This is a genomic window from Pseudomonas sp. BIC9C (genome assembly GCF_034541995.1).
Lineage (GTDB): Bacteria > Pseudomonadota > Gammaproteobacteria > Pseudomonadales > Pseudomonadaceae > Aquipseudomonas > Aquipseudomonas fluorescens_CC.
In genome coordinates this window covers 346,029-461,371 of the sequence record NZ_JAWDGM010000002.1, presented here as the reverse complement: position 1 = coordinate 461,371, position 115,343 = coordinate 346,029, and the positions used below count along the sequence as shown (strand labels likewise).

Annotated in this window: 88 protein-coding genes and 6 pseudogenes (2 of these 94 cut by a window edge); 50 read left to right on the top strand and 44 right to left on the bottom strand. The window is 60.8% G+C overall.

Translation table 11 applies throughout. The features are described from left to right. The 7 genes from RS887_RS12070 to glnE all read right to left on the bottom strand — a co-directional run. Positions 1-138, bottom strand: partial view of a lipopolysaccharide kinase InaA family protein gene (locus RS887_RS12070; protein ID WP_322615567.1) — the 5' portion only. The gene continues 615 nt to the left of window position 1, outside the view; the window shows 138 of its 753 coding nt (coding positions 1-138); it begins with the start codon at positions 136-138; its stop codon lies beyond the left edge, outside the window. Further along, a complete protein-coding gene (locus RS887_RS12065) occupies positions 135-869 on the bottom strand; it encodes a lipopolysaccharide kinase InaA family protein (protein WP_322615566.1) in 735 nt (244 codons plus the stop codon). The genes RS887_RS12070 and RS887_RS12065 overlap by 4 nt, the downstream gene beginning before the upstream one ends. After that, positions 869-1,675, bottom strand: a complete 807-nt coding sequence (gene rfaP / locus RS887_RS12060; protein WP_322615565.1) for a lipopolysaccharide core heptose(I) kinase RfaP — start codon at positions 1,673-1,675, stop codon at positions 869-871. The genes RS887_RS12065 and rfaP overlap by 1 nt, the downstream gene beginning before the upstream one ends. Continuing rightward, positions 1,676-2,797, bottom strand: a complete 1,122-nt coding sequence (locus tag RS887_RS12055) for a glycosyltransferase family 4 protein (RefSeq protein WP_322615564.1) — start codon at positions 2,795-2,797, stop codon at positions 1,676-1,678. After that, positions 2,797-3,858 carry a lipopolysaccharide heptosyltransferase I gene (gene waaC, locus RS887_RS12050; protein WP_322615563.1) on the bottom strand — a complete coding sequence of 354 codons (1,062 nt, stop codon included), beginning with the start codon at positions 3,856-3,858 and terminating at the stop codon, positions 2,797-2,799. Before waaC ends, RS887_RS12055 begins: the two co-directional genes overlap by 1 nt. A gap of 1 nt (position 3,859) precedes the next feature. After that, positions 3,860-4,894 carry a lipopolysaccharide heptosyltransferase II gene (gene waaF / locus RS887_RS12045; protein WP_322615562.1) on the bottom strand — a complete coding sequence of 345 codons (1,035 nt, stop codon included), beginning with the start codon at positions 4,892-4,894 and terminating at the stop codon, positions 3,860-3,862. 310 nt (positions 4,895-5,204) lie between these two features. Continuing rightward, positions 5,205-8,144: a bifunctional [glutamate--ammonia ligase]-adenylyl-L-tyrosine phosphorylase/[glutamate--ammonia-ligase] adenylyltransferase gene (glnE, locus tag RS887_RS12040; protein WP_322615561.1), complete on the bottom strand. Its 2,940-nt coding sequence runs from the start codon at positions 8,142-8,144 to the stop codon at positions 5,205-5,207. Between the two features lie 383 nt (positions 8,145-8,527). On the opposite strand from glnE, the gene aceE reads away from it, so the two are divergent. The 5 genes from aceE (at position 8,528) to msrA (ending at position 18,451) form a co-directional block, all read left to right on the top strand. Next, positions 8,528-11,173: a pyruvate dehydrogenase (acetyl-transferring), homodimeric type gene (gene aceE / locus RS887_RS12035; RefSeq protein ID WP_111284180.1), complete on the top strand. Its 2,646-nt coding sequence runs from the start codon at positions 8,528-8,530 to the stop codon at positions 11,171-11,173. Positions 11,174-11,184: 11 nt separating this feature from the next. After that, on the top strand, positions 11,185-13,137 hold the full coding sequence (gene aceF / locus RS887_RS12030; RefSeq protein ID WP_322615560.1) for a dihydrolipoyllysine-residue acetyltransferase: 1,953 nt from the start codon (positions 11,185-11,187) through the stop codon (positions 13,135-13,137). Positions 13,138-13,435: 298 nt separating this feature from the next. Beyond that, positions 13,436-14,812 carry an alkaline phosphatase D family protein gene (locus RS887_RS12025; RefSeq protein WP_322615559.1) on the top strand — a complete coding sequence of 459 codons (1,377 nt, stop codon included), beginning with the start codon at positions 13,436-13,438 and terminating at the stop codon, positions 14,810-14,812. Positions 14,813-15,043: 231 nt separating this feature from the next. Further along, positions 15,044-17,737: a putative bifunctional diguanylate cyclase/phosphodiesterase gene (locus tag RS887_RS12020; RefSeq protein WP_322615558.1), complete on the top strand. Its 2,694-nt coding sequence runs from the start codon at positions 15,044-15,046 to the stop codon at positions 17,735-17,737. Positions 17,738-17,800: 63 nt separating this feature from the next. After that, positions 17,801-18,451, top strand: coding sequence for a peptide-methionine (S)-S-oxide reductase MsrA (gene msrA, locus RS887_RS12015; protein ID WP_322615557.1), 651 nt, complete (start codon positions 17,801-17,803; stop codon positions 18,449-18,451). A 115-nt stretch (positions 18,452-18,566) separates the two neighbouring features. Here the strand turns inward: msrA and RS887_RS12010 are convergent, their stop codons facing one another. Next, positions 18,567-19,406: a 23S rRNA (adenine(2030)-N(6))-methyltransferase RlmJ gene (locus RS887_RS12010; protein WP_322615556.1), complete on the bottom strand. Its 840-nt coding sequence runs from the start codon at positions 19,404-19,406 to the stop codon at positions 18,567-18,569. Between the two features lie 178 nt (positions 19,407-19,584). Then, positions 19,585-21,069, bottom strand: coding sequence for a sodium/proline symporter PutP (gene putP / locus RS887_RS12005; protein WP_322615555.1), 1,485 nt, complete (start codon positions 21,067-21,069; stop codon positions 19,585-19,587). A gap of 461 nt (positions 21,070-21,530) precedes the next feature. Between putP and putA the strand changes: the two are divergent. Then, a pseudogene (gene putA, locus RS887_RS12000) lies at positions 21,531-25,480 on the top strand (trifunctional transcriptional regulator/proline dehydrogenase/L-glutamate gamma-semialdehyde dehydrogenase). 255 nt (positions 25,481-25,735) lie between these two features. Beyond that, positions 25,736-27,538, top strand: a complete 1,803-nt coding sequence (locus tag RS887_RS11995) for an acyl-CoA dehydrogenase (RefSeq protein WP_322615554.1) — start codon at positions 25,736-25,738, stop codon at positions 27,536-27,538. 143 nt (positions 27,539-27,681) lie between these two features. Here RS887_RS11995 and RS887_RS30585 read toward each other — a convergent pair whose 3' ends face one another. Next, a complete protein-coding gene (locus tag RS887_RS30585; RefSeq protein ID WP_416339970.1) occupies positions 27,682-28,413 on the bottom strand; it encodes a methyl-accepting chemotaxis protein in 732 nt (243 codons plus the stop codon). Between the two features lie 132 nt (positions 28,414-28,545). After that, a pseudogene (locus RS887_RS30580) lies at positions 28,546-29,574 on the bottom strand (cache domain-containing protein); the annotation flags it as partial. A gap of 387 nt (positions 29,575-29,961) precedes the next feature. Between RS887_RS30580 and RS887_RS11985 the strand changes: the two are divergent. After that, the gene (locus RS887_RS11985; protein WP_322615552.1) at positions 29,962-30,162 is read left to right on the top strand and encodes a hypothetical protein; all 201 of its coding nucleotides are present in this window, start codon (positions 29,962-29,964) and stop codon (positions 30,160-30,162) included. Positions 30,163-30,212: 50 nt separating this feature from the next. Here RS887_RS11985 and RS887_RS11980 read toward each other — a convergent pair whose 3' ends face one another. Next, complete coding sequence (locus RS887_RS11980) at positions 30,213-30,515, bottom strand: cell division protein ZapA (protein ID WP_322615551.1); 303 nt, start codon at positions 30,513-30,515, stop codon at positions 30,213-30,215. After that, positions 30,512-30,742 (bottom strand): hypothetical protein, encoded by a 231-nt coding sequence (locus tag RS887_RS11975; RefSeq protein WP_056852308.1) that lies wholly within the window; start codon positions 30,740-30,742, stop codon positions 30,512-30,514. Before RS887_RS11975 ends, RS887_RS11980 begins: the two co-directional genes overlap by 4 nt. Positions 30,743-30,993: 251 nt before the next feature. On the opposite strand from RS887_RS11975, the pseudogene RS887_RS30575 reads away from it, so the two are divergent. From RS887_RS30575 to trxC, 6 genes and pseudogenes are all read left to right on the top strand, one after another. Then, positions 30,994-31,740: pseudogene (locus RS887_RS30575) on the top strand (MCP four helix bundle domain-containing protein); the annotation flags it as partial. Between the two features lie 30 nt (positions 31,741-31,770). Beyond that, the gene (locus RS887_RS30570; protein ID WP_416339969.1) at positions 31,771-32,643 is read left to right on the top strand and encodes a methyl-accepting chemotaxis protein; all 873 of its coding nucleotides are present in this window, start codon (positions 31,771-31,773) and stop codon (positions 32,641-32,643) included. 218 nt (positions 32,644-32,861) lie between these two features. After that, positions 32,862-34,604: a potassium/proton antiporter gene (locus tag RS887_RS11965; RefSeq protein ID WP_322615549.1), complete on the top strand. Its 1,743-nt coding sequence runs from the start codon at positions 32,862-32,864 to the stop codon at positions 34,602-34,604. Between the two features lie 34 nt (positions 34,605-34,638). Next, positions 34,639-38,007 (top strand): mechanosensitive channel MscK, encoded by a 3,369-nt coding sequence (gene mscK, locus RS887_RS11960; protein WP_322615548.1) that lies wholly within the window; start codon positions 34,639-34,641, stop codon positions 38,005-38,007. A 48-nt stretch (positions 38,008-38,055) separates the two neighbouring features. Next, positions 38,056-39,519 (top strand): protein adenylyltransferase SelO, encoded by a 1,464-nt coding sequence (gene selO, locus RS887_RS11955; RefSeq protein ID WP_322615547.1) that lies wholly within the window; start codon positions 38,056-38,058, stop codon positions 39,517-39,519. 73 nt (positions 39,520-39,592) lie between these two features. Beyond that, on the top strand, positions 39,593-40,027 hold the full coding sequence (gene trxC / locus RS887_RS11950; protein ID WP_111284148.1) for a thioredoxin TrxC: 435 nt from the start codon (positions 39,593-39,595) through the stop codon (positions 40,025-40,027). A 129-nt stretch (positions 40,028-40,156) separates the two neighbouring features. Here the strand turns inward: trxC and RS887_RS11945 are convergent, their stop codons facing one another. Then, entirely contained in the window at positions 40,157-40,927 is a 771-nt protein-coding gene (locus tag RS887_RS11945; RefSeq protein ID WP_322615546.1) for a ParA family protein, read from the bottom strand. A 355-nt stretch (positions 40,928-41,282) separates the two neighbouring features. Between RS887_RS11945 and RS887_RS11940 the strand changes: the two genes are divergently transcribed. The 20 genes and pseudogenes from RS887_RS11940 to RS887_RS11845 all read left to right on the top strand — a co-directional run bounded on the left by RS887_RS11940 (position 41,283) and on the right by RS887_RS11845 (position 59,633). Continuing rightward, complete coding sequence (locus tag RS887_RS11940) at positions 41,283-42,008, top strand: beta-ketoacyl synthase chain length factor (RefSeq protein ID WP_322615545.1); 726 nt, start codon at positions 41,283-41,285, stop codon at positions 42,006-42,008. Continuing rightward, positions 41,984-42,796, top strand: a complete 813-nt coding sequence (locus RS887_RS11935; protein WP_322615544.1) for a lysophospholipid acyltransferase family protein — start codon at positions 41,984-41,986, stop codon at positions 42,794-42,796. The genes RS887_RS11940 and RS887_RS11935 overlap by 25 nt, the downstream gene beginning before the upstream one ends. Next, positions 42,774-43,049 (top strand): phosphopantetheine-binding protein, encoded by a 276-nt coding sequence (locus RS887_RS11930; protein ID WP_322615543.1) that lies wholly within the window; start codon positions 42,774-42,776, stop codon positions 43,047-43,049. Before RS887_RS11935 ends, RS887_RS11930 begins: the two co-directional genes overlap by 23 nt. Before the next feature lie 9 nt (positions 43,050-43,058). Then, the gene (locus RS887_RS11925; protein ID WP_008016985.1) at positions 43,059-43,313 is read left to right on the top strand and encodes an acyl carrier protein; all 255 of its coding nucleotides are present in this window, start codon (positions 43,059-43,061) and stop codon (positions 43,311-43,313) included. Continuing rightward, positions 43,310-43,855, top strand: a complete 546-nt coding sequence (locus RS887_RS11920) for a hypothetical protein (RefSeq protein WP_322615542.1) — start codon at positions 43,310-43,312, stop codon at positions 43,853-43,855. Before RS887_RS11925 ends, RS887_RS11920 begins: the two co-directional genes overlap by 4 nt. Beyond that, the gene (locus RS887_RS11915; RefSeq protein WP_322615541.1) at positions 43,852-45,531 is read left to right on the top strand and encodes an AMP-binding protein; all 1,680 of its coding nucleotides are present in this window, start codon (positions 43,852-43,854) and stop codon (positions 45,529-45,531) included. Before RS887_RS11920 ends, RS887_RS11915 begins: the two co-directional genes overlap by 4 nt. Before the next feature lie 131 nt (positions 45,532-45,662). Continuing rightward, entirely contained in the window at positions 45,663-46,397 is a 735-nt protein-coding gene (locus RS887_RS11910; protein ID WP_322615540.1) for a glycosyltransferase family 2 protein, read from the top strand. Beyond that, positions 46,394-47,335, top strand: coding sequence for a glycosyl transferase (locus RS887_RS11905; protein WP_322615539.1), 942 nt, complete (start codon positions 46,394-46,396; stop codon positions 47,333-47,335). Before RS887_RS11910 ends, RS887_RS11905 begins: the two co-directional genes overlap by 4 nt. Then, positions 47,316-48,860, top strand: a complete 1,545-nt coding sequence (locus RS887_RS11900; protein WP_322615538.1) for an aromatic amino acid ammonia-lyase — start codon at positions 47,316-47,318, stop codon at positions 48,858-48,860. The genes RS887_RS11905 and RS887_RS11900 overlap by 20 nt, the downstream gene beginning before the upstream one ends. Continuing rightward, positions 48,853-49,278 (top strand): acyl-CoA thioesterase, encoded by a 426-nt coding sequence (locus RS887_RS11895; RefSeq protein ID WP_322615537.1) that lies wholly within the window; start codon positions 48,853-48,855, stop codon positions 49,276-49,278. Before RS887_RS11900 ends, RS887_RS11895 begins: the two co-directional genes overlap by 8 nt. After that, the gene (locus RS887_RS11890) at positions 49,275-49,979 is read left to right on the top strand and encodes an outer membrane lipoprotein carrier protein LolA (protein WP_322615536.1); all 705 of its coding nucleotides are present in this window, start codon (positions 49,275-49,277) and stop codon (positions 49,977-49,979) included. The genes RS887_RS11895 and RS887_RS11890 overlap by 4 nt, the downstream gene beginning before the upstream one ends. Continuing rightward, positions 49,963-52,302 (top strand): MMPL family transporter, encoded by a 2,340-nt coding sequence (locus tag RS887_RS11885; protein ID WP_322615535.1) that lies wholly within the window; start codon positions 49,963-49,965, stop codon positions 52,300-52,302. Before RS887_RS11890 ends, RS887_RS11885 begins: the two co-directional genes overlap by 17 nt. Then, positions 52,299-53,459, top strand: a complete 1,161-nt coding sequence (locus RS887_RS11880) for a sodium:proton antiporter (RefSeq protein ID WP_322615534.1) — start codon at positions 52,299-52,301, stop codon at positions 53,457-53,459. Before RS887_RS11885 ends, RS887_RS11880 begins: the two co-directional genes overlap by 4 nt. Beyond that, positions 53,446-54,693: an NAD(P)/FAD-dependent oxidoreductase gene (locus tag RS887_RS11875; protein ID WP_322615533.1), complete on the top strand. Its 1,248-nt coding sequence runs from the start codon at positions 53,446-53,448 to the stop codon at positions 54,691-54,693. Before RS887_RS11880 ends, RS887_RS11875 begins: the two co-directional genes overlap by 14 nt. Then, positions 54,690-55,415, top strand: a complete 726-nt coding sequence (locus tag RS887_RS11870; RefSeq protein WP_322615532.1) for a class I SAM-dependent methyltransferase — start codon at positions 54,690-54,692, stop codon at positions 55,413-55,415. Before RS887_RS11875 ends, RS887_RS11870 begins: the two co-directional genes overlap by 4 nt. Next, on the top strand, positions 55,415-56,032 hold the full coding sequence (locus tag RS887_RS11865) for a hypothetical protein (RefSeq protein ID WP_322615531.1): 618 nt from the start codon (positions 55,415-55,417) through the stop codon (positions 56,030-56,032). The genes RS887_RS11870 and RS887_RS11865 overlap by 1 nt, the downstream gene beginning before the upstream one ends. Beyond that, positions 56,029-57,225 carry a beta-ketoacyl-[acyl-carrier-protein] synthase family protein gene (locus tag RS887_RS11860; RefSeq protein ID WP_322615530.1) on the top strand — a complete coding sequence of 399 codons (1,197 nt, stop codon included), beginning with the start codon at positions 56,029-56,031 and terminating at the stop codon, positions 57,223-57,225. Before RS887_RS11865 ends, RS887_RS11860 begins: the two co-directional genes overlap by 4 nt. Continuing rightward, on the top strand, positions 57,222-57,683 hold the full coding sequence (locus tag RS887_RS11855; RefSeq protein ID WP_322615529.1) for a hotdog family protein: 462 nt from the start codon (positions 57,222-57,224) through the stop codon (positions 57,681-57,683). The genes RS887_RS11860 and RS887_RS11855 overlap by 4 nt, the downstream gene beginning before the upstream one ends. Continuing rightward, a pseudogene (fabG, locus tag RS887_RS11850) lies at positions 57,680-58,407 on the top strand (3-oxoacyl-ACP reductase FabG). Before RS887_RS11855 ends, fabG begins: the two are co-directional and overlap by 4 nt. Next, a complete protein-coding gene (locus tag RS887_RS11845) occupies positions 58,407-59,633 on the top strand; it encodes a beta-ketoacyl-ACP synthase (RefSeq protein ID WP_322615528.1) in 1,227 nt (408 codons plus the stop codon). The pseudogene fabG and the gene RS887_RS11845 overlap by 1 nt, the downstream one beginning before the upstream one ends. Positions 59,634-59,810: 177 nt before the next feature. Here RS887_RS11845 and RS887_RS11840 read toward each other — a convergent pair whose 3' ends face one another. Then, a complete protein-coding gene (locus RS887_RS11840; RefSeq protein ID WP_322615527.1) occupies positions 59,811-60,713 on the bottom strand; it encodes a LysR family transcriptional regulator in 903 nt (300 codons plus the stop codon). Between the two features lie 167 nt (positions 60,714-60,880). On the opposite strand from RS887_RS11840, the gene RS887_RS11835 reads away from it, so the two are divergent. Then, the gene (locus RS887_RS11835; RefSeq protein ID WP_416339968.1) at positions 60,881-62,113 is read left to right on the top strand and encodes an MFS transporter; all 1,233 of its coding nucleotides are present in this window, start codon (positions 60,881-60,883) and stop codon (positions 62,111-62,113) included. On the opposite strand, the gene gspM is transcribed toward RS887_RS11835, so the two are convergent. The 13 genes from gspM to hemE all read right to left on the bottom strand — a co-directional run bounded on the left by gspM (position 62,106) and on the right by hemE (position 74,330). Beyond that, entirely contained in the window at positions 62,106-62,537 is a 432-nt protein-coding gene (gene gspM / locus RS887_RS11830; RefSeq protein ID WP_322615525.1) for a type II secretion system protein GspM, read from the bottom strand. The two genes, RS887_RS11835 and gspM, sit on opposite strands and share 8 nt — an antisense overlap. Then, the gene (gspL, locus tag RS887_RS11825; RefSeq protein ID WP_322615524.1) at positions 62,534-63,640 is read right to left on the bottom strand and encodes a type II secretion system protein GspL; all 1,107 of its coding nucleotides are present in this window, start codon (positions 63,638-63,640) and stop codon (positions 62,534-62,536) included. The genes gspM and gspL overlap by 4 nt, the downstream gene beginning before the upstream one ends. Further along, positions 63,637-64,488 carry a type II secretion system protein GspK gene (locus tag RS887_RS11820; protein ID WP_322615523.1) on the bottom strand — a complete coding sequence of 284 codons (852 nt, stop codon included), beginning with the start codon at positions 64,486-64,488 and terminating at the stop codon, positions 63,637-63,639. Before RS887_RS11820 ends, gspL begins: the two co-directional genes overlap by 4 nt. After that, complete coding sequence (locus RS887_RS11815; RefSeq protein WP_322615522.1) at positions 64,485-65,027, bottom strand: type II secretion system protein GspJ; 543 nt, start codon at positions 65,025-65,027, stop codon at positions 64,485-64,487. Before RS887_RS11815 ends, RS887_RS11820 begins: the two co-directional genes overlap by 4 nt. Beyond that, positions 65,020-65,403 (bottom strand): type II secretion system minor pseudopilin GspI, encoded by a 384-nt coding sequence (gene gspI / locus RS887_RS11810; protein ID WP_322615521.1) that lies wholly within the window; start codon positions 65,401-65,403, stop codon positions 65,020-65,022. Before gspI ends, RS887_RS11815 begins: the two co-directional genes overlap by 8 nt. Next, on the bottom strand, positions 65,396-65,863 hold the full coding sequence (gene gspH / locus RS887_RS11805; RefSeq protein WP_322615520.1) for a type II secretion system minor pseudopilin GspH: 468 nt from the start codon (positions 65,861-65,863) through the stop codon (positions 65,396-65,398). Before gspH ends, gspI begins: the two co-directional genes overlap by 8 nt. A 3-nt stretch (positions 65,864-65,866) precedes the next feature. Then, positions 65,867-66,322 (bottom strand): type II secretion system major pseudopilin GspG, encoded by a 456-nt coding sequence (gspG, locus tag RS887_RS11800; protein WP_322615519.1) that lies wholly within the window; start codon positions 66,320-66,322, stop codon positions 65,867-65,869. A gap of 3 nt (positions 66,323-66,325) precedes the next feature. Then, complete coding sequence (gene gspF / locus RS887_RS11795) at positions 66,326-67,534, bottom strand: type II secretion system inner membrane protein GspF (RefSeq protein WP_322615518.1); 1,209 nt, start codon at positions 67,532-67,534, stop codon at positions 66,326-66,328. Positions 67,535-67,537: 3 nt separating this feature from the next. Next, positions 67,538-69,010 (bottom strand): type II secretion system ATPase GspE, encoded by a 1,473-nt coding sequence (gene gspE, locus RS887_RS11790; protein ID WP_322615517.1) that lies wholly within the window; start codon positions 69,008-69,010, stop codon positions 67,538-67,540. Positions 69,011-69,014: 4 nt separating this feature from the next. Then, on the bottom strand, positions 69,015-70,934 hold the full coding sequence (gene gspD / locus RS887_RS11785; protein ID WP_322615916.1) for a type II secretion system secretin GspD: 1,920 nt from the start codon (positions 70,932-70,934) through the stop codon (positions 69,015-69,017). Positions 70,935-70,942: 8 nt separating this feature from the next. Beyond that, positions 70,943-71,497 (bottom strand): type II secretion system protein N, encoded by a 555-nt coding sequence (locus tag RS887_RS11780; RefSeq protein ID WP_322615516.1) that lies wholly within the window; start codon positions 71,495-71,497, stop codon positions 70,943-70,945. 59 nt (positions 71,498-71,556) lie between these two features. Then, complete coding sequence (gene gbpA, locus RS887_RS11775; protein WP_322615515.1) at positions 71,557-73,023, bottom strand: N-acetylglucosamine-binding protein GbpA; 1,467 nt, start codon at positions 73,021-73,023, stop codon at positions 71,557-71,559. A 239-nt stretch (positions 73,024-73,262) separates the two neighbouring features. Then, positions 73,263-74,330 carry a uroporphyrinogen decarboxylase gene (gene hemE, locus RS887_RS11770; RefSeq protein WP_322615514.1) on the bottom strand — a complete coding sequence of 356 codons (1,068 nt, stop codon included), beginning with the start codon at positions 74,328-74,330 and terminating at the stop codon, positions 73,263-73,265. A 218-nt stretch (positions 74,331-74,548) separates the two neighbouring features. Here hemE and RS887_RS11765 point away from each other — a divergent pair, with 218 nt between their 5' ends. Together RS887_RS11765 and RS887_RS11760 are read left to right on the top strand one after the other, a co-directional pair. Then, positions 74,549-75,715: an efflux RND transporter periplasmic adaptor subunit gene (locus RS887_RS11765; protein WP_416339957.1), complete on the top strand. Its 1,167-nt coding sequence runs from the start codon at positions 74,549-74,551 to the stop codon at positions 75,713-75,715. Positions 75,716-75,718: 3 nt separating this feature from the next. After that, positions 75,719-78,807 (top strand): annotated as a pseudogene (locus RS887_RS11760) (multidrug efflux RND transporter permease subunit). Positions 78,808-78,868: 61 nt separating this feature from the next. Here RS887_RS11760 and RS887_RS11755 read toward each other — a convergent pair. The 10 genes from RS887_RS11755 to RS887_RS11710 all read right to left on the bottom strand — a co-directional run bounded on the left by RS887_RS11755 (position 78,869) and on the right by RS887_RS11710 (position 93,346). Continuing rightward, positions 78,869-80,287, bottom strand: a complete 1,419-nt coding sequence (locus RS887_RS11755; protein ID WP_322615513.1) for an FAD-dependent oxidoreductase — start codon at positions 80,285-80,287, stop codon at positions 78,869-78,871. Positions 80,288-80,319: 32 nt separating this feature from the next. Next, positions 80,320-84,765 (bottom strand): glutamate synthase large subunit, encoded by a 4,446-nt coding sequence (gltB, locus tag RS887_RS11750; protein WP_322615512.1) that lies wholly within the window; start codon positions 84,763-84,765, stop codon positions 80,320-80,322. A 349-nt stretch (positions 84,766-85,114) separates the two neighbouring features. Next, positions 85,115-86,704 (bottom strand): AAA family ATPase, encoded by a 1,590-nt coding sequence (locus RS887_RS11745; RefSeq protein ID WP_322615511.1) that lies wholly within the window; start codon positions 86,702-86,704, stop codon positions 85,115-85,117. A gap of 10 nt (positions 86,705-86,714) precedes the next feature. Next, positions 86,715-87,815: a 3-dehydroquinate synthase gene (aroB, locus tag RS887_RS11740; protein ID WP_322615510.1), complete on the bottom strand. Its 1,101-nt coding sequence runs from the start codon at positions 87,813-87,815 to the stop codon at positions 86,715-86,717. Between the two features lie 150 nt (positions 87,816-87,965). Then, entirely contained in the window at positions 87,966-88,484 is a 519-nt protein-coding gene (aroK, locus tag RS887_RS11735) for a shikimate kinase AroK (RefSeq protein WP_015093141.1), read from the bottom strand. A gap of 4 nt (positions 88,485-88,488) precedes the next feature. Beyond that, on the bottom strand, positions 88,489-90,558 hold the full coding sequence (gene pilQ, locus RS887_RS11730) for a type IV pilus secretin PilQ (protein WP_322615509.1): 2,070 nt from the start codon (positions 90,556-90,558) through the stop codon (positions 88,489-88,491). Between the two features lie 13 nt (positions 90,559-90,571). After that, entirely contained in the window at positions 90,572-91,099 is a 528-nt protein-coding gene (locus tag RS887_RS11725) for a pilus assembly protein PilP (protein ID WP_322615508.1), read from the bottom strand. Continuing rightward, on the bottom strand, positions 91,096-91,719 hold the full coding sequence (gene pilO / locus RS887_RS11720; RefSeq protein WP_322615507.1) for a type 4a pilus biogenesis protein PilO: 624 nt from the start codon (positions 91,717-91,719) through the stop codon (positions 91,096-91,098). Before pilO ends, RS887_RS11725 begins: the two co-directional genes overlap by 4 nt. Next, complete coding sequence (locus tag RS887_RS11715) at positions 91,716-92,282, bottom strand: PilN domain-containing protein (RefSeq protein WP_322615506.1); 567 nt, start codon at positions 92,280-92,282, stop codon at positions 91,716-91,718. Before RS887_RS11715 ends, pilO begins: the two co-directional genes overlap by 4 nt. Next, on the bottom strand, positions 92,282-93,346 hold the full coding sequence (locus RS887_RS11710) for a pilus assembly protein PilM (protein ID WP_322615505.1): 1,065 nt from the start codon (positions 93,344-93,346) through the stop codon (positions 92,282-92,284). The genes RS887_RS11715 and RS887_RS11710 overlap by 1 nt, the downstream gene beginning before the upstream one ends. 217 nt (positions 93,347-93,563) lie before the next feature. On the opposite strand from RS887_RS11710, the gene RS887_RS11705 reads away from it, so the two are divergent. Further along, positions 93,564-96,002, top strand: coding sequence for a penicillin-binding protein 1A (locus RS887_RS11705; protein ID WP_416339967.1), 2,439 nt, complete (start codon positions 93,564-93,566; stop codon positions 96,000-96,002). Between the two features lie 266 nt (positions 96,003-96,268). Here RS887_RS11705 and RS887_RS11700 read toward each other — a convergent pair whose 3' ends face one another. From RS887_RS11700 to rpmE, 3 genes are all read right to left on the bottom strand, one after another. Then, the gene (locus RS887_RS11700; protein WP_008017023.1) at positions 96,269-97,537 is read right to left on the bottom strand and encodes a malic enzyme-like NAD(P)-binding protein; all 1,269 of its coding nucleotides are present in this window, start codon (positions 97,535-97,537) and stop codon (positions 96,269-96,271) included. Positions 97,538-97,719: 182 nt separating this feature from the next. After that, a complete protein-coding gene (locus RS887_RS11695) occupies positions 97,720-98,508 on the bottom strand; it encodes a thermonuclease family protein (protein ID WP_322615503.1) in 789 nt (262 codons plus the stop codon). 35 nt (positions 98,509-98,543) lie between these two features. After that, positions 98,544-98,762, bottom strand: a complete 219-nt coding sequence (gene rpmE, locus RS887_RS11690) for a 50S ribosomal protein L31 (protein ID WP_007975586.1) — start codon at positions 98,760-98,762, stop codon at positions 98,544-98,546. 284 nt (positions 98,763-99,046) lie between these two features. Here rpmE and RS887_RS11685 point away from each other — a divergent pair, with 284 nt between their 5' ends. The 10 genes and pseudogenes from RS887_RS11685 (at position 99,047) to RS887_RS11640 (ending at position 111,960) form a co-directional block, all read left to right on the top strand. Then, a complete protein-coding gene (locus RS887_RS11685; RefSeq protein ID WP_322615502.1) occupies positions 99,047-101,266 on the top strand; it encodes a primosomal protein N' in 2,220 nt (739 codons plus the stop codon). Between the two features lie 270 nt (positions 101,267-101,536). Next, positions 101,537-103,210: pseudogene (gene argS / locus RS887_RS11680) on the top strand (arginine--tRNA ligase). A gap of 1 nt (position 103,211) precedes the next feature. Beyond that, positions 103,212-103,925, top strand: a complete 714-nt coding sequence (locus RS887_RS11675; RefSeq protein ID WP_322615501.1) for an SPOR domain-containing protein — start codon at positions 103,212-103,214, stop codon at positions 103,923-103,925. A gap of 231 nt (positions 103,926-104,156) precedes the next feature. Further along, positions 104,157-104,687 carry an ATP-dependent protease subunit HslV gene (gene hslV / locus RS887_RS11670; RefSeq protein ID WP_057397142.1) on the top strand — a complete coding sequence of 177 codons (531 nt, stop codon included), beginning with the start codon at positions 104,157-104,159 and terminating at the stop codon, positions 104,685-104,687. Positions 104,688-104,742: 55 nt separating this feature from the next. Continuing rightward, a complete protein-coding gene (gene hslU / locus RS887_RS11665; protein ID WP_322615500.1) occupies positions 104,743-106,080 on the top strand; it encodes an HslU--HslV peptidase ATPase subunit in 1,338 nt (445 codons plus the stop codon). 64 nt (positions 106,081-106,144) lie between these two features. Continuing rightward, entirely contained in the window at positions 106,145-106,522 is a 378-nt protein-coding gene (locus tag RS887_RS11660; protein WP_008017032.1) for a gamma-butyrobetaine hydroxylase-like domain-containing protein, read from the top strand. Positions 106,523-106,782: 260 nt separating this feature from the next. Beyond that, positions 106,783-108,462 carry a class II poly(R)-hydroxyalkanoic acid synthase gene (phaC, locus tag RS887_RS11655; RefSeq protein WP_322615499.1) on the top strand — a complete coding sequence of 560 codons (1,680 nt, stop codon included), beginning with the start codon at positions 106,783-106,785 and terminating at the stop codon, positions 108,460-108,462. A 164-nt stretch (positions 108,463-108,626) separates the two neighbouring features. Next, a complete protein-coding gene (gene phaZ, locus RS887_RS11650) occupies positions 108,627-109,481 on the top strand; it encodes a poly(3-hydroxyalkanoate) depolymerase (protein WP_007975576.1) in 855 nt (284 codons plus the stop codon). A 116-nt stretch (positions 109,482-109,597) separates the two neighbouring features. Then, a complete protein-coding gene (gene phaC, locus RS887_RS11645) occupies positions 109,598-111,280 on the top strand; it encodes a class II poly(R)-hydroxyalkanoic acid synthase (protein WP_322615498.1) in 1,683 nt (560 codons plus the stop codon). A gap of 59 nt (positions 111,281-111,339) precedes the next feature. After that, positions 111,340-111,960 carry a TetR/AcrR family transcriptional regulator gene (locus tag RS887_RS11640; protein ID WP_057397148.1) on the top strand — a complete coding sequence of 207 codons (621 nt, stop codon included), beginning with the start codon at positions 111,340-111,342 and terminating at the stop codon, positions 111,958-111,960. Between the two features lie 103 nt (positions 111,961-112,063). Here the strand turns inward: RS887_RS11640 and RS887_RS11635 are convergent, their stop codons facing one another. The 3 genes from RS887_RS11635 to RS887_RS11625 form a co-directional block, all read right to left on the bottom strand. After that, positions 112,064-112,909 carry a phasin family protein gene (locus RS887_RS11635; protein ID WP_322615497.1) on the bottom strand — a complete coding sequence of 282 codons (846 nt, stop codon included), beginning with the start codon at positions 112,907-112,909 and terminating at the stop codon, positions 112,064-112,066. A gap of 10 nt (positions 112,910-112,919) precedes the next feature. Next, complete coding sequence (locus RS887_RS11630) at positions 112,920-113,342, bottom strand: phasin family protein (protein WP_085717304.1); 423 nt, start codon at positions 113,340-113,342, stop codon at positions 112,920-112,922. A 243-nt stretch (positions 113,343-113,585) separates the two neighbouring features. Continuing rightward, the gene (locus tag RS887_RS11625; RefSeq protein WP_085717303.1) at positions 113,586-113,861 is read right to left on the bottom strand and encodes a polyhydroxyalkanoic acid system family protein; all 276 of its coding nucleotides are present in this window, start codon (positions 113,859-113,861) and stop codon (positions 113,586-113,588) included. 155 nt (positions 113,862-114,016) lie between these two features. On the opposite strand from RS887_RS11625, the gene ubiE reads away from it, so the two are divergent. Then, entirely contained in the window at positions 114,017-114,787 is a 771-nt protein-coding gene (ubiE, locus tag RS887_RS11620; protein ID WP_007975568.1) for a bifunctional demethylmenaquinone methyltransferase/2-methoxy-6-polyprenyl-1,4-benzoquinol methylase UbiE, read from the top strand. Beyond that, positions 114,787-115,343 carry the 5' portion of an SCP2 domain-containing protein gene (locus RS887_RS11615; RefSeq protein WP_322615496.1) on the top strand. The gene runs 67 nt beyond the window's last position, so only the first 557 of its 624 coding nucleotides appear in the window; it begins with the start codon at positions 114,787-114,789; the stop codon falls past the right edge of the window. Before ubiE ends, RS887_RS11615 begins: the two co-directional genes overlap by 1 nt.

Sequence of the window (115,343 nt, the reverse complement as noted above, 5' to 3'; positions counted from 1 at the left end):
AAACACACTGCTCCAGCCGCCGCGACCGGTGTTGGGTTCGTCCACCGCATCGAGCTGCCTGGTCCAGAGTGCATCGAACGTGCCGAGGCCATGGCGCTCAAGCAGCGCACGGTCTTCAGCGGCCAGAAAATCAGTCATTCGCGCCCCTCGAAAAATCTCAACACGTGCCGGATGCGCTTTTTGTCCGCCGCGTTGAGCCGGGGCCGGTTGCGGTATTGCAGGTAAAAGCGCAGCCGCTGGGTCGCCGACAGTTGATACTTGGCGACCTTGTCCAGGCACGCCAGATCCTTGGTGATGCGGTACTTGAGCCAGAAACCGCGCCAGAAATCGCCGTTGGGGCAATCGATCAAAAACAGCCGAGCCTCATCGTCGATCAGCAGGTTGCGCCACTTCAAGTCGTTATGGGTGAAACGGTGGTCGTGCATGGTCCGGGTGTGCTGGGCCAACTGACGACTGACAGTATCGACCCACGCGCGATCCGATAGTTTCGGATCGCGTCGCTCGGCCAGTGCCGACAAGTCTTCGGTACGCGGCAGTTCCCGGGTAATCATCGCGCCGCGGGCGTAGGCCACACCGCGCCGCTCCAGCCCCCAGGCCACCACGTCGGCAGTGGGGATACCCCACTTGGCGAATCGCTTGAGGTTCTGCCATTCCATCTTCACCCGAGGTTTGCCCAGGTAACGCCGCAAGCCTCTGCCAGCACCCACGTAGCGCTTGACGTAATAGTTGACGCCATTGCGCTCGACACGGATGACCTCCGAGAGCAGGTCACTGGTGATTTGCTCGCCTTGCAGCGCAAACACAGCCTCGAGGCTGCCAAAGTCATCGGCCAGGTCACTGTAGGCCGGCTCCAGTCTCCAACCCGACATCAGAGCGCATCCCCGTATCGCTGTTTACGCTCGTACAGCTTGTTGGCCTTGCCATCGAGCCATGCCAGCAAAGCGGCCTCTTCACTCAGGATCTGACGCAGCGGCTGCTGGAAATAGCCCTTGAGGAAACGCAGCTTGTCGCGGCGGGTCAGGCCGATGTCCAGCGCGGAAAAGTACAGGGCCGCCAGATCCTTGTTGCGCCAGCGCGAGGTGATCGTCGGACGGGTCTGGGCGCGGTGCAGGTCGATCACCGAGAGCTTGAAGTCGTCTGCGGTCACCGGTTTGTCGGTGTGCAGCAGGAAATGGCAGATGTAGCAGTCGCGGTGGTTCACCCCGGCGCGGTGCATCATGCCGGTCATGCGTGCAACTTCAGCGATCAGCGCGCGCTTGAGTTTTGGCTCGGGCGGCTGCCTGATCCAGTTAATGCTGAAATCTTCGAGGCTGATCGTGGGCGCCAGCTCTTCAGTGACGATGAACGAGTGCTGGTCGGCCGGGTTGCGGCCCTTCTCGCCATATGCGACAGCGGTCATGGTCGGCACGCCGGCTTCCTGCAGGCGCTGAATGGCCTGCCACTCCTGACCGGCACCCAGTACGGGAAGCTTGGCCGTAAGCAGGTTCTTGAAGATTTCGCCCCAGCCGATGCCACGATGGATTTTCACGAAAAACCCGTTGCCGTCGACTTCCGTGCGTAACGTCCGGCGTGCTTCCAGCTCGCGGTACACCTCGCCCTTGAGCCCCTCGACTTCGGCGAACGGGTCGCGTCCGGCCCAGAGGCTCTTGAACGGTTCAGCCAGCATCAACTTCATTTAAGCGTGCTCCGCCAGAATCACATCGGCCGCGCGCTGCGGCATGCTGTAGAGGTCGGCCGTCTCGGCGTAGGCCAGACCATTGCGGCTCCAAGCCGCCCTTGCTTGAGCGTCGTTCAACATGCCGGCCAGGTACTGCGTCAGCTGTGCCTGATCGAACGGTTCGTCCAGCACCAGGCCGGCATCGGCCTCGGCGATGTAATGGGCGTAACCGCACACCGCGCTCACCAGCACCGGCAAGCCGGCCACCAGCGCTTCGAGCAGCACGGTGCCGGTATTTTCGTTGTACGCCGGGTGGATCAACAGATCGGCCCCCAACAGGAAACGCGGGATATCGCTGCGCCCCTTGAGGAACGTGACGTTGTCCCCCAGCCCCAATGTCGCACTCTGCATCTGGAATAACTTGGGGTCATCCTGGCCAATTACAAACAGCCGGGTACGCTTCCTCAACTCGGCAGGCAATGCCGCCAGCGCCTTGAGGCTGCGATCCACACCTTTGGTCTTGAACCCGGAGCCGATCTGCACCAGCAGCAGTTCGTCGTCCTTGAGACTGAATTCCGCGCGGAACCCTGCACGAATTTCATCGGCATCGGCCGGCCGGCGGCGGTCCTGGGCGATACCCGGTGGCAGCAGGTGGAAACGTTCCAGCGGCGTGTCGTAATGCTTGATGAACAGCGGCTGCTGGACCTCGGAAATCATCAACACTTCGGTCCTGGCGTCCCTGGCGAACACCGCCCGCTCGTATTCGGCGAAGTGGCGATAGCGGCCCCAACGGCGATACAGCGAATTGCGCAGGTTCTGTGCCTTGTCTTCGAAGCAACCGTCGGCGGCGTAGTAGACGTCCAGGCCCGGCATCTTGTTGAAGCCGATCAGGCGGTCGACCGGGCGCCGGGCCAGGTCCGCCTCCATCCATTCGCTGAGTTTTTCGTTGCGTCGATGGTTGAAGAACGCCTTGACCGGCGCCACCAGCACTTCGAAACCCGGCGGCACGTCGCCTTCCCAGATCAGCGTGTAGACGCGAATCTGGTGACCGCGCTTCTGGCACTCCAGGGCGATGCGCATGAAATCGCGCTGCAAGCCGCCAAACGGAAAATACTTGTACAAGACAAATGCCAATTGCATCAGCGCAGCTCCTCAGCCATTAACAACGTGCTCAGTCGGCTGGCGACACGCTCGGGGTTCAGACGCGTGAAGCACAACGGCCACTCGCGTTTCAGGTCAAATTGACGGACATCGTCGGCCGTCGGTTGATAGGTGCATTTCTTTTGCAGGCACGGCGCACAAGGGAAGTCGCTGGCCATGTGAATCTGCACCTTGCCATAGGCGCCGGTCAGCCCTGGATTGGTCGGGCCGAACAGCGACAGCGTCGGCACATCCAGCGCGGCGGCCAGATGGCCGAGACCGGTGTCCACCGCCACGCAGGCTTGCGCGCCGGCCAGCACCTTGCCGACCCCTGCCAGATTCAGTTTTGGCAGCACCTCGGCGTGCTTGAAACCCGCAGCGATACGCTCGGCCCGGGCTTTCTCCTGCGCATTGCCCCAGGGCAACTTCACCCCGACGCCAAGGTAGCCGACCCGTTCGGTCAGCTCGCGCCAATAGGCTTCGGGCCAGTGTTTAGTGTCCCAGGTGGTGCCATGCAGAAACACCACGTAAGGATTCTTGCGCGGCAATTCCACCAGGCGCTCGATATTCAGTCCGTAGTCGCCCAGGCCTTTGGGCAAGTCATAGCCCAACGCGATGGCGAACAACTGGCGCACTCGCTCCACCGCGTGCTGCCCGCGGGCAACGGCCAGGCGTCGATCATAAAAGCGCGCAGCAATGGGCTCGCGCGCCGAGCTTTTATCGAGGCCGGCCACCGGCGCCTTGACGTAACGGGTCAGCCAGGCGCTTTTCAGCAAACCCTGGGCGTCGATCACCAGGTCATATCGGGTGGCGCGAACGCTTTGCTTGAAGCGCTTCCACTCACCGCTCTTGATGGTCTGCCAGATGTTTTTGCGCCAGCGACGGATCGCCACCGGAATCACCTTGTCCACCGCCGGATGCCAGGTCGGGATCTCGGCAAAGCCTTCTTCCACCACCCAGTCGAATTTGATGCCGGGAATCGCCCGCGCCGCGTCAGTCAACGCCGGTAACGCGTGAATGACGTCGCCCAGCGAAGAAGTCTTGATCAACAGAACCCGCAAGCTATTTGACCTCGACCACAGTGCCCTGCAAACGCTGCAAGGCTTCGTTCACCGCTTGCGGCATGAGCTGGCGCAAGCAGTTGTAATGGCCGAACCGGCAGGTGCGGTCGAAGCATGGGCTGCATTCAATGCCCAGGCGCACGATCTCGACATGCTCGGCCAGCGGCGGCGTGAAGCCCGGCGACGTCGAACCGTAGACCGCCACCAGCGGGCGGTTCAGCGCAGCGGCGACGTGCATCAGGCCGGAGTCGTTGGACACCACCGCATCGGCACAGGACAGCAGGTCGATGGCTTCAGCCAGCGAGGTGCCACCACTGAGGTTGACCGATTCTTCTCGTAGACCGGGAATCAGCCGCGCGCGGATGTCTTCGCCCACGGCGTGATCGTTTTTCGAACCGAACAGCCAGACTTGCCAGCCTTCGCGGATCTTCGCTTCGGCAACCTTGGCGTAATGCTCGGACGGCCAGCGCTTGGACTCGCCAAACTCGGCACCAGGGCACAGGGCCAACACCGGACGGTCGAGGACCAGGCCGAACTTGGCCAGAGCCGCTTCGCGGGTGACCGGGTCGATCTGCAACGTCGGACGCGGATAAGGTTTTGGCAACTCGACGCCCGACTCATAAGCCAGGGCCATGAAGCGCTCGATCATCAGCGGATAACGATCTTTATCCAGCGTGCGCACGTCATTGAGCAGGCCATAGCGGAACTCACCACGCCAGCCCGTGCGTTTCGGGATGCCGGCAAAGAACGGCACCAGCGCCGACTTCAGGGAATTGGGCAACAGGATCGCCTGGTTGTACTGGCCGGCCATGGATTTGCCGATGCGCCGGCGCGTCGCCAGCTCCAGCACACCGTGACCGAGCGGAAAGCTCAAGGCCTGGCGAACTTCGGGCATGCGCTCAAGAATCGGCCGGCTCCACTCGGGGGCCAGCACGTCGATTTCGCATTGCGGGTGGCGTTGTTTCAGACACTGGAAAAGTGTCTGCGCCATCACCATGTCACCGACCCAACTGGGCCCAACGATCAGAATTTTCATGTGGTTTCCATAAACGAACCGGGGAGGCCTACGCCTCCCCGCCTCGAAAATCACTGTGGGAGCACACTGCACGCGATGGGGTCATCACCTTCAACATTGCTGTCGACTGTCACTCCTCTATCGCGAGCAAGCCCGCTCCCACATTGGGTATTGGTGTACCTCGATCTGCCTGACACTGCAGATCCACTGTGGGAGCGGGCTTGCTCGCGAAGGGGCCGTCACGTCCAGCATCCCTATCGACTGACACTCCGCCTTCGCGAGCAAGCCCGCTCCCACATTATTTGAATCTTGTCGCTGCGACTGGCGCGTTTCAGCGTAGACCCAGCTCGCGCCAGATCCGCATGACCTGCCGCCGTTCGTCCGAGAACTGGTCAGCCGGTATCACCCCCGGGTTCTTCTGCAGAGCCTGCCGGTGGGCAGCGGAACGGTATGCTTTATACACTTCACGCAACAGGCCGGCATCTTCGGCGGGCATCAGCCCTTCATGCTCCAGCTCTTCCAGAATGCGGATATTATCCGTCCAGCGCAGCAATGGCGGGTGTGTTTCGGACCACGCCAGGGCCGCGTATTGCACCATAAATTCAATATCGACGATACCTCCGGCGTCCTGCTTGATATCGAACGGCGCCGTGGCTTCGAAGGCATTTGCCCCGGTGCCGGCCGCCGTGCTCTTGCTGCCGAGGTTGTCACGCATCTTGGCGCGCATCTCGCTGACCTCCTGGCGCAGGGTCGGCAAATCACGTGGCTTGCCCAAAATCGCGGCACGGACTTTCTCGAATGCCTGACCGACATCCTGACTGCCCACCAGCACTCGCGCCCGCACCAGCGCCTGGTGTTCCCAGGTCCAGGCTTCGTTTTCCTGATAACGGGCAAACGCTCCCAGGGAACTCACCAGCAACCCAGACGCACCGGACGGCCGCAGACGCATGTCCACTTCATACAACTGCCCGGAGTTGGTCTGCGCCGTCAGCAAGTGAATGATCCGTTGCCCCAGACGGGTGAAAAATTGCGCGCCATCAATGGGTTTCGGCCCATCGGTTTCAGCCTGCGGATCACCGTCGTGGATGAACACCAGATCCAGGTCCGAACCATGCCCGAGTTCCAGGCCGCCAACTTTCCCATAACCGACAATGATGAAGCCGGGATCGCACAAGGTGCCATCGGTGCGCAGCGGCGTGCCGTACTTGGCCACGGTCTGGCGCCAGGCCAGTGCCAGCACTTGCTCCAGGATCGCTTCGGCGAGCCAGGTCAGGTAATCGCTGACCTTCATCAGCGGCAGGCTGCCGGCGATTTCCGAAGCGGCCACCCGCAAGCGGTGTGCCAGCTTGAAGTGGCGCAGGGCTTCCATCTGCTGTTCGAGGTCGTCCTCGGGAATCCGTGTCAGTCGCTCGCGCAACTCGGCCGCCAGCTCTGGCGCCAGCGGCGGCTTGAACAGCCGGCCTTCGTTGAGCAATTCGTCGAGCAGCAACGGGAAACGGGTGATTTGCTCGGCGATCCACGGGCTCGCCGCGCACAGCGTCAGCAACCGCCGCAACGCGCCTGGGTTTTCGGTCAGCAGCACCAGGTACGCGGAACGACGGGCCACGGCTTCAACCAACGGCAGCACTCGCTCCAGCACCAGGTCCGGATTGTCATGTTCCACGGCCTGAGCCAGCAAACGCGGAATAAAAGCATCGAGACGTTCGCGCCCCAGACGCTGCATCGCCCTCAATTGCGGGCTGCTGCGCAAGCCGGCCAGGGCTTTCAAGGCCTTAGGGGCATCCTTGAAACCACCTTGTTCCAGTTGGCGGCAAGCAGCCTCATCGTCCTGAGCCTCCTCCCACAGCGGCAACCACTCACCGCCGACCACCACTTCGCTTTCGGCGCCCTGCTCTTCGTCGGGATCGGCGATCACCTGTCCGAAGTGCCAGGCCACGCGGCCGCGCCAATACATCAGTTGTTCGTGGTAAGCCGTCCAGTTGGCGAAACCCAGCATAAAGGCAATACGCGCCTGATCCTGCTCGCCATCGGGCAACATTTGCGTCTGGCGATCGGCAATCGCCTGAATCGCGTGTTCGGTGTAACGCAGGAATTCGTAACCTTCACGCAGCTCGCTGATCACGGCCGGCGGCAGGTAACCCTGACCTTCCAGTGTGCTGAGCACCTTTAACAGCGGGCGCTGCTGCAGGCTCAAATCGCGGCCGCCGTGAATCAGCTGGAACGCCTGGGCAATGAACTCGACTTCACGAATACCGCCGGAACCCAGCTTGATGTTGTCGGCCATGCCCTTGCGCCGCACTTCCTGCTGGATCAGTTGCTTCATGGTGCGCAGCGCTTCGATGGCCGAAAAGTCCAGGTAACGCCGGTAGACGAATGGCCGCAGCATCTCTTGCAGTTGCGCGCCGGCCACCTGGTCGCCGGCCACCACCCGCGATTTGATCATGGCGTAGCGTTCCCAGTCGCGCCCCTGGTCCTGGTAATACTGCTCCAGCGCATTGAAGCTCAGCACCAGCGCACCCGCCGAACCGTAGGGGCGCAAGCGCATGTCGACGCGAAACACAAAACCGTCGACGGTCATCGGGTCCAGGGCCTTGATCAGCCGCTGGCCCAGACGAATGAAGAACTCCTGGTTATCCAGCGGGCGTTTCACACCGACGGTTTCGCCGCCCTCGGGGTAGGCGAAAATCAGATCGATGTCCGACGACAGGTTCAGCTCCACCGCGCCGAGCTTGCCCATGCCGAGAATGACCATCTGCTGCGGCTCGCCGCTGCGCCGCCCGGTCGGCACGCCGAACTGCTGGCAATGCCGTATGTACAACCACTGATAGGCCTGATCGATGCTGGCATCGGCCATGTCCGAGAGGTCACGGCAGGTCTGGATCAAATCGGCCTGGCGGGTCAGGTCGCGCCAGATGATCCGCACCTGATGGCGCGCACGCTGACGGCGCAAGGCGCGGCCAAGCTGATCGTCGGTCTCGGCCACGCTCACGGCGGCGGCAATCTGCGCGCACAACTCACCGGGAGCGAAGCTGCGGTCCAGTTCGCCGGACTGCGCCAGCTCCAGCAACATCAAAGGGTCACGAACAGACTGTTCAATCACGAAGTCGCTGGCCGCGGTGACGCGGGCAAATTGCGCCCAGCGTTCTGGCGTCCAGGCAGACAGCCCGTGGTCACCGTCCAAAGCGGCGACGGCAGCCCGGAACGACTGCTCGGCGCGGGTGACAAACGGCTGGAGAATGGCGGGCAGTTCGGCAAACGAAGGGAGGCTCATGGTCTATCCTTGATCGGCGTACAACGGACTGCATGTAGTGGTTTTCGAAAACCCACTACCTGAGGGAGTGTCGAACAAAAGTTAGAAATAGCTGAAATTTCTTTTATTTTGGCAGCCAGCATCAAGCTTTTACCTTTTGTAGTTGGAAAAAGACCAACCTTAACGATTATTCTCACAACGCAGCCGGGGGCCACAAGCCGCTCATCTGTAGTTTTACTACTCGTATATACATTAGCCGGGCTGAAATGCCGGAAGATTTGTAGTAAAACTACACGCCGCCGGAACAACCTGTCGGCAATCCAAGAATTCATAACGTCTGCCCACAAGGCCAGTCGCTAACTCAGGCAACCGATTCTGGTAGCCTTTCCGCCCTGGAGCAAGCCATGCAAGACCTCGATCCCGTCGAAACCCAGGAATGGCTGGACGCCCTGGAATCGGTTCTCGACAAAGAAGGCGAAGACCGTGCTCACTATCTGATGACCCGTATGGGTGAACTCGCGACCCGCAGCGGTTCGCAGTTGCCTTACGCCATCACCACGCCTTATCGCAACACGATCCCCGTTACCCACGAAGCACGCATGCCTGGCGACCTGTTCATGGAACGCCGCATTCGCTCATTGGTACGCTGGAACGCGATGGCCATGGTAATGCGTACGAACCTGAAAGATTCTGACCTCGGCGGTCACATCTCCAGCTTCGCTTCCAGTGCGACCCTGTATGACATCGGCTTCAACTACTTCTTCCAGGCCCCGACCGACGAACACGGCGGCGACCTGATCTACTTCCAGGGCCACACCTCGCCAGGCGTTTACGCCCGCGCATTCATGGAAGGCCGCATCACCGAAGACCAGATGAACAACTTCCGCCAGGAAGTCGACGGTCAGGGCCTGTCGTCCTACCCGCACCCTTGGCTGATGCCTGACTTCTGGCAGTTCCCGACCGTATCCATGGGTCTGGGCCCGATCCAGGCGATCTACCAGGCACGCTTCATGAAGTACCTGGAACACCGTGGCTTCATCCAGCCAGGCAAACAGAAAGTCTGGTGCTTCCTGGGCGATGGCGAGTGCGACGAGCCGGAATCCCTGGGCGCCATCTCCCTGGCCGGCCGCGAGAAGCTCGACAACCTGATCTTCGTCATCAACTGCAACCTGCAGCGCCTCGACGGCCCGGTTCGCGGCAACGGCAAGATCATCCAGGAGCTCGAAGGCGTGTTCCGCGGCGCTCAGTGGAACGTGACCAAAGTCATCTGGGGCCGTTTCTGGGACCCACTGTTGGCCAAGGACGTCGACGGCATCCTGCAACGCCGCATGGACGAAGTCATCGACGGCGAGTACCAGAACTACAAAGCCAAAGACGGCGCGTTCGTGCGTGAACACTTCTTCAACACGCCGGAACTCAAGGCGATGGTTGCCGATCTGTCCGACGACGAGATCTGGAAACTCAACCGTGGCGGCCACGACCCGTACAAGGTCTACGCGGCGTACCACGAAGCGGTCAACCACAAAGAACAACCGACCGTCATCCTGGCCAAGACCATCAAGGGTTATGGCACCGGTGCCGGCGAAGCGAAAAACACTGCGCACAACACCAAGAAAGTCGACGTCGACAGCCTGAAGTTGTTCCGCGATCGTTTCGACATCCCGGTCAAGGACGAAGAGCTGGAGAACCTGCCGTTCTTCAAACCGGAAGAAGGCAGCGCCGAAGCCCGTTACCTGGCCGAGCGTCGCAATGCGCTGGGCGGTTTCGTACCACAGCGTCGCGCTCAAAGCTTCAACATCCCGACCCCTCCACTGGACACCCTAAAGGCGATCCTGGACGGCTCGGGCGACCGTGAAATTTCCACCACCATGGCCTTCGTGCGGATCCTCGCGCAACTGGTCAAGGACAAGGAAATCGGCCCGCGCATCGTACCGATCATCCCGGACGAAGCCCGTACCTTCGGTATGGAAGGCATGTTCCGTCAGTTGGGCATCTACTCGTCCGTCGGCCAGCTCTACGAGCCAGTCGATAAAGACCAGGTGATGTTCTACAAGGAAGACCAGAAGGGCCAGATCCTCGAAGAAGGCATCAACGAAGCGGGCGCCATGAGCTCCTTCATCGCTGCCGGCACTTCGTACTCCAGCCACAACCAGCCGATGCTGCCGTTCTACATCTTCTACTCGATGTTCGGCTTCCAGCGTATCGGCGACCTGGCCTGGGCCGCTGGCGACAGCCGCACACGTGGTTTCCTGATCGGCGGCACCGCCGGCCGTACCACCCTTAACGGTGAAGGCCTGCAACACGAAGACGGTCACAGCCACCTGCTGGCTGCCACCATCCCGAACTGCCGCACCTACGATCCAACCTACGGCTACGAGCTGGCGGTGATCATTCAGGACGGCATGAAGAAGATGACCGAAGAGCAACAGGACGTCTTCTACTACATCACCGTGATGAACGAGTCGTACCAGCAGCCAGCCATGCCGGCCGGTGCCGAAGAAGGCATCAAGAAAGGCATGTACCTGCTCGAAGAAGACACCCGCGAAGCGGCGCACCACGTTCAGCTGATGGGCTCCGGCACCATCCTGCGTGAAGTCCGTGAAGCTGCGAAGATCCTGCGTGAAGAGTTCAACGTCGGCGCCGACGTGTGGAGCGTTACCAGCTTCAACGAACTGCGTCGCGACGGCCTGGCCGTTGAGCGCACCAACCGTCTGCACCCGGGCCAGAAGCCCAAGCTGAGCTACGTCGAGGAGTGCCTGAACGGCCGTAAAGGCCCGGTCATCGCCTCCACCGACTACATGAAACTGTTCGCCGAGCAGATCCGTCAGTGGGTACCATCCAAGGAATTCAAAGTCCTGGGCACCGACGGTTTCGGTCGCAGCGACAGCCGCAAGAAACTGCGTCATTTCTTCGAAGTCGACCGTCATTTCGTGGTGTTGGCAGCCCTGGAAGCACTGGCTGACCGTGGTGACATCGAACCTAAAGTGGTGGCCGAGGCCATCGTCAAGTTCGGTATCAACCCGGAAAAACGCAACCCACTGGACTGCTGAGGAGAGATTCTGTGAGCGAACTCATTCGCGTACCTGACATCGGCAGCGGTGAAGGTGAAGTAATTGAACTGTTTGTGAAGGTCGGCGACCGTATCGAAGCCGACCAGAGCATCCTGACCCTTGAGTCGGACAAGGCAAGCATGGAAGTGCCTGCGCCAAAGGCCGGCATCATCAAGAGTCTGAAAGTGAAGCTGGGCGATCGCCTGAAAGAAGGCGACGAACTGCTCGAGCTGGAAGTTGAAGGTGCCGCTGCTGCGGCCCCTGCAGCTACTCCTGCCGCGAAAGCCGAAGCTGCACCGGCTGCTGCTCCAGCACCGGCCGCTCCAGCCGCTGCACCTGCTGCCGCTTCGGTTCAGCAAGTACACGTGCCGGACATCGGTTCGTCAGGCAAGGCCCAGATCATCGAGATCCAGGTCAAGGTCGGCGACACCGTCGCGGCTGATCAATCGCTGATCACCCTGGAATCCGACAAGGCCAGCATGGAAATCCCGTCGCCAGCCGCTGGCGTGGTCAAGGCCATCAGCGTCAAGCTCAACGACGAAGTCGGCACCGGCGACCTGATCCTGGACCTGGAAGTGGCGGGTGCTGCTACACCGGCTGCTGCCGCTCCTGCCCAGGCTGCTGCACCTGCCGCCGCTGCTCCAGCACCTGCCGCTGCCGCCCCGACTGCACCGGTAGCCGACAGCGTTCAGGACATCCACGTTCCGGACATCGGTTCGGCGGGCAAGGCCAAGATCATCGAAGTCCTGGTCAAGGCCGGCGACACCGTTGTCGCCGACCAGTCGCTGATCACCCTGGAATCCGACAAGGCGAGCATGGAAATCCCGTCGCCAGCCGCTGGCGTGGTGGAAAGCGTTTCCATCAAGCTCGATGACGAAGTCGGTACCGGCGACCTGATCCTCAAGCTGAAAGTCAAAGGCGCCGCTCCGGCCGCTGCACCGGCACCTGCCGCTGCTGCTCCGAGCGCTCCGGCTCCAGCCGCTGCTGCTCCGGTTGCCGCTGCTCCTGCTGCTGCCCCGGTTGCTGCTCCCGCCAAGCCGGGCGCCAAGGTTCACGCCGGCCCTGCCGTGCGTCAACTGGCCCGCGAATTCGGCGTCGAGCTGAGCGCCGTCGGCGCCAGCGGTCCGCACGGTCGCATCCTGAAAGAAGACGTGCAGGTCTACGTCAAGGCCATGATGCAGAAGGCCAAGGAAGCGCCAGCCGCTGCGGCTGGCGCAACCGGTGGCGCGGGCATCCCGCCGATTCCGGTCGTGGACTTCAGCCGCTTCGGTGAAATCGAAGAAGTACCGATGACCCGCCTGATGCAGGTCGGCGCTGCCAACCTGCACCGCAGCTGGCTGAACGTGCCGCACGTGACGCAATTCGACTCGGCGGATATCACCGAACTCGAAGCGTTCCGTGTTGCCCAGAAAGCCGTTGCAGAGAAGGCCGGCGTCAAGCTGACCGTCCTGCCGTTGCTGCTCAAGTCCTGCGCGCACCTGCTCAAGGAACTGCCGGACTTCAACAGCTCGCTGGCACCAAGCGGCAAAGCGATCATCCGCAAGAAATACGTGAACATCGGCTTCGCCGTCGACACCCCGGATGGCCTGCTGGTACCGGTCATCAAGAACGTCGACCAGAAGAGCCTGCTGCAACTGGCGGCCGAAGCGGCTTCCCTGGCTGAAAAAGCCCGGACCAAGAAGCTTTCGTCGGACGAGATGCAAGGCGCCTGCTTCACCATTTCCAGCCTCGGCCACATTGGCGGCACCGGCTTCACGCCGATCGTCAACGCGCCGGAAGTGGCGATCCTCGGTGTCTCCAAGGCAACCATCCAGCCAGTCTGGGACGGCAAAGCCTTCCAGCCGAAACTGATGCTGCCACTGTCGCTGTCCTACGATCACCGTGTGATCAACGGCGCCGCTGCTGCACGTTTCACCAAGCGCCTGAGCGATCTGCTGGGCGACATCCGCACCATGCTCCTGTAACACCGACCGGCCTTCCTTCACCGGAGGGCCGATCGCGTTCCACGTTTCCGAGCGCCACGCTCGTACCTCAACCCCGCCAATTTGGCGGGGCTTTTTTTTGCCCTGTATTTATCAATGCAATAGTTTTTTACAGCAAATAAAAGCACGTCATAACTTTAGCAGCGCAGAAGTACGACAACCAGCGCCCACAAAGACTACATAAGAAAGCACCATCACCTGACAGGCAACTAGCTACGCAGCTACTTAAAGTGAGCTTAGTTGCGCAACACAACTAATAACTTATCGAACGGATTCGAACATGAAACTTAACACGCCGATTGTCGGCCCTATTCTTGGCCATACCACACATAACGAAGCTCGCATTATGCTGGCCGGTGCAACTGGCAACACCACAGCGCTGGCGGTTATTCGTTACCGGCGAACGGGAGAACTTAAATGGTCTACCCCACACTTCTCTGAACTTCCGACAAACGACGATACGACCGGTGTTGTTGTATTGACCAATCTGCAACCGAGCATGAAATATACTTACCAGGCCGGCTGGTGCATCCCCGCCAGCTCAACCAGACCGCAAGACATCGCTTTTGAATGGCCCGAGCAAGAACACACTTTCTGGACCGTCTCGGCGAAATCCGACATCAAGCGCAGCTACATAATCGGCTCATGCCGCTACCTCAACCTGACCGCGAATGGAGCTGTGGATCCGCAACGAGGGGATCGGGTCTTCAAGGTAATGGCTGATCAAAACCTTCGTACCGACGGCCTGGTGATGGTCGGCGATCAGATTTATGCCGACGATCTTAACTTTGCCTTTCCAGACCGCAAACTTTCAGATTTTCTGCGGAAATACCGCGCGGCTTTTTCACAACCTCATATCAAGAACATAATGAGTAACACCCCCACTTACATGATTCTTGATGACCATGAAATCGAAGATAACTGGCCCGCCAAGCGTGCCCCAAACGATGATGAACTGTACAACAACGCCATGAAGGCTTATCAGCTTTATCAATGCAGCCACAGTCCGGCTTATACACTGGCCCCTGACAACACTATCAATCGCAAACTTGAGCACTATTGGTATCAGTTTACTAACGGTAACCTTGAGTGGTTCGTGACTGACACTCGCACCCAACGCAATCTGTCATCTAATGATCGACGACTGATGGACCACACCCAAGAGAAAGCCCTGACCGACTGGTTGTTGACCAGCAACGCTAAAGTCAAATTCATCGTTACGTCAGTCATGTTTTACCCGGACCTGAAAAACGACGGCGGCGATGCCTGGAAGTCCTTCCCCGAGCAGCGGAACAGGCTCCTGGAATTCATTCGCTTGAACAAGATCAAAAACGTTGTTTTCGTTTCCGGTGACGTGCACGGCTCGATGACCAGTCGATTGACCCACTCCGAGGACAAAGACTTTGTTGTGCATACCATCGTGTCTTCGCCACTGTGCAACACCACCCTGCTGCCTTATGCCAAAACGGCCGACTTCATCCTGGACAAGCCGCTGACCACCGTCGGCACTGGCAGCTACAATCTTGCTCTGACCAGCAACAAGGTCATCGGCACAGACAACTTCGCGCGCATCACCGTTGAGGGCAACCGGATCACCGTAGGTTTCTTCGATAACACCGGACAAAATCTTCAGCCGGTCACCATCCCACTGGTCTGATGGCGGCATGACTCGCCATGTGGGGCGTATTCAACACTTTCCAGCCCCCATGGCGACCGGTTTCACCCCCGACACTTCAGAATTTCACTTCGCTGCCGAGATATTCTTATAGCACTTGGCCTTCATCTCTCTTGTCAGTCGGTGTCGCAATGATGCAACCTTGCCGCAGGCAACAGTAAAGAGGGCGAGAGCCCGGCGCGTTCAGCATATTCGAAGCGAGTTTCCCTCCATATGAAAAGCCAACCCGATGCCGCCAGCCGTATGGTGGCCGAGGTAGTGACGCAGTTGCCTGTGCCCTCGCGGCTCGGCATGCTGCGTTTCGAACGGCTTAATGAACCCAGCTGGGCGCTGCTGTTTCTCGATCCCAATTGCGAACGCCAGTTCGGCCTGCCAGCCGTGGAGCTGTGCGCGCTGGTGGGCTCGCCCTACGCCAGCCTGATGGAGCCGGAAGCGCGCTATCAACTGCACGACGCGGTCCAGCAACAGCTGACTGAAAGCACCCATTACCTGATCCGCTACACCCTGCACACCGCCTCAGGCTCCCTGAATCTGCTGGAACTGGGCGAAGCCTACAAACAACACAATCGCCACCTGTTGCGCGGTTATCTGTTGGTCATTGACGGCCTGTTCGAGGATGACCCGCTGCAACCGGCCCTGGATCTGGAAACCCAGAACTCGCGCCTGCAAATCGCCCTGGAACTCAATCAGCGTGCCCAGCAGGAGCAACTGCTGCATCTGGACCGGGTGCGCGCCCAGCAGGACCTGATCCTGCTGCTCACCCGTCAACGCTACAGCAGCAACGACTCCTTGCGCGAAGCCGCCGAGCTGATCACCCGCAGCGCCTGCGACATTTACCAAATCGACTGCGCCAGCCTGTGGCACCTCGAAGGCTCGATGCTGGTACCGATCTCGGCCTATCACCGCACGAAGCAGGAATACCTGCTGCCGCAGCCGATCAACGTCAGCGTTTTCCCCGATTACCTCGACGCCTTGCACACCGGTCGCGCCATCGACGCCCATAACGCCATGCGCGACCCACGCACCCGGGAGATGGCCGAAAGCCTGCGCCCGCGCGACGTCAACGCGATGCTCGACGCCAGTATCCGCGTCGATGGCCAGGTAGTCGGCGTTTTGTGCCTGGAGCAAACCGGTGCAACCCGTGCCTGGCAGTCGGACGAAATAGCCTTCGCCGGCGAACTGGCGGACCAGTTTGCCCAGGTCATCAGCAACCACAACCGACGCACCGCCACCAGCGCCCTGCACCTGTTTCAGCGTGCGGTCGAACAAAGTGCCAACGCCTTTTTGCTGGTCAACTGCGATGGCGTGGTGGAGTACGTCAACCCGAGCTTCACCGCAATCACCCAGTACTCCACCGAAGAAGTGCACGGGCAGCGCCTGTCGGAACTGCCGGCCCTGGAGAACCTCAGCGAACTGCTGTTCGACGCGCCTTCGGCGCTGGCCAAGAGCAACAGTTGGCAAGGCGAATTCAAGAGCCGGCGGAAAAACCTCGAACCCTACTGGGGCCAGTTGTCGATCTCCAAGGTTTATGGCGACAACCGCGAGCTGACCCACTACATCGGTATTTACGAAGACATCACCCAGACCAAGCTTGCTCAGCAACGCATCGAGCGCCTGGCCTACACGGACAACCTGACCAATCTCGGCAACCGCCCGGCGTTCATCCGCAACCTCGACGAACGCTTCGCCCGGGACAGCGACGCACCGATCAGCCTGTTGCTGGTGGACATCGACAACTTCAAGCGGATCAACGACAGCCTCGGCCACCAGACCGGCGACAAGCTGCTGATCAGCCTGGCTCGGCGTCTGCGCAACAGCTTGATCCCGAGCGGTAGCCTGGCACGATTCGCCAGTAACGAATTCGCCGTGTTGCTGGACAACAGCGACCTCACGGTGGGCCAGCAAGTGGCCAACCAGTTGCTCGCAACCCTCGACAAACCGATGTTCGTCGACAACCAGTTGATCAGCGTCACTGGCTCCGTGGGCCTGGCCTGCGCGCCGCTACACGGGCGCGACCCGCAAACCCTGATGCGCAACGCCGGGCTGGCGCTGCACAAGGCCAAGGCCAATGGCAAACACCAGGTGCAAGTGTTCACCGAAGCGCTGAACGCCGAGGCCAGCTACAAACTGTTCGTCGAAAACAACCTGCGCCGCGCCCTGACCCAGAACGAACTCGACGTGTTCTACCAGCCCAAGCTGTGCCTGCGCAGCGGGCGCCTGCTGGGGATGGAAGCACTGCTGCGCTGGGATCATCCGGAAAAGGGCATGATCCGCCCGGATCAGTTCATCAGCGTCGCCGAAGAAACCGGGTTGATCATTCCGATCGGCAAATGGATCGCCCGCCAGGCCTGCCGCATGAGCAAGGCGCTGACCGCCGCTGGCCTGGGCAACCTGCAAGTGGCGATCAACCTGTCGCCCAAGCAGTTCTCCGATCCGGACCTGGTGGCCTCCATCGCCAGCATTCTCAAGGAAGAAGCCCTGCCCGCTCATTTGCTGGAACTGGAGCTGACCGAAGGCCTGCTGCTGGAAGCCACCGAAGACACCCACTTGCAGCTCGACCAGCTCAAACGCCTGGGCCTGACCCTGGCCATGGACGACTTCGGCACCGGTTACTCGTCGCTCAGTTACTTGAAAAAATTCCCCATCGACATCATTAAGATCGATCGAAGCTTCATCCACGAAATCCCGGACAACCAGGACGACATGGAAATCACCTCCGCGGTGATCGCCATGGCCCACAACCTGAAACTCAAGGTCGTGGCTGAAGGCATCGAAACTGCCGAGCAGTTGTCGTTCCTGCGCCGTCACCGCTGCGACGTCGGCCAGGGCTACCTGTTCGACCGTCCGATCCCGGGCAACGAGTTGATCGAAAAGCTCAAGCGCTACCCGCGTGGCCCAATCGCCTGACAGCGATCCAACTCTCGGGCAAACTGCTTGTCTGTCTAATTATCCTGACTGAGAGGACTGATCATGGTTCTGCGCTCGGAAATTCTGGTGAACAAAAACGTGCTCCCTACTAAAGAACAAGCTCTGCCTGGCCGCGAAACTCCGATGAACCTGCCCGAGAAGCACTTTGTCTTCAAAGACACCCCACTGCTGGGCCCGTTCTTCGAAGACGTCGAGTTCGCGATTTTCGGCCTGGGCTGTTTCTGGGGTGCAGAACGCCGCTTCTGGCAACGCGAAGGCGTGGTCAGCACGGTGGTGGGTTACGCTGGCGGCTTCACGCCGAACCCGACCTACGAAGAAGTCTGCTCGGGCCTGACCGGCCATGCCGAAGTGGTGCTGGTGGTGTACGACAAGGCGAAAGTCAGCTACCAGGCGCTGCTGGCGATGTTCTGGGAACTGCACAATCCGACTCAGGGTATGCGCCAGGGCAACGACATCGGCACCCAGTACCGTTCGGTGATCTACGCCACTTCGCCTGAACAACTGGAAGCCGCGCTCAAGAGCAAAGCAGCGTACCAAGCTGAACTGTCCAAGGCCGGCATCGGTGAAATCAGCACCGAAATCGAACAGGCCCCGACCGTCTATTTTGCCGAGGCATATCACCAGCAATACCTGGCCAAGAATCCGGAAGGCTATTGTGGAATTGGCGGCACAGGCGTGACCTGCCCGATCTGATTTGCAGTCCTGAAAAGCACCGCGGGCAAGCCCGCTCCCACAAGGTCATACGCAAACCCTGTGGGAGCGGGCTTGCCCGCGAAGACGTCAGATCAGACGCCACCGAAACAACTGATCAACTTTCAGCAATCAACCAATCCATCCGCCATCCACCCTGGGTCTGTCCAAGCTTCTCGGACAACCACGGCAGCAGCTCACGCAACTCTTCCTCCAGCCCCCACGGCGGATTGGCAATCGCCAGGCCGGAACCGTTGAGGCTGTTCGGCGTATCCAATGGATGCACCAGCAACTCCACCCGCAACAACTTCGGCGCCCCGGTGCCTGCCAGGTCCTGATAGAAACGCCGCAGAGCGCGTTGATCCTTCACCGGGTACCAGATCGCCGCCACGGTCTGGCGCATCCGGCCAATCGCTTCCTTCAACGCCGCGGCACAACGCTGCATCTCGTCCAGCTTCTCGAACGGCGGATCGATCAACATCACCGCACGCTTCTCCGGCACCGGCAGCAAGGCCCGCGACACATGCCAGCCCTCGCCCAGGTGAACCTTCACTCGACGATCACCGGCCATGTTGTCCTTGAGCAACAGCCCGTCTTCCGGGTGCTTCTCATTGAGCAACACTCGGTCTTGCGGACGGGTCAGGCGCCGCGCCAGTTCCGGCGACCCCGGGTAATAGCGCAACTGGCCATCCGGGTTCATCTCGTGCAGCACCTGCATGTAATCGGCGGTCAGGATCGGCAGATCCGGCTGATCCCACAAACGCGCGATGCCTTCCAGGTACTCGCCGGTGCGGCTCGCCTGATCGCCCTGCAGGTCATACAGACCAATACCGGCGTGGGTGTCGAGATAGGCAAACGGCTGCTCCTTGCGCGACATCAGGGCGATGAGGCGGGTCAAGGTCAGGTGTTTGAACACATCGGCGTGATTGCCGGCATGGAAGGCGTGACGATAATTCATGGTTGCTCCTGCGAAGGCCGGGAAGTTTACCTTTACCGGCCGGCAAGTCAGGGGTTGGCGGCTGAGTGGGTGGACCGAGGAAAACACTGCAGTGAAAATGCAAAAAAATGGCCCGCATCCAGAAGGACGCGGGCCATTTTCACTCAAGCCATCGGGTCAGCGCATGCACTGCTCCCGGTTACTTGTTCAGACGATAATCACTCTCGGCGGCAGCAAAACGCTGGAACATACCGGCAGTCGGCGTGCCCATTTTGCTGACGAGGTAGATCGCCAGGCTGGCGAAGATGAAACCAGGGATGATTTCGTACAGGCCCAGCAGTTCGAAGTGTTTCCACACGATCACGGTGATCGCGCCGACCAGGATGCCGGCCAGTGCACCGTTGCGGGTCATGTCTTTCCAGATCACGGAGATCAGCACCACCGGACCAAATGCGGCACCGAAACCGGCCCAGGCGTAGCTCACCAGACCCAGCACGCGGTTTTCCGGGTTGGCGGCCAACGCGATAGCAACCAGGGCAACCAGCAGCACCATGGCGCGACCGACCCAGACCAACTCCAGCTGCGAAGCGGATTTACGCAGGAAGGTCTTGTAAAAGTCTTCGGTCAGCGCGCTCGAGCACACCAGCAACTGGCAGCTCAGGGTACTCATCACCGCCGCCAGGATGGCCGACAGCAGCACACCGGCAATCCAGGGGTTAAACAGGATTTTCGCCAGTTCGATGAACACACGTTCGTGGTTCTCGGAAACCGGCATGGCCACGGCCGGGTTGGCCGAGAAGTAAGCGATACCGAAGAAACCCACAGCGACGGTGCCGCCCAGGCACAGGATCATCCAGGTCATGGAGATGCGACGGGCATTGGCAATCGATTTGACCGAATCCGCCGCCATGAAGCGCGCCAGGATGTGCGGTTGACCGAAGTAGCCCAGGCCCCAGCCCATCAGCGAGATGATGCCGATGAAGGTTGTGCCCTTGAGCATGTCGAAGTTGCCTGGATCTTGCGCTTCGATTGCCAGGAAAGTGGTATCGACGCCACCGGTGGCCAGCAGCACGATGATCGGCGTCAGGATCAGGGCGAAGATCATCAGGGTGGCTTGTACTGTGTCGGTCCAGCTCACGGCCAGGAAACCGCCGACGAAGGTGTAGGCAATCGTCGCCGCAGCACCGGCCCACAGCGCCGTCTCGTAGGGCATGCCGAAGGTGCTTTCGAACAGACGGGCACCGGCCACGATGCCGGAGGCGCAGTAGATGGTGAAGAACACCAGGATCACCACGGCGGAGATGATCCGCAGCAGGCCGCTTTTGTCTTCGAAACGGCTGGCGAAGTAGTCCGGCAGGGTCAGGGCATCACCGTTGTGCTCGGTCTGCACGCGCAGACGGCCGGCGACGAACAGCCAGTTCAGGTAGGCGCCGACGATCAGGCCAATGGCGATCCAGCTTTCGGAAAGACCGGACATGTAGATCGCGCCGGGCAAACCCATCAACAACCAGCCACTCATGTCAGAGGCACCGGCGGAAAGTGCGGTCACGACGCTGCCCAGGCTACGGCCGCCCAGAATGTAGTCGGAAAGGTTGTTGGTGGAGCGATAGGCCATCAAGCCGATCAGCACCATTGCTGCGATGTAGATCACGAACGTGATCAGGGTTGGATTGCTTACGCTCATTAAGTTACGCCCTGGCTTTGTTTTTATGTAGCGGCGGCTGGTGAACCGCTCGCAAACGCATACGTTTGAAAGACGGTCGGGATCCCGCGCATTTATGACTGATGTTTCCCCAGGAAAGCCATCAGCCGGAGCACCCGGATTTTGTCCTGGTTGCACCTTGGGGCGCGAATGCTATTCAACAAAGCAAATAAGGTGCAACCAGTTTCTTGAGAATAAGTTGCACCCAACTGTAAATAAATTTTATACCCGGCTTTTTGCTCCCTTTCGGAGCAAGAACGGAAGCCAACCACCTTAAAAAGCACCAAGCAGATGCAGCACTGTCGTACCAGAATTTATTTCCTGACGAGCTGCGTAATATTCCGACAAAAAAAGGGTTGCACCCGGTTGCACCTCAACAGTTGCACGGCTAATCTTGCCGCCAGCTGATGCCACGCCGTCGTGGCAAACATGAGGATAAAAACATGGCTACCACCACCCTTGGGGTCAAACTTGACGACCCGACCCGCGAACGCCTCAAGGCCGCCGCGACTTCGATTGATCGCACGCCGCACTGGCTGATCAAGCAGGCAATCTTCAATTACCTGGAAAAACTCGAGGGTGGTGCAACCCTGACCGAGCTGAGCGGTTTGACCAAGGATTCCGACGACAGCGTCGACGCGCCTCTGGATCACGCCCACCAGTGCTTCCTCGAATTCGCCGAAAGCATCCTGCCGCAATCGGTGCTGCGCGCCTCGATCACCGCCGCCTACCGTCGCCCGGAACCAGAAGTGGTGCCGATGCTGATCGAGCAGGCACGCCTGCCGGCACCGATGGCTGAAGCCACCAACAAACTAGCCGCTTCGATTGCCGAAAAACTGCGCAACCAGAAGAGCGCTGGCGGCCGCGCCGGTATCGTTCAGGGCCTATTGCAGGAATTCTCCCTGTCGTCCCAGGAAGGCGTGGCACTGATGTGCCTGGCCGAAGCGCTGCTGCGCATCCCGGACAAAGGCACCCGCGACGCGCTGATCCGCGACAAGATCAGCACCGGCAACTGGCAGCCGCACCTGGGCAACAGCCCGTCGCTGTTCGTCAACGCTGCCACGTGGGGCCTGCTGCTGACCGGCAAGCTTGTGTCTACGCACAACGAAGCCGGCCTGACCTCGTCCCTGAGCCGCATCATCGGCAAGAGCGGTGAACCGATGATCCGTAAGGGCGTCGACATGGCCATGCGCCTGATGGGCGAGCAGTTCGTCACCGGCGAAACCATCGCCGAAGCCCTGGCCAACGCCAGCAAGTTCGAAACCAAGGGCTTCCGCTACTCCTACGACATGCTGGGTGAAGCCGCACTCACCGAGCACGATGCGCAGAAGTACCTGGCCTCGTACGAACAAGCCATCCACTCGATCGGCAAAGCCTCCCACGGTCGCGGGATTTATGAAGGCCCGGGCATTTCGATCAAGCTGTCCGCCCTGCACCCACGCTACAGCCGCGCCCAGTACGAGCGCGTGATGGATGAACTGTACCCGCGCCTGCTGTCGCTGACCCTGCTGGCCAAGCAATACGACATCGGTCTGAACATCGACGCCGAAGAAGCCGACCGCCTCGAGCTGTCGCTGGACCTGCTGGAGCGCCTGTGCTTCGAGCCACAACTGACCGGCTGGAACGGTATCGGTTTCGTGATCCAGGCTTACCAGAAGCGTTGCCCGTACGTGATCGACTACGTGATCGACCTGGCTCGCCGCAGCCGTCACCGCCTGATGATCCGCCTGGTGAAAGGCGCGTACTGGGACAGCGAAATCAAGCGCGCCCAGGTCGAGGGCCTGGAAGGCTACCCGGTCTACACCCGCAAGGTGTACACCGACGTGTCCTACATCGCTTGCGCCCGCAAGTTGCTGTCGGTACCGGAAGTCATCTACCCGCAGTTCGCCACGCACAACGCCCACACCCTGTCGGCCATTTACCACATCGCCGGTCAGAACTATTACCCGGGCCAGTACGAGTTCCAATGCCTGCACGGCATGGGTGAACCATTGTACGAGCAAGTTGTAGGCAAGGTTTCCGAAGGCAAGCTGAACCGTCCGTGCCGCGTGTACGCTCCAGTCGGCACCCACGAAACCCTGCTGGCCTACCTGGTGCGTCGCCTGCTGGAAAACGGCGCGAACACCTCGTTCGTCAACCGTATCGCCGACCAGTCGATTTCGATTCAGGAACTGGTGGCCGACCCGGTGGCAAGCATCGAACAGATGGCGACCGTGGAAGGTGGTTTCGGCCTGCCGCACCCGCGCATTCCGCTGCCGCGTGACCTGTATGGCTCCGAGCGCGCCAACTCCAGCGGCATCGACATGGCCAACGAACATCGTTTGGCATCGCTGTCCTGCGCGCTTCTCGCTACCGCACACAACCACTGGAAAGCCGCGCCGATACTCGGCTGCGCGTCCAGCAACGAAGCCCCGGCTCCCGTGCTGAACCCGTCCGACCTGCGTGACGTGGTCGGCCATGTACAGGAAGCGACCGTCGAAGACGTCGACAACGCGATCCAGTGCGCCCTGAACGCTGCACCGATCTGGCAGGCCACGCCACCCGCCGAACGCGCCGCGATCCTGGAACGTGCCGCCGACCTGATGGAAGCCGAGATCCAGCCGCTGATGGGCCTGCTGGCTCGCGAAGCCGGCAAGACCTTCGCCAACGCCATTGCTGAAGTACGCGAGGCCGTGGACTTCCTGCGTTACTACGCGGTGCAGGCACGCAACGATTTCACCAATGACGCCCACCGTCCGCTGGGCCCGGTGGCGTGCATCAGCCCATGGAACTTCCCGCTGGCGATCTTCAGTGGCCAGGTAGCTGCCGCACTGGCTGCCGGTAACCCGGTATTGGCCAAGCCTGCGGAACAAACGCCGCTGGTGGCCGCTCAAGCCGTGCGCCTGCTGCTCGAAGCCGGGATTCCCGAAGGCGTGCTGCAACTGCTGCCGGGCCGTGGCGAAACCGTTGGTGCCGGCCTGGTTGGTGATGAGCGCGTCAAAGGCGTGATGTTCACTGGCTCCACCGAAGTCGCTCGCCTGTTGCAACGCAACATCGCCGGCCGCCTGGACAGCCAGGGTCGTCCGATCCCGCTGATCGCCGAAACCGGTGGCCAGAACGCGATGATCGTCGACTCTTCGGCACTGACCGAACAGGTGGTGATCGATGTCGTATCGTCGGCCTTCGACAGCGCCGGTCAGCGCTGCTCGGCCCTGCGCGTCTTGTGCCTGCAGGAAGATTCCGCCGACCGCGTCATCGAAATGCTCAAGGGCGCCATGGCCGAAAGCCGTCTCGGCAACCCCGAGCGCCTGTCCGTGGACATCGGCCCGGTGATCGACGCTGAAGCGAAAGCCGGCATCGAGAAACACATCCAGGCCATGCGCGACAAAGGTCGCAGCGTGTACCAGGTGGCCATCGCCGATGCCGAAGAAGTCAAACGCGGCACCTTCGTGATGCCGACGCTGATCGAACTGGAAAGCTTCGACGAGTTGCAGCGGGAGATCTTCGGCCCGGTGCTGCACGTGGTTCGCTACAAGCGCAAAGACATCGATCAACTGATCGGACAGATCAACGCTTCCGGCTACGGCCTGACCCTGGGCGTGCACCCCGCATCGACGAAACCATCGCCAAGGTGATCGACACCGTCAATGCCGGTAACGTCTACGTCAACCGCAACATCGTCGGTGCCGTGGTCGGCGTGCAGCCATTCGGCGGCGAAGGCCTGTCGGGGACTGGCCCGAAAGCCGGTGGCCCGCTGTACCTGTACCGCCTGCTGTCGACGCGCCCTGCGGATGCGATCGAACAATCCTTCGCTCGCGGCGATGCTGCCGCAGCACCGGACGTTCGTCTGCGCGACGCCATGAGCAAGCCGTTGACCGCCCTGAAAGCCTGGGCCGACAGCAACAAGTTTGCCGACCTGAGCACCCTGTGCGTGCAGTTCGCCGCACAATCGCAAAGCGGCATCACCCGCGTTCTGGCTGGCCCGACCGGCGAGCGCAACAGCTACGCGATCCTGCCACGGGAACACGTGCTGTGCCTGGCGGAGGTCGAAGGTGATCTGCTGACGCAACTGGCGGCAGTACTGGCTGTCGGTGGTTCGGCGGTCTGGCCGGAAACTGACTTGACCAAGACATTGTTCGCACGCCTGCCGAAGGACATTCAGGCGCGCATCAAGCTGGTTTCCGACTGGAACAAGGACGAAGTGGTATTTGATGCGGTTCTGCATCACGGCCATTCCGACCAGTTGCGTGCGGTTTGCCAGCAAGTTGCCAAACGTGCCGGTGCGATCGTTGGCGTGCAGGGTCTGTCGCAAGGCGAAACCAACATTGCGCTGGAACGCCTGGTGATCGAGCGTGCGCTGAGCGTCAACACGGCGGCGGCGGGTGGTAATGCCAGCTTGATGACGATCGGCTAATAGCTATAAATCAGGCACCTGCCAAAGGTGCCTGAAATGCAATACCTGTGGGAGCGGGCTTGCTCGCGAAGACGTCATCAGAATCAACATTCATGTTGACTGACGGACCGCTTTCGCGAGCAAGCCCGCTCCCACATTTGTTTTCGGGCGCCTGCTAAGTCGGTGCTCTGCCCCACCATCACCCTCATCAATCATCCTGTTCAGCCTCTATTCCCACGCCTAGACTCGGCCCATTCCAATAAAAGGTAGGCCGCCATGTCCGAGACGTTGCTCAGTTCCCGTAATCTGGCTTTCGAGCTGTATGAAGTCCTTGATGCCGAGGGCCTGACCCGGCGTGAGCGTTTCGCCGAGCACAATCGCGAAACCTTCGATGCGGCCATCGGTACCGCCCGCAATATCGCCGAGAAGTTCTTCGCCCCGCACAACCGCAAGGGTGACGAGAACGAGCCGCGCTATGAAAACGGTCAGGCGATTCTGATTCCGGAAGTGAAACCGGCGGTGGATGCCTTCCTCGAAGCCGGTTTCCTCAATGCCGCACGCAGTTTCGACGCCGGCGGCATGCAGCTTCCTACACTGCTCTCCCAGGCCTGCTTTGCCCACTTTCAATCGGCAAACGCCGCATCGACCTCCTACCCGTTCCTGACCATGGGCGCGGCGAACCTGATCGAAAGCTTCGGCACCGATGAGCAGAAGCGCCGCTTCCTGCAACCGATGATCGACGGCCGTTTCTTCGGCACCATGGCCTTGACCGAACCCCACGCGGGCTCGTCGCTGTCGGATATTCGTACCCGTGCCGAGCCGGCGCCTGACGGCACTTATCGCCTCAAGGGCAACAAGATCTTCATTTCCGGCGGCGATCATCCGCTGTCGGAAAACATCGTGCACATGGTGCTGGCCAAGCTGCCGGACGCACCGGCCGGGGTGAAGGGCATTTCGCTATTCATCGTGCCCAAGTTCCTGGTCAACGACGACGGCAGCCAGGGCAAGCGCAACGACGTGCTGCTAGCCGGCCTGTTCCACAAGATGGGTTGGCGTGGTACCACGTCCACCGCGCTGAATTTCGGCGATAACGGCGAGTGCGTCGGCTATCTGGTAGGCAAGCCGCACCACGGCTTGAGCTACATGTTCCAGATGATGAACGAGGCGCGCATCGGCGTCGGCATGGGCGCGGTGATGCTCGGTTACGCCGGCTATCTGTACTCGCTGGAATATGCCCGCGAGCGTCCGCAGGGGCGCGTGCCCGACAGTAAGGACCCGAACACTGCGCCGGTGGCGATCATTCAGCACGCCGACGTCAAACGCATGCTGCTGACGCAAAAAGCCTACGTCGAAGGCTCGTTCGACCTCGGTCTGTACGCGGCGCGGCTGTTCGATGACACCACGACGCTAGAGACCGAAGCCGAACGCAAACAGGCCCATGAACTGCTGGACCTGCTGACGCCGATCGTCAAATCCTGGCCATCGGAGTTCTGCCTGAAAGCCAACGAACTGGCGATCCAGATCCTCGGCGGCCACGGCTACACCCGCGAGTACCCGGTGGAGCAGTACTACCGCGACAACCGCCTGAACCCGATCCACGAAGGCACCCACGGCATACAGTCGCTGGACCTGCTGGGCCGCAAACTGGCGCAGAACGGTGGCGCGGGACTCAAGCATCTGATCCGCCTGATCGCAGATACCGCCGAGCGCGCCCAGGCATTTGAGTCGCTGAAACCACTGCGCGAACCGCTGGAAAAGCTAGTGGCGCGCCTGCAAACCGTGACCATCGGCCTGCTGACCGACCTGGCCCAGGGCAAGGTCAACAGCAGCCTGGCGAACTCGGCGCTGTACCTGAAGGTGTTCGGGCACACCGTCATTGGCTGGCGCTGGCTGGAACAGGCGATTCGTGCAGAGGAAGGCCTGACCAAGGGCAATGCGGCGGATGTGAGCTTCTATAAAGGCAAGCTGCAGGCGGCGCGGTACTTCCTGACGTGGGAAGTACCGGGTTGCCACCATGAACTGGCGATTCTTGAGGCTCGGGATGATGTTTGTTTGAACATGCAGGATGAATGGTTCTGATCAATATTTTTCGGTGCTGCTGAAATCCAATCGCGGGCAAGCCCGCTCCCACAAGTTTTGCGGTGAACACAGGATTGTGATTCTACTCTGATCCTGTGGGAGCGGGCTTGCCCGCGATAGCGTCAGCACAGACAACGCTTTTATCAGCTCAGACGAAACCCACCCATCTGCCGCGCCAGATCATCCGCCAACCGCTGCAACGTCTGGCAATCATCCCGACAGGCCCTGATCTCCCCCGCCGTCGCCCGCGCGAGATCGGAAATGCCTTGAACGTTGCGGTTGATCTCCTCAGTCACCGCCGACTGCTCTTCGGTTGCCGTCGCGACCTGATGGTTCATGTCGCTGATGCGTTCCACCTGACCGGTAATCGCCGTCAACGACGCGCCAGTCCTCTGGCTCGACTCCACACCGGTACCCGTGGCCGCTTGCCCGGAATGCATCGACGACACGGCGTTCTCAGCACCCTGCTTGAGGTTGCCGATCATCTGCTGGATTTCATCGGTGGACGATTGCGTACGCCGCGCCAGGGTGCGCACTTCATCGGCCACCACGGCAAACCCGCGCCCCATGTCCCCAGCCCGCGCCGCTTCGATTGCGGCGTTGAGCGCCAGCAGGTTGGTCTGCTCGGAAATCCCGCGAATTACCGCCAGCACCTGATCGATGGACGCCACTTGATGGGCCAGTTCACCCACCGCCGTGGCCGCAACGCCGATTTCCTGGGACATGTTTTCAATGTGGCGGATCGAACCACCCACCACCTCCCGCGCCTGCAGCGCTTCATCGCGGGCGGTTTGTGAAGCGAATGCCGCGTTGCCGGCGTTCTGCGCGATGTCCTGCACAGTCAGGCCCATTTCATGCACCGCGGTGGCGACCATGTCGGTCATTTCCTGCTGGCGTCCGGAACGTTCGGCGGTGTTGTCCACCACCCGCGCCACCTGCCCGACAGCAGTGCGCAGGTGTTCGCTGGTGGTCAGCACTTCACCGATCATGTCGCGCTGACTGTCGAGGAACCGATTGAAGCCACGCGCCAGATCGCCCAGTTCATCGGCGCGACTGGAATCTAACCGGTGGGTCAAATCTCCACCACCGCTACCGATGGCAACCAGTGCTGCTGTTACCTGACGAATCGGCCGCACCAACCCACGGGCGAGCAGCACCACCAGCAACAGGCACACCATCGCCACCGCCAGGCCGATACCGCTGCTCATCCACATGGCGCGGCGGGCTTCGGCGTAGATCTGCGATTGCGGCACTTCGGCCACCAGGGTCCAACCGAGATCGCGCAATGGCAGGCTCAACGCAAGGAAGTCTTCGCCGTCACGCTGGAAGCCGCTGCTGGTGGCAACTTTTTGACTGATCACCGCTTGTGCCGCCGTAGCACCAATCTGCTCGGCCAGGGTGCGCTTGCCACTGAATTGCGCTTCGGGATGGACCTGGATCAAACCGTCGGAACGCACGAGATAGACCTTGCCGTGCTCACCGAAGCTGAAGTTGTGGATCAGCTCCGACAGCTCTTTCATGCTCAGGCCCAGCCCGGCAACGCCAACGACTTTACCGGCCTGCTCGACTTTGAGGTCGATGAACAGCGCCAATTCTCCGGTGGCCGTGTCGTTATCGATATTGAGGGTGCGCGGCTGGTTGCTGTCGAGAAACGCATAGAACCAGGCATCCTTCGGGTTGGAACGACTGAGCGTACGGTCCAGGCCTTTTTCGGTGAAGTAATGGTTGGACGCCGTGCCGACTATCAGCGCGGTAAAGGCCTTGTGCTCGGCGCGGATGCCTTCAAGGTAGGTGGTAAACGTACCGGCACGGGCACTGTCTTCACCCTCGGCCAGCCAGTCGCGCACCATGCTGTTGCTGGCGATGTCCTTGGCGGCCGTGAGCGGTTGAACAAGGATGCGCTCGATGTCGTTGCGCATCGCTTCGATGCTCGACGGCAAGGCTTGCTCGACCAGATAGTTCTGCGCCAGTCGATTGACCACCAGGGTATAGATGCCGACCACGATCAGAATACTGACCAGCAAGGCGCTGCCCATACTCAGGATCAATTGCCATTGAATACTGCGTCGCCAGAACTGCATGGAGCACCCCCAAAGAATAAGAGGCTGAAACACTGCAACAGGTGTGCCGCTTGTATACAATCGGCAAGACAATTTTTCAATTAGTTGTGTTCAATACCGATCAGCCCAAATTGATCATCTTGGGAGTTACCTATTATTGAGGTCGGGATGATGCACTAGAACCAACGGTAATGTTTGCCCTATCTGCTCATAGAAGAACGATCTATAAATCTGTCACTTTTGACAGTTATGACTGATGGTTTCTGTTGGTACTGTGTGAGCGCGTTTTGAAAATAAACAAGAGGATCAATTTCGGTCATTTTCAGAATGCCCACCTCCCATGGCAAACAGAGAGCCAATACTATGAAACAGCTCACCGAAATTCGCCTGTCCACCAAAGGCGAAAAATTAGCCCTCCCCGAACATGTGACACTTCCTGAGTACTTGGTTTACTCCAATACGGGGGACAAACTCATAGTGTTGGGCGATGAGAAAACGATTACTGGCAAGACGTACGAATATGTTAGAAACAACGATTACAGCATCACCATCCATTACGAATGATATGCCCTCCAGGCACTCCGGATGGCTCGGAGTGCCGTAGCAGGACTGATTCAGGGTTGGCCAATCGCCTTTGAAATCACTTCAACCGTGGCGCTGACTTGCTCTTGGTAACGGTCGAGTTCGAGCTTGTGCTGCTTCTGCATTTCAATCTGCTGGGAGCACAGGTTCATCGCGGCCAGCACCAGCAATCGGTCACCGATCAGCGTCGGGTACTTCCTCTTGGTTTCGGCCAGGGCTGCCTTCAACATCATCGCGGCGTCCAACAGGGTCTGTTCTTCCCCAACCGGTGCCTTGATCGAATAGTCCTCTCCCAGGATCGAGACGACTTTTACCCCTGCGGCGTTGTAACTCATGCGCTGACAGGACCCGCACTGACACGCTCAACCAGGGCCTGAATGCGAGCCGCCGTGGCGCCTTGCTTCTCTTCCTGCTCCATCAGGCTCAGTTGCAGGCTTTCGTTTTCATCCTTGGCCTGGGCCAGTTCGGCGCTCAGGGCTTGGTTGGTGCCGAGCAACGTCTGGTTCTGTTGCACCAGGTCACTGACCAGTTGTTCCAATTGGCTTAGGGATGCTTCCAACATTTTGAATTTCCAGGCTTTTTCAAAGGGCGCGTACGATAAAGAAAAGTCACCGTGGATGCCAGGGTTATACAGGCGCAAAGCCTTGATTCTGCTGACGGGCGACCTTCCTCGCGAGTTTTAAAGACTGTGATTGGCCAATCTGGTTCCTGCACTTCGTCGCCACAAGGTGCAACCGGCTGAAACAGATCGGGCTCAAGACTTCAGTCCGGCGACCGATAAGTCATTCATACAGCAGCCTCAGCCCCGCACGGATGCGCTCTTTCCCGGTAAACGCCATGTCCCTTCGTAATATGAATATCGCCCCTCGGGCGTTCCTCAGCTTTGCCCTGATCGGCGGTTTGATGATGATTCTGGGAGTGTTTGCCTTGAATCAGATGAGCAAGATCCGTGGCGCGGCCGAGAACATCACCAACAACAGTGTGCCGAGTATCAAGAGCCTGGACGAGTTCACCCAGCTCACCTTGCGCCTGCGCGTGTTGTCCTATCGCTTGCTGGTGAACCGCGAGCCTGACGTGCAGCAAAAAACCATGGAACTGCTGGAGATGCGTAACCAGCAGATTCGCACCGCCCAGGCGACCTACGAAAAGCTGATCGCCAACCCGCAGGAGCGTGCGACCTACGATCAATACGTGCAGTTGCTGGGTCAGTACCGCCAGATCGAAGACCGGATGAAAACCTTGTCGCGCAACAATCAGGTCGATGAACTGCGCAGCTTGCTCAACACCGATTTGCTCAACAACTCCGAAGCGGTCAACGCGGTGTTGAACAAACTGCTGGAAATCAACACCCAGCAGAGCCACGACACCAACCAGCAGGCGGCGGATCAATACGATTCGGCGTTCAACCTGGTGATCACCCTGTTGGTGATCGCCACCGCCCTGACGCTGCTGTTCGCCTGGTTGCTGACCAACAGCATCACCCAACCGATCGCCAATGCCCTGAGCGCCGCCGAACACATTGCCGAAGGCAATCTGACGCGCCCGATCACGGTCGATGGCCAGGACGAGGCCGGCCGCTTGCTGCTGGCGATGTCGAAGATGCAGGACAAACTGCGCGACACCCTGCAACGGATTTCCGGCTCCGCTACTCAGCTGGCTTCTGCCGCCGAAGAACTCAACAGCGTCACCGACGAAAGCGCCCGTGGCCTGACCCGGCAGAACAACGAAATCGAACAGGCTGCCACTGCGGTCAACGAAATGACCAGCGCCGTGGAAGAAGTCGCACGCAACGCGGTCAGCACGTCCGAGGCGTCAAGGAACGCTACCCGTTCTGCCGGCGACGGCCGTGATCTGGTGCAGGAAACCGTGAGCGCCATCGAGCGCATGAGCGCCGACGTGCAGAGCACCGCGAACCTGATCGGCGACCTGGCCAACGAGTCCCGCGACATCGGCAAGGTGCTGGATGTGATCCGTGGCCTGGCCGACCAGACAAACCTGCTGGCCTTGAACGCCGCCATCGAGGCCGCACGCGCCGGTGAGGCCGGCCGTGGTTTCGCGGTAGTGGCCGACGAAGTGCGCGCCCTGGCCCATCGTACCCAGCAGTCGACCAGCGAAATCGAGCGCATGATCGGCAGTATCCAGAGCGGTACCGAGCACGCGGTGGATTCGATGCGCAACAGCACCGAACGCGCCGAGTCGACCCTGAACATCGCCCGTGGTGCCGGGATGTCGCTGGACACCATCAACAGCGCCATCGTCGAAATCAACGAACGCAACCTGGTAATCGCCAGCGCCGCTGAAGAACAGGCGCAGGTGGCCCGGGAAGTGGATCGCAACCTGGTGAACATTCGCGACCTGTCGGTGCAGTCGGCCACCGGGGCGAATCAGACAAGTGCGGCGAGCAACGAGCTGTCGCGCCTGGCGGTGGACCTGAACACCCTGGTTGGGCGGTTCAGCTTGTAATCCGCCAACACCGCCCCCTGTGGGAGCTGGCTTGCTCGCGATGGCATCAAGGACAACGCATTGATCCAGACAGCACGCGTTATCGTTGACGTCCATCGCGAGCGAGCTCGCTCCTACAAAGCTTTTTGACAGCATCACATTTCAACAGGTTAGAATCGCTGGCACGCGGACTGCATGGTCAGTTTGTGCCCGCCTTTCAGCTTTCTGGAGTACTGCCTTTGAATGCGACGACCATCAACAGCCTGTTCTTGATCGGCGCGTTGCTGGTAGGTGCGAGCATTCTGGTGAGCTCACTGTCGTCCCGCCTCGGCATCCCGATTCTGGTGATTATCCTGGCCGTCGGCATGGCGGCCGGCGTCGATGGCGGCGGCATTATTTTCGACAACTACCCCACGGCTTATCTGGTCGGCAACCTCGCACTGGCAGTCATCCTGCTCGACGGCGGTTTGCGCACCCGGGTGTCGAGTTTCCGCGTGGCGTTATGGCCGGCATTGTCTCTCGCTACCGTCGGGGTACTGATTACCACCGGGCTGACCGGCATGGCGGCCGCATGGCTGTTCAACCTGAACCTGATCCAGGGCCTGCTGATCGGCGCCATCGTCGGCTCCACCGACGCCGCGGCGGTGTTCTCGCTATTGGGCGGCAAAGGCCTGAACGAACGGGTGACCGCCAGCCTTGAAATCGAATCCGGCAGCAACGACCCGATGGCGGTGTTCCTTACCGTCACCCTGATCGACATGCTCGCCAGCGGCCAGACCGGCCTGCACTGGAGCCTGCTGACCCACCTGATCCGCGAATTCGGCATTGGTAGCGTCATCGGCCTGGGCGGTGGCTGGCTGATGCTGCAACTGGTCAACCGCATCAACCTGGCCACCGGCCTGTACCCGATTCTGGTCATCGCCGGCGGCCTGGTGGTGTTTGCCCTGACCAACGCCCTGCACGGCAGCGGCTTCCTTGCCGTGTACCTCTGCGGCCTGGTGATCGGCAACCGTCCGGTACGCAGCCGCCACGGCATTTTGCACATGCTCGACGGCATGGCCTGGCTAGCGCAGATCGGCATGTTCCTGGTGCTGGGGTTGCTGGTGACGCCTCACGATCTGCTGCCTATTGCCTTGCCGGCACTGGCACTGGCGCTGTGGATGATTCTGTTCGCCCGGCCACTGTCGGTACTGGTTGGTCTGCTGCCGTTCAAAGCGTTCCATGGTCGCGAGAAAGCGTTTATCTCCTGGGTCGGCTTGCGCGGCGCGGTCCCGATCATTCTGGCGGTGTTCCCGCTGATGGCCGGCCTGCCCAACGCCCAGCTGTACTTCAATCTCGCATTCTTTATCGTGCTGGTGTCGCTACTGGTTCAAGGCACGAGCCTGCCGTGGGTCGCCAAGCTGTTGAAAGTGACGGTGCCACCGGAGCCTGCTCCCATCTCCCGCTCGGCCCTGGAAGTGCATGTCACCAGCGAGTGGGAACTGTTCGTTTATCGTCTCGGCGCGGAAAAATGGTGCATCGGTTCGCCCCTGCGCGAGCTGAAAATGCCCGAAGGCACCCGCATCGCCGCCCTGTTTCGTGGTCAACAATTGCTCCATCCGTCGGGTAGTACCGTGCTCGAAGTCGGTGATTTGCTGTGTGTCATCGGCCATGAACACAACCTGCCGGCCCTCGGAAAACTCTTCAGCCAGGCGCCACAACGAGGCCTCGATCTGCGCTTCTTCGGCGACTTCGTACTGGAAGGAGACGCCCAGCTGGCTGCGGTTGCGGCCCTGTATGGGCTGAAGGTCGAAGGCATCGATCCGGACATGTCCCTGGGCCACTTCATTGCCCAGAAAGTCGGCGGCGCACCGGTGGTGGGTGACCAGGTGGAATGGAACAACACCATCTGGACCGTGGCGGTCATGGACGGGAACAAGATCGGCAAAGTGGGCGTCAGATTCCCCGAAGGAAGTCGCCCGAGTCCCGGCCTCTTCCTCTAAACTGCTTCCTCTATCACTTGCTTGACCGGTCTCTATGCCTAACCTGCGCTCCATTTTCGCCATTGCCCTGCTGGGCTTGAGTCTCTCTGTCGGCCCCCTTGGCTTGTCGCAAGCGGTGCAAGCGGCCGAACCGCCCTCCAGCGAAGCCGTGCAGGCGAGCCTGGACAAGATTGCCGACCGCAAATTGCCGGAAGCCGATCAGAAGGCCCTGCAAACCGTCCTGCAAAACACGCTGACCCAGCTCAACAACAAGCGTGACTACGAGCAGAAGCTGGCCGATCTCAAGCAAACGTTGAGTTCTGCACCCAAGCAGACGCTCGAGAACCAGCGCGAACTGACCCGCCTCAAGGCCAGCACCGTGGTACCGGTAGCGCAGCGTTTCGCCAAGGAACCGATCCAGCAGCTGGAGCAAATGCTTACCGAGCGCTCCACCCAGCAAAGTGATCTGCAAAAAGCCCTGGGCGATGCCAACAGCCTGATCATCACCGCCCAGACCCGCCCCGAGCGCGCCCAGGCGGAAATATCCAGCAGCCAGACACGCATTCAGCAGATCAACAACATCCTCAAGAACGGCAAGGACAGCGGCAAGGCCTTGAGCGCCGAGCAGCGCGACCAGCTCAATGCCGAGCTGGCAGCGCTGAACGCCCTGATCCCGCTGCGCCGTCAGGAACTGGCCGGCAATACCCAATTGCAAGACCTCGGCAACAGCCAGCATGACCTGCTGTCGGAGCGATCCGATCGCCTGGATCGGGAAATCCAGGAACTGCAAACCCTGATCAACCAAAAGCGTCTGGCGTTGTCCCAGGAAACGGTCACCCAGCAATCCATCGAAGCGCAGAAAGCCGGCGGCAGCAGCCTGCTGGCCACCGAAAGCGCGGCCAACCTGAAGCTCTCGGACTACCTGCTCAAAAGCACCGACCGCCTCAACGAAGTCACCCAGCAAAACCTGCAGACCAAGCAACAGCTGGACAGCCTGACCCAGAGCGACTCGGCCCTGGACGAGCAAATCAATGTGCTCAAAGGCAGCCTGCTGCTCTCGAAGATTCTCTACAAACAGAAACAAGCGCTGCCGCGCCTGCGGCTCGACCGCAACCTGGCCGACCAGATCGCCGACATTCGCCTGTATCAGTTCGAAGTCAGCCAGCAACGGGAGTTGCTGAGCAGCCCGGCCACCTACGTCGAGAACCTGCTGTCGACCCAGCCGCCCGAGCAAGTCACACCGCAGTTGCGCAAAAGCCTGATGGAACTGGCCACCACCCGCGTCGACCTGCTGGAGCGCCTCAATCGCGAACTGAGCGCGGTGCTCAATGAATCCATCACCCTGCAACTGAACCAGAAGCAACTGCTCAGCACGGCGCAAAGCCTGCGGGCGACCCTCGATGAACAGATGTTCTGGATTCCGAGCAACAAGCCGCTGGACCCGGAGTGGTTTCGCAGTGTGTCGGATCGCCTCCAGCATCAACTCGATTCACTTCCGGTACTTTCAAGCCTGAGCGAACTGGCTGATGGCCTGACCCAGCGCCCGCTGCTGTTCCTGCCACTGGCGCTGCTGATCGGTGCGTTGCTGTGGCGCCGCAAAAGCCTGTACGCGCGCCTGAACAAGGTTCACCAGGACATCGGCCATTTCAAGCGAGATAGCCAGTGGCACACACCGCAGGCGATTCTGATCAATATTCTTTTGGCGATGCCGGTTTCCCTGGGCCTCGCACTGTGCGGGCTGGCTCTGCAAATCGACGCTCGCGGCCAGAACGCCAATATGGGCGCGGCGTTACTGCAGATGGCCGGGGCCTGGCTGGTGTTCTACACCGCCTACCGGATCCTCGCGCCGGGTGGTGTGGCGGAACTGCATTTCCGTTGGGAAAAGCCCCAGGTGGAATTCCTGCGCAGGTGGGTCCGTCGCCTGGGCATGGTGGTCATGGCGCTGGTAACCGTGGTGGCGGTTGCCGAACTGCAACCGGCGGCGCTGGCCGATGACGTGATCGGCATGCCGGTGGTGCTCACCTGCTACGCCTTGATGACCTTGCTGCTCAGTCGTTTGCTCATCAGCAGCCCGACCCACAAAAACGCCTCGCTGTTCCGCAAGGTCGTGGGGATCCTGTTTACCGCCCTGCCCGTCGCACTGTTCGTGGCAGTGTGTTTCGGCTACTACTACACCGCGCTGAAACTCAGCGACCGCTTGATCAACACGCTGTACCTGCTGATGTTCTGGCTGGTGATCGAAGCCACGTTCGTGCGCGGCCTCAGCGTGGCGGCCCGCCGCCTGGCTTACCAGCGCGCCCTGACCAAGCGGCTGGCCGCCAAGGAGGCCGGCGACGGCGAAGCGGTGATCGAAGAGCCGAGCATGGACATCGAGAAGGTCAACGAACAGTCCCTGCGCCTGATCCGCCTGGCGCTGCTCGGCGGCTTCATGGCAGCCCTGTATTGGGTCTGGGCCGACCTGATCTCGGTGTTCTCGTACCTGGACAACATCACCCTCTACGAATACACCAGCGGTACCGGCGCCAACATGAGCATGGTGCCGATCAGCATCGGCGACATGCTCGGCGCGCTGATCATCATCGGCATCACCTTCGCCCTGGCCCGCAACTTGCCGGGCCTGCTGGAAGTGTTCGTGCTGTCGAAACTCAACCTGGCCCAGGGCAGCGCCTACGCGACCACCACGCTGCTCTCGTATGTGATTGCCGGCGTCGGTTTCGTCTCGACGCTATCGACCCTCGGCGTCAGCTGGGACAAGTTGCAATGGCTGGTGGCGGCACTGTCGGTCGGCCTCGGTTTCGGCATGCAGGAGATCTTCGCCAACTTCATTTCCGGCATCATGATCCTGTTCGAACGTCCGGTACGGATCGGTGACACCATCACCATCGGCAACCTGTCGGGTACCGTGAGCAAGATTCGCATTCGCGCCACGACCATCACCGACTTCGACCGCAAGGACATCATCGTCCCGAACAAGACGTTCATTACCGGGCAACTGATCAACTGGTCGCTGACCGACACCATCACCCGGGTGACCCTCAAGCTCGGCGTCGACTACGGCTCGGACCTGGACCTGGTGAAAGAACTGCTGCTCAAGGCGGCCCGCGATAACCCGCGCGTCCTGAAAGACCCGGAGCCGCATGTGTACTTCCTGAATTTCGGCGAAAGCACCCTGGACCACGAGTTGCGCATGCACGTGCGCGACCTCGGTGACCGCAACCCGGTGCTCGACGAGGTCAACCGCTTCATCAACCGCGAGTTCAAGAAGCAGCACATCAATATCTCGTTCCGGCAGATGGAGGTTTACCTCAAGAACCTGCACGGCCAGGAATACAAGATGGTGCCGATCGAGCCGGAAGCGAAAACCATCGTGCCACTGGTCGACGGCAAACCGCCGCAAGAACCGCCCGCCGCCAAACTCGACTAACCGGCCTTTCCCCAGCAGAATGCTCGGACATTCTGCTGGAGCCGGCCCTTGAAAGCCCTCGACGAACTGACCTTCGATAATCGCTACGACCGCCTGGGCGACGCGTTTTCCGCCCATGTGCTGCCCGAGCCCATCGACAATCCGCGCCTGGTGGTGGCCAGCCCCGCCGCCATGGCGCTGCTGGACCTCGACCCGGCCGTGGCCGAAACCCCGGAGTTCGCCGAACTGTTCAGCGGCCACAAGCTCTGGGCCGACGCGATCCCGAGGGCGATGGTCTATTCCGGGCATCAGTTCGGTTCCTACAACCCGCAACTGGGCGACGGTCGTGGCCTGCTGCTGGGCGAGGTGTACAACGAGGCCGGCGAGCACTGGGACCTGCACCTCAAGGGCGCCGGCCAGACGCCGTTTTCACGCATGGGCGATGGCCGGGCGGTACTGCGTTCGTCGATCCGCGAATTCCTCGCTTCCGAAGCCCTGAACGCCCTGAACATCCCGACCACCCGCGCCCTGTGCGTGATCGGCTCGGACACCCCGGTATGGCGCGAAAAACAGGAGCGCGCGGCCATGGTCCTGCGTCTGGCGCCGAGCCATGTGCGCTTCGGCCACTTCGAATATTTCTACTACACCAAGCGCCCCGAGCAGCAGAAAGTACTGGGTGATCACGTACTGGCCATGCACTTCCCGGAGTGCCTGGAGCAACCGGAACCGTACCTGGCGATGTTTCGCGAAGTGGTCGAGCGCAATGCCGAACTGATCGCCAAGTGGCAGGCCTATGGCTTCTGCCACGGGGTGATGAACACCGACAACATGTCGATCCTCGGCATCACCTTCGATTTCGGCCCGTTCGCCTTCCTCGACGACTTCGACGCCAACTTCATCTGCAATCACTCCGACGACCAGGGCCGTTACTCCTTCAGCAACCAGGTGCCGATTGGTCAGTGGAACCTCAGCGCATTGGCCCAGGCCCTGACGCCGTTCATCAGCGTCGAAGCCCTGCGCGAAACCCTCGGCCTGTACCTGCCGCTGTTCCAGGCCCATTACCTGGACCTGATGCGCCGCCGCCTCGGCCTGACCATTGCGCAGGATGATGACCAGACATTGCTGGAGAGCCTGCTGCAACTCATGCAAAACAGCGGCGTCGACTACAGCCTGTTTTTCCGTCGTCTGGGTGATGAAGCACCGGAACAGGCCATCGCCCGCTTGCGTGATGACTTCGTCGACCTCAAGGGCTTTGATGCCTGGGGCGAGCGCTATATCGCCCGGGTGGCTCGTGAAGGCGCACTTGATCAAGAGCGGCGCCGCCAACGAATGCACGCCGTCAACCCGCTGTACATCCTGCGCAACTACCTGGCACAAAAAGCCATCACTGCGGCAGAAAGCGGCGACTACTCGGAAGTCCGCCGACTGCACGCGGTGTTGAGCAATCCGTTCGAGGATCAACCAGGGATGGAAAGCTATGCAGAGAGGCCGCCGGAATGGGGCAAGCATCTGGAGATCAGTTGTTCATCGTGAGGCACTGCACAATTGAAAACCTGGAGATACGACTCCAGATAGGGATCATTCGCTTTCGACTGGACGACTTGTCATGACCGACCCACTCCACATCCCCTGCCCCCACTGCAACGGCCTCAACCGCATTCCCGCCGAGCGCCTCAACGATCACCCCAAATGCGGACGCTGCAAGGCCGAAGTCCTGCTGAACAAACCGTTTGAATTGAAGCAAGGCGACTACGCCAGCCAGATCAAGGGTGATCTGCCGCTGCTGGTGGACGTATGGGCGGACTGGTGTGGGCCGTGCAAGTCGTTTGCACCGGTGTTCGAGCAGGCGGCCGGGCAACTGGAGGGCAAGTGCCGACTGGCCAAACTGGACAGCGAGGCGAACCAGCAGTTGTCGGCGCAATTGGGGATTCGCTCGATTCCGAGCCTGATCCTGTTCAAGAACGGCCGGGAAGTCGCCCGGCAGAGCGGGGCCTTCCCGTTACCGCAGCTGATGAGCTGGTTGCGTAGCCAGGGGATCTGAAGCAACACGGAACCCTGTGGGAGCGGGCTTGCTCGCGAAGGCGGGCTGACATTCAAAAGAGATGTCGCCTGATACACCGCTTTCGCGAGCAAGCCCGCTCCCACAGGGGTTCTGTGTTATCAGCCAGAATCAGGCGTTTTCCAGCAGGTTGTGCAACTCGACAAACTGCTGGGTCAGCTTGTGCCGCGGGTCGAGATGGATCAGCGGTGTATTGGCCTGGTGGGATTCGCGCATGCGGACCGAGCTGGCCAAGTACACCGGCAACACCGGCAGGCCTTCGGCGATCAGTTCGTCGAGCATTTGCTGGGGCAGGCTGGCACGGGCCTGGAACTGGTTGACGACGATGCCTTCGACTTCCAGGCCTTCGTTATGGTCTTCCTTCAACTCTTCGATTTCCGCCATCAGGCCATACAGGGCCTGGCGCGAAAAACTGTCACAATCGAAGGGAATCAACACACGATCGGCGGCAATCAACGCTGAAACTGCATAGAAATTCAGCGCTGGCGGGGTATCGAGGTAAATCCGGTCGTAGTCTTCACTCAGCTCTTCAAGCAACTTACGCAGCTTGTTGATCTTGTGCTTGGCTTCAAGCTTTGGCTGCAAGTCCGCCAGCTCGGCGGTGGCGGTAATGACATGGAGGTTATCGAACGGGGTTTCGTAGATGTCGACCTGATTCTTCTTGGAGAAGGGCCCGGAAGACAGCGTCTGCTTGAAGAAATCGGCGATGCCCATCGGGATGTCGTCGCCGGTAAGCCCCGTCAGGTACTGAGTGGAGTTGGCCTGGGCATCGAGGTCCACCAGCAAGGTGCGAAAACCCTCACTGGCACTGACCGCCGCCAGATTGCAGGCAATGCTGGATTTGCCAACGCCACCTTTCTGATTGAACACCACGCGCCGCATGTCAAAACCTCCGTGTATCAAAGAATGACCGAGTGTAGTGGTCCGCCGCGTTGCTTCGCTACCTTCTCGGTAAAGGGACTACACAGTCAGTTGCCTTCTCTTGCATGAAAAGTCCTGAACGGCCCGATAGTTCGGCGCAGGAACCGACAGACGGGGCAATGATTTTGTGAATAATTGCCAATCGTTCAATTTTTGCGAGCCCGCCGCTTCATCTTGCTGAGCAAAATGTAACCAGCATTTGCTACACGTTCCCGGCACCGGGATAATGCGCACCACTCGGCGCCAAACGCCACGCAGGGTGAGTCTCGGCTCTTGGCCACTCCCCGCGTCAAGTAAGCCCGTGAGGGTGGGATGAATGTCTGTGATCAACTTCAACATCGCCCAATGGCGTGCCTGGGCCCCGGGGCTTGATAGCGTGGACGACTGGCAGGCCTGGAGCCGACAACCGGTCGTGCTGCCGCACAGCGATGCCGTTCCAGACGTTTCCTTTCTGCCGGCCATGCAGCGCCGTCGGCTCAGCCGCCTGGCGCGGATGGCCTTCAGTGTCGGCTGGCCATTGGCCGAAGGCCGGCAGGATCTGCCATTGGTCTTTGTTTCCCGTCACGGCGAAACGCCCCGCACCGTCGACATCCTCAGTGACCTGGCCGCCGACCAGCCGCTGTCACCGACCCAGTTCAGCTTGTCCGTGCACAACGCGATTATTGGCTTGTGGTCGATCATGCGGGGTGAAACCAGCGAAATGACGGCCCTGGCTGCCGCAGGCGATGGCCTGGAACACGGCATGCTGGAAGCTGCCGCACTGCTGGCTGAAGGCGCTCGCGCGGTACTGCTGGTGGTCACCGAAGAGCAGCCGCCCGAGGCTTACTCGACCTGGATCGACGACGTGCCGTTCCCTTATGCCGTCGGCCTGCTGATCACACCGGGTACCGACTGGCAGTTGTCCTTGAACAGCGCCCCGGATGCGTTGTCCAACCCCCGCTGGCCACACGCACTTAATCTGTTGCGTATGCTGCTCGGCCAGCAAACCACCTGCCAACATGCCTGGAAAAATCGTGTATGGACCTGGCAACGCAACCCGTGACCGAGAAAAACCGCGACGCCTATTACTGGCGCTTGCTGGCCACCGCCGCGAGCTTTGCCCTGTTCGGGGTGGGCGGGCTGTGCCTGCGCCTGGTGATTTTCCCTTTGCTGAACTGTCTGCCGGGCGACGCCCGGACCCATCGGCTGCGGGCCCGGCAAACGGTCAGCCGCTGTTTCTGGATCTTTGTGCGTTTCATGGCCCGTACCGGGGTGCTGACCTACAACATTGAAGGTGCGGAAAAACTCGGTCGTCCAGGGCAAATGATCGTTGCCAATCACCCATCGCTGATCGACGTGGTGTTTCTGATCGGCCTGGTGCGCCACGCCAACTGCGTGGTCAAGCAAAGCCTTTGGGAAAACCCTTTCACCCGCGGACCGCTACGCTGCACCGAATACATTAGCAACGACGGCAGCATGGACATGCTCGACGCGGCTGCCGACGCGCTGAAAGACGGCCAGACCCTGATCATTTTCCCCGAAGGAACGCGCACCCGCCCCGGCCAGGCACCGGCCTTTCATCGGGGCGGCGCGGCAATCGCCGTGCGTGGTGCGAAAATCCTCACCCCGGTCATTATCAAGGTCAACCCGACCACATTGACCAAGGCCGAGCCCTGGTATCGCATCCCCAAGCGGCGTGTGCACTTCAGTTTCCGGGTTGGGGCCGATATAGACCCACAGACTTTCGCCAAGCAGGGGCCGCCTCCGCAAGCCTCGCGCAAGCTCAACGATTATTTGCATTCTTACTTCATCAAGGAGCTCGCCGAAGATGAGCGATCTGAACACCCCTAGCCTGGTGCTGGAAATCAAAGAGCTGATCATCGAAGCCCTGGGGCTCGAAGACATCAGCGCCGAAGACATCGGCAACGAACAGACGCTGTTCGGCGAGGGCTTGGGCCTGGATTCGGTGGACGCCCTGGAACTGGGCCTGGCCATCCAGAAAAAGTACGGCATCAAGATCGACGCCGACGCCAAAGACACACGTAACCACTTCAGTAACGTGGCGAGCCTTGCGGCGTTCGTCACCGCAAAACAGGCAGCTTGAGACCGGACCATGCAAACTCGTGACGACATTTTCAACACCCTGCGCGATGCCCTGGTCGAGCTGTTCGAACTGGACCCCCAGCGTGTGAGCCTGGATTCCAACCTGTATCAAGACCTGGAAATCGACAGCATCGACGCGGTCGACCTGATTGATCACATCAAACGTCAGACCGGCAAGAAAATCGCCGCCGAAGAGTTCAAATCGGTGCGTACCGTCAGTGACGTGGTCGAGGCGGTCTACCGCCTGGTTCAACCGGCCGCATGAGTCGACTGATTGGCCTCGGCCTGCTGCTGGCAGGCCTCTTGTATCCCTTTGCGGTGTATTTCGGCATGGAGCATTTCGCCCCCTGGCAGTTCGGCCTGCTGCTGGGTGGACTGTGGCTGGCCCGGGCGCTGACCGGCAAACGACGGCCTGGCAGCCTGTGGATGGCGATGGTGGCCATGGTGTTCTGCCTGTTGCTGGCACTGTTCGACAGCCCGGTGCTGTTGCGCTGGTATCCGGTGCTGATCAGCGCTTTCATGCTGGTGCTGTTCGGCTCGAGCCTGACATTCGGCCCGCCGATCGTTGAGCGCCTGGCCCGGGTACGCGAGCCGCAATTGCCGGCCGAGGGCATTCGCTATACCCGTCAGGTGACCATCGCCTGGAGCGTTTTTTTTCTATGCAACGGTTTGTGTGCCGCCGCCCTGACCCTTTGGGCGCCGCTGAGCTGGTGGACGTTGTACACCGGCCTGATTTCCTACGGATTGATAGGCCTGATGTTTGCCATTGAATGGCTGATACGAATAAGGGTACGAGGCCACCCATGAATTGGATAAAACTTGAGCACCTGCTGCTCAAGGCCCAGCCGGACCGCGCCGTAACGACCGGCCCGGCGCTGGATCACGCCCGACTGTGCGAACAGGCACTGCGCCTGGCTGCCGGCCTGCAAGCCCGGGGCGTACGGCAGATAGCCGTACACCTTGAGGATGCGGCCGACCTGGCGATCGCATTGCTTGGCGCCTGGCGTGCCGGGGTCAGCGTGCTGCTGCCGTCTGACCTGCAACCGCAGACCCGCCAACGCTGGTCAGGCGAAGTTGATCTGTGGCTGAGCGATCAGCCCGACGATGCACACCTGAGCGACTTTCGTCATCCGCCGCTGAGTGCGGCGGCGCTGGACCTCGATCACTGCCAACTCAGCCTGTGCACATCAGGCTCCAGTGGCGAACCCAAGCGCATCGAAAAACACCTGCGCCAACTGGCCAATGAAGTAGAAGCCCTGGAACAGCTGTGGGGCTCTGGCCTGGGCCCGGCATGCATCATTGGCAGCGTCGCCACCCAGCACATCTACGGTTTGTTGTTTCGGGTGCTGTGGCCGCTGTGCGCCGGGCGCCCGTTCGTACGTCGGCAATTGGCCTTTCCGGAAGACCTGCAACGCGCCAGCCGCGAGTACCCGGCCTTCGCCTGGGTGGCCAGCCCGGCGCTGCTCAAACGCATGGGCGACAACCTCGACTGGCCGGCCTTGAGCGCCGTGCGCCGGGTGTTTTCCTCCGGCGGCGCATTGCCAGTCGAGGCCGCAAAGAGCCTGCATGAGCGTCTGGGGCAATGGCCAACAGAGATTTTCGGCAGTTCGGAAACCGGTGGCATCGCCTGGCGCCAGGGCGCTGAACTCTGGCGGCCCTTTGCCGATGTCACGCTGACTCAAGACAGCGATGGGGCGCTGTTGATCGCCTCACCCTACTTGCCTGGCGGCCATGTCGAACAGACTGCCGACTCAGCGCGCATCGCGGCCGATGGTCGCTTCGAACTGCTCGGGCGACTGGACCGGATCGTCAAACTGGAAGAAAAACGCATCTCGCTGCCGATGCTGGAACAGGCGCTGATGGCCCATGAATGGGTGGTCGAAGCGCGGCTCGGCGTCGTTCAGGAAAACCGCGCCTCCCTGGGGGCGTTGCTGGTGCTGAGCGAGGCCGGTTTGCATGTTCTGCGCAATCAGGGCCGACGCAGCCTCACCGAGCCATTGCGCCAATACCTGAACCAACACTGCGAAGCCCTGGCCCTGCCAAGACGCTGGCGCCTGCTGCGACAACTGCCGCTGAACGCCCAGGGCAAACTGCCCCAGGCCGACGTCGACGCCCTGCTGTCGGCGCCACGCCCAAAAGCCCCAGAGGTGCTGGAGCAAGTCGAAAGCAATGGCGAGTGGAGCCTGCAACTGGCCGTGCCACCGGACCTGGCCTATTTCAGCGGTCATTTCCCCAAGGCGCCGGTATTGCCTGGCGTGGTGCAGGTGGAGTGGGCGTTGAGCCTGGGCCAGCAACTGATGAACCTGCCGAAAAAATTCGCCGGCATGGAAGTCTTGAAGTTCCAGCAACTGGTGCGCCCTGGCGATGAAATCCAGCTGCACCTGCGCTTCGACCCGGCGCGCGGCAAATTGTATTTTGCCTATCGCAACGAAACCGCTACGTGTTCCAGTGGGCGGATCTTGTTGGAGGCGGCGCATGCATAAGCTGAGTGAGTGCTGCGCACTCAATCGCGAGCAGGCTCGCTCCCACACTGGATTTGTGAACGACACAGCCCCCCTGTGGGAGCGGGCTTGCTCGCGAAACAGACACCTCGGTCTTTCAGGTGCACACCAACATGCATAGCCCCTGCGCCGTCGTCCCCGTGTACAACCACGAAAGCGCCATCACCACGGTGGTCGATGCCCTGATCGCCAGCAACCTGCCGTGCATTCTGGTGGACGATGCCAGCAGCCCGCGCTGCGCCCGGGTGCTGGATCGCCTGGCCCAGCGTGAAATGGTTTACCTGATCCGACTCGCCGAAAACCAGGGCAAGGGTGGCGCGGTCATGACCGGCATGCGCGAAGCGTCGCGCCTGGGTTTCAGCCATGCCTTGCAGGTGGATGCCGATGGCCAGCATGATTTGCAGGACATCACACGCTTCATCGAACAATCACGCCGCCACCCGCAGGCGGTGATTTGCGGTTATCCGCAATATGACGCCAGCGTACCGAAAGGCCGTCTGTATGCACGCTACCTGACTCACGTCATGGTCTGGATCAACACCCTGTCGTTGCAGATTCGCGACTCCATGTGCGGTTTCCGGGTTTACCCGTTGCCACCGGTTCTGGCGTTGATCGAGTCAGCGAAAATCGGCAAGCGCATGGACTTCGACTCGGACATCCTGGTGCGCCTGGCCTGGCGCAATCAGCCGATGCAATGGCTGCAAACCAGAGTCCATTACCCGCTGGACGGCGTTTCACATTTTCGTATGTTCCACGACAACGTCCTGATTTCCAGCATGCATACGCGACTGTTCTTCGGCATGTTGCTGCGTGCACCGGTGATCCTCTGGCGACGGTGGCGGGCATGAGTGCAGACAAGCAACACTGGGCCGACCGCGAGGAGCGCGGCAGTTTCTGGCTGATGAAGCTCACCGCATTCGGCGCCAAGGTGCTGGGCCGTCGGCTGTTGAGCCCGCTGTTGTATGGCATCGTTCTGTACTTTTTCCTGTTCGGCCGCAGCGCCCGCCAAAGTGCCTGGCAATACCAGCAACGCCTGGCCGACTGGAGCGGTCGCAGTGAGCTGCGCCCGAGCCACTGGCGTGTGTTCGGCCAGTTCATGGCCTTCGCCGACTCCATGCTCGACAAACTCGATGTCTGGAACGGCAGGCTGAGCATCGAACACATCGAAATCGTCGACCCGGCGCTGCTGCGCGACCAGTTGCGCGGTGCCCGCGGGCAGATGCTGGTGGGCGCGCACCTGGGCAATCTGGAAGTCTGCCGCGCACTGGCGGAGCTCGGCGAGAAAGTCACGATGAACGTGCTGGTACACACCAAGCACGCCGAACAGTTCAACCGTTTGCTGGGTGAAGCCGGGGCAACCAATTTGCGCCTGATTCAGGTCAGCGAACTTGATCCCGGGATCATGCTGCAACTGAGTGAACGCCTGGAGCGTGGCGAATGGCTGGCGATTGCCGGCGACCGCGTGCCGCTGCATGGCGGGCGCAGCGTGACCGTGAACTTCCTCGGTCATCCGGCCAGGTTCCCCCAGGGTCCCTGGCTGCTGGCCGGCCTGCTGAAATGCCCGATCAACCTGCTGCTTTGCCTGAAAAAACCCGACGGCGACTATCGACTGACCATAGAACCGTTCGCGGAGGCAATCACCTGGAAGCGCAGCGACCGCGAGCAGGTCATTCATCAGTGGGCCTCCCGTTACGCCGAGCGCCTGAGTCACTATTGCCTCGAAGCGCCCCGCCAATGGTTCAACTTTTACCCTTTCTGGAAGACCGATGACGACGCCAACGCTTGAGCCGGTAACCTTCGGCGAACTCCCTTTGCGCATCGAGGACGTGCTGGCCCTGGCCAACCGTCAGGTGCCTACGCAGTTGCAGGGCGATCCCGAGTTCCGTCGACGCATCGCCAAGGGTGCGCAGTTCCTCGATTCCCTGCTGGACAAGGAAGGCGTGATCTATGGCGTGACCACCGGTTATGGTGATTCCTGTGTGGTCGCGGTCCCGCTGCATCACGTCGAGGCGCTGCCCCGTCATCTGTTCACCTTCCACGGCTGCGGGCTGGGCAAACTGCTCGACGCCCAGGCCACCCGTGCGGTATTGGCCGCGCGTTTGCAGTCACTGTGCCAAGGTGTTTCCGGGGTGCGCGTGGAACTGCTGGAGCGCCTGCAGGCGTTCCTTGAGCACGACATCCTGCCGCTGATCCCGGAAGAAGGTTCGGTGGGTGCCAGCGGTGATCTGACGCCGCTTTCGTACGTTGCCGCCACGCTGTCCGGCGAACGCGAAGTGATGTTCCGCGGCGAACGCCGGCAGGCTGCCGAGGTGCACCGCGAACTCGGCTGGCAGCCACTGGTGTTGCGTCCGAAAGAAGCCCTGGCATTGATGAACGGCACCGCCGTGATGACCGGTCTGGCGTGCCTGGCTTACGCCCGCGCCGATTACCTGCTGCAACTGGCCACGCGCATCACCGCGCTCAATGTCGTTGCCCTGCAAGGCAACCCGGAGCACTTCGACGAGCGCCTTTTCGCCGCCAAGCCACATCCGGGGCAGATGCAGGTCGCCGCGTGGTTGCGCAAGGACCTGGCCATCGACGCCCCGACCGCACCCTTGCATCGCCTGCAAGACCGTTATTCCCTGCGCTGCGCCCCCCATGTGCTGGGCGTGCTGGCCGACAGCCTGAATTGGCTGCGCTCGTTCATCGAGATCGAGCTCAACAGCGCCAACGACAACCCGATCATCGACGCCGAAGCCGAGCGCGTGCTGCACGGCGGGCATTTCTACGGCGGGCACATTGCCTTCGCCATGGACAGCCTGAAAAACCTCGTGGCCAACGTCGCCGACCTGCTGGATCGGCAACTCGCTCTGCTGGTGGATGAGCGCTACAACCATGGTTTGCCGAGCAACCTGTCCGGCGCCACGGCAGACCGCGCCATGCTCAACCATGGTTTCAAGGCGGTACAGATCGGCACCAGTGCCTGGACCGCCGAAGCGCTGAAGAACACCATGCCGGCCAGCGTCTTTTCGCGCTCCACCGAATGCCACAACCAGGACAAAGTGAGCATGGGCACCATCGCTGCCCGGGATGCGATCCGTGTGCTGGAACTCACCGAACAGGTGGCGGCTGCCACGTTGCTGGCGGCCAATCAGGGTGTCTGGCTGCGCGGCCAGGCCGAAGACGCACGACCACTGCCACCCGCGTTGGCCGCCATGCACGAAGCGCTGGCCAGGGATTTCCCGCCGGTCATCGAAGACCGCGCGCTGGAAGGCGAATTGCGCCTGTGCCTGCAACGCATCGCCGAACAACACTGGAGGCTGCATGCGTAGCAAGGGATTCCTGCACACCGACACGGAAATCGTCGTACCGTTCTTTGACGTCGACAGCATGCACGTGGTCTGGCACGGCCATTACGTCAAATACCTGGAAGTCGCCCGCTGTGCGCTGCTGGACAAGATCGGCCACAACTACACCGCGATGAACGAGTCAGGTTATGCGTGGCCGGTGATCGACCTGCAATTGCGCTACGTGCGCGGCGCGGTGTTCGGCCAGAAACTGAACGTGCGCGCCAACCTGGTGGAGTGGGAGAACCGTTTGAAGATCAACTACCTGATCAGCGATCTGCAAACCGGCGAACGCTTGACCCGGGCCATGTCGATACAGGTCGCCGTCGACCTCGCCAGCCGCGAGATGCAACTGGCCTCGCCCAAGGTCTTCACCGACGCCGTAGAGAGAGCTCTGCGATGATTTTCTGCCCCTCCCGCTTCCCTGTAGGAGCGAGCTTGCTCGCGATGGTCGTTAACGATGACTCTGGGCACCTGACAGTCCGCGGCGCCCTCAGGTTTTTCGCGAGCAAGCTCGCTCCTACAGTGTTCTGCGTGCTACTGGGCATTCCTGGACTGGCCCATGCCTTCGATCTGCAACAACTCAGCGATCAACTGGCCAGGCCCGAAGTTATCCACGGCAATTTCATTCAGGAAAAACACCTGCGTGCCCTGCCCCAGCCGCTGATCAGCAAGGGCACGTTCGTCCTGGCAAAAAACCACGGCCTGTTGTGGCTGTTGAAAACGCCATTGCAACAGGACTATCGCATCACTGCCAAAGGCATTGCCCGGCGTGACGACAGTGTTTGGCAAATGCTGCCGGGCAAAAGCGCCGGTGCCGAGCAGAACCGTTTGTTCCTGGCCGTGCTGCAAGGCGACAGCAGTGGCCTGCAACGGGATTTCGAGCTGTCCCTGAGCGGCGACGCGCAGAACTGGAAGCTCACGCTGGTGCCGCGCTCGATGCTGCTCAAGCAGGTGTTCAACCAGATCAACATTGCCGGTGCAGAACTGGTACACAGCATCGAACTGCTCGAAACCCAGGGCGACAGCACGTTGTTGCGCATGCAGGACAGCACCGGCACCCAACCGTTGAGCGACGCGGAGCAACATGACTTTGCCGAGTGAACGGTTACTGCCACGGCTGTTTCTGATCCTGTTGCTGGCAGTGCTCGCGCTCGCCGGTTGGCAATGGCGTGACGGCGCGCCGCTGTCGGCCAATCTGATGGAACTGGTACCCGGCACGGCGCCCGATGCCCTGGAACTGCGCGCCGAACAACGCATGCAAGAACCACTGAATCGCGAAATGCTGGTGCTGGTCGGCCACACCGATCGCCAGCGGGCCGTTGCCATGGCGCAAACCCTCGGCGAGCAATGGCAGGCCAGCGGATTGTTCGAAAAGGTCCAGTGGACCCTGCAAGCCGACTTGCCGGCGTTGCGCACGCAATTGCTGCAAGGTCGCCTGGCGATGCTCTCGGCGGCGGACCGACAACTGCTGGTCGAGCACCCTGATCTCTTTGTCCAGCAACGGGTGCAGGCCTTGTTCGACCCGTTCAACGGTTACAGCCTGGTGCCGAGCCAGGACGATTGGCTGGGCCTGACCGGGCGCATCCAGAACAGCCAGCCGCAACGCGGTTCGGTGCAACTGGACATCGGCAGCGGCGCCTTGATTGCCGAAGCCGATGGCAAGAGCTGGGTGCTGCTGCGCGCGCGCACCACCGGCAACGCCTTCGACATGAACCTGCCGTTGCAAGTGGCCGACGTGCTCAAGCAGAGCCGCGAAGAAGCCGCACGGCACGACGTGCAACTGCTCGCCGCCAGCGGCTTGCTGTACGCAGCCAACGGGCAACAGCAGGCCAGCCGGGAGATGACCTGGGTCGGTGGCGGTGCCACCATCGGGATTCTGTTGTTGCTGCTGCTGGCTTTTCGGCGCTGGCGCGTCTTGCTGGCGTTCGTGCCGGTGCTGGTGGGCATGCTCTTCGGTGCGGTGGCCTGCGTGGCGTCGTTCGGCCATATGCACGTGATGACGCTGGTGCTGGGTTCGAGCCTGATCGGTGTGGCGGTCGATTACCCGCTGCACTACCTGTCCAAGAGCTGGAGCCTGAAACCCTGGCACAGCTGGCCTGCCCTGCGCCTGACCCTGCCCGGGTTGACCCTGAGCCTGATCACCAGCGGTATCGGTTACTTGGCCTTGGCCTGGACACCCTTCCCGGCGCTGACCCAGATCGCCGTGTTCTCTGCCGCCGGCTTGCTCGGCGCCTATTTGTCTGCGGTGTGCCTGCTGCCGGCCTTGCTCAAGGGCGTGGAACTGCGCCCGGCACAGTGGCCATTGCGCGTTTGCGAGCTTTTGCTGGGCTGTCGCGAAGCGCTGCTCAGACAGACGAAAACACCGGTCCTGCTGGCGCTGCTGATCGCCTTTTGCGTGGGCGGCCTGTTACAGCTGAACAGCAAAAACGACATCCGCCAGTGGATCGGCGCCCCTCAACAATTGACCGACGAAGCCCGGACCATTGCACGAATCACCGGCTATCAACCCACCAGCCAGTTCTTCCTGATACGCGCCGCCAATCAGCAGCAACTGCTCGAACGCCAGAACGCGCTGCGCGAGCGACTGGATCAATTGATTGGCCTGGAAAAGCTCCAGGGTTATCTGTCGCTCAATCAACTGGTCAGCCCGCCGAACGAACAGCAGCAGGTGCGCGAAGCGTTGAACAAACTGCCGTCGTTCTGGCAACCGTTGCTCGACATCGGCATACCGGGTGAGGCGCTGCAAGCCGAGCTGACGAAGTTACAGGCATTGCCGGCCGTGGACATCGACGCGGCGCTCACCGGCCCGTTGGCAGAACCCTACCGGGCCCTGTGGCTGGGGCCGACCGATGACGGCGTGGCGGCGATGGTCAGTCTGCAAGGCATCAACAACCCGGCCCTGCTGCGGCTCCAGGGTGAGGATCTGCCCGGCGTGACACTGGTGGATCGACTGGGTGAATTGAATAACGTCTTCGCGGCCACCCAAATCAGTGCCGCAGAACTGAAACTCGCCTCCTGCGTGCTGATCGTGTTGGTGCTGATCCTGCCCTTCGGCCTCGGCGGTGCGCTGCGTATCGTGTCCCTGCCGCTGCTGGCGGCGTTGTGCAGCCTGGCCAGCCTCGGTTGGCTGGGGCAGCCGTTGACCCTGTTCAGCCTGTTCGGCCTGCTGCTGGTAACGGCGATCAGCGTCGATTACGCGATCCTGATGCGCGAACAGGTCGGCGGCGCGGCCGTGAGCCTGCTGGGCGCCCTGCTGGCGGCGTTGACCACCTGGCTGTCGTTCGGCCTGCTGGCGGTGTCGAGCACCCCGGCGGTGAGCAACTTCGGACTGTCGGTGAGCCTGGGCCTGATCTTCAGTTTCCTGCTCGCGCCATGGGCCGGTCGACAGGTGCATGAGCCCACGGCCGTCGAGCGTGTAACGTGATAGTCGTGCTGTTCTGGGCGATGGCGCTGGCGTTGTTCGCGGTGGCGACCCGTGTCGGCCGGCATTTCGGTTTGATTCCCATCGTCAGCCAGTTGTTGCTGGCGACCCTCGGCTTGCCGCTGTTGATGTATTTCTGGGTCGAGCCCCACTGGCAGTTGAGCGGTGCGCAACTGGTGTCGCCGGGCTGGCTGAAGAACCTCTACAGCCTGAGCTTTGCCCTGTTGCTGGGCTACATCCTCAGCGATGTGATCGACCTGCAACTGGATCGTCAAAGCCTGAAAATCGCCCTGCCCAGCTTTTGCATCCCGTTTGCCTGTGGCCTGGCCACGGCCGTCTGGGGGTTGCCGCCGCAACCGTGGATCAGCTCGCTGGCCGTCGGCCTGTTGTTCGCCATCACCGCGATTCCGGTGTTGTACCTGTACCTGCGGCACATCGATTACCCACCCGCCGCCACCCGGCGTCTGGTGCAAACCGCGATCCTCATCGACCTCGCCTGCTGGACCCTGTTCGGCATTGCCCAGGGCAGCCTGCACCTGAGCAGTCTGTTGCTGCCACTGGCCGGCGCGTGCCTGCCAGTGCTGCTGCGGCTGCTGGGTCTGCGCCAGACGTGGCTTTACAGCCTGAGTTTTTTCGCCCTGCTGGTCGTCGCCGAACACTACAAGCTCAATGCGCTGATTTTCGGCATCGGTTATGTGTTGATCATGGCCGCACTGAAGGCGCCGCTGGTGCTGCCGTTGCCGGCCGTGTGGATGAGCCGTTTGCAGACGTACATCGCCATCCCGTTGATCCTCACGTTCGGCATCGTGCAGATCAACGTGCACAGCGCGATGGACAGCCTCGGCTGGATGCAATTGGCGGCCCTGCTGCTGTTGCCGATGCTGAGCAAACTGTTGGGCAACTGGCTTGGCCTCGGCTGGGCCGGGGCCTCGTTCAAGGGCGCCAGTCGCTGGCGAGAAAGTGTGCTACTGAACATCCGTGGCTTGAGTGAGATCGTTTTTCTCAACCTGCTGCTGCAACAGCAACTCATCAGCCCGCCGCTGTACTTTGCTCTGATGCTGATGGGCCTGATCGCCACGCTGCTGCCGGCCCTGACCGGCATGCACCGAATCCCCCTGAAAACCGCAGTCCCGGCAAGGAGCCCCCATGCCAACCGTTGAAATGGAAAGTCGCCAGGTCGTGGTCATCGGCGCTGGTCCTTCCGGTGCCATCGCCGCCTCGTTGCTCAAGCGCAAGGGACACGATGTGCTGGTGATCGAACGTCAGCATTTTCCACGGTTTTCCATCGGTGAAAGCCTGTTGGCCCATTGCCTGGATTTCGTCGAAGAAGCGGGCATGCTCGATGCCGTCAACGCGGCCGGCTTCCAGCTGAAAACCGGTGCCGCGTTTGCCTGGGGCGAACGTTACAGCGCGTTCGATTTCGGCGAGACGTTCAGCCACGGCAAATCCACGACATTTCAGGTCCAGCGCGCCGACTTCGATAAGCTGCTGGCTGATCAGGCCACGCTGCAAGGCGTGGAGATCCGCTATGGCGAAACCATCGTCAGCGTCGACATTGATCCGGAAAAACCGCAGCTCGGCGTGCGCCGCGAAGACGGCAGCGAGTACCGCATCGAGGCTGGTTTCCTGCTCGATGCGAGTGGTTACGGCCGCGTGCTGCCGCGCTTGCTCGACCTTGAGGCGCCGTCGAACTTCCCGGTGCGCCGAGCCGTGTTCACCCATGTCGAAGACCGTATCGACCACCCGGCCTTCGACCGCAGCAAGATCCTCGTGACCACTCATCCGACCCAGCGCGACGTGTGGTTCTGGACCATCCCGTTCAGCAACGGGCGTTGCTCGGTCGGTGTGGTCGCTGCAGAGGAACGTTTCGCCGGCCGCAGCGACAACCTGGACGAGTGCCTGCGCGGCTTTATCGCCGAGACGCCAAGCCTGGCCGGCGTGTTGCAAAATGCGCAGTGGGACACCGAGGCCCGAACCATCGGCGGTTACTCGGCCAACGTCAAAACCCTGCACGGTCCGGGTTTCGCGCTGTTGGGCAATGCCGCGGAGTTCCTCGACCCGGTGTTTTCCTCCGGCGTGACGATCGCCATGCGTTCGGCGAGCATGGCCGCCGGAGTATTGCACCGCCAGCTGCAAGGCGAAGCCGTCGACTGGCAAACCGAGTTCGCCGAACCGCTCAAACGCGGCGTCGACACGTTCCGTTGCTATGTCGAAGGCTGGTACGCCGGAACCTTCCAGGATGTGATTTTCCATGAGAGCAGTTCGCCGGAAATCCGCGGGATGATCAGTTCCATTCTTGCCGGATATGCCTGGGACCCACGCAACCCGTTCGTCAGCGAAGCCCGGCGCCGGTTGAAGGTGATATCGGATTTCTGTGCAAGGGATGGGTCATGAACGACTTGAGCGACACTTACGTCGAAGAAACCCGTTTCGGCTTGTGGTTCCTGCGCAGCCGGATCTGGCAACACTATGTGCTGCGGGCGGCAATCAACGATTTGCGCAACCTGTTCAGCGAAGCGCTACCTGTCAGCCCGGTGCTGCTGGATGCCGGTTGTGGCCAGGGCAAGTCATTCCCGCTGCTGCGCCAGGCCTTTGCGCCCTCACGCCTGATCGGCATCGATGCCGACCCGCAGAGCCTGACCCAGAGCGCCGAAGAAGCGGCCCGCCTGGGCATGGACGTGGAGTTGATCGGCAGTGACTGCGCCAGCCTCAAGCTGCCGGACGCCAGTATCGACCTACTGTTCTGTCACCAGACTTTCCATCATCTGGTGGAGCAGGAACAGACACTGGCCGAGTTCTACCGTGTGCTCAAACCCGGCGGTTATCTGCTGTTCGCCGAATCCACCGAGGCTTACATTGATACCTGGGTGATCCGCTGGTTGTTCCGCCACCCCATGCACGTGCAGAAAAGCGCTGCACAGTATCTGCAAATGATTCGTCGGCAGGGTTTCGAATTTACCGCGCAAAACGTGTCTTATCCGTACCTGTGGTGGAGTCGCGCCAAGGATTTCGGCCTGCTTGAATGGTTGGGCGTGTGCAAGCCAAAACCCTTTGGCCAACGGGAAGAAACCCTGGTCAATGTGGTGGCGCGCAAGCCTTTTGAAGGAACTGTGTGATGTTGATTACCTATCGCTCGAAGCACCAAACCTGTGGGAGCGGGCTTGCTCGCGAAAGCGGTGGGTCAGCCGACATCCATGTTGGATGCACTACCGTCTTCGCGAGCAAGCCCGCTCCCACAGGGGTAGCCGGTGTGTTGCGATTGTTGTTAGTCGCCGCGGCCCTGCTGCTGAGCGCCTGCACCAGCCGGGCGCCATTGCCAGAGAAAACCCCGGATCTGCCGTTGCCGCTGCAACTGCACATCCAGCGCTTGCAGGACGACAAGCGCCAGGACTGGGTGCTGGTGATCCAGCGCGAAGAAACGGGTATTCGCTGGTCGATGATGGACCTGCTGGGCATTCCCCAGGCTCGCCAGAAACTGATCGACAAAACCTGGGAGTCCGATGGATTTTTGCCGCCCAACCCCGAAGCCAGGGAGCTGTTCGCGGCGCTGCTGTTTGCGCTGACGCCGAAGGATGAACTGGCGACCAACTATCCCGGCGCCTGGCAGCACGGCACACAACGATCCCTGCCCGAGCGCTGGGACATACGCTACGCACAACTGCAGAATTTTGAATTGAAGTTTCCGAACGGTCCGACCTATCAAGTCACGCCCCTGAGCGGTGAAACGCCATGACGGCTTACCTCAATGCCCTCGGATTGGTCTGCGCGTTGGGCCGCGACAGGCCGGAGGTTGCCCGCAACCTGTTTGCCGGCGACTGTGGCGGCATGCGCGAACAAACCGGGTGGGTGCCGCAACGCACGCTGCCGGTCGCAGCGGTCATGGGCAAACTGGCAACCCTTCCAGCCGACATGTCGCACCATCACAGTCGCAACAATCAGTTGTTGCTGGAAGCCACGCTGCAAATCCGCCCGGACATCGACAGCGCGATCCAGACTTACGGCCGCGATCGCATCGGTGTCGTGCTGGGCACCAGCACCTCGGGTATCGACGAGGCCAGCCAGGGCCTGGCGCATTACCTGCGCGAAAAGCAGTTCCCTGCCGAGTACGACTATCAGCAACAGGAACTCGGGGCGCCGGCAAACTTCCTCGCCGAGTGGCTGCAATTGAGCGGCCCGGCCTATGTCATTTCCACGGCTTGCACCTCCAGTGCGCGAGCCCTGATGAGCGCCCAGCGCCTGTTGGACCTGGGCATTTGCGACGCGGTGCTGTGTGGCGGTGTCGACACCCTGTGCAAGCTGACCCTCAACGGTTTCTCGGCGCTGGAAGCGGTCTCGGCACAGCGTTGCAATCCGTTTTCGGTGAACCGCAATGGCATCAACATTGGCGAAGCGGCAGTGCTGTTCCTGATGACCAAGCGTGCAGGCGACAACCAGCCGATTGCCTTGCTCGGCAGCGGTGCCAGTTCCGATGCGCATCACATTTCCGCTCCGGAGCCCTCGGGTCGTGGCGCCCTGCAGGCCATGCGCAAGGCCTTGGGCCGCGCCAAGCTGCAACCGGAGCAGATCGCTTATCTGAACCTGCACGGCACTGCCACCCCACACAACGACGCCATGGAAAGTCTGGCCGTGGCAACGCTGTTCCCGGCCGGTGTGCCCTGTTCGTCGAGCAAACCCATGACCGGCCACACCCTCGGCGCAGCCGGGGCGCTGGAAGCGGCGTTCTGCTGGTTGAGCCTGAGCCCGGACAATCGCGAGCATGCCCTGCCACCGCACGTCTGGGACGGGCAGCCCGACCCCGAACTGCCGCCGCTGCAATGGGTGACCCCGGCCACTCGCCTGACGTCCATTGCACCCCGCTACCTGATGAGCAACTCCTTTGCCTTCGGTGGCAACAACGTCAGCCTGATTATCGGAGACGCTCCATGATTGACTGGCCGCTCGCCGAACTGCTGCCCCACGCTGGCGACATGATCCTTATCGATCAGATCCTGGCGTTCGATGAAGAGCAGATTCACACCCGCCTGACCGTCAAGCCCGATGGCCTGTTCAGTCTCCCCGACGGCAGCCTGCCGGCCTGGGTCGGCATCGAACTGATGGCCCAGAGCGTGGCCGCCTTTGCCGGCTGCCAAGCGCGTCAGCGCGGGGATGCGGTGGAATTGGGCTTCCTGCTCGGCAGCCGCAAATTCGAATGCAACGTTGAAAGCTTCCCGGCCGGCACCGAGTTGACCATCCACGGCATCCGCTCCCTGGAAGACGATAACGGCATGGGCGTGTTCGAGTGCCACATCAACGCTCATGGGATCCACGCCACCGCCCGTCTGAACGTATATCGCCCACCCCAGGCCGCTCAATATCTCCATGAACCCGAAGGAGTCCAGTCATGACTGAATCCGTACTGGTCACCGGTTCCAGCCGTGGCATCGGCCGCGCGATTGCCTTGCGTCTGGCCCAGGCCGGGCACGATATCGTGTTGCATTGCCGCAGTGGCTCGGCTGACGCCGAAGCCGTAAGGTCGAAATCGAGGCCTTGGGCCGTCGTGCGCGCATCCTGCAGTTCGACGTGGCCGACCGCGCCCGTTGCAAGGAAATTCTCGAAGCAGACGTGGAAGCCCACGGCGCCTATTACGGCGTGGTGCTCAATGCCGGCCTGACCCGCGACGGTGCGTTTCCGGCCTTGAGCGAGGAAGACTGGGATGTGGTGATGCGCACCAATCTCGACGGTTTCTACAACGTGCTGCACCCGGTGATGATGCCGATGATTCGTCGTCGCGCCGCCGGGCGGATTGTCTGCATCACCTCGGTATCCGGACTGATCGGCAACCGTGGCCAGGTCAACTACAGCGCCTCCAAGGCCGGGTTGATCGGCGCGGCCAAGGCATTGGCGATCGAACTGGGCAAGCGCAAAATCACTGTTAACTGTGTCGCACCCGGTCTGATCGACACAGCCATGCTCGACGAAAACGTGCCGGTGGAAGAACTGATGAAAATGATCCCCGCACAACGCATGGGCACCCCTGAAGAGGTGGCCGGCGCGGTGAATTTCCTGATGTCGGCGGAAGCCTCGTACATCACCCGGCAGGTACTGGCCGTCAACGGAGGCCTGTGCTGATGAAGCGCGTCGTCGTCACCGGCATGGCCGGCATCACCTCACTGGGCAGCGATTGGGAGACCATCGCCGGCAACTTCGCGGCCAACCGTAGCGGCATCCGCCGGATGGACGAGTGGGATCGTTTCACCGAACTCAACACGCGCCTGGCTGGCCCCATCGATGACTTCAAGGTGCCCAGCCACTGGACCCGCAAGCAACTGCGCAGCATGGGCCGGGTCTCGCGGCTGGCTGTGGGCGCTGCCGAGCAAGCGCTGGCCGACGCCGGCCTGTTGGGCGACGAGTCGATCAAGGACGGGCGCATGGGCGTGGCCTGCGGTTCCTCGACCGGCAGCACCGACGAGATCAAGGCGTTCGGCAACATGCTGCTCAACTCGGTGGCCGAAGGCCTGAATGCCAACTCCTACGTGCGGATGATGCCGCACACTACCGCCGCGAACATCAGCATCTTCTTCGGCCTCACCGGACGCCTGATCCCCACCTCCAGCGCCTGCACCAGTGGCAGCCAGGGCATCGGCTATGCCTATGAAGCCATCAAGTTCGGGCGTTTGCCGCTGATGCTCGCCGGCGGCGCCGAAGAACTGTGCCCGACCGAAGCCATGGTCTTCGACGCGCTCTACGCCACCAGCCTGAAAAACGACACCCCGCAACGCAGCCCGCGCCCTTACGACACTGCACGCGATGGCCTGGTGATCGGCGAAGGCGGCGGTATGCTGGTGCTCGAAGAACTGGAACACGCCCTGGCCCGTGGCGCACGCATCCATGCCGAGATCGTCGGTTTCGGCAGCAACGCCGACGGCCAGCACACCACCCGTCCCGAACAAATCACCATGCGCCGGGCCATGGAACTGGCCCTGGAAGACGCCGGGCTGAAACCTTCGGACATCGGCTACGTCAACGGCCACGGCACCGCCACCGAACAGGGCGACATCGCCGAAACCCTGGCCACCAGCAGCCTGTTCGGCGAACACATGCCGATAAGCTCGCAGAAAAGCTTCCTCGGCCACACCCTCGGCGCCTGCGGTGCGCTGGAATCCTGGTTCAGCATCGAAATGCTCAACCGCGACCTCTACGCGCACACCTTCAACCTCGAGGAAGTCGACCCGCACTGCGGCAAACTCGACTACCTGCGCGGCGAGTTTCGGCAGATGAGCAACCGGTACGTGATGAACAACAACTTTGCGTTTGGCGGGGTGAATACGTCGCTGATTTTCAAGCGCTGGCTGTAGGAGCGAGCTTGCTCCGGGCGGCGTTCCGACGATGGACGTCAACGATAACGCGTGCTGTCTGAATGAACGCGTTGCCCGGACGTTTTTCGCGAGCAAGCTCGCTCCTACAGGGAATACTGTGTTCACACCGCTGAACCTTGTGGGAGCGAGCCTGCTCGCGAATGGACGGCGCAGGTGTCATGCCTTCAACGGCTCAACTTTCCTCGTCAACAACTCCACAAACGCCTTGGCCATCGGCGACTTCTGATCCTTGCGCTGCACCAGCCAAACCGCAGACACCGCTGCCGGATCGAGCAGCGGTCGATAGACCACGCCATCAATGCGCATCCGCTGGTAAGAGGCCGGCAACACCGATACGCCGAGGCCTGCCGCTACCAACCCGATAATCGTCATCGCCTCACCGGCTTCCTGGGCAAAGTGCGGGCTGAAGCCGGTGTCACGGGCCAGGCTGAGCAATTGGGCGTACAAGCCGCTGCCGTAGCTGCGTGGAAAAAACACAAAGGGCTCAAGCGCCAGGGCTGACAGAAACAAACCCTCCTCGCTGCCCTCTACCAACGGGTGCTTGGAGCTGAGCACCGCGACCAGCGGTTCGCGCATCAACTCGACCACGCTGAGGCAGTCCGGCAGCCCGAGCGGGCGCATGATCCCGACTTCAATCGATTCGTCCACCAGCGCATCAGCCACCTGGGTGCTGCTCATTTCCCGCAGGTTCAGGTGCACCGCGGGGAACCGCTGGCGAAACGAGAAGATCGCCTGCGGAATCGTCGAGTTGAACGGTGCCGACGAGGTGAAGCCGATTTTCAGCTCACCCAGCTCACCCAGTTGTGCCCGTCGCGCGACATCCGCCGCTTTGTCGACCTGCGCCAGCACCAGTCGTGCCTCTTCAAGAAACAGCCGACCAGCCTCGCTCAGTTCGACCCGACGATTGGTACGCTCGAACAGCCGGGCGCCGACTTCCTGTTCCAGCGCCTGAATTTGCTGGCTCAGCGGTGGCTGGGAGATGCCCAGCACCTGTGCGGCGCGGCCGAAGTGCAGTTCTTCGGCGACGGCGATGAAGTAGCGCAGATGACGCAATTCCATGAAAACCTCATTAGGTCGTAGAAGCTATCAAACAGGTCGAACAATATATTGGATTGAATCATTAGCCAGCTATATGCTTTTTTCATTGCCTGACCGGCTGCGCTCCTCCGAGGTCCACCGTGAAAACTGCTGTCGCTCCACTCGCCCATGAAGTTCCTCCCGCCGCACTGGACGATGCCGTCGTCGAACTGAAAGAGATCTACATCGAAAAAGGCACGCCGGCATTCATGCGCACCGTGCTGGCACTGTTCTGCGGCGGCTTTGCGACCTTCGCCCTGCTCTACTGCGTGCAACCGATGATGCCGCTGTTGTCCCACGAATATTCCATCAACGCGGCGCAAAGCAGCCTGATCCTTTCCGTCGCCACCGGCATGCTCGCTTTCGGCCTGCTGATCACCGGGCCGATCTCCGACCGCGTCGGACGCAAACCCGTGATGGTCGCCGCGCTGTTCGCTGCGGCCCTGTGCACCATTGCCAGTGCGATGCTGCCGAGCTGGCACGCGGTGCTGGCGATGCGGGCATTGGTGGGGCTGTCTTTGAGCGGGCTGGCGGCGGTCGCAATGACCTACCTGAGCGAAGAAATTCACCCGCAACACATCGGTCTGGCGATGGGGTTGTACATCGGTGGCAACGCGATTGGCGGGATGTGCGGGCGCCTGATTACCGGGGTGTTGATCGACTTTGTGAGTTGGCACACGGCAATGCTGGTGATCGGCGGCCTGGCCCTGATTGCGGCGGCGGTGTTCTGGAAAATCCTCCCCGAGTCGCGCAACTTCCGCGCCCGCTCGCTGCACCCGCGCAGCCTGCTCGACGGTTTCACCATGCACTTTCGCGATGCCGGCCTGCCGCTGCTGTTCCTCGAAGCCTTTGTGCTGATGGGGGCGTTCGTCACATTGTTCAACTACATCGGTTATCGCCTGCTGGCCGAGCCGTATCACATGGAACAGGCGTACGTCGGGATGCTCTCGGTGGTGTACCTGTCGGGCATCTACAGCTCGGCGAAAATCGGCGCCCTGGCCGACAAGCTCGGTCGACGCAAAATGCTCTGGGGCACCATCGCACTGATGATCGCCGGTCTGGCCCTGACAATGTTCACGCCGCTGCCGCTGGTGATCATCGGCATGCTGGTGTTCACCTTCGGCTTCTTCGGCGCCCATTCGGTGGCCAGCAGCTGGATCGGCCGCCGCGCCACCAAGGCCAAGGGGCAGGCGTCGTCGCTGTATCTGTTCAGCTACTACGCCGGGTCGAGTATTGCTGGAACGGCCGGTGGGGTGTTCTGGCATCTGGGTGGCTGGAACGGCATCGGGCTGTTCATTGGCACGCTGCTGGTGATTGCGCTGCTGGTCGCGTTGAAACTGGCGAAGCTGCCGCTGCTGCCACAACACGCCTCGACTATCTGAGCACCAGCCGCGCTTCCAGGGCATCGTCGCGTTTTTCCAGGGTCAGCGATTGCAATGCAACACCGTTGCGCTCCATACCGTCGAGCCACTGCATCAACGGCTGCGCGTTGCCATTGAGGGTCACGCGCAGCAGATCGCTATCGCTCTCCATCTGACGGATTTCCAGCCCCGCCGCCGCGGCGCTTTCGCTGATGCGCAGCGATAGTGGTTGATCGGTGTCGACGGGGACCTGGCTGCGCGGTAACGCCCGCTGCAGTTGCGCAGCCAGCCCCGCCTGCTGTTGATACTGTCGCTCGACAGTTTCCAGCCGCTGCCGGGTCGGTTGCCAGATCAGGCTGAAAGCCACAACCGCCAACAAGAAAGCCCCCAACACCTGCAACAGCCGTTGTTCGCGCACAGACATGCGCCGCCATGCCTGCTTCATGCCTCGTCCTCCACGGTGAGGGTGGCGTGCACCCGGTCAGCAGCCTTACTCGCGCTCTCGAGCCGGATGGGCATACCTTGTTGTCGTCCGCGTTCACGCAACTGCTCCAACTCGGCAAAGCCGCTGGCGGTCAGCTGGATTTTCCAGCCTTCGCCTGTTCGAAACTCGATGCGCTGGACCTCGACCGGACTGGCGCCGATCACCTGCTCAATCAACTGGACCAGCCTCGCAATGCGGGTGTTTTGCAATTCGACAGGCTGGCTTTGCAAGGCCTTGAGCTGTGCGGCCATATCGACGATGCGGCTTTGCTCCGGGTAAAGCGCCTTGAATCGCAGCTCATTTTGGGTGGCGAGGTGGCGGGCTTCGTTGTCGAGGAAGCGGATCCGCGTCTCGCTGGCACCCCACGTCATCAGCGCCAGTATCAACAGCACCAACCCGCCGGCACGCCAGGGCAGGCGCTTGCCGCGCGGGGCGAATGCGCCCTGCAGCAGGTTGATGGCCCGGGTTGGGCGGTGGGTCAGGCATTGGTCAATTGCAGCCAGGTCCTCACGCTCGTCCAGCCATTGCATGTCCTCGGGTAATAAAGGGCTGAGCAGCGCCAGGTGGTCTTGCGACAGCGCCATGCGTGCCGACAGGCCTCCACCCAACAGCCAACGACCGAACCACCATGTGCCGCACGGCTGATCACCGGACAACACATCGGCATCGACGAACACTGCGCGCACCTCAATACCCGCCTCACGCAACAAATCGAGCACGGCGGCCAGCCGTTCCCGGCCGATGACCATGACCGGATAGCAGCCGTCCCGATCACGAGCGCCTACCCCCAAATGCACAACCTCCAGCGCTTCACTCAGTTGATCTTCCACGCCGAAGGCTACGGCCTGGGCTTCGGGTTTGCGCCGTGCCGGCCATGGCTCACTGCGTACCCAACTGCACATTTCCATGGGCAGCAGCACATCGATCGACTTCCCCTGCAATGCCGAGGCCGCCTGATTCAGTGGCAGCGGCTGGCGTTGATGGGTTGGCGACCACAGGATGCAGGGCCAGAGGCTGGATGGCGCGTCCTGGCCCTCGGCGGTCAGGTAAAGCCAAGTGTTCATCGCGGTCTCTCGTGGGTACTCATGGGAAGAAAACGTCGTTGCAGCACCGTCAGCTGTCGAGTCTTGGGGTCATGCCCGACATCCGTGGCCAGGTGCAGTTCGCGCCCGTCCCGGGTTACCTGAACGCTGATCCGGTACCAGCGGCTTTGGGTGCCAAGTCCGTGACTGCTCAGGCCCTGCCCGGAGAGCAATGGGTCCTGCGTAAACGCCTGGACACTCGCCCAAGGCGTTGTTGCTGCCTGAAGTACCAGCGCATCGGCGGTCGCGGCATCCACCTCGCCAAGTGTTCTCAACAGCAGCGCCGGTGCGGTGTTGATGTTCAAGGCAGCGTCGGTGGGCAGCAGCGCCACCCAGGGCTCCAGCCGTTGCAGCAGGCGGGCGTCGATATCGGGAAGCAGGCGCAGCTGGCTCAGTTCCCGCAGCGGCCCGACCTGGCTCAGTTGCAGGGGAGGAAGACCGAGCAGCTCAAGCAGGCGCGCCCAACGGTTGAGGGTGACCTGGTCCACCTGCCCCTGGCGTAACAGCGCATTGAGATTGAAGCGCCCGGCGAGGTCATCGATATCGATGCGGATCTGCGCATCTTCAGCCTCGAAACCCGGTGCCATGCCTGCCCAGCCCTGAATCCGCTCGACGGGTTTTTCCGTGTCCTGTAACGCATCACGCAACAGCAGCAACGCCCAGATTTCCCCACCCGATGCGAGTTGGCGCAGGTGTAGCTGCTGCAACTGTTGCCCACTGCTATGCAGCGACAGGTGATGGCTGCGCAACAGGCCCCCGGTAATCACCAGTGCCAGGCTCATGACCAGCAATACACTGATCAAGGCAATGCCGCGTTGATGCCCGTTCATGGCAACGCACCCGGTATCGGCAACACTCGACGAATCGATTCGAAGCGCCCGACCGAGACTTGCACCTCCAGCGCCATGGGCGCCTTCGCGTCTTGCCCGGCCGGCCATTGGGCGACCCAGCCGGACTGGCTGTCGAACAGACGCCAGCTCAATTCGCGAACGCCTTCAAACAGTTTTTGCCGCTGTACGAATTCCGTACCTTCGCCCTGGCTTTCGCGCCACAGTACGCCGCCGTCGAGTCGATAGGTCAGTGTCTGGCGCTCACTGCGGGGTTGGTCCAGAGGGTTGCGCCAGTGACTGCGCTGGAACTGCAAAAGCGGCGGCGCGAGCAGCATCGGCTGCGCAGTGACATGCAGCAAGTCCCGCTCGATCACCGCCACCGCTCGTTGCAGACTCCTGAGTTCTCGCTCGTGAGCCGCCATGCCCTGCTGCACCCGCACCACGCTATCGAACAAGCCCCAACTGGCCAGCCCCAGCACGGCGAAGATCGCCAGGGCGATGACCAGCTCCAGCAAGGTGAACCCGCGCTGCTCATTCATGACCGGCAGGTATCCAGCCGCTGGCACGATGCAAGCCGTGCGCGCCGTTCGCCGGGCTGACCTGAATGTCGACCTGAAGTAAACGCGGATCACCGGTAGTGCTGATGTGCTGATGCAGCACCCAGTCGCGCTGATTCATAGACACGACCTGTTGTTGCTGACCGGCCACCAACCCGGCCTGCAGGCGCAATTCGTTCAACCGGTTATCCGCCAGCCACGCCGCGAACAGTCGCGCTTCAACGGCGCCGCGCTGTTTCACCACGTATTGACTGGCCGACAGCACGGCAGCCGCCAGCGTTGCGAAAACCGCCAGGGCCACCATGATTTCCAGCAGCGTGAAACCGCCCATGGCGGATCGGGATCGCCGGCTAGCCATCGATCACCACCTCGCCGATGCCATCGCCGGACAAGCTCAACCAGGTTCGGTTGCGGGACTCGAAGGTCAGCGTGAAGGCACTTGTTTCATCGTTGCTGAGCAGCAGCAACTGAGGTAGACCTTCGTCAGCCCCCAGTTCCATCGAGTAACCGTCCTCTTTCAAGCGTGGCCGCACGCTCCCTGGCCAGCGAGAAAGCGCCGCCACCGGCTCCCACCCGCGAACACCCAGACGCATCACCCGGTAGCCATTGGCACTCAGCCGCAAGCCATACTCCTGGCCTTCGAACACCGCGCGCTGCCGCAACTGATGAATCACCTGCACCATCGTCTCAGCTTCCTGCTTGACCTGACGCGCCGGGCTGCCTCCACCGGCAAGGCTCACCATGCCCAGCAAAACGCCGACCAGGACCAACACGATCATCAGTTCCAGCAAGGTAAACCCCCGACAGCGGTAGCCCACGGGTCAATGGCCCCAATTGCCGATTTCGGCTGCATACCCTTCACCGCCCGCGACACCATCGGCGCCCAGGGAATACAGGTCGTAGGTACCATCCGCCGATTTCACACCCGGATTGAGGTACTGATAAGGCGTGTTCCACGGATCGACCGGCATGCTCTTGAGGTAACCCTGAGGATTCCAGCCACGCGCCACAGGCAGTCCGGAAGGACGCTTGACCAACGCTTCCAGACCTTGCTGGGTCGATGGGTAGTGGGCGTTGTCGAGGCGATACATTTCCAGGGCGGTGGCGATGGCCTGGATATCGATTCTGGCGGCGGTGACCTTGGCCTGATCAGGGCGGCTCATGAACTGCGGCACCACAATGGCCCCCAGCACGCCGATGATGACCACCACCACCATGATTTCGATCAGGGTAAAACCGCGTTGCACGCGGGAAAGGTTTTTACGGGCAGGACGCATGGATCAATTCACCAATTGGTTGAGGCTGAGAATCGGAAGCAGGATGGCCATGACGATCAGCAGCACAACGCCGCCCATCAACACCAGCATGGCCGGCTCGAACAGACTCACCACCAGCGCAATGCGCGCGGCGAGGCTGCTTTCCTGTTGTTCGGCGGCCCTGGCCAGCATGCGGTCGAGCTCGCCGGCACGTTCGCCGCTGGCGATCATGTGCAGCATCATTGGCGGGATATCACCGCTCAGTTCCAGTCCACGGGTCAGCGTTGCGCCTTCGCGCACGGAACGGGCGACATCGACCATCCGTGCGCGAATGGTCAGGTTGCCGATGACCGCGGCGGCAATTTCCAATGCGTCCACCAACGGCACGGCACTTTTGCCGAGGATCGCCAGGGTGCTGGCAAACCGCGCGGCTTCCATGGCACGCAGCACTTCACCGATGACTGGCGCATTCAACACCCAACGATGCCAGCGCAGACGCCACTGCGGCTGATGCCAGCTCCAGCGCCACAGGCCGAACAGCGTCGCCAGCACGCTCATCAACAACAGGAAATGGTTGCGCAAGCCGCTGCTCACACCGATCAGCACCTGGGTCAGCCAGGGCAGTGGCTGACCGCTGTCGACGAAGATCTTCACCACATCCGGCACCACATAGCCAAGCAGAAAACCGACGATGGCTGCGCTGGCCAACATCAGGATCAACGGGTACACCAGGGCCATCTGAATCTTTTGCCGGGAAGCCTGGCGGGCCTGGGTGTAGGCCGCCAGTTGCTCCAGCACATGGCCCAGATGCCCCGAGCGTTCCCCGGCGGCCACGGTGGCGCGGAACAACTCGGGGAAGGCATTGGGAAATTGCCCCAGCGCCGAGGCCAGGGCCTGGCCCTCCATCACCCGGCTCCTGACCGTCGAGAGCAGGCCTGCGACCTTGCGCTTTGAGCTCTGCTTGGCCACCGCATCGAGCGCTTCTTCCAGGGGCAGTCCGGCCTGAACCAGCGTTGACAGCTGCAACGTCAACAGCGCCAGATCCGCTGCGCTCACGCGTGCGCCGCGAGGTTGTTTGCCTGCGCCGCTGCCGACCCGGACCTCGGTCAACATGCGCGGCCACACACCGCGCTCACGCAACAACTGTCGCGCATGACGGGGTCCATCGGCCTCCAGTCGTCCCTTGCAGGATCGTCCCCGGGCATCGTGGGCGCGGTAGTCGAAGGTGGGCACCAGTCAGTTCTCCTGCGTCACACGCAGTAACTCATCGAGGCTGGTCAACCCTTCCAGCACCCGCTGACGCCCGTCCTGGAACAGGCTGCGCGAGACCTTGCGCGTTTCGTCGAGCAGAATTTGCTCACTGGCGCCCTGAAGGATCAGCGCCGAGACGGCGGGTGTCACGCTGACCAGTTCGTAAATGCCGATGCGCCCGCGATAGCCGTGCTGGCACTGTCCACAGCCCGACGCCTTGAACAGGGTGTGCGGTGTGGCCATGTCGAGCCCCAGGCGCTGGCAGGCCGGCGCGTCGGCGATGTACGAAACCTTGCAATGGGGGCACAGGGTGCGCAGCAGGCGCTGGGCCAGAATGCCTACCAGCGAGGACGCCAGCAGGTAGGCATCGACACCCATGTCCACCAGCCGCGTGACGGCGCCAACCGCACTGTTGGTGTGCAAGGTCGAAAGCACCAGATGCCCGGTCAAGGACGCCTGAACAGCGATCTCGGCGGTTTCCCGGTCGCGGATTTCGCCGACCATCACCACGTCCGGGTCCTGGCGCAAAATTGCCCGCAGTCCCCGGGCGAAGGTCATGTCGACTTTCGTATTGACCGGCATCTGGCCGACACCGGGCAAGTGATACTCGATCGGGTCTTCGACCGTCAGGATGTTGCGGGTCTGGTCATTCAGGCTGCTCAGCGCGGCGTACAGGCTGGTGGTCTTGCCGGAGCCGGTCGGCCCGGTCACCAACAGGATGCCGTGGGGTTTGCCCAGCAACTGGCGCAGGGCCGCGAGGGTATCGTCCGGCATGCCCAACCGATGCAGGTCCAGGCGCCCGGCCTGCTTGTCGAGCAGGCGCAGCACCACCCGTTCACCGTGGGCCGAAGGCAGCGTCGAGACCCTCACATCGACTTCATGCCCGGCCAGACGCAAGGCCATCCGCCCGTCCTGAGGCACGCGTTTTTCCGCGATGTCCAGGCGTGCCATGACCTTGATCCGCGACACCAGCAGCGTCGCCAGTTCGCGCTTGGGCCTGAGCATTTCACGCAGCTGGCCATCCACCCGCATGCGCACCGACAGGTACTGCTCGAAGGTTTCCAGGTGCACATCCGAGGCGTGCTCGCGCACCGCTTCACCGAGCAACGCGTTGATCAGGCGAATGATCGGCGCGTCGCCTTGTTGCTCCAGCAGGTCGGCGGTTTGCGGCACCTGATCGACCAGGCTGAGCAAGTCCAGTTCTTCGTCCAGCCCTTGGGCAACCTGCTCCACCGCACTATGCCCCTCGCGATAGGCCGCCGCCAGGCGCGAGGCGTACTCATCGGCCCCGACTATTTGAAACGACAACGCCCGCCCGCACACCCGACGCGCTTCCGCCAATGCGGTGAGCGGCGCATCGCGACGCAGGGCAAGGCGCAGGTCGTCGCCGTCACGCTCAAGCAACACACCAAAACGCCGGGCGAAGCCGAAGGGCAATTGCTCGCAGAGTTCGCTCATGGCTTTACTGCGCCTTGCTGCGCAAATCGAACACTGGCGCGCCCGTGGCCGGCTCGAACAACCCGCGTGCCTCGGATGGCAACAACAACGAGTTGTTTTCCCCCGCCCCTGACTTGCTCAAGTCCCGCAGCGCGTTGTAACGCTGCTGGCTGACCTGGGACAGGTCTTCCTTGCTGCGCACGATGGTCGGCCGCAAGAACACCATCAGATTGCTTTTGGTCTGGGTATCGCGGTTCCAGCGGAACATCGCGCCGAGGTAGGGAATGTCCCGCAACAGCGGCACGCCGCTTTTCTGGGTGCGCACGCTGTCCCTGATCAGGCCGCCGATCACGATGATTTCGCCATCGTCGGCAAGGATGGTGCTTTTGAGTGCGCGCTTGTTGGTGATCAGGTCCGAAGAATCAATGCCCGACACCGAGGGTGCAATGTCCGACACTTCCTGCTCGACCTCCAGACGCAAGGTCGAGCCTTCGTTGATGTAAGGCTTGATCTTCAGGCTGATGCCGACGTCCTTGCGCTCGACGGTGGTGAACGGATTCTCCGCGCCGTTGCTGTTGGTGGCGTAGGAGCCAGTCTTGAATGGCACGTTCTGGCCGACGATGATTTCGGCCTCCTGATTGTCCAGGGTCAACAGGCTCGGCGTGGACAGCAGGTTGCTGTGGGTGTTGCTGGCCAGGGCCGAAATCAGTGCACCGAAGCGGTCACTGCCCAGTTGCAGGATCGCCCCTTCCGGCGCCGATCTTTTCTCGTCGAACTTCAGCCCGCCGACAATCGGAATGTCGGTGCCAGGAAAGTTGATGAAGCCCTTGGCATCGCCCGTGTTGAGATTCCACTGCACACCGACGGCCTCGGCGATATCGCCGGAGATTTCGACAATGGCGGCATGGATCAACACCTGGGCCCGCGGCTGGTCCAACTGACGCACGATGCTTTCGATGGTCCGCACCTGCGCGGGTTCGGCAATCAGCACCAGCGCGTTCTGACTTTCGTCGGCCTTGATCATGAAGGCTGCACTACCAGACGTATCCTTGGCGCTTCCAACGGCGGACGCCTGTTTTCGGCCCTGCCCCATCGACTCCAGAATCTCGGCCAACTGCTTGGCATCGCTGTGACGCAGGCGAATCACCCGGGCATTGTCGAGGGTTGTGGTGGTCGGCGTATCGAGACCTCGGGCCAGTTCGATCAAACGTTGGCGAACGACTGGCGGGCCAATGAAAATCAGGCGATTGGTCCTGGTGTCAGCCAGTACCTGTATCGCCGACTCGGCATTGCGCTTGCCCATGGAGGCCTCGATCACCGGCGCGACATCGCCCGCTTGGGCATGCTTGAGCTGAACCACCGCGTGTAGATTGTTCTGGCCGGAATCCAGCTCGCGGATCACCCGGGCGATGCGCTTCACATTGGCAGCCGTATCCGTCAGCACCAACGCGTTGGCCGACACCGAGGGGCCGACATAACCATTGGCAGAGACCAACGGTCGCACCAGCCCGGCAATATCGGTGGCGCTACCGGTGTTCAACGCGATGACTTCAGTCACGAACTGCGACGCCGTGGTGGTTTTTACCGTGCCTTGACCGGCACGGGTCCTGGCCTCGGAGACCGGGGTGATGAGGATCCGGTCGCCCTCATCGATCACCGTAAAGTTGTGAGCGTCGAGCACCGAATAGAACAACCGGCGCACCCCTTCACGATCGAGTGCCTGCCGGGACATGACGGTGATACGACCGGAGACCTTGGGGTCCAGCACCACTGTGGTCCCCAAAATGCTGGAGATCTCTTCGACGATGTCGCGCAGCTCTGCGTTGTTCATCGCCAGTTGCCATTTTTCTTCGGCGCCTCGAAGCGTGCCTGGGAAGGCGGCAGCCGCCAAAACGGCAAGCAGAAGCATGGAGCGCAGCCAATGCGCGCCGACGAAGCTGTCCATTAAATTCATCACTCTGGTTGCCCGGGGAACGGGCGTAAAAAACGCGTGGTCGTGGTAACCGGTAGAGAATCGACAGATGATTCGATTCCCTTCAGAAAACGTGCGCCAGAGGGTGCGAGCGTCAGCAGCTCCTCTCGTCCCTTGTTCCACAACACAACCTGATGGGGCTCGATACGACGCAGGACGCTGCCGCCAGGCAAGCGCTCACCCACCTGATAGAGACGAGAACCCTGAGCATTGGCCAGCAGTGCTTTGGATAATCCGCTGCTGACAAAGCTCGCTTGCAAAGTCAGCGGCTCGGCGCTGGGCCGCGGTGTGGCCTCCGTCGTCAGGCCGAACACAATGGCAATCGATGCTGTTTCGAGCGGTTCACGTACAGGCACCGCCTGCAGGGTTGCGATGTCGGGCGACGGTGAAGCCAGATGCTCGCGAAATTCCCGTTCCTGCCACACCAGAAACACCGCGCCGCTCACTGGCAACGCGAGCCAGCAAACGCTGCTCAGGCATGCCCGAAAGCGGTGTCCGGAGAAATTCGAAACCTTCATTTTCAACTCGATACTCAACAGAGGCGCCTGGCTTCAGGCGACCTTTTTTCAGGTCGTCTGAAGCCAGTTGCGAGGACTTACAACTTGTCCCACGCCATGTGCCAGTGAGCACCGACACCCGGTTCGAAGCCGTTGGCGGAGGGGCTGAACTGCTTGCAGTAACCCGACTCAGGGAACGGCTTGCACTCAAAGACTTCGTTGGTCTTCGGCTGCAGCACCTTGGTGCCGGCGGTGTAGTCGCTGAGGCCTTCAGGGAACACGAAGTCGTATTCGATGCCGGCGCCTTCACCGGTCAGTTGGGAGGTCTGGGTATCCTGGCGGGTGGTGCGACCATCCAGGGTGGTACCGACCAGGGTGAGTGTGTGCGCGCCCGGATTGCTGCGCACATCCATGGACAGCGAGGTGGAGCCGCTGGCTACTTGTGCCGACGTGGTGCCTACCGGTTTGTTGCTCTGATCGAACAAGGTCGCTTCGACGTTCATCGGGCGGTTCGCAATCATGCCGAACTCGACCTTGGCCCGGCCTTTATCCAGAACGTATTCGGCTTGCTGCGAGGCCACCGACATGCGTGCTGCCGCATCCTCCTTCATGTCCAGCTGAATTTCGTAACGGGTCACGCCGCTTTCTTTTTGTGCGTATAGCGAGTTGTTGCCCCGGATCGGTTCGATATTGCCGTTTTCATCACGAATGCCGGCACGGATGAGTTTGTGGGTCGCGTTGATTTTTTCCGCCAGCTTGAACGACCAGTTTTGTGGCGACCCTTCTTCAGCGTTATCGATGCTGATTTCGACGCGGTAGTCCGGGTTCTCGCCATTGGCGGAGAACGCGCGGGCCTTGACCTTGTCACCGACCAGCAGCTCGGTCGAAGGCGCAATACTACCCACGGAGGACCAGCCACCCGGCAACTCTGGTTCGGCAAGGATGTTTACGTCTGCCACGTTGTAAAACGCTGCATCGGTATCACCGACGGTCCAGATCGCCAGAATCACGTGCTGACCGGATTTGTCTGCAGGAAGGGTGCAGTTGTGCTTGTCGCTGTTAGACGGCTTTTGATTACCGCCATCGACGGTGCAGAACGGGGTACTTTCGAAGGTAGCGCGCTTGAGCGATTCGTTCGGATTCCAGCCGTTGCGGCTGATGAAATACTCGTGCCTGGTGGCCGGGTGAACAGCGGTGTAACGCCATTGGAAATCGATGTTGCGATCCTTGATTTCGGTCAGGTGCCAACGGGTGGCGGACTGTGCGTCCATGGCAGAGAACAGCGAGTGACCGCCGCTGGCGATCTTGCCATCGACCGGGCCTTGCAAGGGAGCACCGCCGACGCCAGCCGGAAAGCCCTTGAAGGTTTCACCAACACTTTGCGGCTCGTACTGCGCGCCGCCGCAGTTGGTGTTCAAGCCTTTCTGGCAGGCCAGTGCGCGCGAAGGCGGCACATCCAGATAGCCATGGGCGGAAACGGTTTGAGAGGCCAGCATTGCCGATAACAGGATCATCGACGACGTGCAGGCTGTTAAAGCACTTCGTCTATCAAATGTAATTTTCATGATGTGCTCCAGACTACTTATCGAAAACAAGCCGCCTTGCAGGCGGCGATGTTCGCTTCGTTATTGTTCGGCGTTGCGCTGAACAGGGGGCTGGAACCTTACGGGGATGACGAAGAATTCTATGTAGGAGTAATCCTCGAACCTGACAGGAATAGTCTGCGCATCCGATTTTCCTACAAGACATAAAAAAACCTGTCCGGCACGAGGCGGGACAGGCTTCTGGAAAACGGCGTTGACCGTTATTCGTGATATTGCGCCGACAATTCATGCACGGCACGCAGGAATGCGCCAGCGTGCTCCGGATCGACTTCCGGCGTGATGCCATGGCCGAGGTTGAACACGTGGCCGCTACCCTTGCCGTAGCTGGCCAGAATACGCCCGACTTCAGCGCGAATGGCTTCCGGCTTGGCGTAGAGCACGGTCGGGTCCATGTTGCCTTGCAAGGCAACCTTGTCGCCGACACGGTCGCGGGCGTTGCCGATGTCGCAGGTCCAGTCCAGGCCCAATGCATCAGCACCGGCGTCGGCGATGCTTTCCAGCCACAGACCGCCATTCTTGGTAAACAGGATCACCGGCACCTTGCGGCCTTCGTGTTCGCGGATCAGGCCGCTGACGATTTTCTTCATATAGGCCAGGGAGAATTCCTGGTACGCCGCCGCTGACAGGTTGCCGCCCCAGGTGTCGAAGATCTGCACCGCTTGGGCGCCGGCCATGATCTGGCCGTTGAGGTAGCTGGTGACCGACTGCGCGAGTTTATCCAGCAGCAGGTGCATGGCTTGCGGGTTGTCGTAGAGCATGGCCTTGGTCTTACGGAAGTCTTTCGACGAACCGCCTTCGACCATGTAGGTGGCCAGGGTCCACGGGCTGCCGGAGAAGCCGATCAACGGCACACGGCCGTTCAGTTCGCGGTGGATGGTACTGACCGCGTCCATCACGTAACCCAGGTCTTTCTGCGGGTCAGGAATCGGCAGGGCTTCGATGTCGGCCAGGGTGCTGACGACTTTCCTGAAGCGCGGACCTTCGCCGCTTTCGAAGTACAGACCCTGGCCCATGGCATCGGGGATGGTCAGGATGTCGGAAAAGAGGATCGCCGCGTCCAGTTGCGGATAGCGGTCGAGCGGCTGCATCGTGACTTCGCAAGCGAACGCCGGATTCATGCACAGGCTCATGAAATCGCCGGCCTTGGAGCGGCTGGCGCGGTATTCAGGCAGGTAGCGACCGGCCTGACGCATCATCCACACGGGGGTGACGTCTACGGGTTGCTTGAGCAGGGCGCGCAGGAAACGGTCGTTCTTCAGGGCAGTCATGTCGGCATCCGGAAAAAAAGTGAGGGCATTTTCTCAGAGCTGGGCGCAAAAGGCACGGCAAGAGCCGCGCCTTTTGTCTATCGGGTCAATTTGTCGCGGCCTGTCGCTGTAACGGCTTGCAACTCAACATAACATTTGCTCGTACTTGTCCAGGACCTGCTTAACGGAAGATTAACTGCCCCTTCCTAGCATCCGCACCACTTTATGGAGGGGTGCCGATGTATAAAAAACTGCGTTTCGCGTCAGGCTCACTGGCGCTTATGGTTATTGTCGGCGGCTGCACTCCAGCATCCGACACGCTGGAGCCCGCCCCTGTAAAGGTCAGCATCGAAACGCTGGAAGCGCGGCCTCTTTCAATCAGCAGCGAACTGAGTGGCCGCATTGCAGCACCGCGAACAGCCTATGTGCACGCAAGGGTAGCGGGGGTACTGCTAAAAAACGTGCTCGCGCAAGGCAGCGAAGTGAAACAGGGCGACGTTCTCTTTTACATCGACCCGGCGCCCCTTCAAGCCGATCTGGACAGCGCCCTGGCCGGGTTGAAAAAAGCCCAGGCCGATGCCTCGCGAGCACGCCTGCAAGAACAACGCTTCCGCAAACTGATTCCGGGTAATGCGATCAGTGCCCAGGAATATGACAACGCACGCGCGACCGCCCAGCAGGCTGACGCTGACGTCGCGGCCAATCAAGCGATTGTGCAACGTGCTCGACTGAATTTGAGTTATTCAACCGTCACCGCTCCCATCTCCGGCCGCATCGGTCGCGCCTTGGTGACCGAAGGCGCTCTGGTCGGACAGAACGAACCAACCCCGCTGGCGCTGATTCAGCAGTTGGACCCGATTCATGTCGACCTGTCTCAATCAACCCGCGAACTCAACGAGTTACGCCGTGCGTTCCGTTCCGGCCAGTTGCGGCAACTGGGATTGGACCAGGCCAAAGCTGCTCTGCTCCAGGATGATGGCAGCTTGTATCCGTTGCCCGGCAAGCTGCTTTTCAGCGATATCAGTGTCGACCCGGGCACTGGCCAAATCATCCTGCGTAGCGAGTTTCCTAACCCCGACCTGGACTTGCTGCCCGGCAGCTTCGTGCGGGTCAGGGTGGAGCAGGCCATCGCTCAACAGGGTATCAGCGTGCCACAGCGCTCGATCTTGCGGAACAGCGCTGGCCTGGCCCAAGTAAAACTGCTCGATGACGAACTGCGCGTGTCCCTCAAAACGGTGCAACTGGGGACCATGTACCGCGATAGGTGGATCGTCACCGACGGCCTCAAATCTGGCGATCGCATCGTCGTCGAAGGTCTGCAACATGCTCGTCCTGGCGAGAAAGTACAAATCGACACCCCCTCTCTTCCACTCGTCCAGACGACTGGTCCATCAACAGGACGCTAGTTTATGCCGCATTTTTTTATTGATCGCCCGGTGTTCGCCTGGGTGATCGCCCTGTTCGTCCTGCTGGCGGGTGCGCTGTCTATAACGCAATTACCAGTGGCTCAATATCCCAACATTGCTCCACCGAAAATCGAAGTCACCGCAAGCTATCCTGGGGCCTCGGCACAGGTCATGGATCAAAGTGTCGTCAGCGTGATTGAGCAAGAACTCAGCGGGGCTGACCATCTGTTGTATTTTGAATCGAGCAGTAGTCTGGGCTCCGCGACGATCACCTCGACATTTAAACCAGGCATTAATCCGGAGCTTGCTCAGGTCGACGTACTCAATCGCCTGAAAGCCATCGAGTCGCGACTGCCACAAACGGTGATACAGCAGGGCTTGCGCGTAGAGAAAGTCTCCACTGGTTTTCTGCTGTTCATTTCACTTATCGGCACCCGCGATGATGTCGACTCCGTGTCCCTCAGTGATTACCTGGCACGTAACGTAGTAAACGAAATCAAACGCCTGGACGGCGTCGGGAAAGTCCAGATGTTCGGGTCTGAGCGAGCTATGCGTATTTGGCTCGATCCGCAAAAACTGATCGCTTTCAACCTGACACCTGCTGACGTCAATGCAGCAATCACGGCTCAGAACACCTTGATAGCCGCTGGCAGCCTCGGGGAATTACCGATTGACGATAGCCAGGAAATCACTGCGACCGTCCTCGCCGAAGGCCAATTGTCGAGCCCTGAGGCGTTCGCCGAGATTGTGCTTCGCGCCGACTCCAGTGGAGCTGTAGTGCGAGTAGGCGATGTCGCCCGCGTCGAATTAGGTAGCCAGGAATACCAGTTCGGCACCCGCCTCAATGGCCAACCTTCCAGTGAATTGGGTGTTCAACTGACGCCCGATGGCAACGAATTGAGTACCGCAACGCTGGTACGCGCGAAGATGGATGAGCTGTCCCGCTATTTCCTGCCGGCATGAAGTACCAGATTGCGTACGACAGCTCGCCCTTCGTCAAAGTCTCAATCACCAAGGTGATTTACACACTGCTCGAAGCGATGGTTTTGGTGTTCGTCGTGATGTACCTGTTCCTGCAAAACATCCGTTACACATTGATTCCGACATTGGTGGTGCCGGTTGCGTTAATGGGTACCTTTGCACTCATGCTGGCACTAGGGTTCTCAATCAATGTGCTGACCATGTTTGGCATGGTGCTGTCGATTGGCATTCTGGTGGATGACGCCATCGTGGTGGTGGAAAACGTTGAAAGAATCATGCTTCACGAGCAGCTCTCCCCCAAGGAAGCAACTCGCAAGGCGATGAAACAAATCAGTGGCGCCATCGTGGGCATCACCCTGGTACTGGTTGCCGTATTTATTCCTATGGCATTCATGCCAGGTTCCGTCGGGGTTATTTACCAGCAGTTCTCCCTGACCATGGCTACCTCCATTCTGTTCTCGGCATTCCTTGCCTTGAGCCTGACACCAGCGCTGTGCGCCACGCTGCTCAAACCTGTGGAACAGGATAGTCACTCTGCCCACGGGTTCTTCAAATGGTTCAACTGCCGATTCGAACAACTGACCGAGAGCTATCAGGGGTGGGTGACCCATGCCCTTAAACGCAGCGGACGGTATTTGTTCATTTATGGCGCCTTTCTACTCGTGCTGGCGCTGGGCTTCAGCCGCCTGCCCTCCGCGTTTCTTCCGGATGAAGACAAGGGCTACACGATCATCGACGTTCAACTGCCCCCCGGGGCAAGCCAAAGTCGCACGGTAGCAGTCGTCAAACAAATCGAAGCGCATTTCGCCACTGAACCGGCCATGGACAACAGCACGTTCGTTCTCGGCTTCAGTTTTTCCGGCAGCGGGCAGAACGCCGCGCTGGGTTTCACCGTGCTCAAGGATTGGTCACAGCGGGGTAGCAATGATACGACGACCGCCATCGCCGAACGGGCGAACGCAGCCTTGAGTCACATCAAAGAAGCAGAGGTGTTAGTCGTATCACCAGCACCGATTCGCGGTCTAGGTACCTCCAGCGGTTTCGAGTTCCGCTTGCAGGACCGTGGCAGCCTTGGCTATGCCACGTTGATGAAGGCTCGCAGCGATCTGCTGGAAGCAACACAAACCAGTCCAATCCTGGCAAACGTCCGCGAAAGCGCTTTGCCCGAAGCGCCGCAGGTAAAATTGGACATCGACCGCCGACACGCCAATGCGCTAGGTGTCTCCTTCGCCGATATTGGCAACGTATTGTCCACCGGCATCGGTTCGGCCTACATCAATGACTTCCCCAATCAGGGGCGAATGCAACGAGTGCTGGTACAGGCTGAGGGCGACCAACGCAAGCAGGTCGACGATCTGCTGAAGATGCACGTACGCAATAAAGATGGAAAGATGGTCCCTTTGTCCACCTTCGTTCAAGCCCAATGGACTCAAGGGCCTGCGCAATTGAACCGTTACAACGGTTACCCGGCGATCAGCATCTCCGGCGAACCAGCCCCCGGCTACAGCACGGGAGAAGCCATGGCGGAAATCGAACGCCTGGTGGCGCAAGGACCGGCCGGTCTGGGACACGAGTGGACCGGGCTGTCACTGCAAGAACGCTTGTCCGGCAATCAGGCACCGATCCTGATCGGCCTGTCGTTGCTGGTCGTGTTCCTCTGTCTGGCGGCGTTGTACGAGAGCTGGTCAATTCCGACGTCAGTTTTGCTTGTAGTGCCTCTCGGCGTGCTTGGCGCAGTCGTGGCGGTCACCCTGCGCGGGATGCCCAACGACGTATTCTTCAAAGTCGGGTTGATCACCATCATTGGCCTATCAGCGAAGAACGCGATTCTGATCATCGAGTTCGCGAAGAGCCTGTACGACGAAGGCCACGACCTGATCGATGCCACCTTGCATGCCACGCGCCTGCGCCTACGCCCCATCATCATGACGTCACTGGCGTTTATCCTTGGCGTGGTGCCCTTGGCGATAGCCACCGGTGCCAGCTCAGCGAGCCAGCAAGCCATCGGCACCGGGGTGATCGGCGGCATGATCAGCGCAACGTTGGCGGTGGTGTTTGTACCGGTATTTTTTGTGGAAGTGATGAAGCGCGTGAAAACCCGCCGTCACTGAAACGCAAAAGCGGGCTTGTCCGTAGAGAACAAGCCCGCTTTTGTGTGGTGCGTAGCGAACGTTAAACGCCCAGGTAATCCAGGATCCCTTCAGCCGCATTACGGCCTTCGAAGATCGCCGTCACCACCAGGTCGGAACCGCGCACCATGTCGCCACCGGCGAAGATTTTCGGGTTGCTGGTCTGGTGCTTGTACTGACCTTGCTCAGGCGCAACAACGCGGCCCTGGCTGTCGGTCTGGATCTCGAACTGCTCGAACCACGACGCCGGGCTTGGACGGAAACCGAAGGCGATGACCACGGCGTCGGCCGGAATGATCTCTTCGGAGCCCGGGATCGGCTCTGGGCTGCGACGGCCACGGGCGTCCGGCTCGCCGAGACGGGTCTCGACCACCTTCACACCTTCGACCTTGTCTTCGCCGACAATGGCGATCGGCTGGCGGTTGTAGAGGAACTTCACGCCTTCTTCCTTGGCGTTCTTCACCTCTTTACGCGAGCCTGGCATGTTCGCTTCGTCGCGACGATAGGCGCAAGTCACCGATTTGGCACCCTGGCGGATCGAAGTACGGTTGCAGTCCATCGCCGTGTCGCCACCGCCCAGTACCACGACCTTCTTGCCTTTCATGTCGACGAAATCTTCCGGCGACTTTTCAAAGCCCAGGTTGCGGTTGACGTTGGCGATCAGGAAGTCCAGCGCATCGTACACGCCCGGAAGGTCTTCACCGGCGAAACCACCCTTCATGTAGGTGTAGGTGCCCATGCCCATGAACACGGCATCGTACTCTTCGAGCAGTTGCTCCATGGTCACGTCCTTGCCCACCTCGGTGTTGAGGCGGAACTGGATGCCCATGCCACTGAAGACTTCGCGACGATTGCTCAGTACGGTCTTTTCCAGCTTGAACTCGGGGATGCCGAAGGTCAGCAGGCCGCCGATTTCCGGGTTCTTGTCGAACACCACCGGGGTCACGCCGCCGCGCACCAGCACATCGGCACAACCCAGGCCCGCAGGCCCGGCGCCGATGATGGCGACACGCTTGCCGGTCGGCTTGACCTTGGACATGTCCGGACGCCAGCCCATGGCGAACGCGGTGTCGGTGATGTACTTCTCCACCGAACCGATGGTCACCGCGCCGAAGCCGTCGTTGAGGGTGCAGGCACCCTCGCACAGACGGTCCTGCGGGCACACCCGGCCGCAGACTTCCGGCAGGGTGTTGGTCTGGTGCGACAGCTCGGCGGCCTGGAGGATGTTGCCCTCGGCCACCAGCTTCAGCCAGTTGGGAATGAAGTTGTGCACCGGGCACTTCCATTCGCAATACGGGTTACCGCAACCCAGGCAGCGATGGGCCTGGTCGGCCGACTGCTGGGGTTTGAACGGTTCGTAGATTTCCACGAACTCTTTCTTGCGTTGACGCAACAGTTTCTTCTTCGGATCCTTGCGCCCGACATCGATGAACTGGAAGTCGTTATTCAGACGTTCAGCCATTTTAAAACCTCATCAAACTCTTCAGGCGCATATCACTGCGGGTTGGCACGGGTGCTGGAAAGCAACGTTTTCAAGCTGGCAGCCTTTGGCTTGACCAACCAGAAACGGCGCAGGTAGTCATCGAGGTTTTCGGCGAGTTCACGACCCCACTCGCTGTCGGTTTCCTCGACGTACTCGTTCAGCACACGCTGCAAATGGCTACGGTAGGCTTCCATCGCCTCGCCGCTGATCCGCTGGATTTCCACCAGTTCGTGGTTGACCCGGTCAACGAAGGTGTTGTCCTGGTCGAGCACGTAGGCGAAACCGCCGGTCATACCAGAGCCGAAGTTGTAACCGGTCTTGCCCAATACGCAGACGAAACCACCGGTCATGTACTCGCAGCAGTGATCGCCAGTGCCTTCCACAACGGTGTGGGCACCGGAGTTACGCACGGCGAAGCGCTCACCCGCGGTGCCGGCGGCGAACAGCTTGCCGCCGGTGGCGCCGTACAGGCAGGTGTTACCGATGATGGCACTGTCCTGGGTGCGGTAGACGCTGCCCTTCGGCGGCACAATCACCAGCTTGCCGCCGGTCATGCCCTTGCCGACGTAGTCGTTGGCATCGCCTTCCAGGTACATGTTCAGGCCGCCCGCGTTCCACACGCCGAAGCTCTGCCCGGCCGTGCCTTTGAAGCGGAACGTGATCGGCGCGTTGGCCATGCCCTGGTTGCCGTGCTTACGGGCGATTTCGCCGGAGATCCGCGCACCGATGGAACGGTCGCAGTTGCAGATATCCAGGGCGAACTCGGCGCCACTCAGGTCGTTGATCGCCGAGGTGGCCATGTCAACCATTTTCTCGGCCAGCAGGCCTTTGTCGAACGGCGGGTTGCGGTCTACGCCACAGAACTGCGGTTTGTCCGCCGGCACGTGGTCGCTGCCCAGCAACGGGGTCAGGTCCAGGTGATGCTGCTTGGCGGTCTGGCCTTCGAGGACTTCCAGCAGGTCGGTACGGCCGATCAGCTCTTCGAGGGAGCGCACACCCAGCTTGGCCAGCCACTCACGGGTTTCTTCGGCGACGTAGGTGAAGAAATTCACCACCATGTCGACGGTGCCGATGTAGTGATCCTTGCGCAGCTTCTCGTTCTGGGTCGCCACGCCGGTGGCGCAGTTGTTCAGGTGGCAGATGCGCAGGTATTTGCAGCCCAGGGCAATCATCGGTGCGGTGCCGAAGCCGAAGCTTTCAGCGCCGAGGATCGCTGCCTTGATCACGTCGAGGCCGGTTTTCAGGCCGCCGTCGGTCTGCACCCGGACTTTGCCTCGCAGGTCGTTGCCACGCAGGGTCTGGTGGGTTTCGGCCAGGCCGAGCTCCCACGGAGCGCCCGCGTATTTGATCGAGGTCAGCGGCGATGCACCGGTGCCGCCGTCGTAGCCGGAGATGGTGATCAAGTCCGCGTAGGCCTTGGCCACGCCGGCGGCGATGGTGCCGACGCCTGCTTCCGCTACCAGCTTCACCGAGACCAGCGCCTGCGGGTTGACTTGTTTCAGGTCGAAAATCAGCTGCGACAAGTCTTCGATCGAGTAGATGTCGTGGTGCGGCGGTGGCGAAATCAGGGTCACGCCCGGCACTGCATAACGCAGCTTGGCGATCAGACCGTTGACCTTGCCACCTGGTAGTTGACCGCCCTCGCCTGGCTTGGCGCCCTGGGCGACCTTGATCTGCAGCACTTCGGCGTTGACCAGGTATTCCGGGGTTACACCGAAACGGCCAGTCGCCACTTGCTTGATTTTCGAGCTCTTGATGGTGCCATAGCGAGCCGGGTCTTCGCCGCCTTCGCCAGAGTTGGAACGCGCACCGAGGCGGTTCATGGCTTCGGCCAGGGCTTCGTGAGCTTCCGGCGACAGGGCGCCCAGCGAAATACCGGCGGAATCGAAGCGCTTGAGCACCGATTCCAGCGGTTCGACTTCGCTCATGTCCAATGGAGTGTCGAGGGTTTTGACTTTCAGCAGGTCGCGGATCATCGATACCGGACGGTTGTCCACCAGCGAGGTGTATTCCTTGAACTTGCTGTAGTCACCCTGCTGCACGGCGGCTTGCAGGGTGTTGACCACGTCCGGGTTGTAGGCGTGGTACTCGCCACCGTGGACGAACTTCAGCAGGCCACCTTGCTGGATCGGCTTGCGCGGGCTCCAGGCTTCGGTGGCCAGCGCTTTCTGCTCGGCTTCGATGTCGACGAAACGCGCCCCCTTGATGCGACTCGGAACGCCCTTGAAGCTCAGGTTGCAGACTTCCTCGGACAGGCCGATGGCCTCGAACAACTGCGCACCACGGTACGAAGTAATGGTCGAGATGCCCATCTTCGACAGGATCTTGAGCAGGCCCTTGGTGATGCCTTTACGGTAGTTCTTGAACACCTCATAGAGGTCGCCCAGCACTTCACCGGTACGGATCAGGTCGCCCAGCACTTCATAAGCCAGGAACGGATAAACGGCAGAGGCGCCGAACCCGATCAACACGGCGAAGTGATGCGGATCGCGCGCGGTTGCAGTTTCCACCAGGATGTTGGAGTCGCAGCGCAGGCCTTTTTCGGTCAGGCGGTGGTGCACCGCACCGGTCGCCAGAGAGGCGTGGATCGGCAGCTTGCCCGGAGCGATGTGACGGTCACTCAGAACGACCTGGGTACGACCGGAACGCACGGCTTCTTCAGCCTGATCGGCCACGTTGCGGATCGCAGCTTCCAGGCCAACGCTTTCGTCGTAGTTGAGGTCGATGATCGCGCGCTCGAAGCCCGGACGATCGAGGTTCATCAGCGAGCGCCACTTGGCCGGGGAAATGACCGGAGAGCTGAGGATCACGCGCGAAGCGTGTTCCGGCGACTCCTGGAAGATGTTGCGCTCGGCACCGAGGCAGATCTCCAGCGACATGACGATGGCTTCGCGCAGCGGGTCGATCGGCGGGTTGGTGACCTGCGCGAACTGCTGGCGGAAATAGTCGTACGGCGTGCGTACGCGCTGGGACAGCACGGCCATCGGCGTATCGTCGCCCATCGAGCCCACGGCTTCGTAGCCTTGCTCGCCGAGCGGACGCAGCACCTGGTCGCGCTCTTCGAACGTGACCTGGTACATCTTCATGTATTGCTTGAGCTGGTCGACGTCGTAGAACGCCGAACCGTGGTCGTTGTCTTCCATGGTCGCCTGGATGCGCAGGGCATTCTTGCGCAGCCATTGCTTGTACGGATGACGGGACTTGAGGCGATTGTCGATGGCATCGGTGTCGAGGATCTGACCGGTCTCGGTGTCCACGGCAAAGATCTGGCCAGGTCCCACACGGCCCTTGGCGATCACGTCTTCAGGCTGATAGTTCCAGACACCGATTTCCGAGGCCAGGGTGATGAAGCCGTTCTTGGTGGTGACCCAACGCGCCGGACGCAGACCGTTACGGTCGAGCAGGCACACCGCGTAGCGACCGTCGGTCATTACCACACCGGCCGGGCCGTCCCACGGTTCCATGTGCATCGAGTTGTATTCGTAGAACGCACGCAGATCCGGGTCCATGGTCTCGACGTTCTGCCACGCTGGCGGAATGATCATCCGCACGCCACGGAACAGGTCGATGCCACCGGTGACCATCAGCTCGAGCATGTTGTCCATGCTCGAGGAGTCGGAACCAACGCGGTTAACCAACGGGCCGAGCTCTTCCAGGTCCATCAGATCGTTGGTGAACTTGGTGCGACGGGCCACGGCCCAATTGCGGTTGCCGGTGATGGTGTTGATCTCGCCGTTGTGCGCCAGGAAGCGGAACGGTTGGGCCAGCGGCCATTTCGGCAGGGTGTTGGTGGAGAAGCGCTGGTGGAACACGCAAATCGAGGTTTGCAGGCGCTCATCGCTCAGGTCCGGATAGAAGGCGGTCAAGTCCGCCGGCATCATCAGGCCTTTGTAAATGATGGTCTTGTGGGAAAAGCTGCACACGTAGTGATCGACGTCGGCGGCGTTGGCCACGGACGAGCGACGACGGGAAGTGAACAGCTTGACGGCCATGTCCTGATCGCTCAGGCCTTCACCGCCGATGAACACTTGCTCGATTTGCGGCAGGCGCTCAAGGGCCAGGCGGCCGAGGACGCTGGTGTCGATCGGCACTTTGCGCCAGCCGACCAGTTGCAGGCCGGCGGCCAGGATCTCGCGGTTCATGTTCTCGCGAGCGGCTTCGGCTTTGACCGGGTCCTGGTTGAAGAAAACCATGCCCACAGCGTACTGCTTGGGCATTTCGACGCCGAAGGTTTCCTGGGCGATGGCTCGCAGGAACACGTCCGGTTTTTGAATCAGCAGACCGCAACCGTCACCGGTCTTGCCGTCGGCATTAATCCCACCGCGGTGGGTCATGCAGGTCAGGGCCTCAATGGCCGTTTGCAAAAGGGTATGACTGGGCTCGCCCTGCATATGGGCTATCAGGCCGAAACCGCAGTTATCCTTGAATTCATCTGGTTGGTACAGACCTGCTTTCATAGACACTTTCTCACCAGGCTGCCTCTGATCGAGGCAAATTTCTTTTCAATTCAACCACTTGCCATCCGCGCCGAACGTACGCCAGCTTTGCGGGGGCAAAAGGGAGGTCATTGTACACACCGACACTTGGCCTCACAAATTTGACGACGAAATGTCGCAAATCTATGTCGCATTTGTGAAAGGTTTAAAGCGATCTGCTGTGCTAGTCAAAACTTTTTTTAATTTTGACCGCAACGACTCAAAGACTACTGTGACGCAGACACCACAAGGCACGCAGCCCGAAGGCTGCGCGCACTTGTAGAAATTTTGAGGTGCTTGGAGAGGCGGCCTGGGTAAGGCCGCCGAATCTTCAGCGAGTTGTTGCCAGTTCCTGTTGGACGCTGGCGACAGTGCGAGGCCAAGGTTTACCAGCCTGAACCTTCGCTGGCAAGGCCTTGATGGCGGAAACGGCTGCATCACGATTGGCGAAGTTGCCGTAGGTGATCACGTAAAGCGGCTTGCCATTGAGGACTTTCTTGAAATAACGGTACTCGCCGCCCTGCTCCTTGACGAAGCTTTGTGCGGCAGTTTCGGAGCTGGTGCCGAGGATTTGCACCACATAGTTGCCCGGTGCCTGACCGGCGTACCAGGTGCCGCCAGCAGCCTTGGCCACCGGAGCCGGTTTCTCGGCAGGCTTGGCCGCCGCCGCAACGGCTGGCTTGGCTGGCGCTGGTGCAGGCTTGGCCACTGGAGCAGGCGCTGGCTTGGCGGTGGCGACCTGAGTCGGCGCAGGGGTCGGCTTGGCGGCTGGCGTCGGCGCAGGGCCGGCTGGAACGCCCACAGGCGGCGCAGTGGTAGTCACCGTCGGCGGTGTGGCACTGGAACCTTCGACCGGCACACCATCGTCACCCTCGGTGATGCCGCCCGCGGCTTCAGCCAGTGGGCCACGCATGACCGGTTGCGAGTTGCCGACCAACGGCAACGGCATCGGTTGCGTATTGCCGGCGAATTCGACGGCCGGAGCACCGCCATTCGCTGCTGGCTGCCCCTGACCGAGCGGCAGTTGTGCCTGCTCGTTGGCCGGCGCACCCGTGGTCGGTGCCTTGTTGCGACCCGGCATCAACCAGGCGGCAGCTACCGCGACCACGACAACAGCGGAAATCGCCAATACGTGTTTCTTCGGCATATTGAACCCCATTTTTGGACGCTTGACCGCTGTGCGGCTGGCGATCATGGCTTCGATCATTGCATCGCGGGCCGCCTGGTTGATGCTGCCAGGCCAGCCTTCGGAGCTTTCGTGAATATCAGAGATCTGATCTGCGGTGAAAAGTTCGATACCGCGACCGGCGCCTTCAAGCCGCTGCTCCAGATATTCGCGGGTTTCTTCCTCGGTGTAGGGTTGCAGTTCGATGACATGGAAACGCTCTTCCTCGAGATGCAAAGCATCAAGCTGAGCAATCATCGAGGATTCACCGAACAGGAACACATGCGGACGACCTTCAGGCGCGCCGGCAGCCAGGATCATCAGAGCCTCGAGGGCGGACTCGTCGAGCTGCTCGGCGTTATCGACCAGCAGATAGACTTCCTGCCCGGTCAGTGCAAGCTGCACCACTTGAGCCAGAATAGCGTCGACATCAGCCTGGCTGACGTTCAGCGCCTGGGCTACCTGGCGCAACACCCCGGCCGCATCGCCGGCGCCGCGGGCAGAAACCACCACACTCTGTACCGATTGCTTGTTGGTGCTGGCGACCAGTGCCTGACGCAACAGGGTCTTGCCACTGCCCTCGGGGCCGGTAACCACCAGCAGCAACTGGCTGTAACGGGCCAGGTGATGCAGTTGTCCCAGCACGGGTTTGCGCTGGGCCGGGAAAAATTTGAAGCCAGGCACCCGTGGAGCAAAAGGGTCATGACTCAACTGGTAATGGCCGAGGAAAGCCTCGTCGGCATGCAAACTAGTCATCGCGTTCTTATTAACCTTTAAGCTGGGCCAGGGCGCGGTAGTCTGCCCCCAGCGTGGCCTGTAGAACCTCTTTCGGATAATCGTCGGTCACCACCGCTTCACCCATGTGGCGCAGCAGCACCAGGCGCAAACGACCGTCGATCACTTTTTTATCAATGGACATGTGTTCGAGGAAATCGGTTTCTGTCATCTCTTCCGGCGGAATGACCGGCAGCCCCGCACGCTGGAACAGACGAATGCCGCGATCGCGCTCCTGTTCACTGATCCAGCCCAGTCGCGTGGACATTTCCAGCGCCATTACGGTGCCGGCAGCCACAGCCTCACCATGAAGCCACACACCATAGCCCATGTGGGTTTCGATGGCGTGGCCAAAAGTGTGGCCCAGGTTCAGCGTGGCACGAACACCCGTCTCTTTCTCATCGGCACCGACCACCGCCGCCTTGGCCGCGCAGGAGCGCTCGATGGCATAGGTCAGGGCTTGCTGATCCAGGTTGCGCAGACGGTCGACATTGTCTTCGAGCCAGGTCAGGAACGGCTCATCACAGATCAGCCCGTACTTGATGACTTCGGCCAATCCGGCGGACAGCTCGCGCGCCGGCAGGGTATTGAGGCTGGCGGTATCGATCAGCACCACGTTCGGCTGATAGAAGGCGCCGACCATGTTCTTGCCCAGCGGATGGTTGATCCCGGTCTTGCCGCCCACCGAAGAGTCGACTTGCGACAGCAGCGTGGTCGGAACCTGGATGAAATCGACCCCGCGCTGGTAGCAGGCGGCGGCAAAGCCGGCCATGTCACCGATCACACCACCACCGAGGGCGATCACCGTAGTGCGGCGATCATGCCGGGCGGTCAGCAGGCCGTCGAAAATCAGTTGAAGGGTTTCCCAGGTCTTGAAGGCTTCGCCGTCGGGCAGCACCACGGAAATCACCGAGAACTGCGCCAGGCTGCGGGTCAAACGCTCGAGATAGAGCGGTGCAACAGTCTCGTTGGAGATGATCGCTACTTGCCGTCCACGAATGTGCGGGGCCAGCAGCTCAGGCTGATCCAACAAACCTTCGCCAATATGAATCGGGTAGCTGCGCTCGCCTAGATCGACCTTGAGTGTCTGCATGTGTCCCCACAGTGAAGATGTATCAGGCGTCCCGCCCTGAGTTAACGAATATCTACGGCCTCTGCTGGTGTGACGCCGTTCGGTAGCCATCCGCCACAACCTTGAGCGGTCATGGCGGGACGCCGAGGATAGCGCATTTCGCGCGGCGCTTTAACGGGGTGGCAACTGCTGCAGGCGCTCTAGAATGTCGAGTACGACCATTCGTGGCGGCCGCTCATCGGTTTCGACCACCAGGTCGGCAATTTCCCGATAAAGCGGATCGCGGATCGCCAGCAGATCCCGAAGGGTCTTGGCCGGATCGGCAGTACGCAACAATGGCCGATTGCGGTCGCGGGCCGTGCGGCCGACCTGCTGCTCGACCGAGGCATGCAGATAAACCACCCGCCCACCGGCATGCAGTGCCCGACGATTGGCTTCACGCATGACCGCGCCCCCACCTGTCGCCAGCACCACACCGTCGTAATCGCACAGCTCGGCAATCATTGCCTGCTCGCGATCACGAAAGCCCGGTTCGCCTTCCTTATCGAAGATCCAAGGGATATTGGCGCCCGTGCGCAATTCAATTTCCTTATCGGAATCTTTGAATGGCAGGCGCAGCTCTTTGGCCAGCAACCGGCCGATGGTGCTTTTTCCAGCACCCATCGGTCCAACAAGAATCAAATTTCGCACAGAATCAATGACTCACAGCAATCGCCTGGTTATTCATGATACGCGGAGTGAGGAATACCAACAGCTCGGATTTTTTCTCCGAAATCACATCACGCCGGAAAAGGCGGCCAAGATACGGCACATCGCCAAGAAATGGCACCTTATCTACGACCTTGCTCTGAGTATTTGAGAAAACGCCGCCAATGACGATGGTCTCGCCATCGTTGACCAGGACCTTGGCGTTGACTTCGTTTTTCTTGATGGGCGGCACATCCTGGACCTTGTTCAGGTAGTCCGGCTCATCCTTGGTCACCTTGACTTCCATGATGATCCGGTTGTCGGGCGTGATCTGCGGCGTCACTTCCAGCGACAGCGAAGCCTCCTTGAACGACACCGAAGTCGCGCCACTGGAACTGGCTTCCTGATAGGGAATCTCGGTGCCCTTGAGGATTTTGGCAGTCTCCTTGTCGGACGTGACCACCTTGGGTTGCGAGACGATTTCCCCGTTGCCGGTTTTTTCCATCGCCGTCAGCTCCAGGTCCAGCAAGACGTTATCGGTGATGAACGCGATGCCGATTCCCGAGGTGTTATTGGCCGCACCCAAGTCGACGAACGGTGAGTTGGTGCTGGTACTGCCGGGCGTGCCAATGGTTGACGACCCATTGACCCCGTTGCTGACGCCGGAGGTGTTCCAGTTGCCCCTGCTCTGAATCGAACCACCCCAGCGCACCCCGAGGCTTTTGTCATAGTCGACGTTGGCTTCGACGATCCGCGCCTCGATCATCACCTGACGCACAGGAATATCCAGCTGCGTGACGATCCTGCGCAGCTCGTCAAGCCGGTCCTGGGTCTGGTAGGCGATGATGTTGTTGGTGCGCTCATCGACGGTGATCGACCCCCGTTCGTCGGGTTTCGCTTCGGCGCTGGTCACCGACTGGAAGAGCTTGGCGATGTCTGCCGCCTTGGCGTAATTCACCTGCAACAGTTCCCGACGCAAGGGCGCCAAATCGGCAATCTGCTTCTGTGATTCCAGCTCCTGACGCTCACGGGCAGCAATTTCATCGGCCGGCGCAACAAGCAGGACATTGCCGACCTTGCGCTTATCCAGCCCCTTGGTTTTCAGCACCAGATCCAGCGCCTGATCCCAAGGCACGTTCTGCAAGCGCAACGTGATGCCACCCTGCACGGTGTCGCTGGCCACCAGATTGAGGTTGGTGAAATCGGCGATCAGTTGCAGCACCGAACGCACATCGATGTCCTGGAAGTTCAGCGAAAGCTTCTCGCCGCTGTAGGCGTGCTGCCCGGCATTACGCTTTTGCAGGTTGTCGACCGCCGCCGGACGAACGCTGACCGTAAGCTTGCTGTCGGTCTGATAGGTCGAGTAATCGAACCTGCCACCCGGCTCAATGCTGATGATGGCTCGATCGCCGCTCGCGCTGGCATTGACGAACTGCACTGGCGTGGCGAAATCCTTCACATCCAGACGCACACGCAACGGCTCGGGCAATCGGGTTTTGGCAAACCCGACGATGATCTTGCCCTCGCGCTCCTGTATGTCGGGCGCAATCGATGGATCCGACAAGTCGATCACCACATTGCCTTCGCCCTGTGTGCCTCGCTGAAAATCCACACCCCGAATAGCCTTGCCTGCCGTTACAGCGGCTCGTGCCGGAACCGGCATTGCCGTGGCCGCCGGCCTGGATGTCGACGACTTGACACCCTGCCCGACAACCACCAGCAGATTGTTGCCTTCAATTCGCGAGTCGTATGGGGCCGGCTGGGCCAGGTTGATGATCAATCGCGTACGATCTCCGGCTTCCACCACCGTTGCACTGCGGGCATTTCCACTGCCGAGATCGCGAGTCTTGCTCGCCAGATGACTGGCGACACCCGGCAAATCCAGCGCAATCCGGGCCGGCGACTCCGTCGTATAACCGTGGGGTACTGGGGGCGGCTCATCGAAAGACAACTTCAACTCGACGCGGTCTCCCGGCAGCGCAGCGACATCCAGCGCCTTGAGGTTGGCCGCTTGTACCATCGGCGACAACAACGCTATCCATAGCGAAAGGCCGAAGGTTGCGAAAATCCTGTTCATTATTCGAGTTCCACTATGAGTGCTCTTTCAAAGGGATGGTCCGGGGACGCTCCAGCCACGCGCCCCGACCATCAGGGACAATTTCAACCACATCGACTTGCGAGCCGCTGATTGCAACGATCCGTCCGTCGTTACGCCCCAGGTAATCGCCGACTTTCAGCCGGTGCACCCCACCCGCCCCGCGCAGCAGGGCATAGGAGCCCGTTGCATTGGAAAGGGTGCCGACCATTTCAAACTGCTCGATGTTGAAACCTTCGAGGTATTGCCTGACCCGATTCGGGTCGGGTTTGACGTTACGTGAACCCCGCCGCTGAGCCGCCGGATCAGCGCTGCCCTGCGGCGAAAACGGGCTGCGCAGATTTGCCGCGTTGTAGGTGAATGTCGGGTAAGACCGGAATACCGGCGTTGGTTCAATCTGGCCCGGCCCACGCGGGCGCATTTCGTTCATGTACGCATCCAGATCGCTGTAGTCATCGCCGCTGTCACAACCGGACAGGGCAGACAGCAACACCGCCACCGAAAAACATCGCGTCAGCCTCATTGATGCTGCCCCTTGTCGTTGTAGCGGTAGGTCCTGGCGAGGATGCTCAAGCGCAGTTTCGGACCACCCTGGGGGCTGACGGGGGCAAGGTCGAAATCGTGCAGAGTGACGATTCGCGGCAACCCGGCCACACCACTGACAAAGGTGGCCAGAGCGTGGTAATCCCCGGTGACGGTGAGCTGGATCGGCAGTTCGATGTAGAACGGCTGGGCGACCTCCGGCAGCAGCTTGATCTCCTCGAACTCCAGGCCACTGCCCAGACCGGTACGAGTGATGTCTTCCAGCAAGCCGGGCACTTCGGTGTCGCTGGGCAACTGCCGCAACAGCACGCCGAAGGCGTTCTCCATCTCCTTCAACTGCTGGGTGTAGAGGTCCAGATTCGCTGCCATGCGGGCCTTGCCAGCGAACTGCTCCTTGAGTGTCGACTCTTCCTCGCGCCTGAGATCGAGCTGGCTCTCAAGGTCGCGAGTGGAAAAGTTGTAGCCCAGGGCCAGCACCAGCAATATGAGCAAACCGGCCACCAGAAACTTGATCGCCGGCGGCCAGGCCCCCATGTTGCCGGTATCCAGATCATTGATGTCGATCCTGCGCAGCCCTTCAAACCATTCGGATGGCCTCATTTGCCCTCCTCCGGTGCTGCGGGTCGAGTCTGGTGAACGGTCAACTGGAAGACGTTGGCCGGTTCCACCTGACCGGCAGCAGTGGCCTTGACTTCTGTCAGGCTCGGCGCATCGAACCAGTCTGATGCCTCGAGGTTGCGCATCAAGTCTGAAACACGGCTGTTCGATTGCGCAGCACCGGTGATGGACAGGGTCTTTCCGGTCATTTTCACTTCGGTGAAATACACGCCGTCGGGCAGGAATCGTGCTAACTGATCAAACATTCGCCCGCTGATCTGGCGATTGCCTTGCAGGTCCCGGATGATGCGCATGCGCTCGATCAGTTGCTGACGGCGCGCCTTGAGATCATTGATCTGTGTGATCCGCTCATCGACCACGGCGATTTGCTTGCCGATGTAATCGTTACGGGCGATTTGCCGGTCGATGGCGCCACTGATGGCCTGGTTGGCGACCAGTACCGCGCCTGTCGTGCCTGCCATCACGGCCACCAGGACCAGCAGGAAGCGCTTGCGGCGCGTTTCACGCCGCTCCTCGCGCCAAGGCAGAAGGTTGATCCGAGCCATCAGTCAAAGCTCCTGAGGGCAAGACCACAGGCGATCATCAACGCCGGGGCATCACTCGCCAGGGCAGCACCGTTGACCTTGCTGCCCAGAATCATTTCGGAAAAAGGATTCGCGACCTGGGTCGGCGTGCCCAATTGCTGCTCGACCAAACGGTCCAGCCCCGGGACCGACGCGGTACCACCGGCCAGCAGGATATGGTCGACGGCGCTGTGTTGGCCGAAAGCAAAGAAGAACTGCAATGAGCGCGACACCTGCTGCACCAGCGCCTCTCGAAATGGTTGCAAGACCTCACTGGCATAGTCATCCGGCAAGCCGCCCTTCCTTTGCGCCAGCCCCGCCTGCTCCAGCGTCAGGCCATAACGACGCTGGATTTCCTCGGTCAACTGCCGACCGCCGAACAGTTGTTCACGGGTGTAGATAATCCGCCCGTCGCGCAGCACGCTCAGGGTGGTCATGGTGGCGCCGATATCCACCACAGCGACCGTCAAACGTTCCCTGGAGACCGCGAGCCGACCGGCCAGCAAGCCGAATGAGCGCTCCAGCGCGTAGGCCTCGACATCAACCACGCGGGCGGTCAGTCCCGCCAGCGTCAGGGCGGCCTCGCGGACTTCGACGTTTTCCTTGCGGCAAGCGGCGAGCAGCACGTTGACGCGCTCCGGATTGCGTACGGAGGTGCCCTGGACTTCAAAGTCGATCGCAACTTCATCCAGGGGGTAAGGAATGTACTGATCGGCCTCGATCTTCAGCTGGCTTTCCATCTCGTCTTCAGAAAGCCCGGCATCCATCTCGATGGTCTTGGTGATCACCGCCGAGCCGGCCACGGCCACGGCCACGTTCTTGAGGCCGGTTCTGGCCCTGGCCAACGCGCGAGTGAGGGCCAGCCCCACGCCTTCGAGCTCGGCGATGTTCTTTTCGATCACCGCACCGACCGGCAACGGCTCGACCGCATAGGCTTCGACCCGGTAGCGCTCGCCCTGACGGCTCAACTCCAGAAGCTTCACCGAGGTGGAACTGATATCGATTCCCAGCAACGTACTGGATTTTTTGCTGAAGAGTCCTGGCACTACCAATTCCCTATGACTTTCCGTGAGTTACGGACTCTGCAACGTCCATTGCGTTCAATCCGCCCGTCTTGACAGCAGCGTGAACCACGCTCCCGATCAGAAAAATGCTTATAATGCCCAGCGTTTTTTTTCCGCATTTGCTCAAGCGCGGGTCGTTCTCATTTAGCCTGAACCCTGTTGCCCAATTCATTTTTGCCCTGGATATCCAAAAGCCTTGATTCGTCTGCTGAAGTTTTTCGGTTGGTCCATCGTCGCGGTTTTCTGCGGACTCCTTCTGGGTCTGAGCGGGGCGTACCTCTACCTTAGTCCCGGGCTGCCGTCCGTGGAGGCGCTGAGAAGCATCCAGTTGCAGATTCCTTTGCGGGTCTACAGCAGCGATAACAAGTTGATCGCAGAATTCGGTGAAATGCGCCGTACACCGATCCGTTTCGCCGACATTCCCCCCAACTTCATCAATGCGTTACTAAGTGCTGAAGACGACAATTTCGCCAACCACTACGGCGTCGATCCGAGCAGCCTGATGCGTGCCGCGACCCAGTTGATCAAAAGCGGACACATCCAGTCCGGCGGCAGCACGATCACCATGCAGGTCGCGAAGAACTTCTTCCTGAGCAGCGAACGCAGCTTTTCGCGCAAGACCACCGAGATCCTGCTGGCCCTGCAAATTGAACGACAGTTGACCAAGGACGAGATCCTCGAGCTATACGTCAACAAGATCTATCTGGGTAACCGTGCGTACGGCATCGAGGCGGCAGCGCAGGTTTATTACGGCAAATCGATCCGCGATGTCAGCCTGGCGCAGATGGCGATGATTGCCGGCCTGCCCAAGGCGCCGTCGCGCTTCAACCCGCTGGCCAACCCGGCGCGCAGCAAGGAGCGTCGCGACTGGATCCTGTGGCGTATGTACAAGCTCGGAAAAATCAGCGAGGCCGATTACACCGCAGCGGTCAACGAGCCGCTGAACGCCAGCTATCACGTGCCGACCCCGGAAGTGAACGCCCCGTACATCGCCGAAATGGCCCGTGCCGAAATGGTCGGACGCTATGGCAGCGACGCGTATACCGAAGGCTTCCGCGTCACCACCACGGTGCCGAGCGATCTCCAGGAACTGGCCAACACCGCCGTCCACGAAGGCCTGATGACCTACGATCAGCGCCACGGCTATCGCGGACCCGAGTCGCGGCTGCCGGGCAAGACTCGCGAAGCCTGGGCAACCGAGCTGACCAAACAACGCACCATCAGCAGCCTGGAACCGGCCATCGTGATGCAGGTCGACAAGAACGGCCTGCAAGTGCTGACCCGCACCGGTCAGGAACACGTGAACTGGGACACCATGAAATGGGCCCGGCCGTTCCTGAATACCAACAGCATGGGCGCCAACCCGAAGCAACCGTCGGACGTGGCCCAGGTCGGCGATCTGATTCGCGTGCAGCGTCAGCCGGACAATTCGCTGAAGTTCAGCCAGATCCCGCAGGCCCAGGGCGCGCTGGTGTCCCTGGACCCACAAAACGGCGCCATTCGTTCGCTGGTCGGCGGTTTCGCCTTCGAGCAGAGCAACTACAACCGCGCATTGCAGGCCAAGCGCCAGCCGGGTTCGAGCTTCAAACCGTTCGTCTACAGCGCCGCACTGGACAGCGGCTACACCGCCTCCAGCCTGGTGAACGACGCACCGATCGTGTTCGTCGACGAGTACCTGGACAAGGTCTGGCGTCCGAAGAACGACACCAACACCTTCCTCGGCCCGATTCGCCTGCGTGAAGCGCTGTACAAGTCGCGCAACCTGGTGTCGATTCGCTTGCTGCAGGCGATGGGCGTCGGCAAGACCATCGACTACATCACTCGCTTCGGCTTCAACAAACAGGACCTGCCACCCAACCTGTCCCTGGCGCTGGGCACCGCAACCCTGACGCCCATGGAAATCGCCACTGGCTGGAGCGCCTTCGCCAACGGCGGCTACAAGATCACCCCGTACATCATCGACAAGATCGAAAGCCGCAACGGCGACACACTGTTCGTCGCCAACCCGCCGAGCGTGCCTCAGGGCGGCGCTGCCAGCGATGGCATTGCCGCACCTGCCCCTCAAGCCTTCACGGTCAACGTAACGCCGGGCGAAGTCCCGGGCGGGACGCCGACGCCACAGGCACCCGCCGTGGCTGAACGCATCATTGACGGGCGCACCACCTACATCCTCAACAGCATGCTCGAGGACGTAATCAAGCTCGGCACCGGTCGCCGCGCACTGGCCCTGGGCCGCCCCGACATCGCCGGCAAGACCGGTACGACCAACGAATCCAAGGACGCCTGGTTCTCCGGCTACAACGCCGATTACGTGACGACCGTGTGGACCGGTTTCGATCAACCGGAAAGCCTGGGTCGCAAGGAGTTCGGTGGCACCGTCGCGCTGCCGATCTGGATGAACTACATGGGCCCCGCGCTCAAAGGCAAACCGCCGCATACGCAACCTGAGCCGGAAGGCATCCTCAGCCTGCGAGTCGACCCGGTCAGCGGCCGCGCTGCTAGCCCGGGCACGCCGGGCGCCTACTTCGAGCTGTTCAAGGCCGAAGATACGCCACCGTCGGTCAACGAAATTGGCAGTGGCACGGCACCGGGCAGTCCGTTGCCAGCGGACGAACAGGCGCCGATCGATTTGTTCTGATCGCGGCAATACTGAAAAGCCCCGCCTTCGGAAGAAGTGCGGGGCTTTTTTCTGCCTGACAGTTTTGCATTGAATGAACCGGCCTCATCGCGAGCAAGCTCGCTCCCACAGTGAGCGATGGCGCCCATAGAATTTATACACGCAACCGATCCCTGTGGGAGCGAGCTTGCTCGCGAAGGCGTCAGCGCAGGTAACACAAAACCTTCAGGCATAAAAAAACCCCAACTCTCACGAGCCGGGGCTTTCTGTTGAAGCGCTACAACGGCTTAGCCGTTGAACACGTCATCCACGCTTTTCAGCGGGTAGTTCTTCGGATACGGCAGGGTCGCCACACCGGTCTCGATGGCGGCTTTGGCCACGGCATCGGAGATCAGGGTGATCAGACGAGCATCCATTGGTTTCGGAATGATGTACTCACGACCGAATTCCAGCTTGATGCCGCCATAGGCGTCGCACACTTCCTGAGGTACTGGCAGCTTGGCCAGTTCACGCAGGGCGTTGGCCGCAGCCACTTTCATTTCTTCGTTGATGCGCTTGGCGCGAACGTCGAGGGCACCACGGAAGATGAACGGGAAGCCCAGTACGTTGTTGACCTGGTTCGGGTAGTCGGAACGACCGGTGGCCATGATCACGTCGCTACGGGTAGCGTGTGCCAACTCTGGGGAGATTTCCGGATCAGGGTTGGAGCACGCGAACACGATCGGGTTGGCCGCCATGGACAGCAGGCCTTCAGGGCTCAGCAGGTTCGGGCCGGACAGGCCTACGAACACGTCAGCGCCTTGCAGGGCGTCAGCCAGGGTGCGCTTGTCGGTCGCGTGAGCGAACACCGCCTTGTACTGGTTCAGGTCGTCACGGCCGGAGTGGATCACACCGGTACGGTCGACCATGTAGATGTTTTCGATGTTGGCGCCCATGCTCACCAGCAACTTCATGCAGGAGATGGCGGCAGCGCCGGCACCCAGGCAGACGATCTTGGCTTGCGGCAGGGTTTTGCCAGCGATTTCCAGGGCGTTGATCATGCCGGCGGCGGTCACGATAGCGGTGCCGTGCTGGTCATCGTGGAATACCGGAATATCGCACTGCTCGATCAGAGCGCGTTCGATTTCAAAGCACTCTGGTGCCTTGATGTCTTCCAGGTTGATGCCACCGAAGGTGATGGAGATGCGCTTGACGGTGTCGATGAAGGCCTGCGGGCTTTCGGAGTCGACTTCGATGTCGAAAACATCGATGCCGGCGAAGCGCTTGAACAGTACGCCTTTACCTTCCATCACTGGCTTGGAAGCCAATGGGCCGAGGTTACCCAGGCCGAGAATCGCGGTGCCATCGGAAATGACTGCAACCAGGTTGCCTTTGCCGGTGTACTTGTAGGCCAGTTCAGGATCGCGGGCGATCTCGCGTACTGGTTCGGCTACGCCCGGGCTGTAGGCCAGCGACAAGTCGCGAGCGGTAGCAGTGGCCTTGGTGAGCTCGACACTCAGCTTCCCTGGACGAGGATTGGCGTGATATTCGAGAGCGGCAGTTTTCAGATCAGACATTTTGGCATTCCGCTTTTACTGTTGGACAGACTGGTCAGCGAGGATACGCGCCTCGCAAAGTCCCCACAAGACTGACTGGTCACCCCTGTCAAGCGCCCTGCCCTACGACTTTGGGCCAAGAGCCACGGCTCACAAGGGTTAGACTGTTCACAATCGGCAGAAAAAATGTCTACAATTTTTTATCACAGTAGCGCTTGAAGCATCGCCGGGTCGGTCAAGGGCAACATCCAGCGGGCCTGGCCTTCCTTGAGACCGCCTTTGCGCGAGCGATCCAGCACCCAGCCGCGCGCCTCGACCTGCTTGCCTTTGAGGCTTTCCAGCGAATTCACATCGAAGCGCGACAGCAGATTGGGTGCAACGCGCAATACAACCGAATCCTGTAACTCGATCCAAACTCCGCCGCGATTGCGCTGCACCTTGCTCACGCGACCGCTGAGCACGGCAAAACCGGAAGCGCTGATCTGCTCCGCTTTCAGTACAGGCGACTGGCGCCAGACACCCAGCCCGGCCTGTCGAGCATTGCGCTCGGCGGCTTGCTGACAGGCGACCAGATCGACATTCGGCGCCACCGCCACCTGAAAACCCAGGCCTTCGGCGAGCATTTGCGCTTCCAGATTGGCGCCATCTGCACCGTAGACATGGGCCAGGGTGCGGCCGTAATGATCCTTGCTTTCCTTGCCAGGCACCAGCCCGACCCGCCCGTCACTCGCCGCCACCAAGGCTTCGAGGCGTTTGCGCGCGGCCACGGCGAACGGTTCGTCGGAATGGCCCTTCTTGCCCAGCTCCGGCGTGTTCAAGCCGATCATGCGCACATTGCGGCCATCGCTCAGGCGCAGGGTGTCGCCGTCCACCACCCGCTGCACCGCAACGGGCGTCAGGCCGACTGGTGCCGGGCAAAAGGCCTGGGCGCCAGACAGCCAAATCGCGGACACAAAAAAGGCGCCCGCAAGGGACGCCTTCTTCATCAGCATGGAAAAACCGTAGCGGCTTCCCAAGTTGATCGGCCTTAGGCCTTTTTCGCGCCGAAAGCACCGAAACGGTCGGCGAACTTCTGTACGCGACCACCGGTGTCCAGAGTCTTCTGCTTACCGGTGTAGAACGGGTGGCATTCGTTGCAAACGTCGATCGCCAGGGCTTTGCCGAAGGTCGAACGGGTTTCGAACTTGTTGCCGCAGCTGCAGGTAACAGCAACTGCTGGGTATTCTGGATGGATATCAGCTTTCATGGTGTTTTCCTCAGGCTAGCGTGCCGCCACCCAACACTATTGTTGAATACCGCACGTAATTAGGCCGCGGATTCTACCAGACAATCCTGATCACGCAAGCTGTCGCTTCTACCGACCGTCTGCTAGGCTCCCGGCCAAATCGCCCCCCCTGTGGGAGCGGGCTTGCTCGCGAAAGCGGTGTGTCAGACGACTTAAATGCTGACTGACACTCCGTCTTCGCGAGCAAGCCCGCTCCCACAGGTCATGGCACTGCTGATTACTTTTCGCTGATCGAGATCCCCCGCGTGCCCGACGCCATTCTGCGCCTCGCCCTGCCCTCGCCGCTGCGCCGCCTGTTCGACTACCGCGCTCCGGCCGGCGTCCTGCGCAGCCAGTTGCACCCAGGCATGCGCCTGCGGGTACCGTTCGGCCGGCGCGAAATGATCGGAATCCTGGTGGAAGTCACCAACACCAGCGAAGTGCCGGCCGAGAAACTCAAGCCGGCCCTGGCCCTGCTCGACGCTACCCCACCGCTGCCGCCCGCGCTGTTCAAGCTGTGCCTGTGGACCTCCCAGTATTACCAGCACAGCCTCGGCGACACCTTGAGCTGGGCACTGCCGGTACTGCTGCGCCAGGGTGAGCTGGCCGAAGCACGCCAGGAACGCTTCTGGTCCGCCGCGCCGGGCGCCAGCCTCGATGATCCGCGCATCGCCCGCGCCCCGCGCCAGCGCGAAGCCCTGGCCACGCTGGCCCAGCATCCCCACGGCGTCGCCCATCAATTGCTGAGCAAGCTGATGCTGAGCAAGGACAGCCTGGATTTGCTGCTGGCCAAGGAGCTGGTGCAAGTCGAGATCCGCCGCCACGCTCCGGGCGCCCGCCACGAACACTGGCTGGCGCAACCGGAACTCCCGCTGAACCCGGAGCAACGCGCCGCCTATGAGGCGATTCGCGCCGGTTTCGACAGTTATCACGCGTTCCTGCTGGCCGGCGTCACCGGCAGCGGCAAGACCGAAGTCTATTTGCAGTTGATCCGCGAAACGCTGGAGGCCGGCAAGCAGGCACTGGTGCTGATCCCGGAAATCAACCTGGGCCCGCAGACCCTGGCGCGCTTCGAGCAACGTTTCAATGCCCGCATCGCGCTGATCCATTCGGCGGTGAATGACCGCGAACGCCTCGATGCCTGGCTGGCCGCCCGGGACGGTGAGGCCGACATCATTATCGGCACTCGCTCTGCCCTGTTCACGCCGATGAAGAACCCCGGCCTGATCATCATCGACGAAGAGCACGACGGTTCCTATAAACAACAGGAAGGTTTGCGCTACCACGCCCGCGATCTGGCACTGGTACGGGCGCGACAGGAACGCATCCCGATCGTCCTCGGTTCCGCCACCCCTTCACTGGAAAGCCTGCACAACGCCTACACCGGCCGCTACGGACTCCTGCGCCTGAACGAGCGCGCCGGCGGTGCCAAGCAGCCGCGTTTCCTGCGCCTGGATGTCAAAAGTCGCCCGCTGGACAGCGGCATTTCCGGGCCGATGCAACAAGCCATTGGCCAGACCCTGGCCGCCGGGCAGCAGGTCCTGGTGTTCCTCAACCGCCGCGGCTTCGCCCCGACCCTGTTGTGCCATGACTGTGGCTGGATGTCGGAGTGTCAGCGCTGCGATGCGCGGATGACCGTGCATCAGCGTTATGGCGAGTTGCGCTGCCACCATTGCGGCTATGTTGAACGCGTGCCGCGCCAATGCCCGAAGTGCAACAAGGTCGATCTGCGTCCCGTTGGCGCCGGTACCGAACGGGCCGAGGAGCGCCTGGCGATTCTGTTCCCGGACTATCCGGTGCTGCGGGTCGACCGCGACAGTACATCGCGCAAGGACGCGATGAACCAGTTGTTCGCAACCATTCAAAAAGGCCAGCCGTGCATCCTGATCGGCACGCAAATGCTTGCCAAAGGCCATCACTTTCCACGGGTGACGCTGGTGTCGATCCTCGACGCCGACGGCGGTCTGTTCTCTGGCGACTTCCGCGCCAGCGAGCGCATGGCACAGTTGATCGTCCAGGTCGCCGGTCGCGCAGGCCGCGCCGAAGAGCCGGGCAAGGTGATTATCCAGACGCACCTGGCCGACCATCCGCTGCTGGTGCAACTGACCGAGCAAGGCTATTTCGCCTTCGCCGAACAGGCCCTGAGCGAACGTCGCGCGGCGGGTCTTCCGCCGTTCGCGCATTTGGCGCTTCTGCGAGCCGAGGCGCACAAACCGGGTCAGGCCGAAGGCTTCCTGGATGAGGCGTGCAGCGAGGCCGAGCGTTTACTGGCCGAACAGAACCTGACCGGCATCGAGCTGCTGGGGCCTGTACCGGCACCAATGGAACGTCGGGCCGGACGATATCGTGCGCAGTTGTTGTTGCAGGCGACGGCCCGGGCACCTTTGCATCGGTTGCTTGCCAACTGGTTGCTGGTGCTGGAACAGATGCCGAGCGGGCGGGCGGTGCGTTGGTCGCTGGATGTTGATCCCGTTGACTTGTATTAGTAGAAAGATCGTTATCGCGAGCAGGCTCGCTCCCACAGGCGTCGGCATTTCATTGTGGGAGCGAGCCTGCTCGCGATAACGGCCAAATTTGTCACCACACATCCACATCCTGCCTGCTAAGGTTGGCAAGCCCGAATTCGCAACGGATAATGCCCAGTTTTTCCACCAGCGCATGATGCGCCGCCGCGCCTGCGGTCGAAAGAGAAGACCATGAAAGACACCATTCGCCAGCTGATCCAACAAGCCATCACCCAACTCGTCAACTAAGGTGTGTTGCCTGAAGGCCTGTCGCCGGCGATCCAGGTGGAAAATTCCCGCGACAAGAAGAACGGCGACTTCGCCAGCAACATTGCCATGATGCTGGCCAAGCCGGCCGGCATGAAGCCCCGCGATCTGGCGGAAAAATCATTGCCGCGCTGCCGGCTGACGAAAACGTCGCCAAGACCGAAATCGCCGGCCCGGGCTTCCTGAATTCTTCCAGAACACCGACGCCCTGGCCGCACGCCTGGACGCCGCCCTGGCCGACGCCAACATCGGCGTGCGCAAGGCCGGTCCGGTACAGCGCACCGTGGTCGACCTGTCGGCTCCGAACCTGGCTAAAGAGATGCACGTCGGTCACCTGCGCTCGACCATCATCGGCGACGGCGTGGCCCGTGTTCTGGAGTTCCTCGGCGACACCGTGATCCGTCAGAACCACGTCGGTGACTGGGGCACCAGTTCGGCATGCTGATGGCTTACCTGCAGGAAAACCCGATCACCAGCGACGAACTGTCGGACCTGGAAAACTTCTATCGCGCCGCCAAGCAACGCTTCGACGAATCCGAAGAGTTCGCCGACCGCGCCCGTGGTCTGGTGGTCAAGTTGCAGGCCGGCGATGCCGACTGCCTGGCGCTGTGGACCAAGTTCAAGGACATCTCGCTGTCCCACTGCCAGAAGATCTACGAACTGCTCAACGTCAAACTGACCATGGCCGACGTGATGGGCGAAAGTGCCTACAACGACGACCTGATCAACGTGGTCAACGATTTGAAGGCAGCGGGCATGCTGGTCGAAAGCAACGGCGCCCAGTGCGTGTTCCTCGACGAGTTCAAGAACGCCGACGGCGACCCGCTGCCGGTGATCATCGTCAAGGCTGACGGCGGCTATCTGTACGCCACCACCGACCTGGCGGCCGTGCGCTACCGCAGCGGCAAGCTCAAGGCCGATCGCGCGCTGTACTTCGTCGACCAGCGTCAGGCCCTGCACTTCCAGCAAGTGTTCGCCGTGGCGCGCAAGGCCGGTTTCGTGACCCATCCGATGGAAATGGAACACATGGGCTTCGGCACCATGAACGGTGCTGACGGCCGTCCGTTCAAGACCCGTGATGGCGGCACCGTGAAGCTGATCGACCTGCTGACCGAAGCCCAGGAACGCGCCTACACCCTGGTCAAGGACAAGAACCCGGAGCTGGCCGAAGCCGAGCTGCGCAACATCGCCAAGGTCGTGGGCATCGGCGCGGTGAAATACGCTGACCTGTCCAAGCACCGCACCAGCGACTACAGCTTCAACTTCGACCTGATGCTCAACTTCGAAGGCAACACCGCGCCGTACCTGCTGTACGCCTATACCCGCGTGGCCGGTGTGTTCCGCAAACTCGGCAAGGACTTCAGCGAAGTCGACGGCCAGATCGTTCTGGAAGCGGCGCACGAACACGAACTGGCGGCGAAACTCGCGCAGTTCGGTGAAATTCTGAACAACGTGTCCGAAAAAGGCACCCCGCACATCCTCTGCACTTACCTGTACGACGTCGCCGGCCTGTTCTCCAGCTTCTACGAGAACTGCCCGATCCTCGCCGCCGATACCCCGGCACAAACGCAGAGCCGCCTGCGCCTCGCCGCGCTGACCGGACGCACTCTCAAGCAAGGCCTGGAACTCCTGGGCCTGGAAACTCTGGAGCGCATGTAAGTTGGCTGCCAAGAAAAAACCTGCACCCAAGCGTGGCGCCAGCCGTTACCAAGCTCCTGCAAAACAACCGATCCCGGGCTGGCTGTGGATGGCCATCGGCCTGACGGTCGGCGCCTTCATCGTGTTCCTGATGAAGCTGGAGCCGGGCAAGGGTAGCGACACGGTCAAGCGTGAAAAGGTCGAGCAACAGCAACAGCAGAAAGCCAGCAAGATCGCCGAGGCCAACAAGACCCCGCCGAGCCCTACGCAACCGGTGAAGCCGAAGTACGACTTCTACACCCTGCTGCCGGAGTCGGAAGTCATCGTGCCGCCGGATGCCGTGCCGGAAAAAACGTTGCCGACGCCACAAGTGCCGGCCATTCCGACAACGCCGGTCACCCCGGCCGAAGCAGCGAAGATCGACACGGCTCGCGCCCAGGCAGCCCTGGCCGGGATCACGCCTCCACCAGCACCTCCGGTCAAGGCGGCACCGGTGACCAGGTTCTTCCTGCAAGCCGGTTCGTTCCGCAAGGAGGCCGATGCGGACAAGGTTCGGGCGCAGATTATCCTGCTGGGTCAGGCTGTCTCGGTCGAGTCGGGCACGGTGAAGGACGAAACCTGGTATCGGGTGCTGGTGGGACCGTTCAGCAACCGCGAACAACTGACCACCGCCCAGAAACAACTGGCCGGAGCGGGCTTCAGCAATCTGTTGTTACAACAACGCCAGAACCGCTGATTCAGTCAGCTAATCCGCGTCATCGTTCATCGCGAGCAAGCTCGCTCCCACAGTGTTGGCGTACATCCTGTGGGAGCGGGCTTGCCCGCGAAAGCGTCAGGACAGTCACCACAAGACCTTCGGCCAAGCCACCGCTCGTCCCCTCTCCCGCTCCACAGTTGAAATCCTTTCCACCACCCCCATATGTGTTGGGATAAGGCATTTTCGCCCCGCTGCATGGAGACTCTTCCCTTGACCACCATCGTTTCAGTTCGCCGCTATGGCAAAGTCGTCATGGGCGGCGACGGCCAGGTTTCCCTCGGCAATACCGTGATGAAAGGCAACGCGAAAAAAGTTCGTCGCCTGTACCACGGCCAGGTCATCGCCGGGTTTGCCGGTGCCACCGCTGACGCCTTTACCCTCTTCGAACGCTTCGAAGGCCAGCTTGAAAAACACCAGGGCCACCTGGTTCGCGCCGCTGTCGAGCTCGCCAAGGAATGGCGCACCGACCGCTCCCTGAGCCGCCTTGAAGCCATGCTCGCGGTCGCCAACAAGGATGCCTCCCTGATCATCACCGGCAACGGCGACGTGGTCGAGCCCGAAGAAGGCCTGATCGCCATGGGTTCCGGTGGCGCCTACGCCCAGGCCGCTGCCAGCGCACTGCTGAAGAAGACCGACCTGTCGGCCCGGGAAATCGTCGAAACCGCCCTCGGTATCGCCGGCGACATCTGTGTATTCACCAACCACACCCAGACCATTGAGGAGCAGGACTGCGCCGAGTAAGCCCGTGCAGCCCACCGCACCACGGCCCATTCTTGCTTGAGGTCCACTGAATATCATGCCCATGACCCCCCGTGAAATCGTCCACGAACTCAACCGCCACATCATCGGCCAGGACGATGCCAAGCGCGCCGTCGCCATTGCCCTGCGCAACCGCTGGCGCCGCATGCAGCTGCCTGAAGAGCTGCGTGTTGAAGTAACGCCAAAGAACATCCTGATGATCGGCCCGACCGGTGTCGGTAAAACCGAGATCGCCCGTCGCCTGGCGAAACTGGCCAACGCACCGTTCATCAAGGTCGAAGCGACCAAGTTCACCGAAGTCGGCTATGTCGGCCGCGACGTCGAATCGATCATTCGTGACCTGGCCGACGCCGCGATCAAACTGCTGCGTGAGCAGGAAATCACCAAGGTTCGCCACCGTGCCGAAGACGCCGCTGAAGAGCGCATCCTCGACGCCCTGCTGCCACCAGCACGCATGGGCTTCAGCAACGACGATGCCCCGACCCAGGACTCCAACACCCGTCAGCTGTTCCGCAAGCGCCTGCGTGAAGGTCAGCTGGACGACAAGGAGATCGAAATCGAAGTCGCCGAGATGGCCGGCGTCGACATCTCTGCGCCACCGGGCATGGAAGAAATGACCAACCAGCTGCAAAGCCTGTTTGCCAACATGGGCAAGGGCAAGCGCAAGAGCCGCAAGCTCAAGGTCAAGGAAGCGCTCAAGCTGGTGCGCGACGAAGAAGCCAGCCGCCTGGTCAACGATGAAGAGTTGAAGGCCAAGGCCCTGGAAGCGGTCGAGCAGCACGGCATCGTGTTCATCGACGAAATCGACAAGGTCGCCAAGCGTGGCAATACCGGTGGCGTCGATGTATCCCGCGAAGGCGTGCAGCGCGACTTGCTGCCGCTGATCGAAGGCTGCACCGTCAACACCAAGCTGGGCATGGTCAAGACCGACCACATCCTGTTCATTGCTTCCGGTGCGTTTCACCTGAGCAAGCCGAGCGACCTGGTGCCGGAACTGCAAGGTCGCCTGCCGATTCGTGTCGAACTCAAGGCCCTTTCGCCAGAAGACTTCGAACGCATCCTCAGCGAACCGCACGCCTCGCTCACCGAGCAATATTGCGCGCTGCTGAAAACCGAAGGCCTGGGCATCGAGTTCCAGCCGAGCGGCATCAAGCGCATCGCCGAGATCGCCTGGCAGGTCAACGAGAAAACCGAAAACATCGGTGCCCGTCGCCTGCACACCTTGCTCGAGCGCCTGCTCGAAGAGGTGTCGTTCAGCGCCGGCGACCTGGCCAGCGCCCATGACGACAAGGTGATCCAGATCGACGCCGACTACGTCAACAGCCACCTGGGCGAATTGGCGCAGAACGAAGACCTTTCCCGTTATATCCTGTAAGCCATACTTGTAGGAGCGAGCTTGCTCGCTCCTACAGGGTTCCATCCTGAACGGAACGGCGCTCATGACCCAACTCCCCACCGACATCAAGCTGCACAAAGCCTCGAAAACCCTGTCGCTGAAATACGCGTCCGGCGAGGAATACACCCTGCCCGCCGAATTCCTTCGCGTGCACTCTCCTTCCGCCGAGGTCCAGGGCCACGGCAAACCCATCCTGCAATTTGGCAAGATCAACGTAGGCCTGACCAAGGTAGAACCGGCCGGTCAGTACGCACTGAAACTGACCTTCGATGACGGTCACGACAGTGGTCTGTTTACCTGGGAATACCTCTACGAACTGGCGCGACGTTATGACGCACTCTGGGATGATTATCTGGCCGAACTGAAAGCCGCCGGAAAAACCCGCGATCCGAACGAATCCGTCGTCAAGCTGATGCTCTAGCCTGAGCCTTTTGCTCTTTAGAGGGCATTTTCTAATTTCATCTGTTTGAATGCTTGGCCGCGAGGTCAGTCATTGGCCTGCTTGCGAAAAAAATTAAACTCGGGTAACCAATGGAACTGGCAAGTTCCCTGCAGTGCTCTCTGCGAACTAAAAAGCAGCGATGCAGAATTAACGGTCACCCGAGCAGTAGTACCTGGCCTTGGCTGTGTGACTACACAGCAGGACCCCGGTACTCGTCTCAGGACAATGGAGCGTCGTAGATGAGTAACAAGAATAACGATGACTTGAAGTATCAGGCCTCGGAAAACACCTTGGGACTGAATCCTGTCGTTGGGCTGCGTGGAAAAGATCTACTGGGTTCTGCTCGAATGGTGCTCAGGCAGGCCATCAAACAACCGATTCACAGCGCCAGGCATGTCGCTCATTTCGGCCTTGAACTCAAGAACGTGCTGTTCGGCAAATCCGAGCTTCAACCGACCAGCGATGACCGTCGCTTCGCGGATCCGGCCTGGAGCCAGAATCCGCTCTACAAACGTTATCTGCAAACCTACCTGGCATGGCGCAAGGAACTCCATGACTGGATCGACGACAGCAACCTGCCGCCCAAAGACATCAGCCGCGGGCACTTCGTGATCAACCTCATGACCGAAGCCTTCGCCCCGACCAACACGGCGGCCAACCCGGCGGCGGTCAAGCGCTTCTTCGAAACCGGTGGTAAAAGCCTGCTCGATGGCCTCTCGCATCTGGCCAAGGACCTGGTACATAACGGCGGCATGCCGAGCCAGGTCAACATGGGCGCCTTCGAGGTCGGCAAGACCCTGGGTGTGACCGAGGGTGCGGTGGTCTTTCGCAACGACGTGCTGGAGCTGATCCAGTACAAGCCAATCACCGAGCAGGTGCATGAACGCCCACTGCTGGTGGTACCGCCGCAGATCAACAAGTTCTACGTCTTCGACCTGAGCCCGGAAAAAAGCCTGGCGCGGTTCTGCCTGCGCAACAACGTGCAGACCTTCATCGTCAGCTGGCGCAACCCGACCAAGGAGCAGCGCGAGTGGGGCCTGTCGACCTACATCGAAGCGCTCAAGGAAGCGGTTGATGTGGTCACCGCCATTACCGGCAGCAAAGACGTGAACATGCTCGGTGCCTGCTCCGGCGGCATCACCTGCACCGCGCTGCTGGGCCACTACGCAGCAATCGGCGAGAACAAGGTCAACGCCCTGACCCTGCTGGTCAGCGTGCTCGACACTACCCTGGACAGCGATGTGGCCCTGTTCGTCGACGAGCAGACCCTCGAAGCCGCCAAGCGCCACTCCTACCAGGCCGGTGTCCTCGAAGGCCGCGACATGGCAAAAGTCTTCGCCTGGATGCGTCCCAACGACCTGATCTGGAACTACTGGGTCAACAACTACCTGTTGGGCAACGAACCGCCGGTATTCGACATTCTGTTCTGGAACAACGACACCACCCGCTTGCCCGCCGCGTTCCATGGCGACCTGATCGAAATGTTCAAAAGTAATCCGTTGACCCGTGCCGATGCACTGGAAGTGTGCGGCACACCGATCGATCTGAAGAAGGTCACCGCCGATATCTTCTCGCTGGCCGGCACCAACGACCACATCACCCCGTGGCGCTCTTGCTACAAGTCGGCGCAACTGTTCGGCGGTAACGTTGAATTCGTGCTGTCCAGCAGCGGGCACATCCAGAGCATTCTGAACCCGCCGGGCAATCCGAAATCGCGCTACATGACCAGCACCGAAATGCCCGCCAATGCCGATGACTGGCAGGAAGAGTCGACCAAGCACGCCGACTCCTGGTGGCTGCACTGGCAGGCATGGCAGGCACAGCGTTCGGGCAACCTGAAAAAAGCACCGGCAAAACTCGGCAACAAGGCCTACCCGGAAGGGGAAGCCGCACCGGGCACTTACGTGCATGAGCGGTAACTGACACACCTCGCCCTACTGTAGGAGCGAGCTTGCTCGCGATGGACGTTAACGATAACGCGTACTGCCTGGATAACGCGTTGCCCGCACGTTTTTCGCGAGCAAGCTCGCTCCTACAAGGGATCGAGGACGAATTCGAAAGAGCGACCCACAGGGCCAGAAGCATGCCGCAACCCTTCATATTCCGTACCGTCGATCTGGATGGCCAGACGCTCCGCACGGCGGTACGCCCCGGCAAGCCTCACTTGACGCCCCTGCTGATTTTCAACGGCATTGGCGCCAACCTGGAGCTGGTGTTCCCGTTCATCGCGGCGCTGGACCCGGACCTGGAAGTCATCGCTTTCGACGTACCCGGCGTCGGCGGTTCGTCGACACCGAACCGGCCGTATCGCTTTCCGGGACTGGCCAAGCTCACGGCGCGGATGCTCGACTATCTCGACTACGGGCAGGTCAACGTCATCGGCGTATCCTGGGGTGGCGCCCTGGCCCAACAGTTCGCTTACGACTATCCCGAGCGCTGCAAGAAACTCGTGCTGGCGGCGACGGCGGCGGGTGCGGTGATGGTACCGGGCAAGCCGAAAGTGTTGTGGATGATGGCCAGCCCGCGACGTTACATCCAGCCGTCCCACGTGATCCGCATCGCGCCGATGATCTACGGCGGCGCTTTCCGTCGCGACCCGACGCTGGCCGCGAGCCATGCGGCCAAGGTGCGTTCGGCGGGCAAACTCGGTTACTACTGGCAGCTGTTCGCCGGCCTTGGCTGGACCAGCATTCACTGGTTGCACAAGATCCGTCAGCCGACCCTGGTACTGGCCGGCGACGATGACCCACTGATCCCGTTGGTCAACATGCGCTTGCTGGCCTGGCGGATTCCAAACGCCCAGTTGCACATCATCGATGACGGGCATTTGTTCCTGATCACCCGGGCCGAAGCGGTGGCCCCGATCATCATGAAATTCCTGGAGGAGGAGCGCCAGCGCGCGGTGATGCATCCGCGTCCGGCGCCATTGGGCAGCTAAACCGCTGCATCAGCGGCCGGCAGGACGCCACGCCGCGCAACAATCCGTTACAGCGTCTATGGTGTTCTGGTTCGGTGTGTTTGTTTTTTTGCCTGAAGACGAAGGAGTGTTGACTCATGCGCGAGAAACCAGCGAGGGATTCCTTACCGACTCCCGCCGCGTTCATCAATGCACAGAGTGCGATTACCGGCCTGCGTGGCCGGGATCTGTTATCGACCCTGCGCAGTGTGGCCGCCCATGGCTTGCGCAATCCGGTGCACAGTGCCCGACATGCCCTCAAGCTCGGCGGCCAGCTTGGTCGTGTGTTGCTGGGCGAAACCCTGCACCCGACCAACCCGCAGGACACTCGCTTCGCCGATCCGGCGTGGAGCCTCAACCCGTTTTATCGGCGCAGCCTGCAGGCTTATCTGAGCTGGCAGAAGCAGGTCAAAAGCTGGATCGACGAGAGCAACATGAGCCCGGACGACCGTGCCCGCGCCCACTTCGCGTTCGCCTTGCTCAACGACGCCGTATCGCCCTCCAACACCCTGCTCAATCCATTGGCGGTCAAGGAGCTTTTCAATTCCGGGGGTAACAGCCTGGTGCGTGGCATCGGCCATCTGGTGGACGATCTGCTGCACAACGATGGCCTGCCCCGACAAGTCACCAAGCAAGCGTTCGAGGTCGGCAAGACGGTCGCCACCACCACCGGTGCCGTGGTGTTTCGCAACGAACTGCTGGAGTTGATCCAGTACAAGCCGATGAGCGAAAAGCAGTATTCCAAACCCTTGTTGGTGGTGCCGCCACAAATCAACAAGTACTACATTTTCGACCTGAGCCCGCATAACAGCTTCGTCCAGTACGCGCTGAAAAACGGCCTGCAAACCTTCATGATCAGCTGGCGCAACCCGGATGTGCGTCACCGCGAATGGGGGCTTTCGACCTACGTGGAAGCCGTGGAAGAGGCCATGAATGTCTGCCGGGCGATCACCGGCGCACGCGAGGTCAACCTGATGGGCGCCTGCGCCGGCGGGCTGACCATTGCCGCATTGCAAGGCCACTTGCAGGCCAAACGGCAACTGCGCAGGGTGTCCAGTGCGACTTATCTGGTGAGCCTGCTCGACAGCCAGCTGGACAGCCCCGCTTCACTGTTCGCCGACGAGCAGACTCTGGAGGCCGCCAAGCGCCGCTCCTATCAGAAAGGTGTGCTGGACGGCCGCGACATGGCCAAGGTCTTCGCCTGGATGCGCCCCAACGATTTGATCTGGAGCTACTTCGTCAACAACTACCTGTTGGGCAAGGAGCCGCCGGCGTTCGACATTCTCTACTGGAACAACGACAACACCCGCCTGCCTGCCGCCCTGCATGGCGACCTGCTGGACTTCTTCAAGCACAACCCGCTGACCCACCCGGGCGGCCTGGAAGTGTGTGGCACGCCGATCGATTTGCAGAAGGTCACCGTCGACAGCTTCAGCGTCGCCGGCATCAACGATCACATCACGCCGTGGGATGCGGTGTATCGCTCGACACTGCTGCTCGGTGGCGAGCGACGCTTCGTGCTGTCCAACAGCGGCCATGTGCAGAGCATCCTCAACCCGCCGAGCAACCCGAAAGCCAACTACGTCGAAAACGGCAAACTGAGCAGCGACCCCCGCGCCTGGTACTACGACGCCAGGCATGTCGACGGCAGTTGGTGGACCCAATGGCTGGGCTGGATTCAGGAACGCTCCGGCGCGCAGAAGGAAACCCACATGGCGCTCGGCAACCAGAATTACCCACCAATGGAGGCAGCACCCGGTACTTACGTGCGCGTGCGCTGACGTTCAACGAGCCACGGCCTCTGCCGGCCGTGGCAAGACCCGATCATTAAGAAGACTGGATGAAAACCCGCGACCGGATCCTCGAATGTGCCCTGCAGTTGTTCAATCAAAAGGGCGAACCGAATGTCTCCACCATGGAAGTTGCCAACGAAATGGGCATCAGCCCGGGCAACCTCTACTACCACTTCCACGGCAAGGAACCGCTGATTCTCGGGCTGTTCGAGCGCTTTCAGGGCGAACTCGCCCCACTGCTCGATCCACCGGCCGATGTTGAACTGGCGCCTGAGGACTACTGGCTGTTCCTGCACCTGATCGTCGAACGCCTGTCCCACTACCGGTTTCTCTTCCAGGACCTGTCGAACCTCGCCGGGCGCCTGCCGAAACTGGCCAAAGGCATTCGCAATCTGCTCAATGCACTCAAGCGCACACTGGCGTCGCTGCTGGCACGATTGCAGGCACAAGGGCTGCTGGTCAGCGATACCCAGGCACTGGGGCAATTGGTGGAGCAAATCACCATGACCCTGCTGTTCTCACTGGATTACCAGCGGATTCTCGATCGTGAAGGCGAGGTGCGGCTGGTGGTTTACCAGATCATGATGCTGGTCGCGCCACACTTGCTGGCACCGATAAAGGCGGCGACCGAGCAGATGGCGATGGAGTATCTGCAAGACCACGAATAACCCTGACACCCCCCGACCCTGTGGGCTTGTGTCACTCAGAAATTCGTGCACAAACAAAAACGCCCGACCTTCACAGGCCGGGCGTTTTCTTGAGCCCTGAAAATCAGGACTGACTGGTTGGCGTCGATGGAGTTGGCGCGACAGTCGGGGTGACAGCAGGGGTTGGCGCGGCAGCGGAGTTCGATGCGCTGACCGGAGCTGCTGGCGTTACCGGCGTTGCCGGTTTGGCAGCTGCCACTGCTGGTTTTGGCGCGGCGGCTTTTGGAGCTGCCGGCTTTTTCACTGCAGGTTTTTTCGCCGCAGCGGGTCTGGCCGCTGGCTTGGCCGCAGCAGTTTTTGCTGCTGGCTTGGCTGCCGGTTTAGCCGCTGGTTTGGCGGCGGCTTTTGCGGCGACCGGTTTGGCTGCCGGCTTGGCCGCTGCAGGTTTGGCAGCAGCGGTTTTAGCCGCAGGCTTGGCTGCCGCTTTTGCCAGTGGCTTGGCAGCAGTCTTGGCAGCAGGTTTGGCCGCCGCGGTTTTCGCCGCAACAGGCGCAACCTTGGCACCGGTCAGTTTTTCGATTTGCTTGGTCAGGGTATCGACCTTGCTGTGCAGTGCCTTGACTTCGTTGCGGCTTGGTACGCCCAGACGCGAAATGGCGCTGTTCAGACGCTTGTCAAAAGCGCCTTCCAGCTCATCCCACTTGCCCAGTGCGCGATCTTTCACGCCGCTGATACGCGACTTGGCCGAGGAAGCGGAGTCCTTGGCGGCGTCGACTGTCTTGCCAACGGCGCTCTTGGTGAGCTTCTCGGCTTTCTCGCCGTCCTTAACCAATGCATCGAAGAGTTTGCTGCCGTCAGTGTCGATCTTCGAGTACACGCCTAAACCAGCCAGCCAGATTTTTCGGGAGTAATCTTCAACCTTCCCGATCCACGAGCTGCCTTCTTTTTCGGTTTTCTTTTTAACAGCCATCCCGTTCTCCTTAAGATTTGCGCGCGACGCGTTCGAGCAATGCCGTCAGCTCATCGAGCTTAGCAGAGAGTGCCTCAACGTCATGTTTAGACGGAATGCCGATACGATTCAAGGTACTTGCGACACGCGTATCGAACGCCTTCTCGACCCGGTCGAGTTGAACTTCGACCTTGCCTTTGAAAGTGCTGACTTCACTCTTGGCTTCATCGATCTCGGCATTGGCCGCTTCAAGTTTCTCAGCGACTACCTTTTTGCCTTTCTTTTCAACAACCTGACCCGCTTTGACCAGCTCTTGAAAGTACTCGCTGCCCTCTTGGCCGACCTTGGTGTAGGCACCAAGGCCTGCCAGCCAGATCTTGCGGGCATAGCTTTTGACGTCGCTCAGCGTGCTGGTCGATGCGTCGGTTTTTTTCTTCAAAATAACTTTGGCCATGGTGCACCTCACGCGCAGAAGGTTTGAGGAACTGCCCGGATAAGTGTCGGGCTCTGGCACAAAGTAGGGAGAAAAATTAGAAACGGCACCCTAACAACTGACATAAACAGCAGAGGCACCACAAAACAAATGTGGGAGCGAGCCTGCTCGCGAAGGCGGTGTGTCATTCAACATCGTTGTCGACTGACAGGCCGTCTTCGCGAGCAGGCTCGCTCCCACAGGGGATGTGATTTCAATCGGAAATTAGGCCAGGGCCTTGTCGAGTGCCTTTTCGATTTCCGCCTTGATCATGCCGCTCATGGCCGACATCATCAGGCCCAGTTCCACGTCGACGCGAATCGAGTCCTCGGCAACATGCACCGCACCCTTCACACCCGAGCGCTTGAGGTTCAGGGTGTCGCCGGACCACTGCGGCTCCAGGCCATACTGATCGGAAAGTTTCTGCGCCAGCTTGTCGGCCTTCTCGCGAGCCGCTTCCTTACCCAGGCCATGGGCACGTTCAACACTAATACGGGCCATCAAATGACTCCTGCTTTATGGATGCTTTCCCGAGGCATCTTGACCTCTGCTGCGTCAAAACGTCCCGATGGTTACCCATCTTACCTTCAGCCTTGCCAAGACAAAGCATGCCTTGGGGATTAGAATGTCGCGCATTCTCTTTTGGTGACAGCGATATGACTGATCAGCGCAAAGGCAGCGATGCCGAACCCACCACTCACTTCGGCTTCAAAAACGTTCCGGAAAGCCAGAAAGCGGAAAAAGTCGCTGAGGTTTTCCACTCGGTAGCCGCCAAGTACGACCTGATGAACGACCTTCTGTCGGGCGGCATGCACCGTCTGTGGAAGCGTTTCGCGATCGAATTGTCGGGCGTTCGTGCCGGCAATCGCGTACTCGACATCGCCGGCGGCACCGGCGACCTGACCAGGAAGTTCTCGCACCTGGTAGGCCCGACCGGTCAGGTCGTGTTGGCCGACATCAACGAATCCATGCTCAAGGTCGGTCGTGACCGCCTGCTGGACCTCGGTGTGGCCGGCAACGTCGAATTCGTCCAGGCCGATGCGGAAAAACTGCCGTTCCCCGACAACCATTTCGACTGCGTGACCATCGCCTTCGGCCTGCGCAACGTGACCCACAAGGAAGATGCCCTGCGCTCGATGCTGCGCGTGCTCAAGCCTGGCGGCCGTCTGCTGGTGCTGGAGTTCTCCAAGCCGACCAATGCGCTGATGTCCAAGGCCTACGACGCCTACTCGTTCGCCTTCATGCCGCTGATGGGCAAGCTGATCACCAACGACTCGGAAAGCTATCGCTACCTGGCCGAATCGATCCGCATGCACCCGAATCAGGAAACCCTGAAGTCGATGATGGTCGAGGCCGGTTTCGACCGCGTGACCTATCACAACATGACCGCAGGTATCGTTGCCCTGCACCGCGGCATCAAGCCCTGATGCTGCTCGCCGGCCTGCTCGCCAGCGTTGAACTCGGCCTGAACCGGGTGCTGCGTCTCGACAGCACGGCGCTGCCGCGGCTGGCGCATTTGACCGGCAAGGTGATTGCCGTCGACTGCCGCAACCCGGCGCTGCAACTGTTCATTCTGCCCAGCGACGAAGGCCTGATGCTCGCCTCCCAGTGGGAAACCGGCGCCGACTGCACCCTGCGTGCACCGGCTTCGAGCCTGTTGAAACTGGCCATGAGCAAGGACAAGACCTCGATCCTGCACAGCCCTGACGTCGAACTCGACGGTGACAGCGGCGTGCTGCTGGAACTGGCGGCGATCCTCCAGGACCTTGAACTGGACTGGGAGTACGAACTCTCGCGCTGGCTGGGACCGGTGACCACGCAACTGGTCGGCGGTCACCTGCGCAGCCGCGCCCGTTGGTATCAGCAAGGCTTTGCCAGCCTGGGCCAGAACCTGGGCGAATACCTGGCCGAAGAGTCGCGCACCCTTGTCGGTCAGCGCGAAGCCGAAGCACGATTCAGTGAACTGGACCAGATCAAGCTCGA

What these genes read in the sequence shown, in the direction of transcription:
- RS887_RS12065 (WP_322615566.1), bottom strand. Translation starts at nt 869, where the DNA reads ATGTCGGGTTGGAGACTGGAGCCGGCCTACAGTGACCTGGCCGATGAC.
- rfaP (WP_322615565.1), bottom strand. Translation starts at nt 1,675, where the DNA reads ATGAAGTTGATGCTGGCTGAACCGTTCAAGAGCCTCTGGGCCGGACGC.
- RS887_RS12055 (WP_322615564.1), bottom strand. Translation starts at nt 2,797, where the DNA reads ATGCAATTGGCATTTGTCTTGTACAAGTATTTTCCGTTTGGCGGCTTG.
- waaF (WP_322615562.1), bottom strand. Translation starts at nt 4,894, where the DNA reads ATGAAAATTCTGATCGTTGGGCCCAGTTGGGTCGGTGACATGGTGATG.
- glnE (WP_322615561.1), bottom strand. Translation starts at nt 8,144, where the DNA reads ATGAGCCTCCCTTCGTTTGCCGAACTGCCCGCCATTCTCCAGCCGTTT.
- aceE (WP_111284180.1), top strand. Translation starts at nt 8,528, where the DNA reads ATGCAAGACCTCGATCCCGTCGAAACCCAGGAATGGCTGGACGCCCTG.
- RS887_RS12025 (WP_322615559.1), top strand. Translation starts at nt 13,436, where the DNA reads ATGAAACTTAACACGCCGATTGTCGGCCCTATTCTTGGCCATACCACA.
- RS887_RS12020 (WP_322615558.1), top strand. Translation starts at nt 15,044, where the DNA reads ATGAAAAGCCAACCCGATGCCGCCAGCCGTATGGTGGCCGAGGTAGTG.
- msrA (WP_322615557.1), top strand. Translation starts at nt 17,801, where the DNA reads ATGGTTCTGCGCTCGGAAATTCTGGTGAACAAAAACGTGCTCCCTACT.
- RS887_RS12010 (WP_322615556.1), bottom strand. Translation starts at nt 19,406, where the DNA reads ATGAATTATCGTCACGCCTTCCATGCCGGCAATCACGCCGATGTGTTC.
- putP (WP_322615555.1), bottom strand. Translation starts at nt 21,069, where the DNA reads ATGAGCGTAAGCAATCCAACCCTGATCACGTTCGTGATCTACATCGCA.
- RS887_RS11995 (WP_322615554.1), top strand. Translation starts at nt 25,736, where the DNA reads ATGTCCGAGACGTTGCTCAGTTCCCGTAATCTGGCTTTCGAGCTGTAT.
- RS887_RS30585 (WP_416339970.1), bottom strand. Translation starts at nt 28,413, where the DNA reads ATGGTCGCCACCGCGGTGCATGAAATGGGCCTGACTGTGCAGGACATC.
- RS887_RS11985 (WP_322615552.1), top strand. Translation starts at nt 29,962, where the DNA reads ATGAAACAGCTCACCGAAATTCGCCTGTCCACCAAAGGCGAAAAATTA.
- RS887_RS11980 (WP_322615551.1), bottom strand. Translation starts at nt 30,515, where the DNA reads ATGAGTTACAACGCCGCAGGGGTAAAAGTCGTCTCGATCCTGGGAGAG.
- RS887_RS11975 (WP_056852308.1), bottom strand. Translation starts at nt 30,742, where the DNA reads ATGTTGGAAGCATCCCTAAGCCAATTGGAACAACTGGTCAGTGACCTG.
- RS887_RS30570 (WP_416339969.1), top strand. Translation starts at nt 31,771, where the DNA reads ATGTCGAAGATGCAGGACAAACTGCGCGACACCCTGCAACGGATTTCC.
- mscK (WP_322615548.1), top strand. Translation starts at nt 34,639, where the DNA reads ATGCCTAACCTGCGCTCCATTTTCGCCATTGCCCTGCTGGGCTTGAGT.
- trxC (WP_111284148.1), top strand. Translation starts at nt 39,593, where the DNA reads ATGACCGACCCACTCCACATCCCCTGCCCCCACTGCAACGGCCTCAAC.
- RS887_RS11945 (WP_322615546.1), bottom strand. Translation starts at nt 40,927, where the DNA reads ATGCGGCGCGTGGTGTTCAATCAGAAAGGTGGCGTTGGCAAATCCAGC.
- RS887_RS11940 (WP_322615545.1), top strand. Translation starts at nt 41,283, where the DNA reads ATGTCTGTGATCAACTTCAACATCGCCCAATGGCGTGCCTGGGCCCCG.
- RS887_RS11935 (WP_322615544.1), top strand. Translation starts at nt 41,984, where the DNA reads ATGGACCTGGCAACGCAACCCGTGACCGAGAAAAACCGCGACGCCTAT.
- RS887_RS11930 (WP_322615543.1), top strand. Translation starts at nt 42,774, where the DNA reads ATGAGCGATCTGAACACCCCTAGCCTGGTGCTGGAAATCAAAGAGCTG.
- RS887_RS11925 (WP_008016985.1), top strand. Translation starts at nt 43,059, where the DNA reads ATGCAAACTCGTGACGACATTTTCAACACCCTGCGCGATGCCCTGGTC.
- RS887_RS11920 (WP_322615542.1), top strand. Translation starts at nt 43,310, where the DNA reads ATGAGTCGACTGATTGGCCTCGGCCTGCTGCTGGCAGGCCTCTTGTAT.
- RS887_RS11915 (WP_322615541.1), top strand. Translation starts at nt 43,852, where the DNA reads ATGAATTGGATAAAACTTGAGCACCTGCTGCTCAAGGCCCAGCCGGAC.
- RS887_RS11910 (WP_322615540.1), top strand. Translation starts at nt 45,663, where the DNA reads ATGCATAGCCCCTGCGCCGTCGTCCCCGTGTACAACCACGAAAGCGCC.
- RS887_RS11905 (WP_322615539.1), top strand. Translation starts at nt 46,394, where the DNA reads ATGAGTGCAGACAAGCAACACTGGGCCGACCGCGAGGAGCGCGGCAGT.
- RS887_RS11900 (WP_322615538.1), top strand. Translation starts at nt 47,316, where the DNA reads ATGACGACGCCAACGCTTGAGCCGGTAACCTTCGGCGAACTCCCTTTG.
- RS887_RS11895 (WP_322615537.1), top strand. Translation starts at nt 48,853, where the DNA reads ATGCGTAGCAAGGGATTCCTGCACACCGACACGGAAATCGTCGTACCG.
- RS887_RS11890 (WP_322615536.1), top strand. Translation starts at nt 49,275, where the DNA reads ATGATTTTCTGCCCCTCCCGCTTCCCTGTAGGAGCGAGCTTGCTCGCG.
- RS887_RS11885 (WP_322615535.1), top strand. Translation starts at nt 49,963, where the DNA reads ATGACTTTGCCGAGTGAACGGTTACTGCCACGGCTGTTTCTGATCCTG.
- RS887_RS11875 (WP_322615533.1), top strand. Translation starts at nt 53,446, where the DNA reads ATGCCAACCGTTGAAATGGAAAGTCGCCAGGTCGTGGTCATCGGCGCT.
- RS887_RS11870 (WP_322615532.1), top strand. Translation starts at nt 54,690, where the DNA reads ATGAACGACTTGAGCGACACTTACGTCGAAGAAACCCGTTTCGGCTTG.
- RS887_RS11865 (WP_322615531.1), top strand. Translation starts at nt 55,415, where the DNA reads ATGTTGATTACCTATCGCTCGAAGCACCAAACCTGTGGGAGCGGGCTT.
- RS887_RS11860 (WP_322615530.1), top strand. Translation starts at nt 56,029, where the DNA reads ATGACGGCTTACCTCAATGCCCTCGGATTGGTCTGCGCGTTGGGCCGC.
- RS887_RS11855 (WP_322615529.1), top strand. Translation starts at nt 57,222, where the DNA reads ATGATTGACTGGCCGCTCGCCGAACTGCTGCCCCACGCTGGCGACATG.
- RS887_RS11845 (WP_322615528.1), top strand. Translation starts at nt 58,407, where the DNA reads ATGAAGCGCGTCGTCGTCACCGGCATGGCCGGCATCACCTCACTGGGC.
- RS887_RS11840 (WP_322615527.1), bottom strand. Translation starts at nt 60,713, where the DNA reads ATGGAATTGCGTCATCTGCGCTACTTCATCGCCGTCGCCGAAGAACTG.
- gspM (WP_322615525.1), bottom strand. Translation starts at nt 62,537, where the DNA reads ATGAAGCAGGCATGGCGGCGCATGTCTGTGCGCGAACAACGGCTGTTG.
- gspL (WP_322615524.1), bottom strand. Translation starts at nt 63,640, where the DNA reads ATGAACACTTGGCTTTACCTGACCGCCGAGGGCCAGGACGCGCCATCC.
- RS887_RS11820 (WP_322615523.1), bottom strand. Translation starts at nt 64,488, where the DNA reads ATGAACGGGCATCAACGCGGCATTGCCTTGATCAGTGTATTGCTGGTC.
- RS887_RS11815 (WP_322615522.1), bottom strand. Translation starts at nt 65,027, where the DNA reads ATGAATGAGCAGCGCGGGTTCACCTTGCTGGAGCTGGTCATCGCCCTG.
- gspI (WP_322615521.1), bottom strand. Translation starts at nt 65,403, where the DNA reads ATGGCTAGCCGGCGATCCCGATCCGCCATGGGCGGTTTCACGCTGCTG.
- gspG (WP_322615519.1), bottom strand. Translation starts at nt 66,322, where the DNA reads ATGCGTCCTGCCCGTAAAAACCTTTCCCGCGTGCAACGCGGTTTTACC.
- gspE (WP_322615517.1), bottom strand. Translation starts at nt 69,010, where the DNA reads ATGAGCGAACTCTGCGAGCAATTGCCCTTCGGCTTCGCCCGGCGTTTT.
- gspD (WP_322615916.1), bottom strand. Translation starts at nt 70,934, where the DNA reads ATGGACAGCTTCGTCGGCGCGCATTGGCTGCGCTCCATGCTTCTGCTT.
- gbpA (WP_322615515.1), bottom strand. Translation starts at nt 73,023, where the DNA reads ATGAAAATTACATTTGATAGACGAAGTGCTTTAACAGCCTGCACGTCG.
- hemE (WP_322615514.1), bottom strand. Translation starts at nt 74,330, where the DNA reads ATGACTGCCCTGAAGAACGACCGTTTCCTGCGCGCCCTGCTCAAGCAA.
- RS887_RS11765 (WP_416339957.1), top strand. Translation starts at nt 74,549, where the DNA reads ATGTATAAAAAACTGCGTTTCGCGTCAGGCTCACTGGCGCTTATGGTT.
- RS887_RS11755 (WP_322615513.1), bottom strand. Translation starts at nt 80,287, where the DNA reads ATGGCTGAACGTCTGAATAACGACTTCCAGTTCATCGATGTCGGGCGC.
- gltB (WP_322615512.1), bottom strand. Translation starts at nt 84,765, where the DNA reads ATGAAAGCAGGTCTGTACCAACCAGATGAATTCAAGGATAACTGCGGT.
- RS887_RS11745 (WP_322615511.1), bottom strand. Translation starts at nt 86,704, where the DNA reads ATGACTAGTTTGCATGCCGACGAGGCTTTCCTCGGCCATTACCAGTTG.
- aroB (WP_322615510.1), bottom strand. Translation starts at nt 87,815, where the DNA reads ATGCAGACACTCAAGGTCGATCTAGGCGAGCGCAGCTACCCGATTCAT.
- pilQ (WP_322615509.1), bottom strand. Translation starts at nt 90,558, where the DNA reads ATGAACAGGATTTTCGCAACCTTCGGCCTTTCGCTATGGATAGCGTTG.
- RS887_RS11725 (WP_322615508.1), bottom strand. Translation starts at nt 91,099, where the DNA reads ATGAGGCTGACGCGATGTTTTTCGGTGGCGGTGTTGCTGTCTGCCCTG.
- pilO (WP_322615507.1), bottom strand. Translation starts at nt 91,719, where the DNA reads ATGAGGCCATCCGAATGGTTTGAAGGGCTGCGCAGGATCGACATCAAT.
- RS887_RS11715 (WP_322615506.1), bottom strand. Translation starts at nt 92,282, where the DNA reads ATGGCTCGGATCAACCTTCTGCCTTGGCGCGAGGAGCGGCGTGAAACG.
- RS887_RS11700 (WP_008017023.1), bottom strand. Translation starts at nt 97,537, where the DNA reads ATGTCTGATCTGAAAACTGCCGCTCTCGAATATCACGCCAATCCTCGT.
- RS887_RS11695 (WP_322615503.1), bottom strand. Translation starts at nt 98,508, where the DNA reads ATGCTGATGAAGAAGGCGTCCCTTGCGGGCGCCTTTTTTGTGTCCGCG.
- rpmE (WP_007975586.1), bottom strand. Translation starts at nt 98,762, where the DNA reads ATGAAAGCTGATATCCATCCAGAATACCCAGCAGTTGCTGTTACCTGC.
- hslU (WP_322615500.1), top strand. Translation starts at nt 104,743, where the DNA reads ATGCCCATGACCCCCCGTGAAATCGTCCACGAACTCAACCGCCACATC.
- RS887_RS11660 (WP_008017032.1), top strand. Translation starts at nt 106,145, where the DNA reads ATGACCCAACTCCCCACCGACATCAAGCTGCACAAAGCCTCGAAAACC.
- phaC (WP_322615499.1), top strand. Translation starts at nt 106,783, where the DNA reads ATGAGTAACAAGAATAACGATGACTTGAAGTATCAGGCCTCGGAAAAC.
- phaZ (WP_007975576.1), top strand. Translation starts at nt 108,627, where the DNA reads ATGCCGCAACCCTTCATATTCCGTACCGTCGATCTGGATGGCCAGACG.
- phaC (WP_322615498.1), top strand. Translation starts at nt 109,598, where the DNA reads ATGCGCGAGAAACCAGCGAGGGATTCCTTACCGACTCCCGCCGCGTTC.
- RS887_RS11640 (WP_057397148.1), top strand. Translation starts at nt 111,340, where the DNA reads ATGAAAACCCGCGACCGGATCCTCGAATGTGCCCTGCAGTTGTTCAAT.
- RS887_RS11635 (WP_322615497.1), bottom strand. Translation starts at nt 112,909, where the DNA reads ATGGCTGTTAAAAAGAAAACCGAAAAAGAAGGCAGCTCGTGGATCGGG.
- RS887_RS11630 (WP_085717304.1), bottom strand. Translation starts at nt 113,342, where the DNA reads ATGGCCAAAGTTATTTTGAAGAAAAAAACCGACGCATCGACCAGCACG.
- RS887_RS11625 (WP_085717303.1), bottom strand. Translation starts at nt 113,861, where the DNA reads ATGGCCCGTATTAGTGTTGAACGTGCCCATGGCCTGGGTAAGGAAGCG.
- ubiE (WP_007975568.1), top strand. Translation starts at nt 114,017, where the DNA reads ATGACTGATCAGCGCAAAGGCAGCGATGCCGAACCCACCACTCACTTC.